This window comes from Bordetella sp. (genome assembly GCF_057362025.1).
Genome location: NZ_JBMQQZ010000007.1, coordinates 1 through 94966 on the forward strand (window position 1 = coordinate 1; position 94966 = coordinate 94966).

Annotated in this window: 88 protein-coding genes, 1 pseudogene and 1 other annotated feature; of the genes and pseudogenes, 44 read left to right on the top strand and 45 right to left on the bottom strand. The window is 65.8% G+C overall.

Annotation, left to right across the window (positions count from 1 at the left end; all coding sequences use genetic code 11):
* Positions 1–81 precede the first annotated feature (81 nt).
* Positions 82–1065 carry a PDR/VanB family oxidoreductase gene (locus ACO1P8_RS02705; RefSeq protein WP_486294394.1) on the bottom strand — a complete coding sequence of 328 codons (984 nt, stop codon included), beginning with the start codon at positions 1063–1065 and terminating at the stop codon, positions 82–84.
* Positions 1066–1164: 99 nt separating this feature from the next.
* Positions 1165–2265 (bottom strand): amidohydrolase family protein, encoded by a 1101-nt coding sequence (locus tag ACO1P8_RS02710; RefSeq protein WP_486294395.1) that lies wholly within the window; start codon positions 2263–2265, stop codon positions 1165–1167.
* Positions 2266–2318: 53 nt separating this feature from the next.
* Between ACO1P8_RS02710 and ACO1P8_RS02715 the strand changes: the two genes are divergently transcribed.
* Entirely contained in the window at positions 2319–2540 is a 222-nt protein-coding gene (locus ACO1P8_RS02715; RefSeq protein WP_486294396.1) for a hypothetical protein, read from the top strand.
* Positions 2541–2710: 170 nt separating this feature from the next.
* Positions 2711–4012, top strand: coding sequence for a PAS domain-containing protein (locus ACO1P8_RS02720; RefSeq protein WP_486294397.1), 1302 nt, complete (start codon positions 2711–2713; stop codon positions 4010–4012).
* 18 nt (positions 4013–4030) lie between these two features.
* On the opposite strand, the gene ACO1P8_RS02725 is transcribed toward ACO1P8_RS02720, so the two are convergent.
* Together ACO1P8_RS02725 and ACO1P8_RS02730 are read right to left on the bottom strand one after the other, a co-directional pair.
* Positions 4031–5008, bottom strand: a complete 978-nt coding sequence (locus ACO1P8_RS02725) for a PhzF family phenazine biosynthesis protein (RefSeq protein WP_486294398.1) — start codon at positions 5006–5008, stop codon at positions 4031–4033.
* Positions 5001–5807 carry a Bug family tripartite tricarboxylate transporter substrate binding protein gene (locus ACO1P8_RS02730; protein ID WP_486294399.1) on the bottom strand — a complete coding sequence of 269 codons (807 nt, stop codon included), beginning with the start codon at positions 5805–5807 and terminating at the stop codon, positions 5001–5003. The genes ACO1P8_RS02725 and ACO1P8_RS02730 overlap by 8 nt, the downstream gene beginning before the upstream one ends.
* A 193-nt stretch (positions 5808–6000) precedes the next feature.
* Between ACO1P8_RS02730 and ACO1P8_RS02735 the strand changes: the two genes are divergently transcribed.
* From ACO1P8_RS02735 to ACO1P8_RS02760, 6 genes are all read left to right on the top strand, one after another.
* Positions 6001–6825 carry an AraC family transcriptional regulator gene (locus ACO1P8_RS02735; protein WP_486294400.1) on the top strand — a complete coding sequence of 275 codons (825 nt, stop codon included), beginning with the start codon at positions 6001–6003 and terminating at the stop codon, positions 6823–6825.
* Positions 6826–7279: 454 nt separating this feature from the next.
* Complete coding sequence (locus ACO1P8_RS02740) at positions 7280–8290, top strand: S1 family peptidase (protein ID WP_486294401.1); 1011 nt, start codon at positions 7280–7282, stop codon at positions 8288–8290.
* Between the two features lie 118 nt (positions 8291–8408).
* Positions 8409–8792: a BlaI/MecI/CopY family transcriptional regulator gene (locus ACO1P8_RS02745; RefSeq protein WP_486294402.1), complete on the top strand. Its 384-nt coding sequence runs from the start codon at positions 8409–8411 to the stop codon at positions 8790–8792.
* Positions 8789–8917, top strand: a complete 129-nt coding sequence (locus ACO1P8_RS02750; RefSeq protein WP_486294403.1) for a hypothetical protein — start codon at positions 8789–8791, stop codon at positions 8915–8917. Before ACO1P8_RS02745 ends, ACO1P8_RS02750 begins: the two co-directional genes overlap by 4 nt.
* A complete protein-coding gene (locus tag ACO1P8_RS02755; RefSeq protein ID WP_486294404.1) occupies positions 8910–10028 on the top strand; it encodes a serine hydrolase in 1119 nt (372 codons plus the stop codon). The genes ACO1P8_RS02750 and ACO1P8_RS02755 overlap by 8 nt, the downstream gene beginning before the upstream one ends.
* A gap of 62 nt (positions 10029–10090) precedes the next feature.
* Positions 10091–10702 (top strand): DNA-3-methyladenine glycosylase I, encoded by a 612-nt coding sequence (locus ACO1P8_RS02760; RefSeq protein WP_486294469.1) that lies wholly within the window; start codon positions 10091–10093, stop codon positions 10700–10702.
* 42 nt (positions 10703–10744) lie between these two features.
* Here ACO1P8_RS02760 and ACO1P8_RS02765 read toward each other — a convergent pair whose 3' ends face one another.
* Together ACO1P8_RS02765 and ACO1P8_RS02770 are read right to left on the bottom strand one after the other, a co-directional pair.
* Entirely contained in the window at positions 10745–11551 is an 807-nt protein-coding gene (locus tag ACO1P8_RS02765) for an aspartate dehydrogenase (RefSeq protein ID WP_486294405.1), read from the bottom strand.
* Positions 11548–12636 carry a cation diffusion facilitator family transporter gene (locus ACO1P8_RS02770; protein ID WP_486294406.1) on the bottom strand — a complete coding sequence of 363 codons (1089 nt, stop codon included), beginning with the start codon at positions 12634–12636 and terminating at the stop codon, positions 11548–11550. Before ACO1P8_RS02770 ends, ACO1P8_RS02765 begins: the two co-directional genes overlap by 4 nt.
* A 235-nt stretch (positions 12637–12871) precedes the next feature.
* Between ACO1P8_RS02770 and ACO1P8_RS02775 the strand changes: the two genes are divergently transcribed.
* Positions 12872–15244 carry a coiled-coil domain-containing protein gene (locus ACO1P8_RS02775; RefSeq protein WP_486294407.1) on the top strand — a complete coding sequence of 791 codons (2373 nt, stop codon included), beginning with the start codon at positions 12872–12874 and terminating at the stop codon, positions 15242–15244.
* Between the two features lie 39 nt (positions 15245–15283).
* Here ACO1P8_RS02775 and ACO1P8_RS02780 read toward each other — a convergent pair whose 3' ends face one another.
* Entirely contained in the window at positions 15284–16204 is a 921-nt protein-coding gene (locus tag ACO1P8_RS02780; protein ID WP_486294408.1) for a LysR family transcriptional regulator, read from the bottom strand.
* 177 nt (positions 16205–16381) lie between these two features.
* Between ACO1P8_RS02780 and ACO1P8_RS02785 the strand changes: the two genes are divergently transcribed.
* A complete protein-coding gene (locus ACO1P8_RS02785; protein WP_486294409.1) occupies positions 16382–17446 on the top strand; it encodes a tartrate dehydrogenase in 1065 nt (354 codons plus the stop codon).
* A 78-nt stretch (positions 17447–17524) separates the two neighbouring features.
* The gene (locus tag ACO1P8_RS02790; protein ID WP_486294410.1) at positions 17525–18493 is read left to right on the top strand and encodes a tripartite tricarboxylate transporter substrate binding protein; all 969 of its coding nucleotides are present in this window, start codon (positions 17525–17527) and stop codon (positions 18491–18493) included.
* 2 nt (positions 18494–18495) lie between these two features.
* On the opposite strand, the gene ACO1P8_RS02795 is transcribed toward ACO1P8_RS02790, so the two are convergent.
* The 4 genes from ACO1P8_RS02795 to ACO1P8_RS02810 all read right to left on the bottom strand — a co-directional run bounded on the left by ACO1P8_RS02795 (position 18496) and on the right by ACO1P8_RS02810 (position 23234).
* On the bottom strand, positions 18496–19512 hold the full coding sequence (locus tag ACO1P8_RS02795; RefSeq protein ID WP_486294411.1) for a 2Fe-2S iron-sulfur cluster-binding protein: 1017 nt from the start codon (positions 19510–19512) through the stop codon (positions 18496–18498).
* Positions 19513–19528: 16 nt separating this feature from the next.
* Positions 19529–20008, bottom strand: a complete 480-nt coding sequence (locus tag ACO1P8_RS02800; protein ID WP_094844087.1) for a GlcG/HbpS family heme-binding protein — start codon at positions 20006–20008, stop codon at positions 19529–19531.
* Between the two features lie 52 nt (positions 20009–20060).
* On the bottom strand, positions 20061–21521 hold the full coding sequence (locus tag ACO1P8_RS02805) for an aldehyde dehydrogenase family protein (RefSeq protein WP_486294412.1): 1461 nt from the start codon (positions 21519–21521) through the stop codon (positions 20061–20063).
* A 177-nt stretch (positions 21522–21698) separates the two neighbouring features.
* Complete coding sequence (locus tag ACO1P8_RS02810) at positions 21699–23234, bottom strand: hypothetical protein (protein ID WP_486294413.1); 1536 nt, start codon at positions 23232–23234, stop codon at positions 21699–21701.
* 280 nt (positions 23235–23514) lie between these two features.
* Here ACO1P8_RS02810 and ACO1P8_RS02815 point away from each other — a divergent pair, with 280 nt between their 5' ends.
* Positions 23515–24234, top strand: a complete 720-nt coding sequence (locus ACO1P8_RS02815; RefSeq protein ID WP_486294470.1) for a GntR family transcriptional regulator — start codon at positions 23515–23517, stop codon at positions 24232–24234.
* A 112-nt stretch (positions 24235–24346) separates the two neighbouring features.
* Here the strand turns inward: ACO1P8_RS02815 and ACO1P8_RS02820 are convergent, their stop codons facing one another.
* Genes ACO1P8_RS02820 through ACO1P8_RS02835 form a run of 4 tightly spaced genes read right to left on the bottom strand, consistent with a single transcriptional unit; the run spans position 24347 to position 26065 of the window.
* On the bottom strand, positions 24347–24649 hold the full coding sequence (locus ACO1P8_RS02820) for a 2Fe-2S iron-sulfur cluster-binding protein (protein ID WP_094844091.1): 303 nt from the start codon (positions 24647–24649) through the stop codon (positions 24347–24349).
* Between the two features lie 52 nt (positions 24650–24701).
* Positions 24702–25022 carry a ferredoxin gene (locus ACO1P8_RS02825; RefSeq protein ID WP_486294414.1) on the bottom strand — a complete coding sequence of 107 codons (321 nt, stop codon included), beginning with the start codon at positions 25020–25022 and terminating at the stop codon, positions 24702–24704.
* Complete coding sequence (locus tag ACO1P8_RS02830; RefSeq protein WP_486294415.1) at positions 25019–25321, bottom strand: 2Fe-2S iron-sulfur cluster-binding protein; 303 nt, start codon at positions 25319–25321, stop codon at positions 25019–25021. Before ACO1P8_RS02830 ends, ACO1P8_RS02825 begins: the two co-directional genes overlap by 4 nt.
* Before the next feature lie 12 nt (positions 25322–25333).
* On the bottom strand, positions 25334–26065 hold the full coding sequence (locus ACO1P8_RS02835) for an iron-containing redox enzyme family protein (protein ID WP_094844094.1): 732 nt from the start codon (positions 26063–26065) through the stop codon (positions 25334–25336).
* Positions 26066–26720: 655 nt separating this feature from the next.
* On the opposite strand from ACO1P8_RS02835, the gene ACO1P8_RS02840 reads away from it, so the two are divergent.
* The 4 genes from ACO1P8_RS02840 to mdoH all read left to right on the top strand — a co-directional run bounded on the left by ACO1P8_RS02840 (position 26721) and on the right by mdoH (position 31873).
* Complete coding sequence (locus ACO1P8_RS02840) at positions 26721–27089, top strand: hypothetical protein (RefSeq protein ID WP_486294416.1); 369 nt, start codon at positions 26721–26723, stop codon at positions 27087–27089.
* A gap of 117 nt (positions 27090–27206) precedes the next feature.
* Positions 27207–27470 carry a DUF1488 family protein gene (locus tag ACO1P8_RS02845; protein WP_486294417.1) on the top strand — a complete coding sequence of 88 codons (264 nt, stop codon included), beginning with the start codon at positions 27207–27209 and terminating at the stop codon, positions 27468–27470.
* A 358-nt stretch (positions 27471–27828) separates the two neighbouring features.
* The gene (locus tag ACO1P8_RS02850) at positions 27829–29358 is read left to right on the top strand and encodes a glucan biosynthesis protein G (RefSeq protein WP_486294418.1); all 1530 of its coding nucleotides are present in this window, start codon (positions 27829–27831) and stop codon (positions 29356–29358) included.
* A complete protein-coding gene (gene mdoH / locus ACO1P8_RS02855; protein WP_486294419.1) occupies positions 29339–31873 on the top strand; it encodes a glucans biosynthesis glucosyltransferase MdoH in 2535 nt (844 codons plus the stop codon). Before ACO1P8_RS02850 ends, mdoH begins: the two co-directional genes overlap by 20 nt.
* Before the next feature lie 72 nt (positions 31874–31945).
* Here mdoH and ACO1P8_RS02860 read toward each other — a convergent pair whose 3' ends face one another.
* From ACO1P8_RS02860 to apaG, 5 genes are all read right to left on the bottom strand, one after another.
* Complete coding sequence (locus tag ACO1P8_RS02860) at positions 31946–32899, bottom strand: D-2-hydroxyacid dehydrogenase family protein (RefSeq protein ID WP_486294420.1); 954 nt, start codon at positions 32897–32899, stop codon at positions 31946–31948.
* Positions 32900–32945: 46 nt separating this feature from the next.
* Positions 32946–33827 (bottom strand): DsbC family protein, encoded by an 882-nt coding sequence (locus ACO1P8_RS02865; protein ID WP_486294421.1) that lies wholly within the window; start codon positions 33825–33827, stop codon positions 32946–32948.
* An 82-nt stretch (positions 33828–33909) separates the two neighbouring features.
* Positions 33910–35079, bottom strand: a complete 1170-nt coding sequence (locus ACO1P8_RS02870) for a UbiH/UbiF family hydroxylase (RefSeq protein ID WP_486294422.1) — start codon at positions 35077–35079, stop codon at positions 33910–33912.
* Positions 35076–36386, bottom strand: a complete 1311-nt coding sequence (gene mltA / locus ACO1P8_RS02875; RefSeq protein ID WP_486294423.1) for a murein transglycosylase A — start codon at positions 36384–36386, stop codon at positions 35076–35078. Before mltA ends, ACO1P8_RS02870 begins: the two co-directional genes overlap by 4 nt.
* A 65-nt stretch (positions 36387–36451) precedes the next feature.
* Entirely contained in the window at positions 36452–36826 is a 375-nt protein-coding gene (gene apaG, locus ACO1P8_RS02880) for a Co2+/Mg2+ efflux protein ApaG (protein WP_094844102.1), read from the bottom strand.
* 125 nt (positions 36827–36951) lie between these two features.
* Here apaG and rpe point away from each other — a divergent pair, with 125 nt between their 5' ends.
* The 7 genes from rpe (at position 36952) to ACO1P8_RS02915 (ending at position 43357) form a co-directional block, all read left to right on the top strand.
* Positions 36952–37668 (top strand): ribulose-phosphate 3-epimerase, encoded by a 717-nt coding sequence (rpe, locus tag ACO1P8_RS02885; RefSeq protein WP_486294424.1) that lies wholly within the window; start codon positions 36952–36954, stop codon positions 37666–37668.
* A gap of 13 nt (positions 37669–37681) precedes the next feature.
* Positions 37682–38386 (top strand): phosphoglycolate phosphatase, encoded by a 705-nt coding sequence (locus ACO1P8_RS02890; RefSeq protein WP_486294425.1) that lies wholly within the window; start codon positions 37682–37684, stop codon positions 38384–38386.
* A 231-nt stretch (positions 38387–38617) separates the two neighbouring features.
* Positions 38618–40138 (top strand): anthranilate synthase component I, encoded by a 1521-nt coding sequence (trpE, locus tag ACO1P8_RS02895; RefSeq protein ID WP_486294426.1) that lies wholly within the window; start codon positions 38618–38620, stop codon positions 40136–40138.
* A 58-nt stretch (positions 40139–40196) separates the two neighbouring features.
* Positions 40197–40766 (top strand): anthranilate synthase component II, encoded by a 570-nt coding sequence (locus tag ACO1P8_RS02900; protein ID WP_486294427.1) that lies wholly within the window; start codon positions 40197–40199, stop codon positions 40764–40766.
* Between the two features lie 29 nt (positions 40767–40795).
* The gene (trpD, locus tag ACO1P8_RS02905; RefSeq protein ID WP_486294428.1) at positions 40796–41821 is read left to right on the top strand and encodes an anthranilate phosphoribosyltransferase; all 1026 of its coding nucleotides are present in this window, start codon (positions 40796–40798) and stop codon (positions 41819–41821) included.
* Between the two features lies 1 nt (position 41822).
* Entirely contained in the window at positions 41823–42611 is a 789-nt protein-coding gene (trpC, locus tag ACO1P8_RS02910) for an indole-3-glycerol phosphate synthase TrpC (RefSeq protein ID WP_486294429.1), read from the top strand.
* A gap of 242 nt (positions 42612–42853) precedes the next feature.
* Positions 42854–43357, top strand: a complete 504-nt coding sequence (locus ACO1P8_RS02915; RefSeq protein ID WP_486294430.1) for an acyl-CoA thioesterase — start codon at positions 42854–42856, stop codon at positions 43355–43357.
* Here the strand turns inward: ACO1P8_RS02915 and ACO1P8_RS02920 are convergent.
* Positions 43323–44987: a response regulator gene (locus ACO1P8_RS02920; RefSeq protein ID WP_486294431.1), complete on the bottom strand. Its 1665-nt coding sequence runs from the start codon at positions 44985–44987 to the stop codon at positions 43323–43325. The two genes, ACO1P8_RS02915 and ACO1P8_RS02920, sit on opposite strands and share 35 nt — an antisense overlap.
* A 254-nt stretch (positions 44988–45241) precedes the next feature.
* Here ACO1P8_RS02920 and ACO1P8_RS02925 point away from each other — a divergent pair, with 254 nt between their 5' ends.
* A complete protein-coding gene (locus ACO1P8_RS02925; protein WP_486294432.1) occupies positions 45242–47203 on the top strand; it encodes a glycoside hydrolase family 15 protein in 1962 nt (653 codons plus the stop codon).
* Positions 47204–47228: 25 nt separating this feature from the next.
* On the opposite strand, the gene ACO1P8_RS02930 is transcribed toward ACO1P8_RS02925, so the two are convergent.
* Both ACO1P8_RS02930 and ACO1P8_RS02935 read right to left on the bottom strand, forming a co-directional pair.
* On the bottom strand, positions 47229–48794 hold the full coding sequence (locus ACO1P8_RS02930; RefSeq protein ID WP_486294433.1) for a DHA2 family efflux MFS transporter permease subunit: 1566 nt from the start codon (positions 48792–48794) through the stop codon (positions 47229–47231).
* A 55-nt stretch (positions 48795–48849) separates the two neighbouring features.
* A complete protein-coding gene (locus tag ACO1P8_RS02935; RefSeq protein WP_486294434.1) occupies positions 48850–49347 on the bottom strand; it encodes a MarR family transcriptional regulator in 498 nt (165 codons plus the stop codon).
* A 162-nt stretch (positions 49348–49509) separates the two neighbouring features.
* Between ACO1P8_RS02935 and ACO1P8_RS02940 the strand changes: the two genes are divergently transcribed.
* Positions 49510–50253 (top strand): aldolase, encoded by a 744-nt coding sequence (locus ACO1P8_RS02940; protein WP_486294435.1) that lies wholly within the window; start codon positions 49510–49512, stop codon positions 50251–50253.
* 44 nt (positions 50254–50297) lie between these two features.
* Here ACO1P8_RS02940 and ACO1P8_RS02945 read toward each other — a convergent pair whose 3' ends face one another.
* A complete protein-coding gene (locus tag ACO1P8_RS02945) occupies positions 50298–51071 on the bottom strand; it encodes a MetQ/NlpA family ABC transporter substrate-binding protein (protein WP_486294471.1) in 774 nt (257 codons plus the stop codon).
* 309 nt (positions 51072–51380) lie between these two features.
* On the opposite strand from ACO1P8_RS02945, the gene argB reads away from it, so the two are divergent.
* From argB to slmA, 3 genes are all read left to right on the top strand, one after another.
* Positions 51381–52280, top strand: coding sequence for an acetylglutamate kinase (gene argB, locus ACO1P8_RS02950; protein ID WP_486294436.1), 900 nt, complete (start codon positions 51381–51383; stop codon positions 52278–52280).
* Entirely contained in the window at positions 52280–53026 is a 747-nt protein-coding gene (locus ACO1P8_RS02955) for a pyrimidine 5'-nucleotidase (RefSeq protein ID WP_094844118.1), read from the top strand. The genes argB and ACO1P8_RS02955 overlap by 1 nt, the downstream gene beginning before the upstream one ends.
* A 72-nt stretch (positions 53027–53098) precedes the next feature.
* Positions 53099–53674 carry a nucleoid occlusion factor SlmA gene (slmA, locus tag ACO1P8_RS02960; RefSeq protein ID WP_094844119.1) on the top strand — a complete coding sequence of 192 codons (576 nt, stop codon included), beginning with the start codon at positions 53099–53101 and terminating at the stop codon, positions 53672–53674.
* A 164-nt stretch (positions 53675–53838) separates the two neighbouring features.
* Here the strand turns inward: slmA and ACO1P8_RS02965 are convergent, their stop codons facing one another.
* The 4 genes from ACO1P8_RS02965 to gpmA are packed head-to-tail and all read right to left on the bottom strand — an operon-like array spanning position 53839 to position 58427.
* The gene (locus ACO1P8_RS02965) at positions 53839–54588 is read right to left on the bottom strand and encodes a HesA/MoeB/ThiF family protein (protein ID WP_486294437.1); all 750 of its coding nucleotides are present in this window, start codon (positions 54586–54588) and stop codon (positions 53839–53841) included.
* Positions 54585–56057: a S41 family peptidase gene (locus ACO1P8_RS02970; protein WP_486294438.1), complete on the bottom strand. Its 1473-nt coding sequence runs from the start codon at positions 56055–56057 to the stop codon at positions 54585–54587. The genes ACO1P8_RS02965 and ACO1P8_RS02970 overlap by 4 nt, the downstream gene beginning before the upstream one ends.
* A 33-nt stretch (positions 56058–56090) precedes the next feature.
* Positions 56091–57671: a murein hydrolase activator EnvC family protein gene (locus ACO1P8_RS02975; RefSeq protein WP_486294439.1), complete on the bottom strand. Its 1581-nt coding sequence runs from the start codon at positions 57669–57671 to the stop codon at positions 56091–56093.
* A 3-nt stretch (positions 57672–57674) separates the two neighbouring features.
* Positions 57675–58427, bottom strand: coding sequence for a 2,3-diphosphoglycerate-dependent phosphoglycerate mutase (gpmA, locus tag ACO1P8_RS02980; protein WP_486294440.1), 753 nt, complete (start codon positions 58425–58427; stop codon positions 57675–57677).
* Positions 58428–58587: 160 nt separating this feature from the next.
* Between gpmA and ACO1P8_RS02985 the strand changes: the two genes are divergently transcribed.
* The 5 genes from ACO1P8_RS02985 to ACO1P8_RS03005 all read left to right on the top strand — a co-directional run bounded on the left by ACO1P8_RS02985 (position 58588) and on the right by ACO1P8_RS03005 (position 62075).
* Entirely contained in the window at positions 58588–59010 is a 423-nt protein-coding gene (locus ACO1P8_RS02985; RefSeq protein WP_486294441.1) for a rhodanese-like domain-containing protein, read from the top strand.
* A 57-nt stretch (positions 59011–59067) separates the two neighbouring features.
* Positions 59068–59322, top strand: a complete 255-nt coding sequence (gene grxC, locus ACO1P8_RS02990) for a glutaredoxin 3 (RefSeq protein ID WP_486294442.1) — start codon at positions 59068–59070, stop codon at positions 59320–59322.
* Positions 59323–59411: 89 nt separating this feature from the next.
* Positions 59412–59930, top strand: coding sequence for a protein-export chaperone SecB (secB, locus tag ACO1P8_RS02995; protein ID WP_094844126.1), 519 nt, complete (start codon positions 59412–59414; stop codon positions 59928–59930).
* Complete coding sequence (locus ACO1P8_RS03000) at positions 59914–61020, top strand: NAD(P)H-dependent glycerol-3-phosphate dehydrogenase (RefSeq protein ID WP_486294443.1); 1107 nt, start codon at positions 59914–59916, stop codon at positions 61018–61020. The genes secB and ACO1P8_RS03000 overlap by 17 nt, the downstream gene beginning before the upstream one ends.
* Before the next feature lie 47 nt (positions 61021–61067).
* Positions 61068–62075, top strand: coding sequence for a Bug family tripartite tricarboxylate transporter substrate binding protein (locus ACO1P8_RS03005; RefSeq protein WP_486294444.1), 1008 nt, complete (start codon positions 61068–61070; stop codon positions 62073–62075).
* Between the two features lie 42 nt (positions 62076–62117).
* On the opposite strand, the gene ACO1P8_RS03010 is transcribed toward ACO1P8_RS03005, so the two are convergent.
* The 3 genes from ACO1P8_RS03010 to ACO1P8_RS03020 form a co-directional block, all read right to left on the bottom strand.
* Positions 62118–64898 carry a hypothetical protein gene (locus ACO1P8_RS03010; protein WP_486294445.1) on the bottom strand — a complete coding sequence of 927 codons (2781 nt, stop codon included), beginning with the start codon at positions 64896–64898 and terminating at the stop codon, positions 62118–62120.
* 188 nt (positions 64899–65086) lie between these two features.
* Positions 65087–65557: a tRNA (cytidine(34)-2'-O)-methyltransferase gene (locus tag ACO1P8_RS03015; RefSeq protein WP_486294446.1), complete on the bottom strand. Its 471-nt coding sequence runs from the start codon at positions 65555–65557 to the stop codon at positions 65087–65089.
* Between the two features lie 28 nt (positions 65558–65585).
* A complete protein-coding gene (locus tag ACO1P8_RS03020) occupies positions 65586–66317 on the bottom strand; it encodes a ComF family protein (RefSeq protein WP_486294447.1) in 732 nt (243 codons plus the stop codon).
* 166 nt (positions 66318–66483) lie between these two features.
* On the opposite strand from ACO1P8_RS03020, the gene ACO1P8_RS03025 reads away from it, so the two are divergent.
* Positions 66484–67431, top strand: coding sequence for a methyltransferase domain-containing protein (locus tag ACO1P8_RS03025; protein WP_486294448.1), 948 nt, complete (start codon positions 66484–66486; stop codon positions 67429–67431).
* 59 nt (positions 67432–67490) lie between these two features.
* Here ACO1P8_RS03025 and ACO1P8_RS03030 read toward each other — a convergent pair whose 3' ends face one another.
* The 11 genes from ACO1P8_RS03030 to ACO1P8_RS03080 form a co-directional block, all read right to left on the bottom strand.
* The gene (locus ACO1P8_RS03030) at positions 67491–68744 is read right to left on the bottom strand and encodes a YbdK family carboxylate-amine ligase (protein WP_486294449.1); all 1254 of its coding nucleotides are present in this window, start codon (positions 68742–68744) and stop codon (positions 67491–67493) included.
* A gap of 227 nt (positions 68745–68971) precedes the next feature.
* Complete coding sequence (locus ACO1P8_RS03035) at positions 68972–70399, bottom strand: TrkH family potassium uptake protein (protein ID WP_486294472.1); 1428 nt, start codon at positions 70397–70399, stop codon at positions 68972–68974.
* A 165-nt stretch (positions 70400–70564) separates the two neighbouring features.
* The gene (trkA, locus tag ACO1P8_RS03040; RefSeq protein ID WP_486294450.1) at positions 70565–71944 is read right to left on the bottom strand and encodes a Trk system potassium transporter TrkA; all 1380 of its coding nucleotides are present in this window, start codon (positions 71942–71944) and stop codon (positions 70565–70567) included.
* Positions 71941–72618, bottom strand: a complete 678-nt coding sequence (locus ACO1P8_RS03045; RefSeq protein ID WP_094844136.1) for a response regulator — start codon at positions 72616–72618, stop codon at positions 71941–71943. Before ACO1P8_RS03045 ends, trkA begins: the two co-directional genes overlap by 4 nt.
* Positions 72619–72630: 12 nt before the next feature.
* Positions 72631–74943, bottom strand: a complete 2313-nt coding sequence (locus tag ACO1P8_RS03050) for a sensor histidine kinase (protein ID WP_486294451.1) — start codon at positions 74941–74943, stop codon at positions 72631–72633.
* Positions 74940–75524, bottom strand: a complete 585-nt coding sequence (locus ACO1P8_RS03055; RefSeq protein ID WP_486294452.1) for a DUF4390 domain-containing protein — start codon at positions 75522–75524, stop codon at positions 74940–74942. The genes ACO1P8_RS03050 and ACO1P8_RS03055 overlap by 4 nt, the downstream gene beginning before the upstream one ends.
* A gap of 39 nt (positions 75525–75563) precedes the next feature.
* Positions 75564–76988 (bottom strand): 16S rRNA (cytosine(967)-C(5))-methyltransferase RsmB, encoded by a 1425-nt coding sequence (rsmB, locus tag ACO1P8_RS03060; protein ID WP_486294453.1) that lies wholly within the window; start codon positions 76986–76988, stop codon positions 75564–75566.
* Between the two features lie 43 nt (positions 76989–77031).
* Entirely contained in the window at positions 77032–79716 is a 2685-nt protein-coding gene (locus tag ACO1P8_RS03065) for a cation-translocating P-type ATPase (RefSeq protein WP_486294454.1), read from the bottom strand.
* Between the two features lie 265 nt (positions 79717–79981).
* Positions 79982–80542 (bottom strand): cytochrome b, encoded by a 561-nt coding sequence (locus ACO1P8_RS03070; protein WP_486294455.1) that lies wholly within the window; start codon positions 80540–80542, stop codon positions 79982–79984.
* An 18-nt stretch (positions 80543–80560) separates the two neighbouring features.
* Positions 80561–81904 (bottom strand): ATP-binding protein, encoded by a 1344-nt coding sequence (locus ACO1P8_RS03075; RefSeq protein WP_486294456.1) that lies wholly within the window; start codon positions 81902–81904, stop codon positions 80561–80563.
* A complete protein-coding gene (locus ACO1P8_RS03080) occupies positions 81901–82563 on the bottom strand; it encodes a response regulator (protein WP_486294457.1) in 663 nt (220 codons plus the stop codon). Before ACO1P8_RS03080 ends, ACO1P8_RS03075 begins: the two co-directional genes overlap by 4 nt.
* A 165-nt stretch (positions 82564–82728) precedes the next feature.
* Between ACO1P8_RS03080 and ACO1P8_RS03085 the strand changes: the two genes are divergently transcribed.
* Together ACO1P8_RS03085 and ACO1P8_RS03090 are read left to right on the top strand one after the other, a co-directional pair.
* On the top strand, positions 82729–83481 hold the full coding sequence (locus ACO1P8_RS03085) for a c-type cytochrome (protein ID WP_486294458.1): 753 nt from the start codon (positions 82729–82731) through the stop codon (positions 83479–83481).
* Positions 83474–84427 (top strand): c-type cytochrome, encoded by a 954-nt coding sequence (locus ACO1P8_RS03090; protein ID WP_486294459.1) that lies wholly within the window; start codon positions 83474–83476, stop codon positions 84425–84427. Before ACO1P8_RS03085 ends, ACO1P8_RS03090 begins: the two co-directional genes overlap by 8 nt.
* Before the next feature lie 26 nt (positions 84428–84453).
* Here the strand turns inward: ACO1P8_RS03090 and ACO1P8_RS03095 are convergent, their stop codons facing one another.
* Positions 84454–84930, bottom strand: coding sequence for an ArsR/SmtB family transcription factor (locus ACO1P8_RS03095; protein WP_486294460.1), 477 nt, complete (start codon positions 84928–84930; stop codon positions 84454–84456).
* On the bottom strand, positions 84927–85571 hold the full coding sequence (locus ACO1P8_RS03100; protein WP_486294461.1) for a peroxiredoxin: 645 nt from the start codon (positions 85569–85571) through the stop codon (positions 84927–84929). The genes ACO1P8_RS03095 and ACO1P8_RS03100 overlap by 4 nt, the downstream gene beginning before the upstream one ends.
* 133 nt (positions 85572–85704) lie before the next feature.
* On the opposite strand from ACO1P8_RS03100, the gene ACO1P8_RS03105 reads away from it, so the two are divergent.
* From ACO1P8_RS03105 to ACO1P8_RS03120, 4 genes are read left to right on the top strand one after another with little or no spacing between them, the layout of a single operon-like run.
* Positions 85705–86643, top strand: a complete 939-nt coding sequence (locus ACO1P8_RS03105; protein ID WP_486294462.1) for an MBL fold metallo-hydrolase — start codon at positions 85705–85707, stop codon at positions 86641–86643.
* A gap of 2 nt (positions 86644–86645) precedes the next feature.
* Positions 86646–87083: a YeeE/YedE family protein gene (locus ACO1P8_RS03110; RefSeq protein ID WP_486294463.1), complete on the top strand. Its 438-nt coding sequence runs from the start codon at positions 86646–86648 to the stop codon at positions 87081–87083.
* Positions 87080–87514, top strand: a complete 435-nt coding sequence (locus tag ACO1P8_RS03115) for a DUF6691 family protein (protein ID WP_486294464.1) — start codon at positions 87080–87082, stop codon at positions 87512–87514. The genes ACO1P8_RS03110 and ACO1P8_RS03115 overlap by 4 nt, the downstream gene beginning before the upstream one ends.
* 26 nt (positions 87515–87540) lie before the next feature.
* Positions 87541–88869, top strand: coding sequence for an NAD(P)/FAD-dependent oxidoreductase (locus ACO1P8_RS03120; protein WP_486294473.1), 1329 nt, complete (start codon positions 87541–87543; stop codon positions 88867–88869).
* A 33-nt stretch (positions 88870–88902) separates the two neighbouring features.
* Here the strand turns inward: ACO1P8_RS03120 and ACO1P8_RS03125 are convergent, their stop codons facing one another.
* Positions 88903–89697, bottom strand: a complete 795-nt coding sequence (locus tag ACO1P8_RS03125) for a sulfite exporter TauE/SafE family protein (RefSeq protein WP_486294465.1) — start codon at positions 89695–89697, stop codon at positions 88903–88905.
* A 498-nt stretch (positions 89698–90195) separates the two neighbouring features.
* On the opposite strand from ACO1P8_RS03125, the gene ACO1P8_RS03130 reads away from it, so the two are divergent.
* The 4 genes and pseudogenes from ACO1P8_RS03130 to ACO1P8_RS03145 all read left to right on the top strand — a co-directional run.
* Positions 90196–91818 (top strand): arylsulfatase, encoded by a 1623-nt coding sequence (locus tag ACO1P8_RS03130; RefSeq protein ID WP_486294466.1) that lies wholly within the window; start codon positions 90196–90198, stop codon positions 91816–91818.
* A 26-nt stretch (positions 91819–91844) separates the two neighbouring features.
* Positions 91845–93005 (top strand): formylglycine-generating enzyme family protein, encoded by a 1161-nt coding sequence (locus ACO1P8_RS03135; RefSeq protein ID WP_486294467.1) that lies wholly within the window; start codon positions 91845–91847, stop codon positions 93003–93005.
* Between the two features lie 222 nt (positions 93006–93227).
* Positions 93228–94223 carry a quinone oxidoreductase family protein gene (locus ACO1P8_RS03140; protein ID WP_486294468.1) on the top strand — a complete coding sequence of 332 codons (996 nt, stop codon included), beginning with the start codon at positions 93228–93230 and terminating at the stop codon, positions 94221–94223.
* 191 nt (positions 94224–94414) lie between these two features.
* Positions 94415–94966 (top strand): annotated as a pseudogene (locus ACO1P8_RS03145) (transposase); the annotation flags it as partial.
* Positions 94699–94815 (top strand) — a sequence feature (AL1L pseudoknot). Its footprint overlaps the pseudogene before it by 117 nt.

The window sequence follows — 94966 nt, forward strand, 5'->3', positions numbered from 1 at the left end:
GACGCTGCCTACCGTAGCTCAGTCCAGAATGCTGCTTGACGGAGCGCCGCACAGGGTTTCTTTCTGATTGCGGATATCGATTTAGATCTTGAGCGTGATCGTCGCAGACGAGCAGCGCGAGACGCAGGGCAGGATGAGCTTATTGGACTCGCGCTCCGCGCTGGTCAGGTAAGAGTCGAAGTGCAAGGGCTGGCCGTCGATTACCGGGACGGCACACCAGCCGCAAACGCCGTATTCGCATTCGCTCTTCATATCGACGCCCGCTTCCCGAATGGCGGCAAGCATGGTCTTGGTCTTCGTCACCGGAATGACGCGCCCGGTGCTCGCCTGGATAACGCTGAATTCCGTGTCGCCCCCCTCTTCCGCGGGGGGTGTGACAGCGGAGAAAAACTCGAAGTGATAATGGCGATCCCGCCCGCTGTGACGACCATGCAGCTGGACCGCCTTCATCATCCCCTCGGGCCCACAGCAATAGACGGCGGTTTCCGGATGCGATGCCGCCAATTCCTGCCCCAGATCGTAAACACCCCCAACACTTGAATCGACATGAACTTGTACGTCGTGAAAGCCAGACAAGTCCGTCAGAGCCGTCTCGAACGCCAGGTCTGCGGGCGAACGCACCATATGCACCAGCCGTGCGCGGATGCCTCTGTCGCGTAGGTCGTAGAGCATCGACAGCAACGGTGTAATGCCGATGCCTCCGCTCAGGAACAGGTATGCGGGAGCCGCCTCGACCAGCGGGAAGTGATTGCGGGGTGCGGAAATGCGCAGGCGGGCTCCCGGGACGGCGTTGTCGAATATCCATTGGCTTCCGCCCCGCGAATCCCGTGCAAGCTTCACGCCCAATTCGTACGTGCCGCCGGCTTTTCGTGCGCCCGTGAGTGAGTAATGCCTGGTCACTCCCTGGCCGCACTCCACGGCAAGATGGGCGCCGGGTTCATAAGGCGGCAACGGCCTTCCGTCGAGCGACTCGAGCTCCAGAAGCAGCGTATCGTGATTCAAACCCGTCGAACGTTTGACGACGGCTTCCATCCACTGCTGCAAGTCGCCTTGTGCTCCACTCATGTCGTTCTCCAAAAACGTGACTGCCGGAGAAAAGAACATCCCCACCGTCGCTGAAGGCACAGCCGGCTGGCCCCAGGACTTTCGTCACCCCGCCCCGCGCTACAGCTCGATCTTGAACAGCTTCGCGGCGTTGCCTGCGACAACCTTGAACCGGTCTTCCGCCGACAACTCATTCAAGATGCGATCGATGTTCTGGGTTGTGTTGGGGTAAGGGCAAGGCGGATGCGGAAAGTCCGAACCCCACATGATCCGGTCGATGCCGATCTCTGTACGCAGCTTTGCGGCCAGGGGGTCATTGATGATGCCGGCGTAGATGTTTTCCTCGACGTAGCGACTCGCCGGCTTTTTTTCCAGGTGGTCGAAGCCCGGGAACGTCTGGATACGGTTGAGCCGGTACTTAAGGATGGGCAACCACGACGCATCGTATTCGGACAGGAAGATCTTCAGGCGAGGAAAGCGATCGAAGATACCGCCGAATATGAACTCATTGGCCAGCGCGGGCTGTGCCTCGTAAAACAGATCGAGGAAGCTGGCCGGGATGTTCTCACGCTCTTTCGCGCCATGATAGGTAAACGGATCTCGCACGCGGCCCGTGACGATGTGCAGGGTGACCGGGATATCGGCCTCCTGCGCGGCGGCCCAGAATTTATCGTACTTGCGGTCGCGATACGGTGCGGCACCGTCCACCGGGTTCGTGCCGATCATGATGGCGCGCGCGCCCCGCTTCAATACGCGCGCCAACTCCTTGACAGCCCAGTCGACGTCGACGATCGGAATCATGGCCACCGCCAGCAGGCGCTTCAAGTCCTGGGAGCAATACTCCTGAATCCAGTCGTTGAAGACTTCAGCACACGCATTGCGGGCCGCACCGTCGGCCATCCGCGGAATCCAGAGTCCCCAGGTCGGATTCAAGACCTCGGCATGGATTCCATCCTTGTCCATGAGCCCCAGGCGATACACCGGATCCGAGCCAGCCTTGGCCAAGTCGTCAAGGCGCCGGTCCTTGCCGTCCGCGCTGACGAGTTCCTCCAGCACGGCCGCTTCACCGGGGCGGCCCACATAGAAGAAATTCCCTTCGTTGCCTTCGAAGCTGCTGACCCCGTGCGGCACCTTTTCACCGAACTTGCTTCCAAGCGTCCGCATCCAGAGGTCCGTGGGCTCGAACACATGGGAGTCTGAAGAGATGATGATGTTGTCCATGAATCGCTCAGTCTAGGGTTGGTTGCCGATAACCAAATATATGCCGTATTGGTATGCCAGTCAAGCCGCCAATTCGCTCGCTATCCGATCCGGACGTTGTCAGCGCGCACGGCGCCCTGGAGAAGCATCGGCGCCTCGCCGATACGGACTTGCAGCTTGCTGCCGCGGCATTGCTGGGCTCGAACGCGTCTGACGGCGAAGCGATGAACCGGTTCTATGGCGTGCTGGCGTGCATGACGGCCAAGGCATCCCACGGCAGCCGCGACGCGCCTTAGTACGACCGAAACCGGATGCAACATATAATGGAAAATCCCGGGCAGAACGAGTACCACCCAGGCTTCTTTGCCACCGGCTAGACACGTAATCGGGAAGTGCTTCGATAGCCGGCGACTTGCCGTCTTATCCGGAAATGACGAATAAAGTACCGGACTTCCCCGCGTCCTTCGTGGATCTTTTGCTCGATGCCGTCATCCTGGTCGATGTGGACGGACGTATCGCCTATGTGAATGCCGCGTGCGAACGCATCTTCGGCTACTCCCCCGAAGAGCTTATCGGCCAATCCATGATCGACCATGTCGTGCCCGAAGACCGCGCAAGGACCCTCGAAGAAGCGAAGCGGGTCATGGCCGGCCATCCGCGTATCGGTTTCGAGAACCGATATATCCGGAAGGACGGCCGCCACGTTCATATCATGTGGTCTGCCCGCTGGTCGGAAACCGACCGATTGCGCATCGGGGTCGCGAGAGACGTCACGGCGAACAAACAGGCGGAAGAGCTGCAGGCGGCGACCTATGCGGTATCCGAAGCGGCGCACGCCGCGACGGATCTGGCGACCCTGTTTCAGGAAATCAGCCAGATCATCGGAAAACTGGTTCCGCTGGCCGGATTGGCGGTCGCGACCTACAAGCCCGGCACGAAGCAGCTCTGCATATCCTATGAAAAGGACTTCCCCGGGATGCCGCCGGAGATTCAGGAACAGTTCCTGAACCGGTACTGCACCGACATCGTTCGGAATGGCAGCCCCAGCATCCTGCCGGATGAAGAGCGACCCGGCAGGCCGGCCGGAGAAACGGTCGGCGCCGATCACGGCTATCTGGTGATGCCGCTCGTGACGCAGAAGGAAGCGATCGGAGCCTTGATACTGACGAGCCGCACAGGTTATTCCGACAGGGATAAGAAGCTTCTGCATTTCGTCTCGGCCCAGATCGCCACCGCGATCGAGCGCAAACGCCTGATCGATGAGCTGGCATACTCCGCGCGGTACGACGAGCTGACCGGTTTACCCAACAGGCGTCTCTTCTACGACCGGATGAAGTCGGCGCTGGCACGGGCCCGCCGCAGGCAAAGCCGCGGCGCGGTGCTGTTCATCGACATCGACGGATTCAAGCGGGTCAACGATTCTCTCGGCCATGCGACCGGAGACCTGCTATTGAAGAAAGTCGCGCTGCGATTGAAGCAATGCGTGCGGGAGGACGATACGGTTGCCAGGCTGGGCGGGGATGAATTCGTCGTATTGGTCGAGGACATCGCCGCCGCGGCGGATACGCAGGCGATCGCAGACAAGATCCGGACCGCCATCGCAACGCCCATCACAGTCGACGATGTCGAGTTGAGGGTGGTCGCAAGTATCGGCGCCGCGGTTTATCCGCAGCACGGCATGATGCCGGAACAGCTGGTCAGGCGTGCGGACGAAGCCATGTATCTCGACAAGAAATCCCGGATTACCGGCACCTCCCACGACACCTGACGTTCCACGTTCATCGGATCAACCGGTCCTGGCCGGCGGGGCGGAATCCGCGTCGGGCTCGCGCCACCGCACCTCCCCGCTCAGCCAGCAGCCCGCCGCGTCTTCGCGGGCCCTCAGGTGGATGGCCGACGGTGCGCCCATTGCGATACCTTGCCGCACGGTATAGACGCCGTCGGGCACCTGGTCCTGCTGGCGCAGATAACCCCACAGCGCCGCCGCGGCGATGCCGGTAGCGGCATCTTCGGGATAGCCCGAGGCCTTTGGAAACTGGCGGGCCCAGGCGCCATCCTTGCCCTGCACATAGGGATAGAGTCCGGTGGAGCCTATGCTTTCGCACAAGGCGCGGATGGCACCGAAATCCGGCTCGAGCGCGTCCAGCGTCGCGGCGTCGGGCAGTCGAACCAGGGTCTTTACACGACTGGTGCCGGCATTGACCGCGTGCAGCCCCCGGGTCCCGCGCGCAATGCCCAGGACGCCGCAAATGGCATCCAGATGATCCGCGCGCAGGGATGCGACCGTCGCGCCGGGCTGAGACACCCATGCCCATCCGCGCGCATCGTCCCAAACGACATCCACCGCGCCGCTCAAGGTCTGCACGCGTGCCGTTCGCGCGGTCCAGCGCCCCCACTGCCGCAGCGCCCACATAGTGCCGACCGTGGCGTGGCCGCACATTTCCATTTCGTGATCCGGGACAAAGAAGCGAAGCCGCCATGCCTGCCCGCCGGAGCCTTGCGTCGGCAGTACGAACGCGGACTCGTGGCCATATCGCGCGGCCAGGGCCTGCATCCCGGCGGACGTCATCCGAGCGGCGTCCAGCACGAGCGGCACGGGGTTGCCACCGCGTTTGCCGGCGCGGGAATCGGTGAAGACATCGAGCAGGATCGCCTGGCCGGCAAGCGGTTCGGCAGGCGGTTTTGCGGGCGGCCGGCATGCGGCATCCGCGGCGAGCGGGCTGGCCCCCGGCGCCTCCCCGGATTGACAGTGTCCATCAATCAAGCTGTGCTCCCACGGAACGGGCGATATCGCCCCAGTACGGGGTCTCACGGGCGACGGCCCGCGCCAGCGCCTCTGGCGTGTCGGGGCGGACATCCACCCCCTTGGATGCCAGGTCCGCGGCGACGGCGGGGTCGCGCAGCACGGCATCGAGCGCGCCGTTCATGCGCGTGACGATGTCCGCTGGCGTACCCTTGGGAAACGTCAGGCCATACCAGAGCTGCTGCGTATAGGCCGGCGCTGCCCCTCGATAGGGGACGTGCGTCATCTGCACGCCCTGGTCGCGGCGGAAGATTTCGCCCAGCGGGTGCGACACGGTGCCGACGCCGACCGACGCAAACGTACTTTGGCCGCGCGCCTTCAGCACTTGGGCAAGTTCGGCCACGGAGCGCGCCTTCAAGGCCGGGTTGGCGACCAGCACGTACGGCGACGTCCCGATAAAGCCGACATAGGAAAAGTCCTGCATCGGATCATAAGGAAGGTTCTTGTACAGGCTCGGACTGACCGCGTGCGTACTGGCGGTCACCGCCAGCGCCGTGTAGCCATCGGGCTGGGCGCGCGCCGCCTGGGCAGAGCCGATGGTACCGCCGGCGCCGCCCAGGTTGTTGATGATGATGGTTTGGCCCAGTTTGCCGCTCAACGCCGGTTGCAGGGCGCGGACCACCAGATCGGTCCCGCCACCGGCCGGGAAGGGAACGACGATGGTGATGGGCTTCCGGGGCCAGGCGGGCTGCGCATCGCCGGTTGCCGGCATGGCCGCCAGCACCAACGCGGCAAAAAGGAACGAAGTCATTCGCGACATGGGGCTCTCCCGTGATATCGACGCACATCCTATGTGCCGCCGGCACCCGTCGCGAAACCCATATGCGACACCGTTCGATCCAAAACGCGACAACGGGCCGGATATGCGGGTAAACGCATGGCTGCCCGGACCCGAGCCGCGTGCACGCAGCCATTAAGATAGCGAAAGGCGATGGGCCGTCCGGAATCTATCCATGTCGCGCAACGTTCCCCTTTCCCCCAAGCTCGGCCTGATCGGCGGCGATGGCTATTCGCTCGCGGCCAGCCGCCAGCCGCGCTATGCCTTTCGCTGGCATGTGCACGACTGTGCCATGCTGCTTTGGCCGCGCACAGGCGTACTGGACAGCGCCTGGGAAATCGGCGGCGCGCGCCAGCGCGGCCGCTTCATCCGGGGCCAGGCCTTGCTATTGCCCGCCTACGTGCCACATAGCACGCGGTCGGATAGCGCGACGCAGCAGCACGGCGAACTGTATCTGGCGCCGGAGCTGCTGGCAGCCTGCGGGGCGCGTGGCGCGTTGCAGATGGACGGTGCCGCCCAAGCCATGCTGGATGCCTTGTGGGCCCCCGCCCTCGCTTCCCGAGCCCGCGACGGGCTGGTACGGGCGCTGGTGGAACAACTTCGCGAAAGCCGGCCGGCGGGCCCCATGCCGGAATCGCCTTTGCTGTTGGCGCGGCGCTGGCTCGATCTGCTGGAACTTGCCCTGGCGTCCGACCGACCCTTGCCGGCCGTGGCGGAATCGGCTGCGTGGCTTGGCGTTTCGACCCGGACGCTGCAGCGCGCCTGCGTGCAGGCATATGGACATACGCCGGTCGCCCTCCGGCGCATGTGCCTGGCGCGTGCGGCCCGCGAGAAGATGTCGATAGGCGTGTCGCCTGCCCAGGCAAGCATGGAATTGGGATTCGCGAACAGCGGCCACCTATGGCGCTTGCTGAAAGCCGTGCCGGATGCCGGCCGGCCCGCCGATACTGCCGCGCAACAGGGTGCGCTCTGCCCTTCCTTTCCGGCACGACGCCGGTAACAAAAGAAGAAGAGCGCAATCCCGGGGAACCTCGTATGCTGGGTAGTGCATTGCGCACATCGCAATCAATCCGGGAGTTTCCATCATGGCCAAAGGTCAATTACGCGGCAACAAAGAGGCGAAAAAGCCCAAGCAGCCGCCCAAAGCTCCCCCCGTTCCGGTATCCGGATCCGGCGCCTCCACCTTCAAGGGGGGATCTCAGTCGGATCCCAGGCGCAAATAAGGGTCAAGCGGCCGGGATAAGGCACGGCCTGGCCGCGGCCAGGCCGGCGCGGACCGGATCGCCGTCCATGCCCGTGGAGCGCGGGGCCAACGCCTGCAGCGCGGCACCGCTCATGGTGCAGCAAAAGCGCAGGCATGGCGCGGTCACCGGCCATCCGCCCGGCGATGCTGGCGCGCCGGCATGCCAGGGATTGAATGCGCCCTTGCCTCGATTCTTGGGAGGACTCTCGCCATGCAGAACCTGCAGGAAGCCACCGAACGCATCTGCGAACTCAAGGGCAACCTGATTGCGATAGACGTACTGCTTCCGGTGCTGCTGAAAACACTGCCGCCGTCCGCCTGCGATGCCCTGGCGCGCTCGTTCGAGGCACATGCTGAAGTCGCGCGCACCGTCATCCTGAACTCCACCCTGTCCGAGCACGTACTGGCCGCCTTCGAGCGGGAGATTGTCCGGACCCAGGCGGTCCTTGCCAGGATTGCACCCCAACCGGAGCTCCGGGATGCCCCCCTGGGCGCCGACTCGGTGTTAATGGCAATGACGCGCGTGAATACGCTGGCGGGGCAGCAACGCCTGTCCGGCGCCAGCGGGTTTTTCTTCCGTCGCGAACATCGCCTGTTCCTGGTAACGAACCGCCATGCCTTTGCCGATGAGCCGAGCGGGCACTTTCCGGACCGCATCGAAATCGGGGTACACACCGACCGACGTGACCTCACCAAGCACGCGGTTCTCGCCCTCCCGCTCTATCGGCACGGAAGACAGCTGTGGATGCAGGCCCCCGCCAACGCAGGCATCGTCGACGTCGCGGTCATCGAAATCGAGGCCGGACGGCTGCCCGAGCCATCCGTGCTCCAGGCATTCGACCCGACGCATCTGGACCTGCAGGGCGTGGAGGTGGCGCTCGGCGACGCCTTGACCGTTATCGGTTTTCCGTCGGGGTTCCACGATACGATCCATCATCTGGCCATCGCCCGGGAAGCTTCCGTAGCTTCCGCCTACGGCGTCCCTTTCCGGCAGCAAGGCTATTTCCTGACCGATGCGCGGACGCACCGCGGCAGCAGCGGCGCCCCTGTCCTGCGTCGCCAGAGCGCGCGGCCGACGGACGGTGCGGCGCTGCCCTGGCAATTGCTGGGCATCCATTCCAATCGTATGGATGCGGGCACGGCGGAACGGGCGGAAGACGCGTCGCTGGGCCTGAATCGCGCCTGGTACGCGGGCGTCCTGATGGCCCTTACGAACGAGTAAAGCACCGCGACGTACGGGGGCGCGCGCTTTCATCGCGAGGAAAAAAACGGGTCCACGTAGACGATTTTTTCTAGAAAAAGTATTCTACGCGGCAATTTTGCTCCCTCTCGGCCCCTCAGTGACCCGTACCGTTCCTTTCGCCAAGCCCACTCCCGCCGAGCTCCACGTATTGCGGGCTCTATGGGCGCTCGGGCCGACGACGGTGAAGCAGGCGCACCAGGCCATGCAGGCGGAGCGGCCGGATCTAAGCTATGCCACCGTCCTGCGGCAGATGCAGATCATGCACGCCAAGGGGCTGCTCGAACGCGATGAATCGGAACGTTCGCACGTGTACGCGCCGGCCCAGACCCAGAACGCGTTGCAAAGCAGCCTGTTGAAGGACGTGATCCAGAAGGTCTTTTCCGGCGACGGCAAAGCGCTGGTGCTGGCCGCGCTGCGCGCGCATGTATCGCGCGAAGAACGCGCCGAAATCGAACAATTCCTGCAGGGAGAGCGGCCATGAGCGGCCGCGCCGTCGTTCCCGCCCTCCTGCAGGCGTCCAACATCGAGACACCGTTCCCGCCGCCCGCCACGCCGCGGCCGGACGGCGTCGCCTTTTCATGGCCCTTTTCACCCGACCATGCCTGATTTCCTTCTTCCCTTGCGCGCCCTTGCGCGACGCGCCGCCGCCCGCCTGATACTGCGCGGCGCCGCCGCGACGACGCTATTGGCATTGCCCCTGGCGACGCACGCCGGCACGGCGGACCCCTCGCAAACCGCGCACAAGACCACCGTCAAGAAGGCGGCCGTCAAGACCGCCGCCGCCAAGAAAACCGGCAAGATCATCTATCGTTCCCGCTCCCACGGCAAACCGGCGGTGCGCCATCGTGCCGGCGCGCACCGCGCAGTCGCGTCGCACACCGCGCTGGAGCTGGACCCCTACGCCACCCGGCCGTATGCGCCGGACGGCAGCACGCTGCACTCGGAAGTCGCCTACATGGTCGACGAAGCCAGCGGCCTGCCGCTGGTGGACAAGAATGCCGACGAGGTCGTGCCGATCGCCTCGATCACCAAACTGATGATGGCAATGGTGGTGCTGGACTCCGGCGCATCCCTGGCCGAGCCGATCCGCGTCACGGACGAAGACCAGGACTTCGAGAAGCACACCGGATCCCGCTTGCGCGTGGGCTCGGTCTTGTCTCGCGAAGACATGCTGCACATTGCGCTGATGGCATCGGAAAACCGCGCGGCCGCGGCGCTGTCGCGCTACTACCCCGGCGGCAGGCCTGCCTTCATCGCCGCGATGAACCATAAGGCACAGTCCCTGGGCATGACCCATACCCATTTCGAGAATCCGGCAGGGCTATCCAAGTACAACGTATCGACCGCACGCGATTTGGTAAAGATGGTCCAGGCCGCCGCGCACTATCCTCTGATCCGCTTGTATTCCACCGATCAGAACTACACGGTGAATACGGGCAAAGGCGTCCTCGATTATCGAAGCACCAATATCTTGCTGGGCAAACCGGACTGGGATATCGGCCTGCAGAAAACCGGCTTCATCAATGAATCGGGAATCTGTCTGGTCATGCAGGCGACCATCGAGGACCGCCCCATCGTCATGGTGCTGCTGCATTCCAATCGCCGGCACGCGGATTTCCTGGACGCCGAACATCTGCGCACCGCGATGCTGAAGAACGCATTCCCCGTGGCAAGCACCCAGCGCAATTACGCCAACGCCGACGCGCATCCGATGTAATGGGGAAATCCGCTTCCTTGGCGCTCCGGCGGGACGGCGACGCCGCGGCAAAACGTTCGGCCGTGGCCGATATCGCGGCGGACAGCGGCCTGATCGTCGGCATCGACGGCCTGGCGCGCCCCCCTTGGGCCGCCGTGGATCCTTTGCTTCAGGCTTACTACGACACGGAATGGGGCATGCCGGTACGCGACGAACACGGGATGTTCGAGCGGCTGGTGCTCGAGGGCTTTCAGTCCGGCCTGTCGTGGGCGACCATCCTGCGCAAACGCGAGGCTTTCCGCGAGGCCTTCCATCGCTTCGATCCGGACAAGGTCGCCGCCTACACCGAAGCGGATGTCGATCGGCTGCTGGCCGATGCGGGCATCGTCCGCAATCGGGCGAAGATCCTGGCCACCATCAACAACGCCGGCGCCACGATCCGGCTTCGCGACGATGGCGGGCTGGCGGCGTTCATCTGGTCTTTCCAGCCGGCGCAAACGCCGGCGCCGCGCACACTGGCCGAAATACCGACGACATCGGAGGCCTCGATCGCCCTGAGCAAGGCGCTGCGCAAGCGCGGCTTCGCTTTCGTCGGCCCCACGACCATGCATGCGCTGATGGAGGCGACCGGCATTATCGATACCCACCTGGTGGGCAGCCACCGCCGCGGCGCTTCCGGGGTATGGCCGAAATAGGCAAGCCGCATTGACCGAGCGCGGCCCGCCGGGTGGACTCGGTCAGGTTCCCATGCGCAGCGGCGCCGTCAGCTTGCGTAGCGTGGCCAGCACGCTTTGCGCCGTGATGCGCCCGGTCTTGGGGTTTTCCGACGGGATGTTCTGGATCTCCATCGAAAAGGTTGCCGCGTCCGAATCCACTTCCACGCGATGCAGGTTGCGTTCCAGCGAAGGATCGGCCCAGATTTCCAGTGTGGTCTTTTCCGGACCGATGCCCGCCAGTGAAACGCTGACGGCGACATTGAGATTGGCGGGAAAGCCGATGGCGGCCTCGCGCGGCGAACCGCGGAAGATCAGCGTGGGCTGGGTGACATCCGACAGATCGATATTGTTGGCCTCGAGATAAGGCGCGCCGAGCAAGCCGCGAGGGGGCTTGCGGGTAATCATGGTTACGGAACGGATCTTCCCTTCCGCCGCGGCGGTCAGCGCGTCCAGGCCCAGGATGGCGCCCGACGGCACCAGGATCTGCCCGCCGCTGGCCCGCGCCGCTTCGATCAGTTCGGGATGCGACAGCAAGGCGCCCGAACTGAGCACGACGGCCTTCTTGCCGGCGCGCAGCACGGGGCCGATGGCCTGCGCGAATACCGCGGCGGGCGCGCATTCCACGACGACATCGCACAAAGGCTCCAGGCCGTCCAGCGTGGTGATCGCCGGCGGCTTGCCTTGCCAGGAAACGGCGGCCTGCCGCGAAGGGTCGCGTACCGCGACGGCAGCCAGCGTCATGCCGGGCAACACGCCCGAATCCAGCGATTTGGCCACCGATTGCCCAATGGCGCCGAAGCCTGCGATACCGATACGTATTCCGCTCATGAACATCCTTGTCCGGACGCGGCGCCGTTGCAGTCATCGGTGCCCGCCGCATCCCCGTTACCGTGGTCGGGATCCTCTACCTGCACCGTCACATGGGAAATGCCGAAGCGTTCCGCGACCCGCAGCCGCACCGCGCGGATGACGTCGCCCGCTGCGACGCCCTCCGGGGGAACGACATGCAAAGTCAGCAAATGCTGCTCCGACGTGATCGACCAGGCGTGGATATGATGCGCGACGCGCACCACCGCGACATTCTGCTCCAGATCGGCCTTGATTGCACCGGGCTCCAGGCCCGGCGGCGTCCCTTCCAGCAGGATGTGTCCGCTCGAGCGCACCAGATGCCAGGCGCTTTTCAATACGATCAGGGCCACGAAGATGGAAAGGATGGGATCGATCGGCGTCCATGCCGTCAACATGATGACCACCGCCGCCACGATGGCGGCCACCGAGCCGAGCATGTCGCCCAGTACGTGCAGGAGGGCGCTGCGCATGTTCAGGTTGCTTCGGCTGCCGCCCGTCAGAACGAAGAAGGCCACGATGTTGGCCGCCAGCCCGGCGATAGCGATGGCCAGCATGGTGCCGGCCATGACGTCGACCGGTTGCCAAAACCGCTGGATGGCTTCGCCCATGATCCAGACGGCGATGGCGAACAGGGCCAGCCCATTGACGAAGGCGGCAAGGATTTCCAGGCGCCGATACCCGTAGGACATATGCTGCGTCGCCGATCGCCGGCCGAAGCGCAGCGCGACCAGGCTGAAGCCAAGCGCCGCGGCATCGCTGACCATATGGCCCGCATCCGCCAGCAAGGCCAGCGAACCCGAAACCACCCCGCCGGCGACTTCGACGATCATGAACAGGACGATGATGGCCAGCGCCCAGGCCAGCCGCCGCTCGTCGGCCGTGCCGGCGCCGTGGTCATGGCCGGCATGGCCATGCGCGCCATGGCCGTGGCCCGACTTCGGTTCGCCGGCGGGAGCATGGCCGGAAACGCCCTGTCCATCGCCGGGCCCCTCCTGTCCGCCGGCCCTATGGGCGTGGGCGGCTTGCGGGCGGCGATGTGCTTCAGCGTCGTGGCGATGGGGCATTCCGCGGACTCCAGGATCGGGGTTTGTGTTGCCGAATATACCCGGTGGCGATGGCGCGACGAGATGCCATGGTGAGTTTCATTGATTCCAGGCAAATCATCCTTATCCGAGACAGCCGCGCTCGAACCTAGTCCGTAGCGGCGGTAACCGATCTGCCGGTGATTCCATCGAGGCATCGCTCCGGCTGCACCGTTTCGTGGCGCCGGAATTCCAACCCCATCCAACGTCGCACACCATGCCACCCATCAATGCCACCGCCGTCAGCCGCAGCATCGACAACCTCTCCTGCACCGATACGCCGCCGGCAGCCGGCAAGCTCGGAGACCACTGCTTCACGGCGCAGGATCTCCGGGATTCCGGCCGCGCCGCGAAATCCCCCAAGCCCATTCCGGCCAAGCGCACATTGATTCTGGTCGCCAGCCAGGACGCAGCGCCGGCCGCTGCCCGCGAACCCGCCGGATCCACTGCGAGCACACCGGATTCCGGCCTCCATTCGGCATCGCCGCCTGGCACGCCGACCGGATCCTATCCGGCCAGCCGCCATCTTGCCGTCGACGCGTCATGGCACAAGGCCGATGGCCAGGGTTGGTCCCGCGGCCGATCCAGCACGCGCGCGGACAGCATCGACGAGCGCAGCGATGCCCCATCGGACTTGTCGGACTATCCGCACAGTCTCAATCCTTTCGACGACGACACGTCCATCGATTCGTTCGGCCTGGATCCAGCCAAGGATGCAACGTCCGTGGATGGAGACGACCCGAATGCGCGGGGCTACGGCAAGGTCCTCCCCGTGGCAGAACCCGCGGCGACCATCGACATACAAGCGCCTTCGCTCCCGCCTGCCGCGCCGTCCGCCGCGAGATCGCCCGCCGTCGTCGCCAGCGCCTACCAGTATCAGGATGTCGACATCGCCATCCAGGCCCTGCGCGCCGCGCTCGATCAGGCCTCCGCGCAAACCCCGGTCTCGCCCACCCGGCCAGCACGGTACACGGGGGCCCGCCAACTGCGGGCCATCGCCCGCGCCCAGCGGCATTCCACGGATGCCCTCCATCATCGCGCGCTGGATTTCTACCAGGCGCTGATTACGCTATCGCGTCCCGGCCGGTATGACGGGCCGAGCACATCCGCACAGAAGCGCGCGGCGCTGATGCTGGCCGCCTTGGCGCAACGCGCGGCCGCGGAAGGCTATGAAGCCGTCGACACGGACCTGATAAAACGTGTGCTGACGCCGATGCTCCATAGCCTGCCCGCGGAAACCCTGTGCGAACTGGGCCGATTGAACGACCGTAACGACGGCTTGGGCGACAAGCTGCTGCGCGACGCCGGCAAGCTGCTCGGCACCGGCACTCGCGGCCAGACGCCCAAGGCGCAACAGGCCGCCCGCGAACGAGAGATCGCATCGACCCTGCTCGGGGTCGTCGCCGAACTCGGCCGCGAACACGCGCGCGCCGCATCCTGGGACCGCCAGGTGGCGGTGGCGCTGGAAGCCGCCCGCAACGGGCAGCACCAGCAACTCGATGGCGCCCTGCGTGAAATGTGGCAAGGCGAACTGCAGACCGCGGAAATCGACAGGCCTCGCGTCAGCCGGCTGCAGGATCTGGCAAGACGCCTGTCGGCGGGCCAGCGGCATGCCTTGGCCACGATGCTGGGCGTGACCGGGCCGGCGGATGCCACCACGGCGGCGTTCGACGAGTTCCAGGCGCACCGCCTGGCGGAGTTCGAACGCGACGCGGTCATACAGCGTCAGATGCTCGGGTTTATCGACCATCTGCGGGCCGCCAGCCGCGCCACCCCCGTGGGCGGCGTGAACGCCGGGACGACCTTGTCCCAGCACCGGCCCGACGCCAGTGCCGGCGCGGCCGCGTACCCGGAACCCATCGCACCGCGGGCAACGTTCCAGGCCACCTTGCAGCGCCTGCGCGACAGCGTGCTTTCGACGTTCCGGCGCAAACCCACCACCCGCGATGCCGCCAAGACGCAGATCAACCATGCGGTACGTACCCTGATCGCCGGCGATCGCTTTACCGCAGACCAGCTGGAGGCACTGCGTTCGACCAGCCTGCAGTTGAACGGCAAACTGGGACAAGCCAGGGGCACGGCCTTCCAGGGCGTGCTGATCCAGGCCCAGCTGAGCCGGCTCGATCCTGGCCAACTGGCGCAGCTCGAAATCAATCTGGCCGCCGCACGCGATAAATCGCCGTCCTCCGCGGAAGAAGACACAACCCTGGAAGCGTTCTACGACACGCTGCGGGAAAGGCTGGAACGAGAGGCGGGGATCCGTCGCGGCGCCGCGGCGCTAAGCCAGGTGCTGGCGGCACTGCGCCAGCCACGGCACCCGGAAAAGCTGCTGAGTGCGCTGGATATGCTGGCCGATGCCCAATACCAGGCGCCGGCCAGGCAAAGCGAGCTGGACTTCTACACGGACGCCCTGGGCCGCCTTGGCGATGCCGCCCGCGCGACGCTGCAGAAGCGCCTGCAGGGACGCCAGGACGTCCAGCGTCATATGCGGCGTATTGACGACCAGATCGGCTACCTGCCCTCGGCGTGGCTGCAATACCGACGCAGCCAGCTGGAAACCCTGGCGATCGCGGCGCGCGCAACCGCGTAGTCCACGGGTAGCGAAAACGCAAACGCAAGGGGATCCGCATTACCAGATCCCCTTGCCGCCCGCCGCGCTGCGCTTGGATTGAAACGCCTCCACCAGGAAATCGACGAACACCCGCACCTTCGCCGATAGATGGTGGCGTGTCGGGAAAACCGCGTAAATGTCGGCCGGCGGCAGCCGGTAATCCTCCAGCACCAACTGCAAGAGCCCGCTACGCAGATAGCGGGCAAGGTCCCACTCCGCCCGCTGCAGGATGCCCAGCCCGGCCATGGCCCACGTCAGAGTCACCTCGCCGTCATTGCTGCTAAGACTGCCCTTCACCTTGACCGTCTGCGTCTCTCGCCCCTTGGTGAAGCGCCAAACGCCGTACGCGGATTCATTCTGGCGCAGGACGATACATTGGTGGCGCAGCAGGTCGCGTGGCGTCTTCGGTATCCCGTGCATTTTCAGGTAAGCGGGTGATGCGCATACCAAACGCCGATTCGGTGCGATCCTGCGCGCAATCAGCCGCGTGTCGGGCATTTCCCCGAACCGGATGCACACGTCGAAGGCCTCTTCCACGAAGCTTGCCGGCGTGTCGCTCAGGTGCAACTGCACGGCTGTTTCGGGATGCGCTTGCGAGAACGCCGCAATGACGGGCGCGATATAGGTGCGGCCGAAACCCAGCGGCGCATTCACCTTCAGCAATCCTTGCGGACGTACCCCGCTGCTGGCGACGAGCTCATCGAGCTCCTCGATCTCGCCAAGGATGCGGCGGGCGTTCTCCAGGTACAGCTCGCCTTCGGCGGTCAGGCTGATCCGGCGCGTCGTTCTATTGAGCAGGCGCACCCCCAGGCGGGTTTCCAGCTGCCGCAGGCGCTTGCTGACCGCCGCGGTGGTCAACGCCATTTCGCGCGCCGCGCCGGTAAGGCTGCCCGCCTTGACCAGTTCCACCAGCAGAACGAGTTCGTTGGAATGACCCATTGTTAACCAGGAAGAAAAAGCAATTTGAATTATGGCGCGTCCGCAGGGCCGCGCACCAGTCCATATTCCCCCCTCGAAAGCGGGCGCGGGGATAACCGGCGACGCCGCCCGCGGCGCGCGCCAAGGCCAGGATCCGCCTGACGAGTGCCGCACACGGAACCGAGCAAAGGAGAATTCATGCGTGAATACAGCATCGCCGCCATTCCCGGCGACGGCATAGGATCGGAGGTCATCGCGGCCGGGCTGGAAGTCCTGCGGGCACTCGCCGCAGCCGACGGCGGCTTCGGCCTGCGCATCGAACACTTCCCATGGAGTTCGGCGTACTACCAGGAACACGGCCACTACATCCCTCCCGACGGCCTGGCGCGTCTCAAGGCGTTCGATGCCATCTTCTTCGGCGCCGTCGGCGCGCGCGAGGTGCCGGATCATGTCTCCCTGTGGGGCCTGCGCCTGCCTATCGCGCAGGGCTTCGACCAATACGCCAATGTGCGGCCCGCCCGCGTGCTGCCCGGCGTAAAAAGCCCGCTGGCCAACGGCGAGGACATCGATTGGGTCATCATCCGCGAAAACTCCGAGGGTGAGTACGCCGGCAACGGCGGCCGGGCGCATCGCGGCCTGCCGATAGAAGTGGGTACCGAAACCGCCGTCTTCACACGCGCGGGCGTGGAACGCATCCATCGTTTCGCCTTCAACCTCGCGCGCGGCCGGCCCCGCCGGCACCTCACGCTGGTGACCAAGTCGAATGCGCAGCGCTTCGGCATGGTGATGTGGGACGAGATCTTCTACGAGGTCGCGCGCGACTTTCCCGACGTCAGTACCGACCGGGAACTGGTGGACGCCGTCACCACCCGCATGGTGCTGAAACCCGGCACCCTGGACGTGGTCGTCGCCACCAATCTGCACGCCGATATCCTGTCGGACCTGGCGGCTGCCCTGTCCGGCAGCCTCGGCATCGCGCCCACGGCAAACCTGAACCCGGAGCGCAGCTTTCCCTCGATGTTCGAGCCGATCCACGGCTCGGCCTTCGACATCACCGGCAAGGGCATCGCCAATCCGATCGCCACATTCTGGACCGCCGCGATGATGCTTGAGCACCTGGGCGAAGCTGCCGCGTCTGCCCGCCTGATGAAGGCCATCGAAAGCGTGACCGCGGCTCGCGTCTTTACCCCCGACCTTGGCGGCAGTGCGACCACGGCGGACGTTACCCGGGCCGTACTCGCGGCGTTGGGCCGAATGGCCTGACGCGCGGCGCCCGAAACCGCCGCCGGACAACGATAACTACCGGCGGCGGCCACCGCAGACCAACCAGAGGAGACAACAATGCCTGACATCCTGCGCGCATGCGTCGCGGCGGCCGCCATATTCCTGGCGGCCGGCACCGCCTCGGCGCAATCCTATCCCGACAAACCCATCCGTTTGATCGTGCCCTTCCCGGCCGGCGGCACCACGGATATCCTTGCCCGTACGGTGGGCCAGCACCTGACCCTGGCCTGGGGACAACCCGTGGTCATCGAGAACCGGCCCGGGGCCGGCGCGACCATCGGCGCCGACGCGGCGGCCAAAGCGCGGCCGGATGGCTATACGCTGCTGATGGCGGCCGTGCACCACACCATTGCCGCCACCTACTACAAACACCTGCCCTACGACGTCCAGAAGGACCTGACGCCGGTATCGGTGGTCGCGATCGTGCCGAACGTACTCGTCGTACGTCCGGAGCTGCCTGTATCCAGCGTTCAGGAACTGATCGCCTACGCCAAGGCCAACCCCGGCAAGCTGACCTACGCCTCCAACGGCGCGGGCACCGCTCACAATCTGATCGGCGAGCAGTTCAAGGCCATGACGGGCACGGACATCATGCACATTCCCTATAAGGGCAGCGCACCGGCGCTGACCGATCTCATGGGCGGGCGGGTCACCATGATGTTCGATACGGTGTCCTCATGCCTGCCCTATATCAAGGCAGGCAAACTGAAGGCATTGGCGGTGGCCACGACGACGCGGTCCAGCGTGCTGCCGGAAGTGCCCACGTTGTCCGAGGCGGGCCTGAAGGGATTCGATATCGCTTCGTGGTTCGGTGTGATGGCGCCGGCCGGCACCCCGCCGGCGATCGTCGAGAAGCTGAGCGCGCAGATCGACAAGGACCTTGCCGACCCGGCGGTACGCAAGCAATTGCTGCCCCTGGGCGCCGAGCCGGTGGGCGGCACGCCGCAAGCCATGAAGACGCGGATCGATACAGAGGTGCGCGCCTACGGCGATTTGATGAAGCGCGCCGGCATGCAGGAACAATAACGTCAACCGGCGGGAACGGCCTGCTGGAAGGTGAAACTGTCCGCGTAGAGATGCTCCATACTGGCGCCCAGCGTGGCGAACACGGCCTTGGCCTCGGCGATCATATCCGGAGATCCGCACAGATAGATCGCGTGTTCGGACAGGTCCTCGTAGTCCTGCGCGACCGCGTCCTGGACGTGGCCGCGCCGTCCCTGCCAGGACGCGTCGGCCCGCGACAGCACCGGCACGAAGTCGAACTCGTACAGCCGGTCCTTCCAGCTTGCGATGACGTCGCGCAGATACAGGTCCGCCTCGGTACGCATGCCCCAGTACAGTTTGACGGGCGGACAATCCGGATCGTCCAGCAGCGACTCCAGGATAGCCTTGATGGGCGCCAGCCCGGTGCCGGTCGCAACCATCAGCAAGGGGCGGTAGTCCTCGGCGTGATAGCAGAAGGTACCGAGCGGCGCCTCGATATGCAGCGGCGTACCGGGCGCCGCCTGTCCCAGCACGGCATCCGTGAAGCGGCCGCCCGGTATGCGCCGGATGTGGAGCTCGATCTCCGTCCCCCCGGCGCGCGGCGGCGACGCCATGGAAAAGCTGCGTGCGCTGCCGTCGGGCAGCAGGATATTCATGTATTGCCCCGGCTGGTAATCGGGCAGGCTTCCTTGCGGTAGCGTCAGCACGAGATGCAGTACGTCCTCGCAAGGCCTCTGGATACGGGCCAGGGATGCGGTGGCCCGGACGGGATCGGGCAGTACCGGCCCGCGCGCCGGTATGGACAGGACCAGGTCCGACAGGGGCCTGGCCTGGCAGGCCAGCGCATACCCCTGCGCATGCTCGGCTTCGCTCAAGGCAAGCGGGAATTCCTCGTAGGCAACGCTGCCCTCGACTATCCTGACACGGCAGGTGCCGCAGCCTCCGAAGGTGCATTCGTGCGGCAGCGCCACGCCGGCGCGCGAGGCCGCATCCAGGATGGATGCGCCATCGTCCACCGTGAACGTGTGCGCGGGTTCGAGCAGGATGACGCGATGGCCCATGGCAGACTCCGGCGGGTTATTTCTTGATGTCGGCGGCGACCAGCACCTTCATGCCTTTGTCCGCCAGCAAATCGGCAAGCGCCTGCAAGGCGGCCAGGCCGGCCGCGGTATCCTGTTCGCCGTTGCCGCCGCTCAAGCCCACCCCGCCGATCACTTCGTCGTTCACGACGATGGGAAACCCGCCGACAAACACGGCGAACTTGCCGTCGAAGCTCCACTGGATGCCGAAGGCTTCGTTGCCGGGCAGTGCGGGCCCATTGGGCGGCGTATTGAACAGGTGCGTGGAACGCTTATGACCGGCAGCGGTGAAGGCCTTGTTCCAGGCGATCTGCGGCCCGGTGATGCGGGCGCCGTCCATGCGTTCCATGGCGATGGGATAGCCGCCATCGTCGGCAATGCACACCGTTTCCAGCACGCCGATTTCGCGCGACTTCGCGATCGCGGCCGCGATCATCGCGCGCGCTTCTTCCAACTCCAGCCTGTATACCTGTTTCATGTCCCGATCCTGCCTGTATGTCGTTCGATGATGAATGGATGCGCGCGCCGCTTCAGCCCGCGCGATAGACCGTCTTGATCTGGGTGTAGAACTCCAGCCCCACCCTGCCCGACTCCCGGAAGGTGGATGTGCTGGACCGCTTCAATCCGCCGAACGGGGCGTTGATGAGGTTGCCGGTGGTGGTGCGGTTGATCTTGACGGTGCCGGCCTGGATGTCCTTGGCGAATCGATGCGCGTGTGTGGCATTGCTGGTCGCGATGGCGGCCGACAGCCCGTATTCCGTATCGTTGGCCTGGGCGATGGCGTCTTCATAGCCGTCTACTTCGATGATCGCGATCACCGGCCCGAAGATTTCCTCGCGGGCGATGCGCATCTGCTGGGTAACGTCAGTGAATACCGCGGGAGACACGTAGTAACCCTTGGCCAGCGGCCCATCCTGCAAGCGGTCGCCGCCGTACAGATGCGTGGCCTCGCTTTTGCCCACGGCAATGTAGGAAAGCACGTTGTCCAATTGCCGCGCGGTGGCCAGCGGGCCGAGGTCGCAGCCTGGCTCCAAACCGTTGCCTATCTTCATCGCCTTGACCTTTGCCAGCAGCTTCTCGGTATAGGCGGCCTTGACCTTTCGATCGACCAGCACGCGGCTGGTGCCGGTGCAGGCCTGGCCCGTCAGCGAGAATCCGCCCTTGATCGTCAGGTCGACCGCCTTGTCCAGGTCGGCATCGGCCAAAACGATAAGGGGATTCTTGCCGCCCAGTTCCATCTGGGTGCGCGTGGTGATGCCGACCGACCTGTGGATGTGCTCCCCGGCGGCGGTAGACCCCGTGAAAGAGATCGCCTTGACCTGCGGCGCCTGGGTGATGGCGGCCCCTACCGCCGACGCGGATCCGGTCACGAAGTTCAGCACGCCGTCGGGAATACCGGCCTCCACGAAGGCCTCCGTCAGGCGGTAGCCGCTGAGTGGCGCGTCCGACGACGGTTTGAAGACCACGGTGTTGCCCATGATCAGGGCGGGAGCGATCTTGCGCGCCGGAATGGAAACGGGAAAGTTCCACGGTGAAATCACCGTCACTACGCCGAGCGGCTCAAGCTGGCTGTAGACGACCATGTCCGGATCGTCATTGGGGAAAGTTTCCCCGGTGAAGGATTGCCCTTCGGCAGCGTAGAAGCGCAGGGTCTGGGCCGAACGCAGGATTTCGTCGCGGCTCAGGCCGATCGCCTTGCCTTCCTCGCGCGTCAGCTCTTCGGCGAACTGCGCCACATGCGCTTCCAGGTAATCCGCCGCCCGGTACAGCACCTGCGCCCGCTTGGAGATCGGCGTCGCGCGCCACTGCGCGAAGGCGGACTGGGCCGCCGCTACGGCGGCCTGCGCATCGTCCGGGCCGGATGCCTGGAAGTTGCCCACAATGTCGTCGGTATTGGCCGGATTGATATTGGGTACGGTCTTGCCGCTGGCGCACGGCGACCATCTGCCGGCAATGTAGTTGGTGAACTCGCGATTTTTCAGGTCTTCCACGGACGGCGCCTTTGGATATGAGAGGGACGGCCGGCCTGGCCATGCAGGCATCGGGGCATATTGAACATTGTATACTGTAATCTGACGTTCGACGACGCGAGCGACTAGGGGAATACGCGGGGGCCCATGCAAAAGAGCCCCTCGCGGGAGGGGCTCTTCCAAAGCCTGGCAGAGCGCCTATTGCCAGATCAGGATCGCGCAGATCGTCGATATGAACAGCGCCAGCACGACGGGCAGCAACAGCGCGCGCACCATCTCCAGCACATGCACCCGGGCAAAGCCCGCCACGGCGATCAGGGACGACCACGCGATCAACGTCCCGCCGCCCGTCCATACGGCGCCCATCTGGCCGACGGCCGCCAGCGTGGCCGGGTCGATACCCACTACCGGCCCCAGGGCGCCGGACAAGGTCCCGGTCAGCGGCAGGCCGGCGAAACCCGAACCGTCGATGCCGGTCACCATGCCGACGATCAGCACGCCGAAGGCCACCAGGAAGTGATTCGAGGGGATAAATTGCTGGGCGGAGGCGATGATCTCGAACAGCAGCCCGGGGGCCTGGGCGCTGTCCACGCCCAGGATCTGGGCCGCCGTGTCGTGCGCGCCGATAAAGAAGAAGCCGGCGATCGGAAGCACCGAACCCATGGCCTTGAAGGCGAAGACGAAGCCGTCTGTGATGTGGTCAGGACATACGTCCAGCATGCGGCGCGGGCCCTCCGCCGCGAGAGTGACCAGCATCATCAGCGCCAGCGCCACGCCACCCACCAGCGCCGCGGCATCGCCGCCGCGCAGCGCGGGCAAGCCCGGCAACATCCGCGGCAGCACCATGACGGCGATCACTCCGAGGAAGGCCAGCGGCGTGATGACCGCGAACGCGCGCGACCACTTGATGCGGCGCGCTTCCTCCGGCGTGGCGGCCACGCGCGGAGGCGCGCCCGGCGGCTTCTCGTAGCTTGTGCCGCGCGCGAGCTCCGCCTTGTCGAAACTGCCCTCGGCTTCGATTGTCGCCAGCGTGCCGTCCTGGGCCCTGGCCTGCCAGGAGTCCAGCAGCGCGGGGCTGCCAGGGACGATATGGCGGCGGATCATGAAGTACGCGACCAGCAGCGCGATAGCGCCGGTAATCAGCGAGAGTACGAGCGCGCGGTCCGCCACGGTGGCCGCTCTGACCGCCGCACCGGCGGCCTTGGCGCTGATGCCGGGTGCCACACCGATCACATAATCCGAGGACAGCGCCATGCCCTGCCCCGCGATCGCAATGGCCATGGCTCCGGCCAGGGGCGGCAGGCCGGCGGCGATGGCGGCCGGCAGCAGGATGGCCGAGACCAGCGGCACGGCCGGCGTGGGCCAGAAGAAGAGCGAGATCACGTAAGTACAGGCGGCGATGATGAAGTACGAGAGGTGTCCTCCGCGCATCACCCGCCGCATGGGTTGCACCATGCGCACGTCGGCCTGGATGGATTTCAGCGCATTGAGAAGCGCCGTCATGAAGGTAATGACGAGGAAGATATTGAAAAGCTCTTTCGCCGCGACGAAGCTGGCCGAAAAAATACCGATCAGCGCGCTGATCGGATTTCCGGTGATGGCCAGGACCACCAGGAAGGTGCCGATGACCGATGGCACCACCACATTGGCGCGCAGGACCATCGTAAGAATGATTGCCGCCACGCTGGCCAAATACACCCAATGCGAGGCATTGAGGATCACGTCCGTATGCATCACCAAATCCCCTTGCTGCCGTCCCGGCAGTTCATTGTTGAGATGAACGGTATACTATATGGCATCTGTAGTGCCGCCAACGGCAATATCGAGGGCCTAGGGAATACGATAGGCCGGTCCGGGCATCTGACGCCCGCCTTAAGCGGGTGGACGTGCGCACCGGTCGAATACCGTATACCTTTGCACGACCTGCGCAGAATGCTGTCTGCCGGCCACCGCCAGGGGGAGTAATACAATGACACCGGAGATAAACGTTCACTATCACAACGCCGCCATGTCCATGTCCAACCACCCGTCACCGGCATCCCATGCACCCCCGGCGCCCACGGCGCGAACGCTGAAGATAGGCGAGCAGCACCCGCAACTGTTCGCGGTCGTACGCGACAAGTTGCGGGAACGCATACTCAGCGGCGAGTTCACGCCGGGCGATCGCCTGGTCGAAGGGCGCCTGTCCGATGAAATGGGGGTCTCGCGCATTCCGGTGCGCGAGGCGTTGCGCGCCCTGGCCGCCGAAGGCCTGGTCACCATCGAACCGCGGCGCGGCGCGTCGGTTTCGGTGCTATCCGACGATGTGGCCCATGACATGATCGAGGTACGCGCCACGCTGGAAGGCCTGAACGCCAAACTGGCGGCGCAACGCCGCGACCAGGCCACGGTAGGACGCCTGCAGGCCTTCCTGGCCGAGGGCAACACGGCCGCGCGCACCGACAGCCTGGAACGCTTCCTCGCGCTGAACTCGGAATTCCACGAAATGCTCGCGACCATCGCGGGCAATGTCGTACTGACGGACCTGATGCGTTCGCTGCGCGACCGCACCGCCTTGCTGTTCGCCCCCAGCAACATGCGCCGCGCCAGGCAGAACTGGGACGAGCACGCGCAAATCCTGAACGCGGTCATCGCCGGCAATGGCGACCTGGCCGCGCTGCTCGCCAGCCAACACGTCCACAACGCGGCCAAGGCCTACGTCGAGGCGCAACAACAGAAGTCCACGGCCGGCTAGGACCGGCATCGTCACGCCCGGGACCATCGGCCGGGGCCGGTACGGCCGACGCTGGCGATCGGGCATGCCGCCCCTATGACGCCACGGCACCTCGCTGCCGCCCGCGGCACGATCAAGGCGTGCTGTCGCTCCGGCTTGCCCACGACACCTTGATGTCGCCGTTGACGAAGGTCTGGCACGCCATCCGGTAGCCTTTCTCGAAATCCTCCGGCTTCAGGTGCCGGCGCTCCTTGGGCTTGACCGCGTCCGTGTTTTCCAGCCCTTCTTCGATCAGGCATTTGCACGTACCGCAAAGCCCGCCGCCGCACTTGAAGGGAATGCCGCCCTTTTCCTTGAGCGATACGCGCAGCAGGTTGCTATTGGGCGGGGCGGAAACCACTTTGCCGCCATTGGTAAGAAACGTGATTTCGACCATGATGAAACAGGAAATGAAGCGGCGATGAACTGCCGGAATAAGGAATGGCCACTCAACGCCTGACCAGCGTGGCGTCCAGGGTACCGAAGTCCGCCAGCTCGCGGATGGCGCGGCGGGCATCCCCCACCGTGGCGAACTGCTCCATGACGCGGGCCGGCACCATATTGACGATATGCGGCGGGGCTTCCTCGACAATGCGCACCCTGGCATCCGGCGCCACGCGGGCGACCTGGAAGACGGCCTTCGTCCTGCCATAGAACACGTAGTCGTAGGTCTCCACGACCTCCACGTCCGCGGAGGCCTCGCTGCGATACTGTCCGGGCTTGCTGGTCAGCACCACGTAGCCACTGGCGCACGCCGCCTTTTCCATCATGCCTCGTCGTCGTCCTGGGCCAGCTCGATGTCGGCGTTCAGCCAGAGCTGGCAAGCCAGCCGGTACCCCTGGTCGATGCGGTCGCCCAGCTGCTTTTTCTCTTTCCAGTTGACCGGAGGCAGGTGCTCGCCGCCCGCGAGCACCCGGCAGGCGCACTTGGCGCATTTCCCCATGCCGCACTCGTAGCGCAGATGCGGATAGGGAAAGCGCTTGATGCCAGCCCGCACAACCAGATTGGCATTGTCCTGGACGACGTCCGTGTAGGTCTGGCCGCCTTTGTGGAACACGACTGTGGGCATGGCAAACGCGGCTCAGGCGGCCATTTTCAGTTCGGGCAGCGGAATGTCCTTCTGCACGTAATCCGTATACAGCGCCGTGGTGTACAGCAAACGCATCTGCGCGCCGATCTCGCAGATTTTCAGGCAGCGCTGTTGCAGCTCCGGCGTATTGGCGTGTTCCAGCACGATCTGGTAGCCACGTTCGCCGTGGATCTCATCGGAGACGATATGCAAATCGAAGAATTCCACTTCCTCGTCCGTGAAACCGTATTTCTCGCGCAGCGTCGGCGTTTGCTTGCGGTAAATGGAAGGCACCTGGGATTCCAGGCCCACGACCAGCCCGGCGACCGCCACGATCGGATCTTCGCGCATGGCTACCGCGTAACACCAGCTTTGAAGCGCCCGGGTGGTCGGCGACATATTGTCGGGATTGGTCACCCGTTCACGCGTGGTGCCGCAAGCCTCGGCAAAGCGGATCAGCAAGTCCGTATGGCGGTCGCCCCCGATTTCCTCTTCGTACATATTGGCCAACAGAAAGTCTTTGGCCTCGGTATAGGTGTCGGGCGTGCGCGCATACAGGTATCCCAGGTAATCCGCGAACGGCCCGACATAGTGGTAGTGGTTTTCAGCCCAGCGGCACAGATGCTCGCGGCTCAGCTTTCCGGTGGCCCAGGCGATGCTGAAAGGGGAAGCGTTCGCGCTCTTGCCTTTGATGGCGTTCTCCAGCGCGGTGCGAAATTCGTCTCTATTCATGAGTTCGGCCATGGCGGGCTCCTGATTCACGTTGGGGGTATGCGCTGCCGGCTTGGATAGCGGCGCCTTTTGCACATTGTATACCGTTTGGATGGGCTGTCTTCTAGGGTTAACGCCTAGCCTCTCTAGACTGCGTCTTTCTGTGGCGTAGTGGCGGCGGGGTAGCTACCAACAATACGGATGCGCATGAAAGAGTTTGAATACTGCATACCACATTGGCCTAGATCCGTACCGCAAGGAGGGCACCGCGTTGAATCGAGCCTTGAAATCGAGCTATAATTTTTTTATCGATTAAGCAATCAGTATTTACCATGAGCACACCAACCTTTCCCCACTCCGAAGCGCCTCTCCAGGCTTATCTGGCCACTCCCGTCGGGGAGCAAATGCGCATTCACCTGGATCGCCGTGCGGCGGTTCGCCGCGCGGTTCCGCTCCTTCCGCGGCGATGGGCCGAACTGCTGGCCCTATGGCGCCGCCCGACCGGCACCAGGACACTGCCTGCCGAGCGGCCCCGGGCTCGCGGCGAGCGCCTGGCATCCCAAACGAAATAAAGAAAGACGCAACAAAAAGCGGCAGCCCCGGCAACGGCTGCCGCCCGTTCGGCGACATCCCTGGCGGCATGGCGCTTGCTCCTTGCCTGGTTCCAACAACCGGCAAGGAGATCCACATGAAGCTACGCCGTATCACCCCCGCCCTGGCCCTGGCCGCAATGCTCGCCGCGGGCGGCGCGTATGCGCAATCGTCGGCGCCCACTACGCCGTCCACCACGCCCAACGATTCCACGGCCACGCCGCCCAACAACCCCAAGGTCCCTCCCGGCACCGCATCGCCGCCGGTGAACTCGACCGCCACGCCGCAATCCAATACGGGCAAGGGCACGACGACCCAAAAGAAGGAAATGCGGCGCGACCGTACCCATACCCCCACCAAGAGCAACGGCATGCACAAGGGGTCCGGCAAGATGGGAACCGATAGCTCGACTTCGGGGTCCCCCCAGCCGTCCAAGTCGGTCCCGGCCACCGGCGCCGGCAAGTAATCCAGTCCTTCCGGCCGGCGCTGCCGGCCGGCGTTTCATCTTTCTGCGACCGCCCGGAGCGCGCCGTCCGGCGACCCCGCCATCGACGGTGCCTGCTTCGCGCATGGAGAAACGATCATGGGGACGTTCGCCCACAAAACCCGCGCGCGGGTCGAAGACGACGTGGTCGTCTTTTGCCTTTCTCTTAATGGAGAGGAACGCCAGTTCGAGATTTCCGGAGACGCCCTGCGCGAGAATTTCGGCGCGGAGGATAATTCCGGCAGCGCGCTACTGCGCGCATTCGAACGCGGCTGCGACAAAATCCAGGCCGTGGCCGAAGCCGCCTTCAACACGCCGACCGACGGCGTGACTACTCTGGGCACGGGTGACTTCGACGCCTGACGCCGTACGTCACCCCCCGCGGTGCCCGCTGTCCGACGGCGGCGGCACCCGCGGCGGCCGGGGCCGGCAACGCAATCCGCTTTCAACGTCATGGACTGCCCACCGTAAGCGCATAAACCGGCGGACCAGCATGCATTAATGCGCTTCGATTATGAACAATATGCAGCCGCGCACAGGCCGCGTTCGCAAAAAATTATTTCAGCTTTGACAGAGAGCCGGCCCAATCGACAGGGACATTGTGCAAAAATCGCGCTGTCACATCGCATTCCCGCCCCACCCTTGGAGCCAGAGGCAATCCCACGTGTTTGCGCATTCTTCCCGCCGGCTGACCGGCGCACTGTCCGCACTTTGCGTGTCAATGGCCGCCTTTATCGGCATGGGCATCAGCCAGTCCGCCCAGGCTTTCTCGTTTTTCGATGTCATGAAGCAGGCCCGCGACCTGGCGGACCAAAGCTACAAGGCGCCGGAACCCAATCTTCCGGATTCCCTGCAGGAATTGAAATTCGCGGGCTACCAGCAGGTGCGGTTCAAGAATGACCATCTGCACTGGGGTAACGCGGGCACGAAGTTCACCCTGAGCTTCTATCATGAAGGCATGCATTTCAATACACCGGTCCGCATCAATGAAATCGATGCCGCCGGCGTGCATGAAATCAAATTCAATCCGGACGATTTCGATTACGGCAATTTGAAGCTCGACGCGGCGGCCCTGAAGAATCTGGGTTTCGCCGGTTTCCGGGTGCTGTATCCGGTCAATAGCAAGGACAAAAAAGACGACGAACTGGCTTCCTTTTTGGGCGCCAGTTATTTTCGGGTGATCGGCAAGGGCCAGGTGTATGGACTGTCGGCGCGCGGCCTGGCGATCGACACCGCCCTGCCGTCCGGCGAGGAATTCCCCCGTTTCCGTGAATACTGGATCGCGCGGCCGGCGCCCGAGGACACCACGCTGACGATCTATGCCTTGCTGGATTCGCCGCGCGCCGCCGGCGCCTACCGCTTTGTGTTGAAACCCGGCGACGACGGTACCGTCGTCGATGTGAAGGCCCGCATTTTCCTGCGCGACCATGTCGGCCGCCTGGGCATCGCCCCGTTGACCAGCATGTTCCTTTATGGCTCCAACCAGCCATCGCCGGTGGTGAACTACCGGCCGGAAATGCACGATTCGGACGGTCTGGCCATACATACCGGCAATGACGAATGGCTGTGGCGGCCATTGGTCAATCCCCGCCGCCTGGCAGTCAGTGCGTTCAGCGCGGAGAACCCGCGGGGTTTCGGCCTGCTGCAGCGCGGCCGCGAGTTCAGCCGTTACGAAGACCTGGACGATCGCTACGAAAAGCGGCCCAGCCTGTGGATCGAACCACAGGGCGATTGGGGCAAGGGCAGCGTCCAGCTCGTGGAAATCCCCACAAAAGATGAAACCAACGACAACATCGTAGCGTTCTGGGTGCCGGAGAAACAGCCCGCCAAGGGCGAACCGCTGGATGCCGATTACCGCATGACATGGACCTTGAACGAAAGCAGGGCCCACAACACCCCGCTGGCGTGGGTCATGCAAACGCGCCGTTCGCGCGAGGAAGTGAAAGGCCCGGATCTTATCCGCCGCGCCGACGGCAGCATCGCGTACATCATCGATTTCGTCGGCCCGTCCCTGAAGTCGCTGCCGGCGGATGCCACCATCACCGCGGATACCTGGGTCGACGGCAACGGCCAGATCATCGAAAACAGCGTGCGCCCCAATCCGGTCACCGGCGGGCGGCGCCTGACGCTGCGCGTGAACGTGAAAGATCCCACCAAACCGGTGGAAATGCGGGCTTTCCTGACCAATGGGCAAGCGCCTTTGTCGGAAACCTGGACTTATCGCATCCCGAATGAACCTGAAGCCAAATAACAGCCTGCCCGGCAACGACGCGGTGGAAGATTATCTCGACCGCCTGGCGCTGCCTCCCGAAGCGCGAGGGGCGGCCGCCGCTCGCGCGGCGGAAGCGGCGGGCGAAGGCCGGTCCGCCCTGGACGCCGTGCACCGCTCGCTGGCGGACAGGGACGCGCCCGGCGGCGACCCGGTATTGGCCTCCGGCCTGCAGCGCCTGCGCGCCGCCGAAGGCGGGGATCCGGACATCGACGGCATGGCCCGGCAAACGCCGGACTCGGGCGTTTGCCTGCCATCGGCCCCGCCGTTGCGACGCACGCCGATGTCCCCGGAACCCTGGGTGCCCAATCCCCTGGTCCGTTTCTGGCGCCGCCTGCGCGGCCAGGGACCGCACCTGTCGGACGACTACATGGCCACCGCGCCGCGCATGGACCCGCGCTGGCGCCAGGCCGGCAGCCGGCGCCGCATGTGCCTGCTGCTCCTGGTGATCCTGCAGACGGTCGTCGCGACGTACTACATGAAAGGCGTGCTGCCCTACCAGGGCAAGCAGGTACTGGAAGTCGGCATCCTGTTTCTCTTTGCGCTGCTGTTCGGCTGGGTATCGGCCGGCTTCTGGACGGCGATGATGGGATTCCTGCAACTGCTGATCGGCCGCGACCGCTACAGTATTTCGGCGCGCGGCATGGAGGACGCTCCCATCGAGCAGTCGGCCCGCACGGCGATCGTGATGCCGATCTGCAATGAAGACGTATCGCGGGTCTTCGCCGGCCTGCGCGCCACCTACGAATCGCTTGCCCAGACCGATGTGCTGGATCGCTTCGACATTTTCGTCCTGAGCGACAGCTACAAGGCCGACATCTGCGTGGCGGAGCAGCGCGCATGGATGGATCTGTGCAAGGCGGTCAAGGGATTCGGCCGGATCTTCTATCGCCGCCGGCGCCGCCGCGTCAAGCGCAAGAGCGGCAATATCGACGACTTCTGCCGCCGCTGGGGCGGCAACTACCGCTACATGATCGTGCTGGACGCGGACAGCGTCATGAGCGGCGAGTGCCTGAAGCGGCTGGTGCAACTGATGGAAGCCAGTCCCGATGCGGGCATTATCCAGAGCGCGCCGCAGGCCAGCGGCATGGACAGCCTGTACGCACGCATCCAGCAATTCGCGACACGGGTATACGGGCCTTTGTTCACAGCCGGCATGCACTATTGGCAGTTGGGCGAATCGCATTACTGGGGCCACAACGCCATCATCCGGCTGGCGCCCTTTATGCGCCACTGCGTATTGGCGCCCCTGCCGGGCAAGGGGGCCTTCGCGGGCGCCATCCTGTCGCACGACTTCGTCGAAGCGGCACTGATGCGCCGCGCCGGCTGGGGGGTATGGATCGCCTACGACCTGCCCGGCAGCTATGAAGAACTGCCCCCCAATCTGCTGGAGGAATTGCAGCGCGACCAGCGGTGGTGCCATGGCAACCTGATGAACTTCCGGCTGTTTTTTATCCAGGGATTCCATCCGGTGCATCGCGCGGTGTTCCTGACGGGCGTGATGTCGTATCTGTCCGCACCCTTGTGGTTCCTGTTCCTGCTGCTGTCCACCGCCCTGCTGGCGGTGCATACGCTGACCGAACCGCAGTACTTCGTCGAGCCCCGCCAGCTATTTCCGATCTGGCCGCAGTGGCATCCGGACAAGGCGATCGCGTTGTTTTCGACGACAGCCGTGCTGCTGTTCCTGCCCAAGGTGCTGGGCGTGCTTCTGGTATGGGCGCGCGGCGCGCGGCTGTTCGGCGGCCGCCAGAAAGCCCTGTCGAGCATGCTGATGGAAGTGCTGTTCTCCATGCTGCTGGCGCCGGTGCGCATGCTGTTCCACACGCGTTTCGTGGTGGCGGCTTTCCTGGGCCTGTCGGCGAAGTGGATTTCCCCTGCCCGCGACAACGACCAGACGACATGGGGCGACGCATTCAAGCGGCACGGTTCGCAGACCCTGCTGGGCCTGTGCTGGGCCGCACTGGTGGCGTGGCTGAACCCGGTCTTCCTGCTATGGATGGCGCCTATCCTGGCCGCGCTGCTGCTGATCATCCCGCTCTCGGTCTACTCCAGCCGGGTGGACCTGGGCCGGCGCGCCTATCTGTCGCGGCTGTTCCGCATACCGGAGGAAACCCAGCCGCCGACGGAACTGCAGGCGACCCGGCGCTATACCGCGCAGAACCGCAACGTGGCGCATATCCCGGACTTCGAAGACGCGGTGGTGGACCCGGGCGTCAATGCCCTGGCCTGCGCCATGGCCAGCGGGCGCCACAAGCCCAACCCGCTGAACGAAGCGCAGCGCCGGGAACAGGTGGACCGCGTCATGGAATACGGCGTGGACGCGCTTTCGGAACCGCAGAAAATCAAGCTGTTGGACGACCCCGTGGTGCTGAGCCGGGTGCACGGCGCGATGTGGCGCAGCCGCGAGGACCACGCCTTGCAACTGCGCCAGCGCACGGCCCCGCGCGAAGAACCGCCGGAACCGCTCGTGACAACGGAAACGGCGGCCGTGCTTTGAGCAGTCGGCGCTGTGAACTACCGGTGCATCGAGCGCTCGCAGGATGCACCGGGAACAACCGCTTCGAATCGCTTACAAGGTCCGTATCGGCGCGCCCGCTGCCCAGGCCTGGATGGCCTCCAGCACGTTCTCGTAGAACGTGCGGAAATTGTCGGCACTGACGTAGCCCAGATGCGGGGTCAGTACCACATTGTCCAGCTTGCGGACCGGATCGTCCGCGGGCAGCGGCTCGATGGGATAGACATCCAGGCCCGCCCCACCGATACGCCGGTTACGCAACGCATCCATGAGCGCGTCGTGGTCCACCAGCCCCGCCCGTGAGGTATTCACCAGGAAGGCCGTCGATTTCATGGCCGCGATACTGGCAGCGTCCACGACCTGCCGTGTCGACGCGGACAGGATCAGGTGGATGCTGACGACGTCGGAAGTCGCGAACAGTTCGTGCTTGTCGACGTACCGGGCGCCGCCCTGTTCAGCCCGCTCCGGCGTCAGGTTGGGGCTCCATGCGACGATATCCATGTCGAAGGCCCGCCCCACCCTGGCCAGCCCGCTACCCAGCTTGCCCAGGCCGACCACCCCCAGGCGCTTGCCCTTCAGCGGAACCGGCATGCCGGTCTGCCACAGGCCCTTGCGCATATTGGCGTCTTCCGTGCACACATTCTTGAACAGCGCCAGGATCAATGCCCAGCTCAGTTCGGCGGTGGCATTCAGGCCGTTGTCCGAACCCGGCGCGCCGCACACCACGATGCCGCGCGCCTTGCACGCGGCCAGATCCACCGAATTGTTGCGCAGCCCGGTGGTCACCAGCAGGCGCAGGTTCGGGAGGGCGTTCACGAGCGCGGCCGGGAACGGCGTGCGCTCGCGCATGATGACGATGACATCGAAAGGCTGCAGCATGGATACGCGCTGGGGGCCTTCGGGCAGATACTCACGAAACACCTGTACGCTGGCCTGCGGCCCCAGCGAGGCCCAGTCGGCGTAATCCTTGGCCACGCCATGGTAGTCGTCAAGAATGGCGATCTTCAATGCCTTCTCCTGGTGGGATGGTAGGGTTGCGAGGCAGCGTGCCCGTTCAGCCGCCCTTCTGCGTAGGTTTATTCAGGTGCTCCAGCAGCGCCTCGCGCGGCAAGGCGCCGCTGACGCGGCTGCCATCGCGGAAGAACAGCGTCGGCGTTCCGCGCACCATCAAGCGCTGGCCCAGGGCCAGGACCTGTTCTATCGGCGCACTGCAATTGCCGCTGGCCGGCGCGGGCATCTTGCCACGCACCATCCAGTCGTCCCATGCCTGGCCGGGATGCGACGCGCACCAGATATCGCGCGCCTTGACGCGCGAATCGGGCGCCAGGATGGGGTAGATGAAGGTATAGACGGTCAGGTTGGGGACGTCTTCGAGCGTCTGGCGCAGCTGCTTGCAGTAGCCGCAGTTGGGATCCTCGAAGACCGCCAGCACGCGCGAACCGTCGCCCGTGACCCGCTTGACGGCCAGGTTCAGCGGCAATTGGTCGAACGACACCGCGCCGATCTGCTCCTGCCGTTCGCGCGTGACGTCCTGGCGGGTCGCCGCGTCGATCAGGGGACCTTCCATGACCCAGCCCACGTTCGAATCGGTGTAGATCAGATCCATCCCGACCTGCACTTCGAACAAACCGTAGGGCGTGCGGCGCACGGCGGTCACGGCCAAGTCCGGAAAGCGCTGGTGGAACAGCGCCGCGACCTGCTCGGTGTCGCCCGCATCGCCCTGCCCGGCAGCCGTGCTTATCACTTTCTCGCCGGGATTGGGGCCGGCGGTGCTCGTCACCTTGGCCGAGGGGCCGGCGCCGGAAGTGCTGGTTACCGTTTCGCCGGGGACGGGCTGGCCCGCCGACTGGGTGGAAATGACTTTGTCCGCGGCATGGGCGGATACCGCTACCGCGGCGGCGACACCGACGGCCGAAAGCCAGGCGCGGAAATTCATTTGAGACTCCTTGATGCTCGATACAGTCCAGCCCCTGGACGGCGGCCGGACGCTGGCTTGGACCCCGGCATGGCCGGCGGGTTCATCCGCCGGAAGCTTGCTCGATCAACAGCCTTTTGAAAAGCGGTATTGCCTCGACCCAACGCATGCCCGCATTCCGCGCCCAGGCCGCGGGGGCGGAACGGCTGGCGAACAGGCGGTGCAGCCCGTCCGTGGCCAGCCGCATGGCCAGGACCGGCTCGGCGCGGGCGCGCTGGTAGCGCCGCAGGACACGGGGGTCTCCCGGGCTGCGGTACGGTTCCCGCCGCGCGACGATTGTAGCCAGCGTTTCGGCGTCGCCCAGGCCCAGATTCAAGCCCTGCCCCGCCAATGGATGCACGCGGTGCGCGGCGTCGCCGGCCAGGGCCACGCCGGGCGCGGCCATCTGGGCATGCTCCAGGAAGAGCGGAAAACCGTGCAGTGCGATATTCATGCGCAGATCGCCCAACCGCCCCTGCGTCACCGCGGCAAGATGCGCGCGCACGGCATCCGCCTGGGCGTCGGGCGGCAGCGCCTGCACCGCCCGGGCGCGCGCCGCGGGCGCCGACCATACCATGGAAACCTGCGGTCCCCGCGCCGTGTCCGGCAGGGGCAGCAGCGCCAGCACGCCCTCGTCGTGGAACCATTGCATCGCCGTGCCATGGTGCGGCAGCGACGCATCCAGATGCGTCACCAGGCCCACGGCGTCATAGGGCCGGGAATGTTGCACCAGTCCGGCCGCCGAGCGCAGCGGCGAAGCCGCACCATCCGCGCCGATGGCCAGCTCGGTCCGCAACTGGGCGCCGTTTTCCGTGAGCACGGCGCCATGCTGGTACCCGACGCAGCGGTCCGGGATCCAGGGAATGCCCGACAGGCGGACGGCCTGGGCCAGCACGCGTTCGACTTCAGCGGCCTCGACGATCCAGGCCAGATGCGGCTTGGCCGCCTGCCAGGCGTTCAACATCACCGTCCCGTCGGCATCGCCATGCACTTCCATGGCGTCGACAGGGGCGATGCGCGCGGCCGGCAGGGCATCCCAGATGCCCAGGCCGGCAAGAAAGCGCTGGCTGGCCGGCGACAGCGCATACACACGCGGCTGGTAATGTTCGGCCGGTGCCGGCGGCACCGTGGCGACGGGCGCCAGCACGGTCACCGGTTGCTTCTGGCGCGCCAGCGCCAGGGCGGTCGCCAGGCCCACGATGCCGGCTCCGCAAACGAGTATTCCCTGGCTCATCGCGCGCTGGGCTCCCCGGCCTGCTTCGGCCACAAAATCCACATCTGGCCGCGCTGCTTCATGCGCCCGGCCATTTGTCCGGCGGCGTCGCCATAGCCCCAATAGAAGTCGGCGCGGGCGGCCCCCCGGATAGCGGCCCCGGTATCCTGCGCGAACACCAGCCTGTCCAGCGCACGGTCCGTCCCCGGCCAGGTCGTTCCCAGGAATACCGGGGTGCCCAGCGGGACGAAGGACGTATCCACCGCGATGGACCGGCGCGCCGTCAGGCTTAGGCCATACGCCCCGCGCGGCCCGGCTTCGGGGTCGGTGACGGGTTCTTCCTTGAAGAAGACCACCGCCGGATTGGCGTTCAGCATTTCGCGCACCCGCTGGGGATTGCGCTGCGCCCAGGCCCGGATGTTTTGCATCGATGCCTGGTCGGCAGACAGTTGGCCTTTGTCCACCAGCCAGCGGCCAATGGAAACGTAAGGCTGGCCGTTGTGATCGGCATAGGCGACGCGTATGGTTTTGCCGGCGTCGGGACCGCCGGTCAGCAGCACGCGGCCCGAACCCTGTACCTGCAGGAAGAAGTTGTCGACCGGATCGTCCACATAGACCAGCACCGGGGGACGGCGGGCGGGGTTGCTGTCCAGCTCCGCGCGGGTGTCATAGGGCACCACGCGCTTGCCCTCCAGCTTGCCTCTTACCCGTTTGCCGGCCAATTCGGGATAGATCGCGCCCAGGTCGATGGTGAGGAGATCCTTGGGCGGCATATACAGGGGCCATTGATCCAGCCCGCCCTGCACGCGCGACCCGCGCACCAGCGGTTCGTAATAGCCGGTGACCATATTGGAAGCCGGTTTGCCGTCCGCGGCCAGTAGCCGCCAGGGCTGCAGGTAGGTTTGCAAAAAGCGGCGCACGCTTTCGGGGTCGGTCGCGACGGGACGCCGCGCCGGGTCGATGGCGGCGGCGCAGACCGGCTGCCAGGCGCGCGGGGTGGCGCGCGCCGGCACGGTCAGGTTGCCGGAGGTCGGCCGCATCAGCCCCTTGCAGTTGAGCAGGAACACCTGCCAGAACTGGGCCAGGTCGTCGTCGCGCCAGGCCGGGATCTCGCTGTAGTTCACGCGCTGGAAGCGGCCCGCCAGGGGGCGGGTCGGCGTATCGGGCAAGGCGGCAAGCGCGGGCACGACCAGGGGGGCCTCCGCCCCGGGCGCAACCGTGGCGGCGCCGGGCGTGCCGGCGGCTTGCTCGGCGGGGATCTGGTTTTCGACGGTCGAACAACCGGCCAGGGCGCCGGCAAGCAGCAGGAGCGGAGCCAGTCGGGACAATGAGCGCTTCATCGTGAATGGGGACAGATTATGCGGACGGCCCGGGCCGGGCCGCCAATGCGGGATCAATGCAGGGTGCGCGGCATGGCAAGCAGGAATTCCGCGATCGTCACTTCGAAGGGAATGCCGTTTTCGCCGACACAGTGATAGCTGCCGCGCATGGTACCCACGGGCGTGGGGAGCGGGCAGCCGCTGGTGTATTCGAAGGTCTCGCCGGGCGCCAGCAGGGGCTGCTGGCCGACCACGCCCAGGCCGCGGACTTCGCGCACGCGCTGGTTGCCGTCGGTGATGATCCAATGCCGGCTGATCACCTGTGCGGGATGTTCGCCGGTATTGGTGATGCGCACCGTATAGGCGAAAACGTATTCCTGCTCTCCAGGATTGGACTGTTCAGGCACGTAGCGCGGCTCCACGGCCACGGTCAGGTCATAGGGTTTCACTGGCTTTCCGGCCTTTTAGTCTGGATCGACGGCAACTGCTGCCGGTATGGCGCCGCATGCCCGATGCGGCGATGGCGGCTGGCGCGGGTCCCGGCAAACTACAATATTGGCACATTATCCCTTGAATGCCGCCGACCATGTCTTTCCTATCCCCTGGCACCCGCATCGCGCCCAGCATCCTTTCCGCCGACTTCGCCCGCCTGGGCGAAGAAGTGCGCAATGTCGTCGCGGCAGGCGCCGACTGGATCCACTTCGACGTCATGGACAATCATTACGTCCCGAACCTGACGATCGGCCCCATGGTCTGTGCCGCCATCCGCCCGCATGTCGAGGTACCCATCGACGTGCACTTGATGGTGGAGCCCGTCGACGAACTGGTTCCGCAATTCGCCAAGGCCGGGGCCAATATTATTTCCTTCCACCCGGAAGCGACGCGGCACGTGGACCGCACCCTCGCGTTGATCCGCGACCACGGCTGCAAGGCGGGGCTGGTCTTCAACCCGGCCACCTCGCTGGATCACATGGACTATGTCATGGACAAGCTGGACGTGGTGCTGGTCATGTCGGTCAACCCCGGTTTCGGCGGGCAGAGCTTCCTGCCTTCGGCGCTGCAAAAGCTGCGCGATGCGCGCGCGCGCATCGACCGCTGGACGAGCGAAGGGGGCCAGCACATCGCCCTGGAAGTCGACGGCGGAGTGAAGGTGGACAATATCGCCGAAATTCGCGCCGCGGGCGCGGATACGTTCGTGGCCGGATCCGCCATCTTCGGCCACTCCGACTACGCCTCGATCATCGGCGCGATGCGCCAGCAGATCGCCGCGGCCGGCTCGCTGTCCGCCTGAAGGAATTCCTCTCATGAAGTTCTTCCAAGCCGCGCTGCTGGATCTGGACGGCACCCTTCTGGATTCCGTGCCGGACCTCGCCACGGCCGCCAATGCCATGCGCATGGAGCTCGGCATGCCACCGCTGCGCGAGGACGTCATCGCGACCTTCGTCGGCAAGGGCGTGGACCGGCTCGTGCAGCGCACGCTGGCCGGCGCCCAGGAACACGGCGACCTCGACCCGGACCTGTACGCCCGGGCGCGCACCTCTTTCTACCGTCACTATCACCTGGTGAATGGCGACAAGGCCGTGATATTCGACGGCGTGCTCGACGGGCTCAAGACCATGCGCGACCAGGGGCTGAAGATGGCGGTCGTCACCAACAAGCCCACCGAGTTCACGATGCCGCTCCTGCAGCGCACGGGCCTGGCCGGTTTTTTCGCCGCCGTGGTCTGCGGCGATACCTGCGCGCGGAAGAAACCCGACCCCCAGCCCATGCTGCATGCCTGCTCGCTTCTGGGGGTCTCCCCGGAACGGGCGGTGACCATCGGCGACTCCATCAACGACTCCCAGGCCGGACGCGACGCCGGCACGCGGGTGCTGGTGGTGCCCTACGGCTACAACGAAGGGGTGGACGTGCGAACGCTGGACGTCGATGGTATAGTGTCGTCTCTCGTTGAAGCCGCGCATTGGATCAATCGGGAAAACAACCTTCCGTCCACCAGCGCGGCCCACTGACATCCATACCCGAATCGCAAAAATGATCGCCCCTGTCCTGACGCAACTGCCTGGCGCCTCGTGGCGCTGGTGGCGTTTGGCATCCGGGTGGCGATAAGGCATTTCCCGGCGTCCGACGCGTATGCGGTCAGGCGCCGAATCCAGCAAAATCCCCAAGCCCGGAACCAGAACACTGGCCGGGCTTTTTGCTTTTCGCCCGGCTCGACATCAAAAGACCGACACGAGACCGATATGACCGAACTGGAATTCAAAGCCCTTGCCCACCAGGGATACAACCGCATCCCCCTGGTGGCCGACACCTATGCCGACCTCGACACGCCGCTTGGCATCTACCTGAAGCTGGCGCATTCCGGGCCGGAAAACGGCCGCATGACCTGCCTGCTGGAGTCGGTGGTGGGCGGCGAGCGCTTCGGCCGCTATTCCTTCATCGGCCTGCCCGCGCGCACGGTGATCCAGTCGCGCGGCACCGTCACCGAGGTACTGCACGACGGCAAGGTCGTGGAGACGCATCACGGCGATCCCCTGTCCTTCATCGAGCAATACCAGGCGCGCTTCAAGGTCGCGCTGCGGCCCGGCATGCCGCGCTTCGCCGGCGGCCTGGCAGGCTACTTCGGCTATGACACAGTGCGCCATATCGAGCCGCGCCTGGGCCCGGCGGTCAAGCCTTTCCCTGCCGGCATGGACGAAGGCACGCCGGACATCATGCTGCTGCACGTCGACGAACTGGTCATCGTCGACAACCTCGCCGGCCGCATCTATCTGATGGTGTACGCGGACCCGGCCCAGCCGGAAGCCTATGCCCGCGCCCAGCAGCGGCTGCGCGAATTGCGGCAGAAACTGCGCAAGCCCATCGAGATCCCGTACAGCCATGCCAGCATGCAGACGGCCGAACAGCGCGACTTCAAGAAGGAAGACTACCTGGCCGCCGTGCTGCGCGCGAAGGAATACATCGCCGCCGGCGACCTGATGCAGGTACAGGTGGGGCAGGTCATCACCAAGCCTTTCCGCGATTCGCCGCTGTCCCTGTACCGGTCGCTGCGTTCGCTCAATCCTTCGCCGTACATGTACTTCTGGAATTTCGGCGACTTCCACGTGGTCGGCTCGTCGCCGGAAATCCTGGTGCGCCAGGAACGCATCGTCGAGGACGACAAGCCCAAATCGCGCGTCACGATCCGCCCGCTGGCCGGCACGCGCAAGCGCGGAGGCACGCCGGAGGAAGACGCGACGCTTGCCGCCGAGCTGCGCGCCGACCCCAAGGAAATCGCCGAACACGTGATGCTGATCGACCTGGCACGCAACGACGTCGGACGCGTCGCGGAAACCGGAACGGTGAAGGTTACCGACACCATGGCCATCGAACGGTATTCGCACGTCATGCACCTGGTATCCAATGTCGCAGGCGATCTCGATCCCGCCATGACCAGCATGGATGTCCTGCGCGCGGCTTTCCCGGCGGGCACGCTGACCGGCGCACCCAAGGTGCGGGCCATGGAGATCATCGATGAACTCGAACCCGTACGGCGCGGCATCTACGGCGGCGCGGCGGGCTACCTGAGCTACGGCGGCGAAATGGACGTGGCCATCGCCATCCGCACCGGTGTCATCAAGGACGGCACGCTTTACGTGCAGGCCGCGGCCGGCATCGTCGCCGATTCCAACCCGGAAGCGGAATGGGCGGAAACGGAAGCCAAGGCCCGCGCGGTACTGCGAGCGGCCGAACAGGTCCAGAACGGACTGGACCAGCCCATCTGACGGCCTCGCGGCCGGCATGCGGGACTTTCACACCGAACGGATAACAAGGGTTGAAGCCATGAGCCTCTTGATGATCGACAACTACGATTCCTTCACATACAACCTGGTGCAGTATTTCGGCGAACTCGGCGAAGACGTGCGCGTCGCGCGCAACGACCAGATCACGCTGGAAGAGATCGCCGCCATGAAGCCGGACCGCATCTGCGTGTCGCCCGGCCCCTGCTCGCCCGCCGAGGCCGGTATCTCGGTGGCGGTAATACGCGAATTCGCCGGCAAGGTGCCCATCCTGGGTGTCTGCCTGGGCCACCAGGCCATCGGAACGGCCTTTGGCGGCGATATCGTCCGCGCGCCGCGCATCATGCACGGCAAAACGGTGCGCATTTCCCACACCGGCACCGACATCTTCGCCGGGCTGCCGACGCCCTACACCGTCATCCGCTACAACTCGCTCACCATCGATCCGGCCACCCTGCCGGATTGCCTGGAGGCAACGGCCACCGCCGAAGACGGCGACATCATGGGCGTGCGTCACAAAGCGCTGCCCATATACGGGGTACAGTTCCATCCCGAATCCGTGCTCAGCGAACACGGCCATGCATTGATGCGGAATTTCCTGGAAATCCGATAAAAGACCATTCCGAAGAGGGGGAATCGATCATGACGATAACGGCGACCGAAGCGCTGACGCGCTGCATCGAACACCGCGAGATTTTTCACGACGAAATGCTGCACCTGATGCGCATGCTGATGAGCGGCGAACTGTCGCCGCAGATCGCGACGGCGTTGCTCATGGGATTGAGAGTAAAGAAGGAAACCATAGGGGAAATCACCGCGGCGGCGCAGGTCATGCGCGAGTTCGCCACGCCGGTCGAAACCCCGTACCCCGAACGGCTGCTGGACATGTGCGGCACGGGCGGCGACGGCAGCCGGACGTTCAATATCTCGACCGCCGCGATGTTCGTCGCCGCCGCGGCGGGCGCGAAAGTCGCCAAGCATGGCGGACGCAGTGCGTCGTCGTCCTCCGGCAGCGCCGACGTGCTGGAAGCCCTGGGCGCCAACCTGCAACTGGCCCCCCAGCAGGTCGCCGAATGCATCGCCGAGGTCGGCATCGGCTTCATGTTCGCGCCAGCCCATCATGGCGCCATGAAGAATGTCGCGGCCGTGCGCAAGGAAATGGGCGTGCGCACCATTTTCAACATCCTGGGACCGCTTACCAACCCCGCCAGCGCGCAGAACCAGCTGATGGGCGTTTTCCACTCCGACCTCGTCGGTATCCAGGTCAGGGTGCTGCAGCGGCTGGGGTCGCGCCACGTCCTTGTGGTGCATGGCCGCGACGGCATGGACGAAGCATCCCTCGGGGCCGCGACCATGGTCGGCGAACTGAAGGACGGCGACATCCGCGAATATGAGATCCATCCGGAGGACTACGGGCTATCCATGATGTCCAACCGGGGAATCAAGGTGTCCAATCGTGAGGAGTCGCGCGACCTTATCCTGGAAGCGCTGAACGACAAACCGGGTCCTGCGCGCGATATCGTCGTCCTGAACGCCGGACTGGCCATCTATGCGGGTAACGTCGCTCCAACGATTGAAGCCGGCCTGAAACTGGCGGCTGATACGATTGCATCAGGTGCCGCTCGCGGCAAGCTTGAAGAATTTTGCGCTTACACCCGGAAGTTTTGAGATGAACGACATTCTTGCGAAGATCCTTGCCGTCAAGGCGGAGGAAGTCGCCACCGCACGACAAATGCGCAGCGAGGCGGAGCTGCTGCGCGAAGCCCAAGCCCGGCAGGACGTACGCGGCTTCGCCCAGGCGATCGAAGACAAAATCGCCTCTGGCAAGCCCGGCGTCATCGCGGAGATCAAGAAAGCTTCTCCGTCGCGCGGCGTGCTGCGCGAAAACTTCAGCCCCGCCGAAATCGCGGCCTCTTACGCGGTGCACGGGGCCGCCTGCCTTTCCGTGCTGACCGACGTACAGTTCTTCCAGGGCTCGCACGACCATCTGCGGCAGGCTCGCGCGGCCTGCCCCCTGCCCGTCCTGCGCAAGGATTTCATCATCGATCCCTACCAGGTGGTGTTCTCCCGGGCATTGGGTGCCGACTGCGTGTTGCTGATCGTGGCGGCCCTGTCCCCGACCCAGCTCAAGGAGCTCGAAGCGTGCGCCATGGACCTGGGCATGGACGTGCTGGTCGAAGTCCACGATGCCGCCGAACTCGAGGTGGCGGTCCAGTTGCGCACCCCGCTCATCGGGATCAACAACCGCAACCTGCGCACCTTCGAGACCACCTTGCAGACCACCCTGGACCTGCTGCCCCAAGTGCCCGCCAGCCGCCGCATCGTTACCGAAAGCGGCATCCTGCAGCCGCAGGATGTCCGCATGATGCGCGACCACAAGGTCGAAGCCTTCCTGGTGGGAGAGGCCTTCATGCGCGCCGCGGATCCGGGCGCGGAACTGGCCAGGCTTATCGCCTGAACCCGCCAGGCGCCACGGCCGGCCTTGCGCGCGCGTCCCGCCCGGCCGTTGGCCCCATTGCCTGCCCCGGTATACGACGATCGCCAGTCAAACAACGGCATTCCAGACGTATTTCTTGACCATTTCCCCGGCGGCCGGCGTTGCTAAGATCGCGGCGTGGCGCCCGCGCGTCGGCCGCTTGCAGGGACCGGCGCCCATCCCGGGCGTCCCTATCCGAGACTCCTAGACAGGACACTTCCTCCATGGATGAAGCTTTCAGCCACCAGTTGTCGATGACCATCCTGATGACGCCGGATATGGCCAATTTTTCCGGCAACGTCCATGGCGGGCATATCCTGAAATACCTGGACCAGGTCGCCTATGCCTGCGCCAGCCGCTATGCCGGCCAATATGTGGTCACGCTTTCCGTGGACCAGGTCGTATTCCGGGAACCGATCCATGTCGGCGAGCTCGTGACCTTCCTCGCGTCGGTCAACTACACGGGAAGGACGTCGATGGAGATCGGCATCAAGGTGATTACCGAGGACATCCGCCAGAAGCTGGTGCGCCATACCAATAGCTGCTATTTCACCATGGTGGCCGTAGACGAGCTGGGCAACCCGACGCCGGTACCGCCGCTGGAGCCGCGCAACGAAGAAGAACGCCAACGCTTCGAAGCCGCCGACCAGCGCCGCGCGCTGCGGCAGGAAATGCAGCGTCGCCACGTCGCCATCAAGCAGAATGTGGCGGACGCAGGGCCTCGCTGACCATGGCCGACAGCTGGTCCAGGTTGAACGGCTTCTGCAGCACACGCTCGTGCTCCATCACGCTGGCGCCGACCTGCGCGTCGGCGTAGCCCGTCGCCAGGATGACAGGCAGATCCGGCAGCATCGCGTGGGCCCGCTCGATGACTTCGGCGCCGTTGAGCTTGGGCATGATGAAATCCACCACCAGCAGGTCCGGCGGCTCGTCGCGCATCATCGCCAGCCCTTCCTCGCCATCGGCGGCCTGCCTGACCTCATAGCCGAGGATCTCCAGGCATTCGACGATCAGGTGGCGCACCGACGCGTCGTCGTCGATCACCAGGATATTCACCGCCCGTGCCTGCGCCGCGGCGGTGCCGGCCGCCGCCACCGTGTCGTCCACCGCGTCGGGATCCGCCATCGCCAGCCAGATTTCCACCTCCGTTCCGCGCCCTTCCTCGCTGGCGATGCACGCGGTGCCCCCTGATTGGCGGGCGATTCCGTAGACCTGGCTCAATCCCAGCCCGGTTCCCTTGCCTACGGGCTTGGTGGTGAAAAACGGGTCGAAGACCTTGCTCAGCGTCTGCGCGGGAATGCCCGTGCCGGTGTCCTTGACCGAGATCACCACGTAGCGCCCCGCAGCCAGCTCGCCTTCGCCGCTTTGGCGCAATCCGGTGGACAAGGTGACCTCACCGCCCGCGGCCATGGCATCGCGCGCGTTCAGACACAGGTTCAGCACCGCGAGCTCCAGCTGGTTGGCATCGGCGGTGGCCATGGGCAGGTCGGGCGCGAAATCGGTCAGTACCCGCACGGTGGGCCCCAACGACAGCCCGAGCAGTTCGCGCATGCCGGACAGCAGCGCATTGACGTCGGTGGGGCGCAGGTCCAGGTTCTGGCTGCGCGAAAACGCCAGCAGCTGGGACGTGAGCTTGGCACCGCGTTCCACGGCATGCCGCGCGTTGACGGCGAGGCGCCGCGCGCGGTCGTCGGCCGAGATGCGCTGTATCAGTTCGACGCTGCCCATGATGACGTTGAGCAGGTTGTTGAAGTCGTGGGCCAGGCCGCCGGTCAACTGGCCGATCGCTTCCATCTTCTGCGATTGCACCAATGCGCTTTGCGTGCGCTCGCGCTCGCGGATCTCCTTCATCAATCGGTCGTTGGCGCGCGCCAGGGCGTGAGTGCGTTCGGAAATACGTGTTTCCAGCGTCTCGTTGAACGTGCGCAGCGTTTCTTCCGTTTCGGCCTGGCGCCGCAGCACTGCCCGCGCGTCGTACTGACGGCCCCGGGCGCGCAGCGCCGTCGCGATGGCGCTGCGCACAACGTCTTCCTGCAAGGGCCGCTGCAGCAATATCAGGTTGCCTAGCGGCCCGTAGGTATCGGGTTCCGCCGCGGCCCCCGGCGCCCGCGCGGGCTCGATGACCAGGAATGGGAAATCCGACCAGGGGTCCTGGCGACCGACCCATTCCGCCAGGCCATCCAGCGCGGTGCCGATGAGGGATTCCCCAGCCAGAATGGCGCACCCCGCGCCTTGCTGCAGGGCGCGGAGCAATTGCGGCGCATCCTCGCAGGCGACGAACTGCTCGCCCGCGTTCGCCAGCGTACTGCGTATGACCTGGCTATCCTCGCCTTGCGGCGCCAGTATCAATACTTGCATGGCTTTATCCACCGAGCCTCCCATTTCTTCGTGCAACCCATTACAGCAGTTGAACGGGGCCAGCGGCTGTTACGCCGTGTTGCAGCGGGTGCGGGATATTTTCTTACGATACATGCTGGAGCAGTCGGCCCCGCGGATGGGTCCATGATAGGCTAAGGCCCATCCATAACGGGCCCCACGCCGCGCGGGCATCGCCGCTTCCTTTACGGAGCACTCCTTCGGTGGCCCGACGACAACAAGGAGGGTCGGACTTCATGTCGAAACCACTCGAAGACTACGGAATCATCGGCAACATGCTATCGGCGGGGCTCGTATCGCGCGACGGCTCCATCGACTGGCTGTGCTTGCCCCATTTCGCCTCGGCGGCCTGTTTCGCCGCGCTGCTGGGCACGGAAGACCACGGTTTCTGGAAGCTGTGTCCAAGCGACGCATACCAGTCCCGCCGCCGCTACATTCCCGGTACGGCGGTGCTGGAAACGCGCTTCGAAACTGCCACCGGCACCGTCACTCTCTTCGACTTCATGCCGCTGAGCGACGACGAAGAACGCGTGGACGTGGTGCGCATCGTCCGCGGCGATCACGGCCACGTCGACATCGATATGGAGCTGGTGCTGCGATTCAACTATGGCCAGGCCGTCCCGTGGGTGCGCCGGCGCGATTACGGCCTGAGCGCCATAGCGGGACCCGATGCGGTCGAGCTGCACACGCAGGCGCCGCTGCAGGGCAAGGATCTGCGCACCGTTTCGCATTTCAAGGTGCGGGCCGGCGAGCACGTTCCTTTCACGCTGTCCTATCATCCCTCGCACAAGGTGCCGCACTTCGTGCCGGACCGCATGGAAAGCCTGGACCGCACGGTAGCCTGGTGGAAGGAATGGGCCAAGCATTGCCGCACCGACCATCGTTTTCCGGAATGGCACGAGGCCATCGTGCGTTCGCTGATCACGCTCAAGCTGCTGACCTACCGGCCCACCGGCGGCATCGTGGCGGCGCCGACGACCTCGCTGCCCGAAAACCTGGGCGGTACGCGCAACTGGGACTACCGCTATTGCTGGCTGCGCGATTCCTCGCTGACGCTCTACGCGCTGCTGAACGCCGGCTATCGCGAAGAAGCCGAAGCCTGGCGCATGTGGCTGATGCGGGCCTCGGCGGGCCATCCCGACCAGTTACAGATCATGTACGGCATCGCCGGCGAGCGCAGCCTGCCGGAGATGGAAATTCCCTGGCTGCCCGGCTACGAAAACAGCGGGCCCGTGCGTATCGGCAATGCGGCGTCGGCGCAGGTCCAGATGGATATCTACGGCGAATTGATCGATACGCTGCACGCGGCGCGCGAGGCCGAACTGGCGCCGCTGGAACAGGCGTGGCGTCTGCAGCGCATCCTGCTGACGCCGCTGGAGGAAAAGTGGAAACAGGAGGATCACGGCATCTGGGAGGTCCGGGGCGAACGCCGCTCGTTCACACATTCGCGCCTGATGTGCTGGGTCGGGTTCGACAGGGCCATCAAGTCAGCGGAACGTTTCGGCCTGGAAGGCCCGGTGCAGCGCTGGCGCCATTTGCGCGACGATATCCGCGCCGATATCCTGCGGCATGGCTTCGACGCCGGCATGAACAGCTTCGTGCAGCACTACGGCGGCAAGGCCCTGGATGCCAGCCTCCTGCTTATTCCGCAGGTCGGTTTCCTTGCCATCGATGATCCGCGCGTGACGGGCACGATACAGGCGGTCGAGAAAGGGCTGATGCGCGACGGCCTGGTCATGCGCTACGTGCCCGAACAATCGGATGACGGCCTGGCGCAGAACGAAGGCGTATTCCTGGCTTGCAGCTTCTGGCTCGCGGACGCCTACGCCATGCAGGGACGCCTGGACGAGGCAGCCGCGCTGTTCGAGCGCTTGCTTTCCCTGCGCAACGACCTAGGCTTGCTGGCGGAAGAATACGACCCGGTGCGGCAACGGATGGTGGGCAACTTCCCGCAGGCGTTCTCGCACATCGGGCTGGTCAATACGGCATACAACCTGCTGCAGGCCCAAGGCCCTGCGCGGCAGCGATCGCGCAGCGCGGCTCCCCACAACGGCACCGGAACGCACAACGGCGCGACGACGCCGCATGGCCAGTCGGCAAACGGGAGCACGGTGGGCGATAGCAACGCCGTGCAGGGGGCGGCCGATGCGCCGCGCACCTCGGATGCATCCGGTCCCGCGCGCGCGGGCCCGCAATAGGCCGGCCTGCCGTCGCCGTCGCGGATCATTCCGCCGCGACGTGCTGCAACTCGGCTTGCTCTGCGGCCTGTTCCGCGGGGGACTGCGCGCGCCGCGTCCGCATGAAAGCCAGGCACGGTATGGCCGCCAGCGTCAGCCACATCATGAAGCGAAAATCGTCCAGGTAAGCGATGAAGGACGCCTGATTGGTCACGATTTCATTCAGCCCGGCAAGTCCCTGGGCCGTATGGACATCGAACGTCCGCGATAGCGCGTCGGGATGCATCATCAATGCGGCGCCGGATATATAGGCGCCGAGGGACGCATGCAGCGTGGCGCTATTGCGCACCAGCAGCGTCTGCATCGCCGAAATCCCGATGCTGCTGCCGATGTTGCGCGACAGGCTGTAGATCGCCGTGCCGTCGGAACGCAAGGAACGGTCCAAGGTGGAGAAAGTCATCGTGGTCAGCGGCACCGAGGTGAATCCCAGGCCCAGTCCCTGGATGAAGCCCGGGACGATGACATCCCATTCGGTGATCTGCGGTGTATAGCCGGACATTTGCCACAGCGACAAGGTAGTCAGGCCGAACCCCAGCGCGATGATCAGGCGCCCGTCCATCCGGCCCACCAGCCGGCCGGCCACCAGCATGGACACCATGGTGCCGAAGCCGCTGGGCGCGGTGACAACGCCCGTGGTAACGACCGGATAGCCCAGCAGGGTTTGCAGCAGCGGCGGGAGCAAGGCCCGCGTGGCGTACAACAGCAGGCCCAGCAAAAAATAGAATGTCAGGCCGATCGCGAAATTGCGGTCGCGCAGCAGCGCCACCTTGAAGAAGGAATGCTCGCCGCTGGTCGCGGTGTGCAGGATGAAGAAGGTGAAGGACACGAATGCACATATGGCATAGATGCGGATTTCGATCGAATCGAACCAGTCGGCCTGCTCGCCGCGGTCCAGCATCAATTGCAGCAGTCCGATGGCCACCGCCAGCGTGGCGAAGCCGAATACATCGAAGCGCGCATCCCGGCGCGCGCCATCGTCGTGGATGAAGCGGGCCACGCCATAGAAGGACAGCAAACCCACCGGCAGGTTGATCAGGAACACCCAGCGCCAATTCATGTTGTCGGTCAGCCATCCCCCCAGCGTGGGGCCCAGGATGGGCCCGAGCATGACACCCATGCCCCAGACCGCCATGGCCTTGGCATGGTCCTTGGGTTCGTTGACGTCCAGCATCACGGCTTGGGACAAAGGCACCAGCGCGGCGCCGAAGGCGCCCTGAAGCAGGCGGGCCGCGACGATTTGCGCCAGATTGCCCGCCGCGCCGCAGGCCAGCGACATGACGGTGAAGCCCGCGATGGAGACGAGGAAGACCGATTTCAGTCCATAGCGTCCGGTGAGCCAGCCGGTGACCGGCGTGGCAATGGCCGCGGCGACGATATAGGACGTCAAAACCCAGGTGATCTGATCCTGGGAAGCGGACAGGCCGCCCGCCATGTGCGGCAGGGCGACGTTGGCGATCGTGCTGTCCAGGGTCTGCATGATGGTCGCCAGCATGATGGAGACCGTAATCATGGATTTGTGCGGGACGGCACGCGGGCGACCGGTGGCAGACATAAAATTGATAACCTACGTTACTATTCGGACAAAAAAAACCGCGGACATGGGGCGTTCATTCCACATGGGACAGCAGTTTGCGCAGCAGGCGCTCCAGTTCGTCGGCCTCTCCCGCTTCGAAGCCGGAAAACAGCGATTTCAGTTGCGCCCGTCGCCTCGGCAGGTACAGCCGCACGAACGCCAGCGCCTTGGGGGTCAGTTGCAGGAATACCTGGCGTCGATCGCTTTCACCCACCTGGCGGACGACGTAGCCCTGGCGTTCGAGCTCGCGCGCCACCCTCGTGCTGTTGGTTCGCGAGGAGTTCATGAAGATGCTCAGGTCCGACGGCTTCAGGCGGTGCTGATCGCTGGCATAGATGACGACCAGGGACGTCCACAGCGTGGAGTTCAATCCATGCTCGCGCAGCGGTGCGTCCATGTGGTCCCCGAGCCGCGCCGCGACGTGCATGAATAGCCGGCTGAGGACGGACTCGCGCAGCTGGTGGCGCGAAGCCAGTCGCAGCGACAGTTCGTCCATGGCTTGTTCGAAAGGCTCGAAGGAAGAAGAAGGCATCGGGGAGCGGGCACAACTAATAACGTAAGTTATTATATCGCCGTACCAGCTGACGGTGATCTTAAGCTGCCCGGTCAACCAGGACGGAATCGGCTGTGCGGCGCCGCGGCTTTCGGTTTAAATCGGCCTTCCGGCCATTGCCTGCGAGCCCTTCCCGATACCATGTCCGCCCGACCCGATACTCTTCCCCATTCTTCCGAAACCCTGGCCCTGCGGACCGACCTGGCGCTGGCCTTGCGCGCGGCCGCGCATCATGGGCTGGAGGAAGGGGTCTGCAACCACTTCAGCGTCGCCCTGCCCGACGGCAGCGACCGCTTCCTGATCAATCCGCGCGGCCTGCACTGGAGCGAGATCGATTCCGACGACATCGTCATGGTCGACGCCAAGGGCGCCAGACTCGCCGGGCGGCACGACGTCGAAGCGACCGCCATGTTCATTCATGCGGCGATCCATCGCATCGCGCGCAAGACCTGCGTGTTGCACACGCACATGCCGTACGCCACGTCGCTGACGCTGACCGCGCGCCGGGGCCTGGACACGCGGCTGTCGCAGAACGCCATGCGTTTCCATGGCCGGGTGGCGGTCGATCCCCGCTACGACGGGCTGGCGCTCGACAACGCGGAAGGCGAACGCATCGCGCGGGCCATGAGCGGCGCCGACGTGCTCTTCCTGGGCAATCACGGCGTGGTCGTCTGCGGCGAACGGATCGACTACGCCTACGACGATCTCTATTTCCTGGAACGGGCATGCCAGGCCGAAGTGCTGGCGCTGTCCACCGGGCTGCCGCTGGAGCCGGTGCCCGAGACCATGGCACGCCATGTGGCCATGCAGATACAGGGCGAGCGGCTGCAATCCACGCTGTTTTTCGAATCCCTGCGCCGCCGCCTGCCCGCCGTGGGACGTTGATGCCGCACACGGGATCGCGCGTGGGGCGACCCCGCCGCTGAACGTCAGAACGCGGGAACGACAGCGCCCTTGTACTTGTCCAGGATGAACTGCCGTAGCTTGGGTGTGTGCAGGGCATTGACCAGCTTCTGCACCGCCGGTTTGTCTTTGTTGTCCGGCCGCGCCACCAGGATGTTGGCATAAGGCGAGTCGGGCCCCTCGATGAACAGCGCGTCCTTGGTCGGCACCAGGCCGGCCTCCAGTGCATAGTTGGTGTTGATCAGCGCCAGGTCCACATCGTCCAGCGAACGCGGCAGCATGGCGGCTTCGAGTTCCTGGAATTTCAGCTTCTTGGGGTTCTCGACCACATCCAGCGGCGTCGCGCGGATATTCTTCGGGTCCTTCAGCTTGATCAGGCCCTGCTTCTGCAGAAGGATCAGGGCGCGGCCACCGTTGGTGGGGTCATTGGGAATGGCCACGGTCGCGCCGGTCTTCAGTTGCGACACGTTGGCGATCTTCCGCGAATAGGCGCCGAAAGGCTCGACGTGTACCTTCGCGATCGCGACCAGGTTGGCCTTGCGGTCCTGATTGAAGGTATCCAGGTAGGGCTGGTGCTGGAAGAAGTTCAGGTCCACCTGCTTGTCCACCAGTTGCACGTTCGGCTGCACGTAGTCGCTGAATACCTTGATGTCCAGGTCCACGCCCTCTTTCGCCAAGGCTGGCTTGACGAAGGTCAGGATCTCCGCGTGCGGCACCTGCGTGGCGGCGACGACCAGTTTGTCGGCCGCGAGGGCCGGCGCGGCGGCCATCAGGACAGTGGCCAGGCCGGCCAGGAGCATGGCCGCGCAGGCGACCAGCCGGCGGCGGACGCGGCCGGCAACAGCCGGGCGGTGGGAGATCGCGTCCGCCGCGCGATACGCGGCCGCGCGCCGCGCCAATGGCTGAGTCATTTCTTTCCTCCTTGTCCGGGGTTCCCGCATGGACCGTTTAAAACCAAAAGGATCAAATCTACATGAACCCGGGTTTTTTGTACTCCATCTGTTTATTACGCGCTGGCATAAGACCCAACGGGTAATACAATGCCGGTCAGCGGCGCTCCCCGCCGCACCCTCTCCCTTTTATCCATCATCATCGCGTTTGCTGCCGCCATGACCGATACCTCCGAAACCGCCGCCCTGTCCCCCGCGCTGAAGGCCAGCGTGCTGTCCGAGGCACTGCCCTACCTGCGGCGGTTCCACGGCAAGACCATCGTCGTGAAATACGGCGGCAATGCCATGACGGAAGAGAGGCTGCAGCAGAGCTTCGCGCACGACGTCGTGCTGCTCAAGCTCGTCGGCCTGAACCCCGTGGTGGTGCACGGCGGCGGTCCGCAGATCGACGATGCCCTGCGCCGTATCGGCAAGAGCGGCACCTTCGTGCAGGGCATGCGGGTGACCGACGCGGAAACCATGGAAGTCGTGGAATGGGTTCTGGGCGGCGAGGTGCAGCAGGACATCGTCATGATGATCAACGAAGCCGGCGGCAAGGCGGTCGGCTTGACGGGCAAGGACGGTGGCCTGATCCGCGCGCGCAAGAAGTTGATGGAGAACAAGGAAAACCCCAGCCAGCCGCTGGATATCGGTTTCGTCGGCGATATCACGCAGGTCGACCCGGCCGTGGTCAAGGCGTTGCAGGACGACCAGTTCATCCCGGTGATCTCGCCCATCGGCTACGGCCAGGACGGCAAGGCGTACAACATCAATGCCGACGTGGTCGCCGGCAAGATGGCCGAAGTGCTGGGCGCGGAAAAGCTGCTGATGATGACAAATACGCCGGGCGTGCTGGACAAGAACGGCCAGCTGCTGCGCAGCCTGTCGGCGCGCGCGATCGACGATCTGTTCGCCGACGGTACGATCTCGGGCGGCATGCTGCCGAAGATATCTTCCTCGCTGGACGCGGCGCGCAGCGGCGTCAACTCGGTGCACATCATCGACGGGCGCGTACCCCACTGCCTGCTGCTGGAACTGCTGACGGATCAGGGCGTGGGCACCATGATCACGTCGCGCTGATGCACATACACCGGTATTTGTTGCGGCCCGCGTCACGCCTGCGCCGCTCGCGCCGGATCGCCGCTGCCGCGCCCGCGCGCTTGTGGCTGTTCGATCTGGACAACACGCTGCACAACACCTCGCATGCCATCTTTCCGCGTATCGACGCAGGCATGACGCGCGCGGTGGCGGAAACGCTGGGGGTCGACATGGACACGGCCAACACCCTGCGGACCACCTACTGGAAGCGCTATGGCGCGACGGTCATCGGCATGGTGCGCCACCATGGCGTGAATGCCGAAGCCTTCCTGCGCATGAGCCACGATTTCGATGTCCGTCCGCTGATCAAGGCGGAAACGGGATTACCCGCCAAGCTGCGTCGCCTGCCCGGACGCAAGGTGCTGCTGACCAACGCGCCGCTGCATTATGCGCGGGCGGTGCTGCGCCATCTTGGCCTGCTGGGGCAGTTCGACAGCCTGTGGGCCATCGAACACATGAACTGGCACGGGAACTTCCGGCCCAAGCCCTCGGCCACGCTGCTGCGCCGCGTACTGGCGCGCGAAGGCGTCGCCGCCGCGCACACCGTGCTGGTCGAGGATACGCTGGAAAACCTGCGCGGCGCGCGCCGTGTGGGACTGCGCACGGTACACATTCACCACCCCGGCACGCCCTTCAGCAAGGGCGGCCGCAACCGGCCGGGCTATGTGGACTTGCGGGTAAACTCGGTCAGCGAGTTGCTCCTGCAACGCCGGCCCCTGCGGCGCTAGCGAATTTGGTTTTCGGTTTTTTCCATCTTCCTGAACTTTTCCCTATCGGCCGCCTCGCGGACGGCCACACCCATGGCAAGCAGACCCGGCGAGAAGAAAACGCAGATCCTGCAGACCCTGGCGGAGATGCTGGAGCAGCCCCACGCGGCGCGAATCACGACAGCGGCCCTGGCGGCTCGCATGCAGGTTTCGGAAGCCGCCCTGTACCGGCATTTCGCCAGCAAGGCGCAGATGTTCGAAGGCCTGATCGAGTTCATCGAACAGACCATATTCACGCTGGTCAACCAGATCGGCACGGCGGAGCCCCAAGGCCTTGGCCAGGCACGGCGCATGGTCAATATGCTGTTGACGTTTTCCGAACGCAACAAGGGCATGACGCGCGTGCTGACAGGGGATGCACTGGTCACCGAAGACAACCGCCTGCAGGACCGCATCAACCATATCAACGACCGCATCGAGGCGTCCTTTCGGCAGGCCTTGCGTACCGCGGTCCATGACGGCGGCCTGCCCGCCAACGCCGACGTCAGCGCGCATGCAAGCCTGTTGACGCATTTCGTGCTGGGGCGGTGGCTGCGCTACGCACAGAGCGGCTGGCGCGTCGCGCCGACCGCGCACCTGGACGAACAACTGCGCCTCGCATTAGGCTGACGCCGATGCAAAGGGGAAGCGCGCAGCGCTTCGGAGGCGGGCCAACCCACCACACCGCCGAAAAAAAACAGGTGCAGCCGACCCGGGACGCCGAGGATCCGGCTCCGCCGGTCCTCCAGCGTCGCCCCCTTGAGGGGGAAGCGCGCAGCGCTTCGGGGGTGGGACTATCTACCCGCACACACCGCACATTCTTCGTCGCGCGGTACGTTCAAGCTGCGCCACTGCATGGCAAGGCCGTCGAGGCAAAGCAGGCGCCCCGCCAGCGTCTGCCCTATCCCCGCCAGGACCTTGAGCGCCTCGGCGGCCTGCACGCTGCCGATAATGCCGACCAGCGGTGCCAGCACGCCCATGGTGGCGCAATTGGCTTCCTCGACATCGTCGGCTTCGGGAAAGAGGCAGTGATAGCAGGGCGAGGCAGCATCGCGCAGATCGAAGACGCCGACCTGTCCGTCGAAACGAATGGCCGCGCCGGATACCAGGGGCTTGCGGTGGTGCACGCAGGCCCGATTGATCTGGTGCCGCGTGTTGAAGTTGTCCGAGCAATCCAGCACGACATCCGCACGCGCCACGGCCACGTCCAGCGCATCGCCCTGCAGGCGTCGGGCGATGGTCTCGACAACGACTTCGGGGTTGAAAGCATGCAGTGCCCTGCGCCCGGATTCCACTTTGGGCTGCCCCAGGCTTTCCGTGGTGTGCAGCAGCTGGCGCTGCAGATTGCTGAGTTCGACGACGTCGTCATCGACGAGGGTGATATGGCCCACGCCCGCGCTGGCCAGGTACATGGCGGCGGGGGAACCCAGCCCCCCCGCGCCGATGATCAGCGCGCGCGCCGCCAGGAATTTTTCCTGCCCTTCGATACCGAGTTCGTCGAGCAGGATATGGCGGGCGTAGCGCAGCAACTGCCGGTCGTTCATTTTGCCTTGGCGGGCTGGACTCCGGACGGCGTGATGGTCATGCGCTCCGTCGGCGGCTCCGCGCCGGGACGCGCGGCAGACTGCTGGCTGGAGGCCTTGTCGTTCGCCGCGGTCTTGGGGATCGCCTTCTGGATGGGTTTGCCGTCCAGAAGATTGAGCGCCTGCTTCAACTGGAAGTCGTCCTTGCCGCCGAACTCGAAGGTCTTGGGCAGCTCGATATTGGCGGGATCGTTGGCCGACTTGATCTCGCCGTTGGGCGCCTGCTGGTTGACCAGATGGCGCTGCAGGTCCGCTTCGCGCGGCAGGCGAAACAGGTCGCCGGTCGCCGTATCGGCAACCACGTAATCCGGTTCGATACCGGTTGCCTGGATGGAACGGCCGCTGGGCGTGAAGTAGCGCGACGTGGTCAGCTTGATGGCCGTATCTTCGGTCAAGGGAAGGATGACCTGCACCGAGCCCTTGCCGAACGTCCGATTGCCCATCACCTTGGCGCGCTTGTGGTCCTGCAACGCGCCGGCGACGATTTCGGAAGCCGAAGCGGAACCGACGTTGACGAGCACGACCATGGGAACGGTCTTGACCCAGCCCGGGAGCCCCGACAGGTAGTTGCCTTCGCCTCGGGCGTACTCGGCCGGCGTCGCCAGGTACTTGTGGCGCGCGTCCGGGGTGCGGCCATCGGTGGAGACCACCAGCGAATCCGCCGGCAGGAAAGCCGAGGCCACGCCGATCGCGCTGGTAAGCAAGCCGCCCGGATCATTGCGCAGATCCAGGATCAGCGCGCGCGGCGGCTGCTTCGCGCCAAGTTCCGCGAGCTGGCGGGCCATGTCGGCGCCGGTCTTTTCCTGGAACTGGGCGATGCGCACATAGGCGACGTTGCCATCGAGCATCTTGCTGCGCACGCTGCGCACCTTGATGATGTCGCGCACGACGCGCAGCACGATGGGCTGCGGATGATCGGCACGCATGATGGTGAGCGTGATCGCCGTCTTGGGCGCGCCGCGCATCAGCTTGACCGCGTCGTTCAGCGACATGCCCTTGGTGGGCGTGTCGTTGATCTTGGTGATGAGATCGCCCGCCATGACACCCGCGCGCGCGGCCGGCGTGTCCTCGATAGGCGAGATCACCTTCACATAGCCGTCTTCGGCGCCGACCTCGATACCCAGGCCGCCGAATTCGCCTTGCGTGGCGGTCTGCATGTCGCGATAGGCATCGGCATCCAGGTAGGCGGAATGCGGATCCAGGCCGGACACCATGCCCGATATGGCGTTATCGATCAGTGTCTTGTCGTCGACCGGCTCGACGTAGTTGTTCTTGATGGCACCGAATACATTGGTGAATTGCCGCAGTTCGTCCAGAGGCAAGGGGCTGCCGCCGCGCTGCGCGACCGCGGTCACGCCGACACTGAGCAAAACCCCGGCCACTACGCCGAGCGATACCAGGCCGAAACTACGAAACTTACGAGTGCTCATGCACACTTCCTGAATTGGTTTAGCCAAACGCTTCTACTGGGCCAACCACTGGGCTGGATCCACCGGCGCGCCACCATGACGAATTTCAAAGTATAGGCCCGATTCCACCTGCCCGCCTGTCGCGCCGGCCAAGGCTATGGTGTCCCCCGCGGCGACGTGATCGCCGACCTGCTTCAGCAGCGACTGGTTATAGCCATATACGGTCATATATTGCTGTCCGTGGTCCACGATGATGAGGTTGCCGAAACCTCTAAGCCAATTGGCATAAACCACTGTACCGGCCGCCACCGCATGCACCGGCGTGCCTTCCGGCACGCGCAGGACGATGCCCCGCCAGACGCCGCCGTCCGGGCGTCCCAGGCCGAAACGGCCCTGGATGGTCGCCCCCTGCACCGGCATCGGCAGGCCCTGCCGCAGTCCGCGTCCGGTCGATGGTTGCGGGCGTGCGGCGGACGCCTGCGACGCGCCTGCGGATTCAGCCGGCTTTAAGCCCTCGATATTGCCGCGGGCGACCGGCAGGCTGGCTTGCGCCGCGCGCCGCGCGGCGGCTTCCGCATCATCCGCCTGCCTGGCCGCGGCCGCGGCCCGCTTATCTGCCGCGGCAGCCGCCTCGGCATCGCGCCGGGCCGCGGCTTCGACCTGCTCGCGGGCTTGCGTGGCATCCCGCGCCTCCTGCGCGCGGCGCGCGGCCTCGGCCGCCTTGCGCGCATCATCGGCGCGCTTGCGGGCTTCTTCCGCCTTGCGGCGGGCATCTTCCAGGGCCTGCCGGCGCGCTTCCTCGGCCTTGCGGGCAGCTTCCGCCGCGGCCTGCCGGCGGGCCTCCTCGGCCTTGCGGCGGGCTTCTTCCGCCTTGCGCGCCTCTTCGGCCTGTTTCTCTATTGCCGTCTGCAGATCATCGATCAGCCGCGTCATGCGCTGATCGTCGCGCCCGAGCTTGACCGCTTCCTCTCGCTGCGCGGTGATCTGCCCTTCGAGGCGGGCCAGTACGCTGGCGCGCTCCTTCTGCTGTGCGACCAGTTGAGCCTTCTGGTCGGCGGTTTCCTTGACGACCTGGGCGATTTCCTGGCGCCGCGCATCGGCCTGGCCTTGCAGGCGGGCCAGCTCGTCCAGATCCCGGCGCAGGGCCTGGACGGCCTCGGCGCGGGCCTGCGAGACGTATCCGAGGTAGGCCAGATTGCGGCCCAACTGCTGCGGATCGTCGCCGGAGAGCAGGGCGGTCCAGGGCGACAGGCCGCTGGTGTACTGGGCCCGCAGCTGTTTGGCCAGTTCTTCGCGGCGCTGGGCAAGGATGGCCTGCTGCGCCGTCATCTGGCGCTCCAGGCCGGCCAGATCGGCCTCCGCCTGCTTGCTCTGGTTGCCCAGTTCGGCCAGCCTGCGGTTGATTTGCGAGATCGCCGTTTCGGACTGGCGCAGGGCATCCGCGGCTTCCTTGCGCGCCGACTCGCGTTCGTCGATGGTCTTCTGCAGGGACTGGATGCGCTCGCGCAGCGCCGATTGCTGGCGCTGCGCCTCCGTCTGCTTTTCGGCGAGATCCGCCGGGGCCGCGCATACGCTGCCGGCGGCCAGCGCCAGCGTCAGCGCGGCAGCCTTCCACCCCCTTGCAGCAAGCCGCATCGATCAGGCCTTTTTCGCCTTGCCTTGCGCGGCGACAGCCGCCATGGCGGCTTCGATCTCGGCGGGATCGCCCAGGTAATAGTGGCGCAGGGGGCGCAGTTCGTCATCCAGTTCGTAGACGAGCGGCTGGCCGGTGGGAATGTTCAGTCCGACGATATCGTCGTCCGAGATACCGTCCAGGTGCTTGATCAGGGCGCGCAGGCTGTTGCCATGTGCCGAGATCAATACCCGGCGGCCCGCGCGGATGGCAGGGGCGATGGACTCGCTCCAGAAGGGCAGGACGCGCGCGACCGTGTCCTTCAGGCATTCCGTGGCGGGCAGCTGGTCCGCGGGGATGCGGGCGTAGCGGCTGTCGAAACGCGGATGGCGGGGGTCGTCCAGGGGGATGGGGTCCGGCGCGATGGCATAGGCGCGGCGCCAGATCAGTACCTGCTCGTCGCCGAACTTGGCGGCGGTCTCGGCCTTGTTCAACCCTTGCAAGGCGCCATAATGGCGCTCGTTCAGGCGCCAGCTGTTGCCGACGGGGGTGTACATCGCGTCCATGGCATCCAGGGCGATCCACAGCGTGCGGATGGCGCGCTTGAGGACGGACGTGTAGGCCAGGTCGAAGGTGTAGCCCTCGCGCTTGAGCAACAGGCCGGCGGCGCGGGCCTGTTCCCGGCCGGTGTCGGTCAGGTCGACATCGGTCCAGCCGGTGAAGCGGTTTTCCAGGTTCCATTGGCTTTCGCCGTGACGCATCAGAACGAGTTTGTGCATAGTGCGGGTCGCTTGAAACAGAGTTGAAAGATGCCGGGATGGCATCATTTTATAATTGGAAGGTTATGCCCCTTCCGGACCCTCGCGTGCGAACGCCCGGACCAGCGGCTCCCGATGGGCGGTTGGTCCGCCCATTAACGGTCATATTTCAGGACGTTCCGTGGATTTTCTGCATTTTCTGCTAAGCCAGAACAATATCTTTATCGTCGCCGCAGCGGTCGTTTCCGGCATCATGCTGGCCATTCCGGCCCTGCGCAAGAGCGGCGGCGGCTCAGCCATCGGCACGGCGGAAGCCATCCAGATGGTCAACCAGCGGCAAGCCGTGTGGGTGGACGTACGGCCCGCCGAACAATACCAGGCCGGGCATATCGCCCAGGCACGGAGCGTGCCAGCCACCGATCTGGAAAAGAAAGCCGCGGGCTTGCCGAAAAACAAGCCCTTGGTCGTGGTCTGCGAGCAGGGTCGCGACTCCAGCCGTGCCGTGAGCCGGCTGAAGGCCCAGGGTTTCGCCGAAGTCGTCGCCCTGCAGGGTGGCATGAAGGCCTGGAGCCAGGCGGGCTTGCCCGTTACGCAAAAGGCCTGAGCGCGCCGCCCCGCGCGCCTTCTTTCCGCCCCTTTTCAACGTAGAGAGCTGCCAACGATGAAAAAAGTCCTGATGTACAGCACTGGCGTCTGTCCATACTGCACCCGTGCCGAAGCCCTGCTCAAGCAGCGCGGCGTCGCCGAAATCGAAAAGATCCGCATCGACACGGACCCGTCGCAACGCGATGCGATGATCCAGCGTACCGGCCGCCGCACCGTGCCCCAGATCTATATTGGGGAAACGCATGTCGGCGGCTACGACGACCTGGCCGCGCTGGATCGCGCGGACAAGCTCGTTCCCCTGCTGGGCTGACTTTTTCGCGCCGCCCCCGCGGGCGGCGCCCCCTGCCTGCCTCAGGCCCCCGTGCCTGACCGGGCTTTACCTATCTTTCCGGAATTCTCATGGCCGATCAAAACAACCAGCAACCGGGCGACGACGCTCCGTCGTTCAATCTGCAGCGCGTCTACCTGAAGGACCTGTCGCTGGAAATGCCCAACGCGCCGCACGTGTTCCTGGAACAGGAAACGCCGCAGGTGGAGGTCAGCATCAACGTCGGCGGCCAACGGCTAACCGAGACCCTGTTCGAATCCAGCGTTACCGTCACCGTGACGACGCGCGTCAGCGACAAAGTGCTCTATCTGGTGGAAGGCACGCAAGCCGGTATCTTCGAACTGGCCAACATCCCGGCCGAACAGCTGGATCCCCTGCTGGGCATCGTCTGCCCTACCATGGTGTATCCGTATCTGCGCGCCAATGTGGCCGACGCCATCACCCGTACCTCGCTGCCCGCGCTGCACCTGGCGGAAGTGAACTTCCAGGCCCTGTACGAACAACGCATCGCCGAACTGCAGCAGCAGCAATCGCAGCAATCCGGCAATGATTCCGGCATCATCCTGCCGCCCAATGTCACCCGCCAATAACGAAGCGCGCGAAACCCCGCGCCCGGCCGCCAGCCGGCCGGCGCCTCCCCGGGTGGCGGTGCTGGGCGCCGGCAGCTGGGGCACGGCGCTGGCGGCGGTGGCCGCGCGCCGCCGTCCCACCGTGCTGTGGGCGCGCCAGGCCGCGCAAGCCGCGGCCATTAACGCCACACACGAAAACGCCCGGTACCTTCCGGGCGTTTCTTTGCCCTCCACGCTGGACGCCGTCAGCGATCTGGGCCAGGCGCTGGCCTGGGCCGCCGCCGATGGGGGTGTGCCGCTCCTCATCCTGGGGGTGCCCGTCGCCGGCCTGGAGGCAATGTGCCAGGCGCTGGCCGCGCGCCTGCCTGCCCTGGGCTGCGACGGCTGGCATGTGGTCTGGACCTGCAAAGGTTTCGACGAAGAACAGGGGCGGCTGCCGCATGAAGTGGCGCGGTCATCCCTGGGCCGGCTCCCCGGCGTCAGCACCGGTGTGCTGTCCGGACCCAGCTTTGCACGCGAGGTCGCCCAGGGCCTGCCGGTGGGACTGACGGTTGCCAGCAGCGATGTCGCCCTGTGCGCGGCCACCACCGCCGCCCTGCATGGCGGCGCCGTGCGTGTCTATGCCGGCTCGGACATCGTCGGCGTGGAGGTGGGCGGCGCGATGAAGAACATCATTTCCATCGCCTGCGGCGTGTCGGACGGCCTGATGCTGGGAACCAATGCCCGCGCGGCGCTGATCACCCGTGGCCTCGCCGAAATGACACGGCTGGGCGTGGCGCTTGGCGCGCGCGCGGATACGTTCTCCGGCCTGACCGGCCTGGGCGACCTGGTGCTCAGCGCCACCGGCGAGCTATCCCGCAATCGCCGCGTGGGCCTGGAAATCGGCGCCGGCCGCAAGCTGGCCGATATCCTGGCCGGCGGCATGACGGCGGAAGGCGTGCGCGCGGCCCGCTCGGCCCTCGCCCGCGCTCGTGCCCTCGGTGTCGATATACCCATTACCGCCGCCGTCTGCGCGGTCCTGTTCGACGGCGTGTCGCCCATGACGGCCGTCTCCACCCTGCTGGCGCGCGACGCCCGCCCGGAAAGCGGCGATCTGCGCGTACCGGATTAAAAGCGGTCGCCCGGCGCGACCGACGCAATCAGCCTAAGGAGAAATCGATGTTCCAGTCCGTCCCCAGCCGCCGCGGTGCGCGCATGCCCCGGTTGTGGCTGGCACTGGCCTCCCTTGCCGCCGCCTTGACGATAGGCATGCCGGCGCATGCGGAATGGCCCGAGCGCGCCATAGATCTGATCGTGCCCTTCCCCGCCGGGTCGTCGCCGGACCTGCTGGCCCGCATCGTATCGGAGCCGCTATCCCAGGCCTTGGGCAAACCCATCATCGTGCAGAACAAGCCGGGCGCCGGCGGCAACATCGGCACACGCGTCGCCGCCGAGGCCAAGCCGGACGGCTATACGATGCTGTTCACGATCAATGGGCCGCTGACCACCGCGCCCACGCTGTATCGCAAGACGCTGGGCTACGATCCGTTCACGGACCTGGCGCCCGTCACGCTGGTGGCGACCAGCCCCAACGTGCTGGTAGTGCCCAGCAGCCTGAACATCAAGACCGTGGACCAATTCGTGAAACTGGCCAAGGACAAACCGGGCGCACTGAATTATGGCTCCGTCGGGCCTGGAAGCGCCTCGCAGCTGGCCATGGAGATGTTCAAGGGCCTGGCCGGACTGGACATCGCCCATATCCCCTATCCCGGCTTTCCGCAGGTGATCAGCGCGATCATTTCGGGCGACATCCAGGCGTCCTTCATGGTCCCGGCGATCGCCATGCCGCAAGCACGCAATGGCAAGGCGACGGTGCTGGCAGTCACCAGCCTGAAGCGGGCCGACACGCTGCCTGACGTGCCCACCATGGCCGAACAGGGCTACCCCGGCTTCGAGGCGATTTCTTGGGATGCCATCCTGGTCCCGGCGGGGACGCCCAGCGGGATCGTGGAACGACTCAATAGCGAACTTGCCCGTATCATCAGCAGCGAGAAGGTCCGCGAACAGATGGCGGTGCAGTACTTCACGCCGGCGCCGTCGTCGCCCGAACAGTTGACCACGCGCATGCGCGATGAGAAAGCGCGCTGGGACGCGGTGATCGAGAAGCTGAATCTATCGCTGGAATAATCGCCCGGGGGGCGCCGGCCCCCAGGGCGATCACGCAGCCGGTCAGACCGCGCTTGCGGATGCGGCGGCAAAGCGGGTCGCCGACGCGTCCGCGGGGTTCGATGCCGGGTCATCCGCGGCCAGCTCCCCCTGGCCCGGTTCGCTTTCCGTCATCGCGTGGGCATCGTCCGGAGCCGCATAGCGGTTCATGGGATTGCGTTGGACGAACGTCCTGCCCGATGCCAGGAGCCCTTCCAGGAAGTAGCGGTACATGAAGCGGTTTTCCTCGGCGATCGTGCCGATCACGGCATCCGCCTTCAGAAAATCGTCCATGCGCGCTTCGTAGCGGGCAAGGCGATTCAACAGGTTCTGCCTCCATTCCGGCTTGATCCGCGCCCACGCCGCGTCATAGGCCGTGAAGGCGCCCGCGCCCGGCGCCGACCAGGTGTTGCCGTCGCTCTGGATAATGCCGTCCAGGGCGATCTTCATGCCTTCGTAGTCCTTGCGGCTGTCGCGGCTGAATTTGCTGGCCAGCCTTTCCAGGTGGAAAGCATAGCTGCGCGCCTCGGGTTCCTGCTCGACCGCGATACGCAGTTCGGTCCAGCAGCGCTTGGCCGTACGCTGCCACTGCACGGAATCGCGCGGCGTCGCGCGATGCTCGTCCACGAACTTGTTGCGCCACCAGGCCTGCAAACCGGCGAGCGCGGGAAAGCGGGGAGCCGCGCTTCTGATGTCGGGGCACGGCTGCTGCAGGCATTTGTAGAGGTTCTTGATGCCTTTCGGCCCCAGCCGGCCGACCGCCTGCGAGAACTCCAGCCGCAGGTACTCGTCGCAGGCCGTATCCCGGAATTGCCGGGCGTCGAATTCGGCGCGCAGGTCGTCGGCCACGTCGAGGAAATCACGATAGGCACGCCGCAATTCGCGCGGCTGGACGGAGTCGCGCGACAGCAGTTTCACCAGGCCACGCAATTCCTTGTCCACATGGGACTGGTGGTAGGCGAAACGCTTCGCTTCCATTTCGGCGCTGCTGCCGAAGACGAAATAGCCGCTCCAGAAACGGATCGTGTCCCAGGCCACGCGTAAACCGCTGCGCGCGCGCTCCGGCAGCGCGCCCTGCAGATTGTCATAGTCCGATGGCTGGCGCCAGCCGGAGTACGCGCGGGTGTCGGCGGCCGCCAGCACATTGCCTTCCAGCACCACCCGCATTTCCTGCAGCAGCCGCCTGTATTGAGGCCCCATGAGTTCCGCATTGTGGGTAATGCGCAGCACACGATCCATCAACGCCTGGAAGACCGGGGGCTCCTTGCCCTGGATCGCATCGGGTTGCCGCCAGGTGGTATTTCGCAGCAGTGCTTCGCGGTCTTCCGGCGCCGCGCGCTCGAAGACCAAAGTGGACAGATATTCCGCGCGACCTTCCTTGCCGCGCGTCGCCAGGCACATGCCGCGCAGCATGCGGTGCATGGCATCGCGCGCCTGGATGTAGATTTCCGGTTGATCCGGCAAGGGCACTTCATTGGCATGTTGGCCGCTGTCGCTCATGCCCTGGATGGCGTTCGATTCGATCAGCTCGGTAAGTGCCGCGAAGGCATGCAGGGGTTCGGTTTCGTATCGACGTACCCGTTCGTCCTGCGCCGCCTGGCGCCAGGCATCCAGGACATCGGCCGACTTGGTGCGGTCCGTGTGCACCAGGAGCGTTCCCATGTATCCGCCGGGCGCCACCGTCCGGCAAACATCGTCGAACGCGCTGTCCGATAATTCGCGCAACGACCGCGCGACATGGTTCTGGATGAACCGCTTGACCTCGGCGGGCGCGGGCTCGTGCAGCTTGAGCGCATCGGACAGATCGGCGATCCAGCTTTGCCGGCCGGGATTCGGCAGACCATCCAGCAGTTTCTTTTCTTCCAGCATGGCACGCCAGGACTCGACATGGCCATCCTCGAAGGCGCGCACCGCTTCCTGCCAGGATGTGAGGTCCGGACGGAACTGCAAGCGCAGCGCCCGGCCGCCTTCCTGCAGATCCCTGCATGCGCCGATCGCGTCTTTCAGGCGGCTGCCCGGATCGACGTTGCGATACAGATGATCCAGCGCACGGTCGATGCCGTCCGCCCGCGCTTCGTCGTAGCCGTATTCCCACAACCGGTCCACGGTTTTCGCAGCGTCGTCGGCGGTCGGGCCGGACGCAAAGCCGATCGCTTCCCTGCCCTTTTGCATCGCGGCCTGCAGTACGCCGGGCCCCTGGCCGCCGTCCTTGCGTGCCTGTCCCTGCGACAGCGCCGGCAGCGACTTGCACAGATAGGCGCAATCCTTTTCCAGGTGCGAACGCGCGTCCATCCGCCGCTTGATGGCCGCCGCTTTCAGGCGGCCGAGCTTTTTGAGCGCGGCCTTGAACCTGGGCTGCTCTTTCTTCAAGGATTTTTTGTGGGACCGCAAGTCGGCGATCGCCGCATCGATGCGCTGGCGCGCCTGGACGGAGGTCGGATCGACGATAGGCGCGGCGGCTTTCAGCGCCGGCACGCCTTTCAACGCGGGCTGCACGGTCTGGAGCGCGCGCAAGCCCGTGTCGATGCAGAGGTTTTCCACCTTGACCCGCGCCTTGTTGAGCTTTTTGCGCAACCGTCCTTCCGCCGCAGAGGCGGCGACGACGCAGGTATCGGTGACGGCACGGGTGGTCCTGCGTGCGTAGCGGTACAGGCGATGGTGCTTCGTGTCTGCGGCGCCCTGGATGAGCGTGGCCGCAGCATCATCGTCGGAATGGCATGGCGCGCGCTGCGCAAGGCTGTCCGATGGAAGCGGGCCCGAGGAGCCGCCGGCGGCGTTGGAATGGGAGGGGACGAGATGAAGCATATGCGATCCTTCTGCTGCGACACGAATAGTCATGCCATGGGTGGATGGCGCAGATAGGCGGTTCCGCGCGGGCACGCGCCGGATCGGCGCGCTCGCAAAATGAGACGCAAGCCTCTGACGATGTCCGCGCAAGTACGGAAACCGACATCGTTCATTGCATGGCGCGACGACGCCGCAGGTCCTGGATGCTAGACGCCGCCGACGTAGCCGGCCTGCCGCCAGGCCTCGAAGACCACGACGGCCACGGCATTGGACAGGTTCAGGCTGCGCTGCCCCGGACGCATGGGAAGACGCAGGCACCGCGCGGGCTCGAACAATGCCAGCTGTTCAGCCGACAACCCGGCGGTTTCGCGCCCGAACACGAATACATCGCCCGCCTGGAACGCGGCGTTGGCCAGGGAGTGTTCCGTGCGCGTCGTGAAGGCGAATACGCGATCCGCCGGCGCGCCTATGGCCGCCAGCGCATCGGGGAGTGTGGGGTGCACACGCACCGGCTGCCATTCGTGATAATCCAGCCCAGCGCGGCGCAAGCGCGTGTCGTCCAGTTCGAAGCCCATGGGCTCGACCAGGTGCAATTGCGCGCCCGTGTTGGCACACAGGCGTATGGCATTGCCGGTATTGGGCGGAATTTCGGGCTCGACGAGAATGACGTGGAACATATCGGTGAAAGCCAGAGCCCTGTCAACGCTAGGGCAAACGGTATTGTGCCAGCACGCCGCCGTCATCCGCCGGCGCGCGCGCGGCGACCAGCCCGATGATGCCTGCGGCGCCTGCCGCCCGCAACGCGAGGGCCGCGGCCTGCAGGGTACTGCCGGTCGTCATGACGTCGTCGACAAGGGCGATGGTACACGCAGGGATGGATGCCGGGCAGATGTAGGCATCGGGTGCGAGATGCAGCCGGGCCCGACGCGTCAGGGTACTTTGCTTGGGACCTTCGCGACCGCGCGCCAGCCAGCGCGATTGTACGGACCGCCCGGTGCGATGCGCGATGGCACGCGCAAGTTCCGCCGCCGGGCTGAAGCCGCGCCGGCGCAGCGAAGCGCGCGCGGACGGGATGGGGACCAGCACGGTATCCGCCGGCAATCCGGGCCGGCCATCCTGCTCGCGCGGCATTGCGGGCGCGCGCAGGATCAGGTCGGCCAGCGGCTCTGCCAGCGCATAGCGCCGGTGCGCCTTGTAGTGCGTGATCAGCATGTCGCCCGGAGATTCGTAATCGAATCCGGCCGTCACCCCCGCCAGCGGCCAGGGTCGCCGCGCGCAGTCGGGACAGGGGGTTTGCGCGGCACGCAGCCGCAAGGCGCACCGCGGACAACGCGGCTGGTCCGGATGCATGGTCGCCACCACATCGCGCAGGCATGGTGCACAGGGCGCACCGCCGGCGGACCGTCCGCCGCACATCGGGCAATCCGTGCCGATCATGGAAAGCATCCGGCATCGCGCCGCGCGCCAGCCTCGCATGGAGTCTCCCTCGATGAAATCCCGCATGGCGGGGTGGCCCATCGCGGCCCCGCGCCCGGCCATGCGCAATAATGGAAGGCATATCTCACCACATGCGCGCCGCCGTTTTCGATCCGGTGCGACCGAAATGTCCGACTCCCTTCCCGACCTGCCCATCGTCAGCGCCCACGTGGCGCGCCAGTTCGCCCGCCGCGGCGATCTGGAAGACGCCCAGTTCCTGTATGGCGAAATCGGGCAACGCATGCTGGAACGCCTGCGGTACATCCGGGTGCAGCCGGTGCAGTTGCTGGATGCGGGATGCGGCGCCGGCGCCAGCCTCGCACTACTGCGCGAACGCTATCCCGAGGCCGGATACATCGGGCTGGACGCCTGTGCTCCCTTGCTGGACATCGCCCGGCAGCGCCATGGCCCACGCGGCCGCGCGGGCCTGCTGGGCCTGGGCCGCCTGGCGGCCAACCTGGTTCGCGGCGCAGATAAAACCCCGCCCCCGCGTTTCGTCCAGGGCGATCTCGCCGACACCGGCCTGCCGCCGGAATCGCTGGAACTGGTGTGGTCCAACCTCGCCCTGCACTGGCATCCACGCCCGCATGCCGCCCTGGCGGAATGGCGGCGCATCCTGAAAGTGAATGGGTTGGCCATGTTCTCGTGCCTTGGGCCGGGCACCCTTCGGGAACTGCGCCAGGCGGTGACCGACGCCGGCCTGCGCACGGCGACGCCCTCTTTTGTCGACATGCACGATTTCGGCGACCTGCTGGTGGAGAACGGCTTTGCGGATCCCGTCATGGACCAGGAAACCCTGACGCTGACCTACCGGACGCCGGATCGGCTGCTGGAGGACGTGCGGGCACTGGGAGGCAACCCCGTCGCGGGACGCAAGGCGTCGCTGGCGTCGCGGGCCTGGCGCGACCGCTTATGCGCGGCGCTGGAGGCCCAGCGCCGCCCGGACGGCACCATCGCGCTGACGATAGAAGTCGCATACGGACACGCCTGGCGCGCAGCAGCCCGGCGCGCCGCGCCAGGCGAAACGCACTTGTCCGTCAGCGCGATAGGCGGCAGGCAGCGAACGGCCGAATAGCGCGGGCCGGCGGGCAAAGCCGGCGGGGATCCGGCAGGGGCGCAGGCCCCGTCACCCCATCAATGCAGGCGCCGCGGCGCGGTGCCCGGTTCCGGCTCCGCCAGCGTCTGCACACCCACGCCCCCCAGGGGCTCGGACGTTGCCCGGACGCGCCTGCGCACCACGGCGGTGGGGTCCGTACCGGCCATTCCCACCAGCCCGATCTCGCCGCGGAAGGCGCCCGTCATGGATTCCACTACGGAAGGCAGGTCGCGCAGGCGGTGGAACTGGGCCCGCAGCCAGCGCGCGTCGTTGCCGGCGCGCAAGGCGTCGTCACGCAGCGTGGTAAGCATATCGGTGGTGCCGAGCTCGTCCGCCACCGGGATCAGGCGGCCGAACAACGCGCGCAGATGATCGATCAGCCGCAGCCGCTGCCCTTCGGCGGTGACGTAGCTGCCCTGCAGGCCGAAACGGCAGGCCTGGAAATGGTTGCTGCGATAGGCCAGCCACAGGCCGCCTTCCGGCTGCGGGTCGCGCTGCAGCAGGACGGCGAGCGCCTGGGCGAAAGCCGCCAGCTGGCAGGCGCGCTCGACCGTCAGCGGCGTATCGCATACGCGGATTTCCACGGTGCCGAATTCCGGTTTGGGACGTATGTCCCAGTACAAGTCCTTGATGCTTTCGGCCAGGCCCAGGTTGCGCAGCTGGGCCAGATGGGCCTCGAAGCGGTACCAGTCCGTGACCTCCGGCGGCATATGGCCGGCCAGCGGGAAACTGTTGACGGCATTGAGCCGGCAGCAGGAAAACAGCGTATCCACGCCTTCGTAGTAAGGCGACGAGGCCGACAGGGCGATGAAGTGAGGCACGTAGGCCGAGAGCTGGCGCGTCAGCGCGATCGCCTGGTCGCCGCCTTTGACGCCCAGGTGGATATGCTGGCCGAATACGGTGAACTGTCGCGCCAGGTAGCCGTACATTTCCGCCAGATACTGGAAACGCGGCGTGTCGGAAATCGAGCGTTCCTGCCAGCGCATGAAGGGATGGGCCCCGCCACCGGCGACGGAGACACCCACGGCGTCGGCCGCTTCGCACAGGGCGGTGCGCATTTCGCGCATTTCGGCGAGCAGGCCCATGGGATGCTCGTGCACGGAGGAGTTCAGCTCGATCATCGAGCGGGTGATTTCCGGCTTGACCCGGTCGGCAATGGGATGATCGGCCATTTGGGCCAGCAGTTCGTCCGAAGCAGCGGTCAGGTCAAACGTCCGTGGGTCGATCAGTTGCAGTTCGAGTTCGATGCCCAGGGTATTGGGGGCGGAAGGGACGAACGGAATCTGTTCCATTTCCTGCTCCTATGTATCTTATGTTCGGGGGGCTGCGTCAGGCGGTCTTGAGGCCCGGCGGTTCCCGGGGTGCCTGGTGTGAGACGCGAAGCCGCAGTTTAGCCGCCTGTTGGCGTCATAACCGGTGAAAATCGTGACATTAATACGCAACCGCGCGTAACTTGCGGGCTTCTCCGCCCTGCGAGGTAAGCGAGTACTTACCCCTTAGGGTATCTCCGGGTGATTTCTCACCTCCGCCAGAAAGCCGGCGTAAAAAGAAGTAGCACCGTGAACAGCTCCAGCCGCCCTATCAGCATGCCGAAGGTGCAGAGCCAGGTCTGGAAGTCCGTCAGGACCGAGAAGCTTCCCATGGGGCCGACGGGGCCCAGCCCCGGGCCGGTGTTGTTGACGCTGGCCACCACGGCGCTGAAGGCCACCACGGGATCCAGGCCGGAGGCCAGCATCAGGATGGTCAATACGGCGATGGACATGCCATACATCAACATGAACGCCAGCACGGAAGCCATGACACGGTTATCCACCACCCTGCCCCGCAGACGCACGGGGCTGACCGCATGCGGATGCAGCATGGTGACCAGTTCCGCGCGTGCCTGCTTGGCCAGCAGGATGGCGCGGATCATCTTGATGCCGCCGCCGGTGGAACCGGCGGAGGTCGCCACCCCGGATAACAGCAGCATCGGCAAGGTGGCGAACAGCGGCCACTGGGTGTAATCCACATTGGCGTATCCGGTGGTGGTGATCACGGAAACGGCGTTGAAGATTCCATACCGCATCGCCTCGCCGGGCGTGTTGTAGACGCCGTCGACGTACAGGAAAACCGCGATCGCCAGCGCGGCGCCGAGCGTAACGACCAAGTAAGGAATGGTTTGCGGGCAGGTCAGGTAGGGCCGCGGGCTGCGCGTATGCCACGCACCGAAGTGGGTGGCGAAGTTGATGCCGGCGATCAGCATGAAAACAATCGCCACGATCTCGACGCGTACCGAATCGAAATGCGCGAAGCCGTCGTCCCAGGTGGAGAAGCCGCCCAGGCCCATGGTGGTCGCCATATGGCACCAGGCCTCGAACCACGACAGGCCGGCCAGCCGGTAAGCCAGCAGGCATAACAGGGAGAAGCCGAAATAGACCGCGTACAGCGCCTTGGCGGTGCTGGCGATACGCGGGGTCAGTTTTTCGTCCTTGATCGGTCCCGGAGTTTCGGCCCGGAAAACCTGATGGCCGCCCACGCCCAGCAGCGGCAGGATGGCCACCGCCAGGACCAGGATACCCATGCCTCCCAGCCAGACCAGCGTCGCCCGCCACAGATTGATGGAAGGCGCCAGGCGGTCCAGGCCGGTCAGCACGGTCGCCCCCGTGGTGGTCAGGCCGGACATCGCCTCGAAGTAGCCGTCCGTGAACGACAGCGGGGTGCCGGCACGATGAAAATAGAGCAGCAGCGGAATGGCCGCCAGCGCCGGCAGGACAGTCCACACCATCGACACTAGCAGGAAACCGTCGCGCGGACGCAGTTCCGAGCGGCGGCGGCGGGTCACCGCCCAGAGCAGTCCGCCCGCCGCGATGCATGCCGAGGCAGAATAGAGAAAGGCCTCCCGGGCCGCGTCGCCGGTATAGATCGCCACTCCCAAAGGCAGGATCATGGCCAGCGAGAACAATGCCATGGTCAGGCCCAGCAGGTTGAATACGGAGGCGAGCCTGTTCACCCGCGGCCTCCCGTCATGGGTACGGCCGCACAGAGGAAATGGCGCGGGCGCCGCGCGGACATCGCCGGCGCCTTGCGCCGCCGGGAAACGATCAGACGGATGGTAGGCATGGGGCCGGGTGGGTCAGAAAAACGATGCAGATACCTGGAACAGCTTTTCCACGCGGGCCATCTGATTGCGGCCCGGCACGAAGACGATGACATGGTCGTCCTGCTGGATGACGGTGTCGGGTTCGGGCATGATGATTTCGTCATCGCGAACCAGCGCCCCGATGATCGCGCCCTTCGGCAGGCGCAGCTGGCAGACCTGGCGCCCGACCACGCGGGACGTGCTGCGGTCGCCGCGCGCGACGGCTTCCAGCGCCTCGATCACGCCCTGCCGCAGGCGATGCACGGCCAGCACGTCGCCGCGGCGCACGTGGCGCAGCAGTTCGCTCATGGTGGCGTGCGAGGGCGATACCGCGACGTCGATATGGCTGCCCTGCATCAATTCGCCGTAGGCCTGCCGGTTGATCAGGGCGATGACGCGCCGCGCGCCCAGACGCTTGGCCAGCAGCGACGACATGATGTTGTCTTCGTCGTCGCTGGTCAGCGCAAGCCAGGTATCCATGTCCTGGATATTTTCGCGTTCCAGCAGGGCTTCGTCGGTTGCATTGCCGTGCAGGACCAGGACGTTGGATGGCAGCTTTTCCGCCAGGTACTGGCAGCGCGCGGCACCGTGTTCGATGATGCGCACGCTGTAGTTTTCGTCGGCCAGTTCCCTGGCCAGGCGCAGGCCGATATTGCCGCCGCCGGCGATCATGATGCGCCGCGCCGTTTTTTCCGCCGTGCGCAGCTGCCGCACGGCGCGCCGCGCGTGGCGCGTGTCCGCCACCACCACGACCTCGTCGCCGGGCAGGATGACCGTGTCGCGGCCCGCCAGCAAGGGCCGGCCGTCGCGCACGATATCGACGATACGCGCCGAAACATCGGGCCAGAGTTCGCCCAGCGCATCCAATGACCGGTTGGCCATGGCGCTGCCTCGCCCCACCCGCACGGTGACCACGCTGACGCGGCCGCCGGCGAATTCGACCACCTGCAGCGCTTCGGGGAACTCGATCAGGCTCTGCAGATAGATGGTGACGCTGCGCTCGGGACTGATCAGCGCGTCGATGCAAAACCCCTCGTCGCCCAGCAGCTCGGGATGTTCCGCCACATCGGAAGACCGTATGCGCGCGATGCGCCGGGGAATGTTGAACACCTGGCGCGCGAGGCGGCAGGCCACCAGATTGACCGCATCGGAGGCGGCACAGGCGATGAAGAGATCGGCGTCCTCGGCGCCCGCTTCGCGCAGCACGGAAACCTGTGCGCCGTCGCCCTGCAACCCGCGCAGGTCGCAGCGTTCCTGCAGGTCTTGCAGGTTGCGCGCATCGATGTCGATAACCGTGATGTCGTTGTGTTCCGAGACGAGGTTCTCGGCCACGCTGGTGCCTACCCGTCCCGCCCCGACGATGAGTATCTTCATGTACTGCGCTTGCGCGCGGATTCGATGCCCAATTGCTTGAGCTTGCGGTAGAGGTGAGTGCGTTCCAGGCCGGTTTTTTCGGATACCCGGGTCATGCTATGGCTTTCGCGCACCAGGTGGTATTCGAAGTAGATGCGTTCGAAGGCGTCGCGCGCCTCGCGCAGGGGCTGATCCAGGGAGATGCTGCCCAACAGGCCATTGGAGCCTGGGGGAGCCTCGACCGAATTGGCGGGCAGGGAGGGTGCGTCGAGCTCGTCTTCCAGCGGTACCGCTGCCAGGGATGCCGCGGCGGGCGCCGGGTGCGGTGCACGGCCGCGCGAGAGCGCCGCCGAAATAGTTTTTAACAACCGCTGCAGCGTAATGGGCTTTTCGAGGAAGTCCAACGCGCCGATACGGGTGGCCTCGACGGCCGTATCGATGGTGGCATGGCCGCTCATCATGATGACCGGCATGTCCAGAAGGCCCTGGGAACCCCACTCCTTCAACAGGCTCACGCCGTCGGTATCGGGCATCCAGATGTCCAGGAGAACCAGATCGGGGCGCGACCGTAGACGAGCGGCACGGGCCTGAGCCGCGTTCTCGGCCAGTTCAACCGTGTGTCCTTCGTCGTACAAGATTTCTGACAGAAGCTCGCGTATGCCAACTTCGTCATCAACCACCAGAATTCTGGCCATAAACCCGTCCACCTATTGCGTAGCCGCATTATCCTGTTGTTGTGCGGTTGCGTCCAGAGTATCGACTCCGCCCGCCAGGCGGGTCAACAGTATCGAAATGCGGGCACCGCCCTCGCGGCGGTTCGCGAGATCGATACGCCCGCCGTGCTCTTCAACGATCTTGCGGACAATCGCCAATCCTAACCCAGTCCCGTGCGACTTGGTGGTGACATAAGGTTCGAAAGCCCGCTGCATGACCTGCGGAGAGAACCCCGGCCCGGTATCGGCCACCGTGAACCGCAGCGCCAGGTGCTCCTCGCCGTCGCCCTGCCTCGCACGGGTCAATTGCGTCGACACACGCACTTTGCCGTCCTTTTGGTCCACGATGGCATCCCGCGCATTGGCCAGCAGGTTGTGTATGACCTGGCGCAATTGCGTGGGATCGCCTTCGATGGCCGGCAGGCCCGGTTCGAGCTCGACCTCAAGGTTGAGGGAATTCACGTGATCGCGCAACACGCCCTCCACCGGATCCCAGCCGTACAAGGACAACACATCGGCCACCAGATCGTTGAAATCGATGCGCTTCATGACGGCCGGCGGCGTACGCGCGAACTCGCGGAAATCGTCCACCATGTGCTTCAGCGACGAGACCTGGTTGACGATGGTGTTGGTGGAGCGCTCCAGCATGCGGCGGTCATTGGGCTCGAGCCGGTCGGCCAGCTTCATGGCAAGGCGTTCCGCGGAAAGCTGGATGGGCGTCAACGGATTTTTGATTTCATGGGCCAGCCGGCGCGCGACCTCGCCCCAGGCCACCGCGCGATTGGCCGACATCAGTTCGGTGATGTCGTCGAACACCACCAGGTAGCCGTTGCCGCGCCCGTCCACGCGCAAGTGCGTACCGCGCGCGAGCAGCGTGACGGTCTGCGGCGCGCCGGCCGGCTGCGCGGCCGGACTGAGCTGGATTTCGAACTGCTGCTGCCAGTGCAGGCGTTCGGACCCCACCGCGGTATGCGCGGCGAACGCCTGCCGCACGATTTGCGCGAACGGCAGCATGCCCTCCACGGTTTCCAGCGGCCTGCCGATTACCGAGCGCAGGTCCGCCTGCAGAATGGTCTGCGCGCCCTGGTTGACCGTGGTGACGCGAAAACTTTCGTCGAAGACCAGTACACCGGAGGACAGGTTGGACAGTACGCTTTCCAGATATACGTTCGAACGCTCGAGCTGCTGCCTGTTGCTTTCGACCATGCGGCGCGCCTCGTCCAGTTGCCGCGTCATGGCATTGAAGGAGCGCGTGAGCTGGCCGACTTCGTCGCGTTCCGGCGGCTCAGGCAAGGGGCGGTAGTCGCCGATGCCGACCGCCTGCGTGCCGGCGGCCAGCCGCAACAGCGGACGCACCAGCCGCTTGGACAGCGACAGCGCCACGGCAATGGCGGTGAATACGGAAACCAGCAGCGCCAGCGTCAGGGTGATGCCGTAGAGCTTGCGCAGCCCCAGCCGTGAAATCGCCAGTTCCTGGTAATCGCGAAAGCCCTGCTGCACGCGGTTGGCATTGTGCGCGATCTGTTCCGGCACGGGCTGAATCAGCTGCAGCCAGCGCGGTTCGCCGCCGGAGTTGCCCAGCGTGTCGAAGCGATCGGGCGCGATGAGCGGAATCACTACCCGCAAGTGCAGGCCGCCCTGGCCGCGGTCCAGCGGGTCGTCGGCCTCGGCGGCGGAATAGCCGCGCGACAGCCGCAACTGATTCAGGACCGTGGCGGGCGGCAGCTCGGGCAGCAATTGGCCGTACTGATTCGTCGAAAAGGCGATCATCCGGCCACTGCCGGTGAACACCATCGCTTCCTGCACGCCGTTGGCTTCGCGCAGGCGGGTCAGCGTCAGGGCGATACTGGTATCGCTGGAGCGGTTCAATTCCGTGGCCATGGAACGGGCCCGGGCGTCCAGGTCGGCCAGCAGCGAGTCCAGCGCGGCGCGGCCCAGATTCAGGCCCGATTCCAGCGCGCTATCGACCCGCACGTTGAACCAGGACTCGATGGACCGCGACATGAATTGCACGGACAAGGTGTAGATCAGGGCGCCCGGCACCACGCCGATCAATGCGAAGGCCAGCGCGAAGCGCGCCGTGAGCCGCGCGCCGAACTGACGCCGCCGTATCTGCCGCACCAGCTTGACCGTCAGCGCCACGACCCAGGCGAACAGCGCCAGCGCGACCACGCCGTTCAACAGCAGCAAGGCATCGTAGTAGCGGGCCAGGCGCGATGCATTGCCGGTGGACCAGGCCAGCAGCCCCAGCAACAGCATGCCCGCCAGCGCGCCCGCGACCAAGGCGATGCGCAGGAGCATTCTCATCGCTTGTCCCCCGATGGGTCGGCGATGGCGAAATCGAAGTCCTTCCAAGGCGTGGCCACGGACCAAGAGCTGCTGTTCAATGCGTTGACCTGGAAGGGCCGGGCCAGCATGGAGGTGTCCAGGCGCAGGCGCAGGCGGCCATCGTAGCGTACACCCGTGGACAGATCGCCGGCCTCGGCCACGGACCAGCCGCGTATATGCCGCACCATGTCCATTGCGGCGTCCAGAGACTGCACCGGCAGGTTCAGCTCTCCGACACCGGCGCGCCACTGCCGGGTCAGGGCGTTGTAGATGATACGCCACGTCATGCTGGTATCGGCCACGGTAGTATCGAGCCACCACCAGCGCGAACGCGTGATGACGATGTCGGCCGTGAAATAAAGGGGAACGCCGCGTTCGGCGGCCTCGCGCAGCTGGTCGTTCAATTCGAAACGGATGTCGGCATCGATTTCGACCTTGCCGTTGCGGATGACGGGGTCGACATTGAGAACCCTGGGGTCGGCCGCCCGCGCCGCGGCCGCCCAGGGCAGCGAGAGCACGGTGGCCAGCAACAATAGAAACAGGCGCGTGGAAATGGGCATACGAGGAATCAGCGCTGCGACCCTACTATTCTTGGCGATTCAGGTGGCCTTGGCAAACAAGGCATAGAAAAAGCCGTCATGCTGCGCTGTTTCTGTTGCGCCAGCCGCCACTGGCAGCAGTTGGCCCGGCGCCTCCAGGCGGTGGGCGTCGGCATGGCGCGCGGCGAACGCGGCGGCCTGGCGTTCGCCTTCTTCCGGGAAGACCGAGCAAGTGACATACAGCAGTCGCCCGCCCGACGCGACGGTGCGCCACAGCGCGTCGACGATGCGCGTCTGCAGCTTGACGGTGCGCGGGACGTCATCGGGCCGCCGCAACCAGCGGATATCGGGGTGGCGCCGCACGATGCCGGACGCCGTGCACGGCACATCGGCAAGCACCGCGTCGAACGGCCGTCCGTCCCACCAGTCATCCGGATTGGCGGCATCGGCCGCGCGCAGCGACACGCCTGGCGTATCCAGGCCCAGGCGGCGCAGATTGTCGCCAACGCGCCGCAGCCGCCCCGCATCGGCATCGAGGGCCAGCAAATCGATATCGGCCAGTTCGAGCAGATGCGCCGTTTTGCCGCCCGGCGCGGCGCACGCGTCGAGCACGCGCATGCCGTCCTTGATGCCCAGCACCGGCGCCGCCAGCTGCGCGCCCGCGTCCTGCACGGACCACCAGCCGTCCTCGAAGCCCGGCAAACGCTGCACCGGCCGGGGCTGGGCCAGGACGATGCCGGCCGCGCCGGTCGGCTGGCCGTCGACGCCGGCCGCCAGGAATGCAGCCAGTACCTGTTCGCGCGTCGCGCGGCGGCGGTTCACGCGCAGCGTCATGGGCGCCGGTACGTTGGCCGCCGCCAGAATCGATTCCCATGCGTCGGGATAGGCCGAACGCAGCTTGTCCACCCACCATTGCGGGTGATTCCAGCGTGCCTCGATCTGGCGGCTCAGTTGCGGCAGCAAAGTGTCGCGGTCACGCAGGAAAGACCGCAGGGCACCGTTGACCAGCCCTTTCAGGGGCGCCACGCGGGGCAGGCGCCCGGCCGCTTCCACCGCCTGGTCGACCACCGTGTACGGGGCGTAGGCGGGAGCACTGGCGGCCGGCGTCCCGGCGGTCTCTGGCGCGATCGCCTGGGTAATCCCGGGCGGCACGTAAAAGGGCGCCTGCGGCGCGTCTTCGACCGCCGCCGCGCCCGCGGGCCCGGGGAGCAGCAAGGCCAGGCCAACCAGCAACAGCGCTTCGGCCAGGGGTTCGGGCGGCGTGCGCGGGACCAGGATGCGGCGCGCGGCACGCGCTTCGCCCAACCGGCGCATGGTATGGAAGGACAGCGCCTGCGTACCGGCGCGCAATGGCGCGGGCACCTGCCCGATGGCGTCCGTCATGGACCGCCCCGCCAATACGGCTCGCACAACGCCGGCACTTTCCGCGAGCAAATCGCGCAATGGGGCGGCGACGGCCGCCGGCGAGGATGTGGAGTCGGACATGGGACGGGAAAGACCGGTATGCGGAACCCCTAATGGTACCTGCTCACCGGGCGGCACGCCGGCGGCCTATTCCCCATAGAACCGCTTGCGCGAGCAGCAGGGGCGCCACGCTGAATGCAAGGATGACCGACCACATGCCGGCGGATGGCGGGCCTATCTGCAGCAGATAGGCCGCGGCGGGCAGATAAGGCGGAACCGCCAGCAGCACGGCGCACAGCAGCAGCGCGCCCCATAGCCAGCGGTTCCGCGTGATCTCGTTCACGACCGGTCCGGACCCCGCGCCGCGCATGTTCAGCACATGCCATAGCTGGGCGAAGGCCAGGGTCAGGAACGTCACCGTGACCGATTGCCGCGCGTCCAGGCCCAGCCAGCGCGTCGCGGCCAGTGCGCCGAACGTGCCGGCGCTCAATGCGGTTCCGTAAAGCACGATCGCCAGCCATTGCCGTCGACCCAGTATCGGTTGGCGGGGATCGCGCGGCGCGCGGCGCAGGACGCCGGCCTCGCCCTCGCCCATCGCCAGCGCGAAGGCCGGGAATACATCGGTGACCAGGTTGAGATAAAGGATCTGCAACGGCAGGAGCGGCAAAGGCAGCCCCGTCAACACCGCCAGCCCGACGGCCATGACTTCGCCGAGATTGCATGACAGCAGGTAAACGACAAAGCGGCGGATATTGCCGTAGATGATCCTGCCCTCGCGGATTGCCTTGACGATGGAGGGAAAGGCATCGTCAAGCAGGACCATGGCGGCTGCCTGGCGCGCGACGTCGGTGCCGCGCATGCCCATGGCGACACCGATATCGGCCTGCCGCAAGGCGGGCGCGTCGTTGACGCCGTCGCCCGTCATGGCGACGATTTCGCCCGCGGCCTGATACGCCTTGACCAGGGCCAGCTTTTCAGCCGGGCTTACCCGCGCGAAGATGCCGATCCCGCGCAAAGCGGCCCAGCCCTCCGCGATCAGGTGCGCGACGTGCCTGCCCTCGACAATACGCGCGGCATCCAATCCGACGGCGCGAGCGATGCTGCCCGCGGTCACCGCGTGATCGCCCGTTACCATCACGACGCGGATGCCGGCCTGACGGCAGTCCCGGATCGCCTGCGGCACATCCGCACGAGCGGGATCCTCCAGGCCGACCAAGCCCAGCAGCACCAGCCCGGCGTAGGGTTCGGCGTCCGCGCGGGTATCCATCTTCATCGCGCAGGCCAGCACGCGCAGCCCGTGTTGGCCGAGCCGGTCGGCACGGGCCAGCCACTCGGCCCGCATGGCATCATCGAGCGCCGCTTCGCCCTCGATGCCTATCGCGCGCGTCGCGGCGGCGACGACCGCCTCGGGCGCGCCTTTTACCGAAAACAGATACCCGTCCCCGCTTTTGTGTAGGGTCGCCATCATTTTGGTCGCGGGATCGAAGGCATACTTCTGGACGACGGGATGGCCGCGCAGCAGCGCAGCGCGCCTGATGCCTGCCTCCAGCCCGGCGCGCAGCAGCGCGACCTCCATGGGGTCGCCCGTGCCGCCGCTACCGTCGGCACGATCCAGGTGGGCATCGTTGCAAAGCACGCCCACCCGCAGCAGCGCCGCGACCTGGGCGTCACCGGCCGGCCAGGGACGCTCACCGGCCTTCGGGCGGGCGGACGCCAGGTCCACATCGCCGGAACCGACGCACAGCCGGCGCACCGTCATGCGGTTCTCGGTCAAGGTACCGGTTTTGTCAGTCAGGATGACAGTCGTCGCCCCCAGGGTCTCTACCGCGGACAGACGCTCCACAAGCGCGTTCTGCCGCGCCATGCGCCACATCCCGCGCGCGAGGGCCAGCGTCGCGACGATGGGAAGGCCCTCCGGTATGGCCGCCACGGCCAGCGCGATGGCTGCCTCGATCATGGTGAAAGCGGCCCGGCCCGCGAGCAGCCCTGCGGTCCCGATGGCGACCGCCACGGCCAGCGTCACCCAGCACAGCTGCGCGGACAGCCGGGCCAGATGGCGCTCCAGCGGCGAATCGCCCGGATGGGCATCCACGACCAATCGCGTCACCTTCCCGAGCTCGGTCGACAAGCCGGTGGCGACGACGACCCCTGCGCCGCTGCCGCGCGTGACGGCGGTGCCCTTGAACAGCATGCAGACGCGATCGCCTATGCGCGCGTCCGCGACCACCGGACTCAACTGCTTGTCGACCGGGATCGATTCGCCGGTCAGGGCGGATTCGTCCGCGGCAAGACGCGACGCTTCGATCAGGCGCAAGTCCGCCGTCACCGCGTCTCCTGCATCCAGCAGCACGATATCGCCCGGCACGAGCTCCTGCGCCGGGACCAGGCGGACCCGGCCATCGCGCCGGATGCGCGCGGTACGGCCACCCAGCGCGCGCAGCGCCTCTATCGAGCGCATGGCCTTCAATTCCGTGGCGAAACCGATCAGGGCATTGACGACGAGTACGGCCGCGATGGTAAAGCCCTCTTCCAGCTCGCCGAAATAAAAACCCAGCGCGGCCGCGCCGCCCAGCAGCCAGACCACAGGGCTTTTGAATTGATGCAGCAGCAACCGGGTCATGCTGGCGGCGCGCGGCGAGGCGATGATGTTCGGCCCGAAGCGCTGGCGACGCGCGGGGACGTCCTCGTCCCGCAACCCCTCCGCGCTGGCGACGCGCAGCCGATGGAGCAGCTCCGTCACCCCCAGGGTGTGGGGACGATCGGGCACCGCCATGCCGGCGGCGCCGTCCAGGCCTAAGGGCTGATCCATGGGTCGACTCGCTGTTCACGATGGATGCGCCGCGGGTCCAGGTCTTTGCGCTGCCGATGGGGATGAAGCGCCCTGAGCGTTCGCGGCCGGTGCCCCATGTGTACCGCCCTGCGCGCCGGACGTTATTGATCTCGAACAAGGCCAAGGTCGATCCGGCCCGGCCGACGATCGGATCGGAAACTTCGCCTTCGCTCGAGCGGTATGAGGGCGAGAATAGGTTTGTTTCATGCATGCCGGCCTGGCACCTGCCGCGCCGGCCAGCGCCCTAGCGGGGTGCCATGCGGCGCAGCGTATCGTCCCTGACGACGAAGTGATGCCACAGCGCCGCCAGCGCGTGGGCCCCGATGACGAAATAAAAGGCGTTGCCGATCAGCTCATGCGCTTCCTTGATGACGCCATGCAGCAGCGGCCAGGCCGGCACAACCTGGATGGACCACCCCAGGCCCGGCACGACCACCGGGTAGCCGCCTGTGTTCAGCATCAGTATGCCCAGTATGGGTTGGGCCACGAGGAAGACATACAGGGCCGCGTGCGCGGCACCGGCCAGGCGGCGCAGCAGCGGCGTCTCGTTCGCAGGCGGGGGCGCGCGCCGGAAGGCCCGCCAGGCCAGCCGTGCCACCGACAGCGTCAGGATGGCAAGGCCCGCGCCGATATGCACGGACGTCCACAGCGACCGTGAGGGGGTTCCGGACGGACCGCGGATTTCGATGGCCAGATAGGCCAGGCCCACGAGCACGGCGGTCAGCCAATGGAAAACGATGGATAGCCGATCGTAGCGGGGCGCGGCCAACGCGGCGGCCGGCGCATGGAAGGTTGTATTGGACATGGCGTCTGGTGAGCGGACTCAGTTTGAACTTTGGGTGGGATAGGGAGGAATGTCGATCCTGACCTTCAGACCGACGGGGGGCGATGCGTGGGCATCGGACAATGCGATGCGGGCCTGCCAGCGGTTCACGATGGCCGCGACGATCGAAAGACCCAGGCCGGAGCCGCTTTGGCGGCTGCCGACGATCCGGTAGAAGCGGTCGAAGACGCGGTCGCGTTCGGCCGGCACGATGCCGGGGCCGTTGTCCTCGACCTCCAGGACAGTTCCCGAGGTGTCCCCGCGCAGGCGCAGATCGACGCGGCCGCCCGCGGGGGTGTAGCGGATGGCGTTGTCCAGCAGGTTGCGCGCGAGGGTGGCCAGGTCGACCGGCGTCGCGGCGATCCGCACGGCATCGTCGATCTGCACGCCCAGGTCGATGGAACGGGCTTCGGCCATCGGCAATAAGTCTTCCACGACGCGCGATATCACGGCTTTCGCATCGATCAGCGGGGCCGGCCGCGGCGCGGCGTCCTGCGAGCGCGCGAGTGACAGCAACTGCTCGGCCAGCGCGATCGTGCGCCGCAGGCCGCCGCGCAACTCCGCCAGGCGTGCGGCGGCGTCCGGCGATACCTGCGCGGCCGACACGTTGTCCAGTTGCACCGACATGGCCGCGAGCGGCGAGCGCAGCTCGTGCGCCGCATCGGCCACGAAACGCCGCTGCATCTCCATGGACTCGCGCACGCGGCCCAGCAGGCCGTTGATCGACGCGACGAAGGGCCGGATCTCGTGCGGCACCTGCGTGTCGTCCAACGGGCGCAGATCATGATGGATGCGGGCGTCGATGCCGCGCGCCAGGCGCGAGACGGGCAACAGGCCGCGCCGTATCATCAAGGCGATCGCGGCGATCAGCACGGGAATCAGGATCATGAAAGGCACCAGCGTGCGCCACCCGCTGCCGCGCGCGAGCTCATCGCGCGCGGCGGTGCGCTGGCCGACGGCCAGCCTTTCGCCGGACCGCAGCTGGGTGACGTAGAAACGCCAGCGGGCGCCGTTCGCATCCAGGGTCTGGAAGCCATCGGGCAGATCGCCGGGCAGGCTCAGGCTGCCCGGCCATGCCGAGGCGCGGGCTTGTCCTCGATCCAGCAGCTGGATCACCACCGCGCGCTTGCGCATCTCGTGATCGTTGGCGAATGGCATCGCCGGCGCCATGGGCGAGAGCGCGTTCTGGTCCATCAGCGCCGCAACCTGCCGCAGCTGCGCGTCCTGGTATTCATTCGCCTCATGGATGGCGGTGAAGAAGGAAGACACGCCCGCGAGCACCGCCGCGACGGCGACGATGGCGGCCAGCCAGCAGGACAGGTAAACCTGTAGCGAAACCTTCATCGGGCGCTCGCGACGCTCCATCCCAGCCCCCTGACATTGCGTATGGCCGCGCTGCCCAGCTTGCGGCGCAGGCCGTGGATAAGGTATTCGACGGCATTGCTTTCAACCTGCTCGTTCCAGCCGTAGACCCGCTCTTCGAGCTCGTGGCGCGACAGGATGGCCCCCGGACGCAGCATCAGGGCCTGCAGCAGCGCGAACTCCTTCGCGGTCAGCCGGACCTCCTGCCCGTCGATGGAGGCCGCGCGGCGCACCAGGTCCAGGCTAAGGTGGCCGTTGGTCAGCACGGACGCGGCACTGCCCGCCTGGCGGCGCATGACGGCCCGCATACGGGCCACCAGCTCGGCGGTTTCGAAAGGCTTGGCGATGTAGTCGTCCGCGCCCATGTCCAATCCGGCAACGCGATCCGCCAGCGCGTCGCGCGCCGTGATGACCAGCACGGGCAGCGTGTCGCCCCGGCGCCTGAGCTCGGCCAGTACGCTCAATCCGTCGCGGCCCGGTAGGCCCAGGTCCAGCAGCACGAAATCGTAGTCATGCGTGGCCACCGCCACCAGGGCGGCTTCGCCGTCCGCCACGTGGTCGACGGCGTAGGCTGCATCGCGCAGGGCAATCAGGACGGCAGAAGCGATCATGGGGTCGTCTTCGACCAGCAGGACTCTCATGCCTGGAATTCCGGTTCGTGGTTCATCGGTCGGCAGCTTAGCGGCGAATACTTAGCGCCGACTTAGGAAAACGCCGCCGGGGCGGCGCGTTGCCCATTAATTCCCTATGGATATATATTTATTATCGAATGTAATATACGAAAAAATCGCAAGCAGGGGGCAAGAATGAAGGGACAAGCCACGGGCGCGCAGCCGCGCCAGGACGCGCCGCGCCGGGCGGCATACCGAAGATGCGCCGCTGTGCTGCTCGCCTGTTCCGCCGCGTCCGGCGATCTGGCCGTCGCGGCGGATGGCATGCAGACCGGACGCGGCATCGCCGACAACGGCATCAATGGCGTCGCGGCCTGTGCGGCCTGCCACGGCGCGAAGGGCGAAGGCAACCCGGCGGGCGGCTTTCCGCGCCTTGCCGGACAAGGCGCGGAGTATCTCGCCAAGCAGTTGGATGACATCGCCGACGGCGTGCGGCCCAGCCCGCTCATGGCCCCGATCGCCAAAGGCCTGGACCCGGCGCAACGCAAGGCCGTAGCGGCGTATTACGCCGGCCTGCCCCCGCCCTATTCCGCCGCGGCGGTAGAGGCTTCCGCCGACGCGGCCGTTACGCCCGCCCAGCGCGGCGCGTGGCTGGCTACGCGGGGAGATTGGGGCAGGAATCTGCCCGCGTGCAACCAGTGCCATGGACCGGGCGGCGTGGGGGTCGGCGCGGCCATCCCCGCGTTGGCGGGACAGTCCGCGGATTACCTGGCGAACCAGTTGAAGGCCTGGCAGGCGGGACGCCGCTCGCCGCTGCCGCTGGGCCTGATGCCCGCGATCGCCACGCGGCTAAGCCCCCAGGACATCGATGCCGTCTCGGCGTATTACGCCGGTCTGCCGGGAACACCGGCCGGTGCCGCGGCAAAAGCGGGAGACAAACATGAATGACACCGCACTGGCCGCCCGCGAGGCACGCGGCGCAGGCCGCCCGTCCTTCGCGCATATCGCCGCCGCAGCCGTCCTCCTCGCCCTGCCGCTTGCCGCCCTGGCCGCGGAGAAAGCGCCCGTCTTCCAGCCCCCGCCGGAGTCGGCCATACCGGATAACGAATTCGGCAAGGTCGTGAGGGAAGGCGAGCGGATCTTCATGAACACGCCCCAGCACGCGGCCCAGTACGTCGGCAACAACCTGAACTGCGCCAGTTGCCACCTCGATGCGGGCCGGCGGCCGGATTCCGCGCCCATGTGGGCGGCGTACGTGGTCTACCCTGCGTATCGCAGCAAGAACAAGCACGTGAATACCCTGGCCGAGAGAATCCAGGGCTGTTTCATGTACAGCATGAACGGCAAGGCGCCGCCGCAGGACGATCCGGTCATGACCGCGCTGCAGACCTATATGTTCTGGCTGGCGAGCGAGGCGCCGACCGGCGTGAAGCTACCCGGCCAGGGCTATCCCAAGCTGCCCCAGCCGGCCCTGAAGGCCGACTACCTGCGCGGGCAGGAAGTCTACGGGCAGAACTGCGCGCTATGCCACGGTGCCAACGGCGGAGGCCAGAAAACGCAGGACGGTCGCTGGGTATTTCCCGCCCTTTGGGGCGCGGATTCGTTCAACTGGGGCGCCGGCATGCACCAGCTGGGCAACGCCGCGGGCTTCATCAAGGCCAATATGCCGCTGGGCCAGGGCGGCCTGCTGTCCGTGCAGGAGGCCTGGGACGTCGCCTATTTCATGAATGCGCACGAGCGTCCGCAGGATCCGCGCTATCGCGGCGACGTCGCCGAGACCCGCAGGAAGTATCACGATGACAGCGATTCCCTGTACGGTCTGGAGGTCAATGGACAGTTGCTCGGGGCTCATGCCCCACCCGCGGGCGGACGGTTGCGCGGCGCCACGCCATAGCACGCCGGAAGCCAACCGCGGATAGGTCAACCCTGGCGTTCGACCCGCGCGAAGCGGGCGCTGTCGGCCGGCGTGGCGGGACCTTTCGGCCGGGCCGCGGGCGTGGGCGTGGGCGTGGGCGCGAGTATGCGCACGGGCGTGGGCGCGGGGATGTCCGCACCCGTGGACGGCGCCGCGGGATCGCCGCAGAAAACCGTGTACAGGCAGTCCAGCAGGGTTTTGATGCGGGGATCCGCGATGCTGTAGAACACCGAACGGGCCTGGCGTCGCGTCCTCACGAGGCCGTTCTGGCGCAGCTCGGCCAACTGCTGCGAAAGACCCGGCTGCCGCAGGCCCAGGGTGCGCTCCAGCGTTGCCACCGAACATTCCTCGCGCGCGATCTCGCACAGCAGCAGCAACCGTATCGGGTGCGCGAGCAGCCGCAGGATCTCGGCGGCCTCGGGGACCGCCGCCTTCATGGCGTCCAGTGCGTTGCCCGTGGTGTCGCCCATGCCGCCGCTCACGGCTTTCTCCAGCGGAAGTACCAGGATTCGCCGTCATCCGGCGCGCAGGCCAGCGCCGCGGCCGCATCGGCCGGTGCCGGTTCGAGCAGCCGTTCGCCAGGCTGCCAGCCCTCCGGCGTGGACGCCCGCTCGCGGTCGCCCGTCTGCAGCGCGGCCACCAGCCGCAGCAATTCCTCGATGGAACGGCCGATATTCGCGGGATACCAGCTCATGGCGCGCACGATACCCTCAGGGTCGATCACATAGGTCGCGCGCGCCGTCGAACTGTCCGCCGCGGTGGCGTCGACCATACCGTAGCCACGCGCGATCGCCATGGAAGGATCCTCGACGATGGGGAAGTCGATCTTCACCCCGAAGCGGGCATGGATATCGTGGATCCATGCGAGATGAGAAAACAGTCCATCGACGGACAAGGCCAGCAGGTCGCAGCCCAAGGCGTCGAAGCGCGGCTTGGCCTGGGCGAAGGCGATGAATTCGCTGGTGCAGACGGGAGTGAAATCCGCGGGATGCGAAAACAGCATCAGCCATCGTCCGCGGTAGTCGCCCAGCGCGACCTCGCCCATGGTCGTGCGCGCCTTGAACCCGGGGGCGGGCTCATTGATGCGCAGCGGAGGATGGGAAACGGAGGGGGACAGGTCCATGGCGATCACGCGGCTGAAAGAGCGCCAATGCTACCGCGCCGGCGGCTGGCACCCCCAAACAACTGGACTCGGAACATTTACTATATTACATTAACTATGTAATTGGTATGTCCAAGAGATCCCGGAGACCGCCATGACGCTCCATCACTCCGACCCCGCGGTGCGCGATGCCATCGCGATCGTCAACGCCGCGCGCCAGGGAGAACAGCCCCGGCCCCACATCGATTCGTTCTTCGACGAAGCCACGTTCACCGCCAGCCACATCGTGCGCGACCCCGACTCGTCCTGGTGTGCCGTTATCGATAGCGTGCTCGACTTCGATGCCGCCAGCGGCCGCACCGCCGATACTTCCGCCACGCGGATCGCCGACCATGTGCGGGCAAACGGACTGCACGCCCAATGGCAGCTGGAAACCCATGCACACGCGGATCACCTGTCCGCCGCGCCGCTGCTGCAGCAGCGCCTCGGCGGCCGGTTGGCCATCGGCCGGCACATCACCGCCGTGCAGGAAGTCTTCGGCAAGATCTTCAACGCCGGGTCGGATTTCGCCCGCGACGGTGGGCAGTTCGATCATCTGTTCGAGGATGGCGAACGCTTTTCCGTCGGGGCACTGCAAGGCATTGCCCTGCACGTGCCGGGACACACGCCGGCATGCATGGCGTACGTGATCGGCGACGCCGTATTCACCGGCGATACCCTGTTCATGCCGGACTACGGCACGGCGCGCTGCGACTTTCCCGGCGGCGATGCCCGCACGCTGTACCGGTCGATCCGGCGCCTGCTGGCATTGCCCGACGAGACCCGCGTATTCCTGTGCCACGACTACAAGGCGCCGGGCCGCGACACCTACGCCTGGGAAACCACCGTAGGCGCGGAACGCACCGGCAACATCCATGCGCGCGAAGGCATCGGTGAAGACGCGTTCGTCGCCATGCGGCGCGAACGCGATGCCGGGCTCGCGATGCCCAGGCTGATACTGCCTTCCGTGCAGGTCAATATGCGTGCCGGCCATCTGCCCGAACCCGAAGCCAATGGCGTGCGCTATCTCAAGCTTCCCCTGAACGTCCTTTGACAATGGCACCCGCACCTCTTTTCTGGCTCTGGCCCGTGGCAGGCGGCACGCTGATCGGCCTGTCCGCCGCGCTATACCTGGTATTCGCCGGCCGCATCGCGGGAATCTCCGGGATGGCGGCCTCCGCCGCCGGCATCGCGGCGGGACGATGGCAGGCCATGCCCGCCGTATTCCTGGCCGGCTTGATGCTGGGGGCGGTGGCCGCCAGCCAGTTCGTCAGGTCTCCGGTCCTTTCCATGACGGCATCCTGGCCGCTGATCGCCGTCGCGGGCCTGCTGGTCGGCTTGGGCACGCGGATGGGCTCGGGCTGCACCAGCGGCCACGGCGTATGCGGCCTGGCCCGCCTTTCGCCGCGCTCCATCGCCGCCACGATCACCTTCATGGTGGCGGCGGCCATCACCGTCTATATCGTCCGGCATGTCGCGGGAGGCAACCCATGAAGTGGCTCGTCGCCCTGTTTTGCGGGGTTCTGTTCGGCGCCGGGTTGGCCATCTCGGACATGATGAATCCCGCGCGGGTCCTGGCGTTCCTGGATGTCGCGGGCGCATGGGATCCCTCCCTGGCGCTGGTCATGGCGTCCGCGCTGGTGCCCTCGACCCTGGGCTACCTGTATGCGCGCAAGCGAGGCCGCACGGTTCTGGGCGACCCGCTGCAGATCCCGCCCAGGGGCCCGGTCGACATGCGCCTGCTGGCCGGCGCGGCCATCTTCGGGATCGGTTGGGGCCTGGCCGGCTTGTGTCCGGGGCCCGCGATCGCCGCATTGACGGTATTGGATCCGCGCTTCTTTCTCTTCGTGATCGCCATGCTGATAGGCATGGCCCTGCAGGGCGCCTGGCAGGCGCGCCCGGGCTCACGCGGCGGCCGGTCCTGAAAGCATTACACGGAGCAATCATGCGTATGGAAACCAAGGAAAGCGCGCCGGCATCCGGCCCAACGTCGGCCACGCCGGGCCTGATCGCGAAGGACGGCGTGCCGCCACGCGGCATCAGGCACTTCGACGTCGTGATCGTCGGCGGCGGCTCCAGCGGCATCGCCTGCGCCGCCAGCCTGCTGCGGCGCCGCCCGCAATTGGGCATTTGCCTGATCGAACCCGCCACGGAGCATTATTACCAGCCCGGCTGGACCCTGGTCGGCGCGGGCGTATTCTCGCCGTCGCATACCGTGCGGCCGATGCGCTCGGTGATCCCGGAGGGCGTCGCATGGGAACGCCAGGCCGCCGCCGGATTCGATCCGGATAACGACGAGGTGCTCCTGCAGGACGGCAGCAGGATGCGGTACCGCGTCCTGGTTGCCGCGCCCGGCCTTAAGCTCGATTGGCAGGCCATCCCGGGCCTTGCCGAAGCGCTGGGCCAACATGGCGTGACCTCGAACTACCGCTATGACCTTGCCCCCTATACCTGGAAACTCGTACAGGGACTGCGTGGCGGCAACGCGCTCTTTACCCAGCCGCCCATGCCGATCAAATGCGCGGGAGCGCCGCAGAAAGCCATGTACCTGTCGGCCGACCACTGGCGCAGGCAAGGCACATTGCCGCAAACGCGCATCGAGTTTCACAACGCCGGCGGCGTCCTGTTCGGCGTGCCGGCGTATGTGCCGGCGTTGATGGAATACGTGACGCGGTATGGCATCGGGCTGAACTTCGGCTCCACGCTGGTGGCCGTCGACGGTCCGGGCCGGACCGCGACGTTCGCGCACACCGACGGCGACGGCAAGCGTACGGAAACGGTACGGCCGTTCGATATGCTGCACGTGTGCCCGCCGCAAACGGCACCCGATTTCATCCGCGCCAGCCCGCTGGCCGCGGCCAGCGGCTGGATCGACGTGGACCCGGCAACCCTGCGCCATGCGCGATGGAACAACATCTTCGCGCTAGGAGACGCCGCCGGGACGACCAACGCCAAGACCGCCGCAGCGGCCCGCAAGCAGGCCCCCGTCGTGGCCGAGAATGTCATCGCCACCCTGGAAAAAAAGCCGCTTTCCGCCGCCTACGATGGCTACGGATCCTGCCCATTGACCGTCGAGCGAGGCAAGATCGTGCTGGCCGAATTCGGCTACGGTGGCAAGCTATTGCCCAGCTTCCCGACATGGTTGATCGATGGCCGGCGCCCTTCGCGCCTGGCCTGGTACCTGAAGTCGGAGGCCCTGCCGGCGATCTATTGGAAGGGAATGCTCAACGGCCGCGAATGGCTTGCCGCGCCGCGGCGCCTGGAGCCGGCGCGGGGGTGAGCGGGCGCCGCCGAGCCGGACATTGCCCGGGCCTCAGCCGCGCCACATCAGCACGGCGGCAACGACGGTACAGACCGCGGCGAACACCCGCTGCAGCGCCGTCTGCGGCACGCGGGGCGCCAGCACACGGCCGACCGCCATGCCGGCTACTGCCGCCGCGACGAAAGCCCACTGCGCGCCCGAGATCGACAGCCCATGCGCGGCCGCCGAGACGACGGTCGCCGCCGATACCAGCGCAATCACCATCAGCGATGTGGAAACGATGCTGTGCATGCGCGCGTCGCTGAAATGGGCCAGCGCCGGCACGATGATGAATCCGCCCCCCACGCCCAGCATTCCCGTGCATAGCCCGGAGGCCGCGCCGATCGAACCCAGCGTCGTCGCCGCCCGCCGGGTCCAGATGAACCTTCCCGTTTCCGGCGACAGCCGGCACGCCTTGCCGGTGGGCGCCGAGGTATGGCCGGCGTCGGCGGTACGCGGCAGCGACTGCCGGAACATGCGCGCCGCGACCAGCAGCATGACCGCCGCGAATCCCCAGTTCAGCCATGCCGGGGGTACCTGGTGCGCCAGCCTGAGCCCGACCGGGGCGGCAAGCCCGCCCGCGACCGCCATGAACAGCGCGGCTTTGTAGCGGACCAGCCCGCGGCGCAGGCCTTCCGCCGCCCCCACCGCCGCGGCCGCGCCGACGGCGATCAGGGCGACCGGGGCCGCCTGGGCCAAGGTCATGCCGAGTCCGAACATCAAGGCGGGGACGGCCAGTATGCCGCCGCCCGCGCCGGTCAGCCCCAGCGAGATGCCGATACATAAGCCGAGCAACGTGGCGATCATGATGCGATTTAATGACTTTAGGAAATAAGCTTATTATTAAATATAATTAGCCATTTATCAAGATCGCGTAAGTGTCTCTTTGCTTCACCGGCGGCATTCGATATTCGCGACGATGCCCGCGGAGGCCCACGAAAGGCCCTCTTCCCACGGGCTGGCCGCGGCAGGCACGGCAGGGCGTAAACCGCCGGCGCCGACCCTTCGATGCGGAAGCCTGGATGCCCCCGGCTCGACTACGTTGTTAGGCGCAGCCACTAACGGCTACGACCGGGTAAACGAGGCTGCGTCGCCCTAAGCCGGCCGCGTAGCCTTCGCGATGTCAGCGTATGGCAATCCGGCGGCGCCTCCTTTTCGGCTCATTAGCGGCCCGGCCCGCGCTGCCTGACAAAAGCCTCACGGTTGCTGCTCTCATAAATCGATGTCGCCCCCCGAACGCGGATACGGGACGGTTACGCGGCTCTCGATCCGGTTCCTGCGTGAAACCCACCTAGGAGCGCTGACATGAAGCAACGAATTCTGGAGAGCCTGTGCGTTTCCGCGACCCTGCTGTGGGCCGCCCCGGCGCTATGCCAGACCGGCAGCCAATCGCAGTCCGGCGGCCGCTCGCCCAACATCCTCGTCATCATGGGAGACGATATCGGCTGGTTCAACGTGGGCGCCTACCACCAGGGCATCATGGCCGGCAGGACGCCGAACCTGGACAGGATGGCAACGGAGGGAATGCGCTTCACCGACTATTACGCGGAAGCCAGCTGCACCGCCGGCCGCGCCAACTTCATCACCGGCGAGTTGCCCATACGCACGGGCCTGACGACCGTGGGGCAGGCCGGATCGCCGCTCGGGATTCCGGCGGAAGCGGCCACCATTGCCACGGTCCTGAAATCCATGGGCTACGCGACGGGACAGTTCGGCAAGAACCATCTGGGCGATCTCAATAAGTTCCTGCCGACCGTGCATGGGTTCGATGAGTTCTTCGGCTATCTCTATCACCTGGATGCGATGGAAGACCCAGCCCATCCGAATTATCCGCAGTCACTCAAGGACACGGTCGGACCGCGCAATATGGTGCATAGCTGGGCCACGGACACCGACGATACGACCGTTCAGCCGCGCTGGGGCAAAATCGGCAAGCAGAGGATCGAAGACGCGGGCCCCCTCTACCCGAAGCGCATGGAAACCGTCGACGACGAGATCCGCGACTCCGCCTTGAAGTTCATCGACAAGGCGCACACCGACGGCAAGCCGTTCTTCGTCTGGCTCAATCCCACGCGCATGCACGTGGTCACGCATTTGTCGGAGCAATACCAAAAGATGCGGACGCCCGAGAACGGCTGGTCCGTCTATGAAGCCGGAATGGCACAGCTCGATGACGATGTCGGCCAGGTGCTGAAGAAATTGAAGGACCTGGGCATCGACGACAACACCATTGTCGTGTTCACCACGGACAACGGCGCGGAGAATTTCACCTGGCCGGATGGCGGCCAGACGCCGTTCGCGGGCGGCAAGGGCACGGCGCTGGAAGGCGGCTTCCGCGTGCCGGCGATCCTGCGCTGGCCAGGCAAAGTCCCGGCGGGCAAGGTCGAGAACGGCATCATGTCCGGCATGGACTGGTTTCCGACCTTCGTCGCGGCCGCCGGAAACCCGAACATCGCCGAAGAGCTCAGACAAGGCAAACAACTGGGCGACAGGACGTACAAGGTTCACCTGGATGGATACGACCAGACCGCGCTGATCACCGGCAAGGGACCGTCGGCGCGCCACGAAATCATCTACTTCACGGAAACCACGCTATCGGCGGTGCGAATCGACGACTACAAGTACCGTTTCACGGACCAGCCCAGCGGATGGCTGGGCGGCACGATAAAGGTCGACTGGCCCATCCTGTCCAACGTGCGGCTGGATCCTTTCGAGCGAACCGGCATTCCAAGCGCGAACGGCGGATCGCTCAATTACTACAGCTGGTTCATCTACGAGTTCTGGCGCTTTCAATTCGTGCAACAGGAGATCGCCAAGCTCGCAGAAACGGCCCTCGAATTCCCGCCCATGCAACGGGGTGCGAGCTTCAATCTGGACGCCGTCAAGGAACAGATCCAAAGAGCCATGGAATCCCATGCGGGCAATTGAGCCCGCCGCCCTCCTGGAGCCCAGCCATGAAGCTTGCAGCCAAATCACGGTACCTGTTGCTGGCGGCGGCCAGCCTGATCGGCGTCGGCCTGGCGATCGGCGCCTCCCGTATCCTCGCGTCCGGCGAACACCGCGAGCCGCGGGTGGGCGATGGGGTCTCCGGTCCCGCCGGTATGGTGTGGATCGAAGGCGGGACTTTCCAGATGGGCAGCGACGCGCGCCCGGCCCAGCCGAACGAGCGGCCGGCCCATCCGGTGAAGGTGCACGGGTATTGGATCGACCAGCATCATGTCACCAACGCGGAATTTCGCCGGTTCGTCGAAGCGACCGGGTATGTGACCACGGCGGAGCGCAAGCCGGATTGGGAAACATTGCGGGTCCAGCTGCCGCCCGGCACCCCGCGGCCGCCGGATGCGGCCCTGGTAGCGGGAGGCATGGTGTTCGTCGGCACGTCGGGCCCCGTCGCGCTGGACAACATCGCGCTGTGGTGGCGCTACGTGCCGGGCGCGGACTGGCGGCACCCCCTGGGCCCGGGCAGCAACATCGACGGAAAGGACGATCATCCGGTGGTCCAGGTCTCGTACGAAGATGCGCTGGCCTACGCGAACTGGGCGCACAAGCGCTTGCCGACCGAAGCGGAATGGGAATACGCCGCGCGCGGCGGATTGGAGCAGGCCACTTACGCCTGGGGCGACGACTTCGCGCCGGACGGCAAGCAGATGGCCAATGTATGGCAGGGGCAGCAGAAGCAACCTTTTCCCGTCGCTTCCGCCAATACCCGGACCTCCCCCGGCACCAGCCCGGTGGGGACATTCCCGCCCAACGGCTATGGACTGTCCGATATGACGGGCAACGCATGGCAGTGGGTGGCCGATTGGTATCGCGCCGACCAGTTCGCGCGAGAGGCGGCGCGGGGCAAGCCCATCGTCGATCCCCGCGGCCCGACCGATAGCTACGACCCCTACGAGCCTGGCGTGCCGGCCAACGCGCCGAAGCGCGTGACCCGCGGCGGATCCTTCCTTTGCAACGAGTCGTATTGCCTTAGCTATCGGCCCAGCGCCCGGCGCGGTACCGACCCCTACAACAGCATGTCGCACCTTGGCTTCCGATTGGCGATGGACGACGCCCAATGGAATCAGCAAGCCAGTCGCCCGGCCGCCGCCGCGCGCACCCTGGCCGGACGATAGGCGCCACGATTCAAAACACGCCGGATTGGAATCTGCCGGCGCGGCGATCGCATTCGCGCATCGAACCGAAACGGACAAAATTCGTTGAAGAGGATTCGCGCTCTCCAGCGGACGGGAAGCCACGTTACGGTATGCTTTTGGCACCGTAACGGCATAGAACGTGTACGCCCCTCGTGACCCTCGCGTCGGCGTTCCGACTTCCACCTCCCAAGAGGCCACTCGATGACTGACTCCAGCGGTACGACGGGCAGAGCGATCGTGCTTGAACAGTTCGGCTCGCCCGATGCGATGAAGGTCGAAACCACGGCGATTCCCGAACCGCTTCCCTTTGAAGTGCAATTGCGCCAGACGGCAATCGGGTTCAACTACATCGATGTCTATCAGCGCTCGGGAAAATATCCGCTGCCGCTTCCCACGGGCATCGGCCATGAAGCCGCCGGTATTGTCGAGCGTGTCGGCCGCGATGTCGCCGGATTCCAGGCCGGCGATCGCGTGGTGTATATGAATGCCGGCATAGGGGCGTATGCCGATCGCCGCAATGTGGACGCCAACCGGCTGGTCAGGATTCCGGACGGCATCACCGATGAAGTCGCCGCCGCGATATTTTTCAAGGCGATGACGGCGCAATATCTCCTGAGAAAAACCTATCGCGTCGGCGAAGGCGACATCGTGCTCGTTCACGCTGCCGCGGGCGGTGTGGGGCAGATCCTGAGCAGTTGGGCGAAATCGCTCGGCGCTTATGTGATCGGCACGGCCGGCGGCCCGCAGAAATGCCAGACCGCGGTTCAAGCGGGTTGCGACGTCGCCATAGACTACAGCCGGCCCGACTGGGTGCAAGAAATCATCGATGCCTCGCAAGGCCGCAAGGCGAATGTCGTCTACGACTCGGTCGGCAAGCACACTTTCATGGGGTCCCTGGACTGCGCCGCCCAGTTCGGTACCGTCGTCCTCTTTGGCGCGGCCTCCGGGCCGGCCCCTTCGATCGACCCCGAGATCCTCAACAAAAAGGGCTGCCTGTTCCTGACGCGCCCCTCCGTCTTTCCCCACAACGCGGACGTGCGGACTTTCCGCGAAAACGCGCGCGACGCGTTCGAGGCGCTGGCCAGCGGGGCCATCAAGCCGAACATAGGCGCGCGGTTCCCGCTGGACGAGGCAGCCCGGGCACACGAATACGCGGAACAACGCCAAGGCGTCGGCGCGATCATCCTGGTGCCTTGATCCGCCGCCGGCCCCTGCAAGCCGATAGGAATCTTACCCCACTGACGGCCACGGAGCTCGACTCTCAAGAGCATCTTATCGTCGTAGTGGAGCAAAGCGTGGGCAAGGTTACGTTAGGGGATGGTGACAGCTAATACAAACTGAACCGCCCCGGGTTTTGCGGAGGCTCCGACTCTTGAGAGAATGGAGCCATGAGCAAGAACAACGCGAACAAATTTTCCCCTGAAATGCGCGAGCGTGCCGTGCGGCTGGTGCAGGAGCACCGCGGCGAGTATCCGTCGCTGTGGGTGGCAGTCGAATCCATCGCGCCGAAGATTGGCTGCTCGGCGCAGACGTTGCTGACCTGGGTCAAACGCCACGAAGTCGACAGCGGACAGCGCGAAGGCGTCACGACCAGCGAGCGGGAGCGGATCAAGGAGCTGGAGCGGGAGAACCGTGAACTGCGCCGTGCCAATGACATCCTGCGCACGGCCAGCGCTTTTTTCGCGCAGGCGGAGCTCGACCGCAAGCTGAAGTCGTGAAGGCCTACATCGACCGGCACCGGGGGGTCTACGGGGTCGAGCCGATCTGCAAGGTGTTGCAGGTTGCCCCGTCGGCCTATCGGCGTCATGCCGCGCGGCTGCGTGATCCGTCACGGCGCAGCGACCGCGCCCGGCGCGACGAGCAACTCAAGCCCCATGTCCAGCGGGTTTGGCAGGAGAACCACCGGGTCTACGGCGCCGACAAGGTCTGGCGGCAACTGA

Excerpts from the sequence above, each read along its gene's own strand:
- slmA (WP_094844119.1), top strand. The coding sequence starts at position 53,099 with ATGGCAAGCAGACCCGGCGAGAAGAAAACGCAGATCCTGCAGACCCTG.
- ACO1P8_RS02820 (WP_094844091.1), bottom strand. The coding sequence starts at position 24,649 with ATGGTCGAAATCACGTTTCTTACCAATGGCGGCAAAGTGGTTTCCGCC.
- ACO1P8_RS02900 (WP_486294427.1), top strand. The coding sequence starts at position 40,197 with ATGAGCCTCTTGATGATCGACAACTACGATTCCTTCACATACAACCTG.
- trpD (WP_486294428.1), top strand. The coding sequence starts at position 40,796 with ATGACGATAACGGCGACCGAAGCGCTGACGCGCTGCATCGAACACCGC.
- ACO1P8_RS02830 (WP_486294415.1), bottom strand. The coding sequence starts at position 25,321 with ATGCCCACAGTCGTGTTCCACAAAGGCGGCCAGACCTACACGGACGTC.
- ACO1P8_RS03015 (WP_486294446.1), bottom strand. The coding sequence starts at position 65,557 with ATGTTCCACGTCATTCTCGTCGAGCCCGAAATTCCGCCCAATACCGGC.
- ACO1P8_RS02840 (WP_486294416.1), top strand. The coding sequence starts at position 26,721 with ATGAAGCTACGCCGTATCACCCCCGCCCTGGCCCTGGCCGCAATGCTC.
- ACO1P8_RS02785 (WP_486294409.1), top strand. The coding sequence starts at position 16,382 with ATGCGTGAATACAGCATCGCCGCCATTCCCGGCGACGGCATAGGATCG.
- ACO1P8_RS03065 (WP_486294454.1), bottom strand. The coding sequence starts at position 79,716 with ATGGATCAGCCCTTAGGCCTGGACGGCGCCGCCGGCATGGCGGTGCCC.
- mdoH (WP_486294419.1), top strand. The coding sequence starts at position 29,339 with ATGAACCTGAAGCCAAATAACAGCCTGCCCGGCAACGACGCGGTGGAA.
- ACO1P8_RS03010 (WP_486294445.1), bottom strand. The coding sequence starts at position 64,898 with ATGCTTCATCTCGTCCCCTCCCATTCCAACGCCGCCGGCGGCTCCTCG.
- ACO1P8_RS02800 (WP_094844087.1), bottom strand. The coding sequence starts at position 20,008 with ATGAAACAGGTATACAGGCTGGAGTTGGAAGAAGCGCGCGCGATGATC.
- gpmA (WP_486294440.1), bottom strand. The coding sequence starts at position 58,427 with ATGCACAAACTCGTTCTGATGCGTCACGGCGAAAGCCAATGGAACCTG.
- ACO1P8_RS03130 (WP_486294466.1), top strand. The coding sequence starts at position 90,196 with ATGAAGCAACGAATTCTGGAGAGCCTGTGCGTTTCCGCGACCCTGCTG.
- ACO1P8_RS03045 (WP_094844136.1), bottom strand. The coding sequence starts at position 72,618 with ATGGCCAGAATTCTGGTGGTTGATGACGAAGTTGGCATACGCGAGCTT.
- secB (WP_094844126.1), top strand. The coding sequence starts at position 59,412 with ATGGCCGATCAAAACAACCAGCAACCGGGCGACGACGCTCCGTCGTTC.
- ACO1P8_RS02850 (WP_486294418.1), top strand. The coding sequence starts at position 27,829 with ATGGCCGCCTTTATCGGCATGGGCATCAGCCAGTCCGCCCAGGCTTTC.
- ACO1P8_RS02890 (WP_486294425.1), top strand. The coding sequence starts at position 37,682 with ATGAAGTTCTTCCAAGCCGCGCTGCTGGATCTGGACGGCACCCTTCTG.
- ACO1P8_RS02810 (WP_486294413.1), bottom strand. The coding sequence starts at position 23,234 with ATGCATACGGACGTGATCCTCAATGCCTCGCATTGGGTGTATTTGGCC.
- ACO1P8_RS02710 (WP_486294395.1), bottom strand. The coding sequence starts at position 2,265 with ATGGACAACATCATCATCTCTTCAGACTCCCATGTGTTCGAGCCCACG.
- ACO1P8_RS02825 (WP_486294414.1), bottom strand. The coding sequence starts at position 25,022 with ATGATGGAAAAGGCGGCGTGCGCCAGTGGCTACGTGGTGCTGACCAGC.
- ACO1P8_RS02730 (WP_486294399.1), bottom strand. The coding sequence starts at position 5,807 with ATGTCGCGAATGACTTCGTTCCTTTTTGCCGCGTTGGTGCTGGCGGCC.
- ACO1P8_RS02930 (WP_486294433.1), bottom strand. The coding sequence starts at position 48,794 with ATGTCTGCCACCGGTCGCCCGCGTGCCGTCCCGCACAAATCCATGATT.
- ACO1P8_RS03135 (WP_486294467.1), top strand. The coding sequence starts at position 91,845 with ATGAAGCTTGCAGCCAAATCACGGTACCTGTTGCTGGCGGCGGCCAGC.
- ACO1P8_RS02845 (WP_486294417.1), top strand. The coding sequence starts at position 27,207 with ATGGGGACGTTCGCCCACAAAACCCGCGCGCGGGTCGAAGACGACGTG.
- ACO1P8_RS03055 (WP_486294452.1), bottom strand. The coding sequence starts at position 75,524 with ATGCCCATTTCCACGCGCCTGTTTCTATTGTTGCTGGCCACCGTGCTC.
- ACO1P8_RS02915 (WP_486294430.1), top strand. The coding sequence starts at position 42,854 with ATGGATGAAGCTTTCAGCCACCAGTTGTCGATGACCATCCTGATGACG.
- ACO1P8_RS03000 (WP_486294443.1), top strand. The coding sequence starts at position 59,914 with ATGTCACCCGCCAATAACGAAGCGCGCGAAACCCCGCGCCCGGCCGCC.
- grxC (WP_486294442.1), top strand. The coding sequence starts at position 59,068 with ATGAAAAAAGTCCTGATGTACAGCACTGGCGTCTGTCCATACTGCACC.
- ACO1P8_RS03050 (WP_486294451.1), bottom strand. The coding sequence starts at position 74,943 with ATGAGAATGCTCCTGCGCATCGCCTTGGTCGCGGGCGCGCTGGCGGGC.
- ACO1P8_RS02975 (WP_486294439.1), bottom strand. The coding sequence starts at position 57,671 with ATGCGGCTTGCTGCAAGGGGGTGGAAGGCTGCCGCGCTGACGCTGGCG.
- ACO1P8_RS02705 (WP_486294394.1), bottom strand. The coding sequence starts at position 1,065 with ATGAGTGGAGCACAAGGCGACTTGCAGCAGTGGATGGAAGCCGTCGTC.
- ACO1P8_RS02870 (WP_486294422.1), bottom strand. The coding sequence starts at position 35,079 with ATGAGCCAGGGAATACTCGTTTGCGGAGCCGGCATCGTGGGCCTGGCG.
- ACO1P8_RS03085 (WP_486294458.1), top strand. The coding sequence starts at position 82,729 with ATGAAGGGACAAGCCACGGGCGCGCAGCCGCGCCAGGACGCGCCGCGC.
- rpe (WP_486294424.1), top strand. The coding sequence starts at position 36,952 with ATGCCGCCGACCATGTCTTTCCTATCCCCTGGCACCCGCATCGCGCCC.
- ACO1P8_RS03100 (WP_486294461.1), bottom strand. The coding sequence starts at position 85,571 with ATGGACCTGTCCCCCTCCGTTTCCCATCCTCCGCTGCGCATCAATGAG.
- argB (WP_486294436.1), top strand. The coding sequence starts at position 51,381 with ATGACCGATACCTCCGAAACCGCCGCCCTGTCCCCCGCGCTGAAGGCC.
- trpC (WP_486294429.1), top strand. The coding sequence starts at position 41,823 with ATGAACGACATTCTTGCGAAGATCCTTGCCGTCAAGGCGGAGGAAGTC.
- ACO1P8_RS03070 (WP_486294455.1), bottom strand. The coding sequence starts at position 80,542 with ATGTCCAATACAACCTTCCATGCGCCGGCCGCCGCGTTGGCCGCGCCC.
- ACO1P8_RS03005 (WP_486294444.1), top strand. The coding sequence starts at position 61,068 with ATGTTCCAGTCCGTCCCCAGCCGCCGCGGTGCGCGCATGCCCCGGTTG.
- trpE (WP_486294426.1), top strand. The coding sequence starts at position 38,618 with ATGACCGAACTGGAATTCAAAGCCCTTGCCCACCAGGGATACAACCGC.
- ACO1P8_RS02965 (WP_486294437.1), bottom strand. The coding sequence starts at position 54,588 with ATGAACGACCGGCAGTTGCTGCGCTACGCCCGCCATATCCTGCTCGAC.
- ACO1P8_RS02940 (WP_486294435.1), top strand. The coding sequence starts at position 49,510 with ATGTCCGCCCGACCCGATACTCTTCCCCATTCTTCCGAAACCCTGGCC.
- ACO1P8_RS02755 (WP_486294404.1), top strand. The coding sequence starts at position 8,910 with ATGCCTGATTTCCTTCTTCCCTTGCGCGCCCTTGCGCGACGCGCCGCC.
- ACO1P8_RS02955 (WP_094844118.1), top strand. The coding sequence starts at position 52,280 with ATGCACATACACCGGTATTTGTTGCGGCCCGCGTCACGCCTGCGCCGC.
- ACO1P8_RS02835 (WP_094844094.1), bottom strand. The coding sequence starts at position 26,065 with ATGGCCGAACTCATGAATAGAGACGAATTTCGCACCGCGCTGGAGAAC.
- ACO1P8_RS02795 (WP_486294411.1), bottom strand. The coding sequence starts at position 19,512 with ATGGGCCATCGCGTCATCCTGCTCGAACCCGCGCACACGTTCACGGTG.
- ACO1P8_RS03115 (WP_486294464.1), top strand. The coding sequence starts at position 87,080 with ATGAAGTGGCTCGTCGCCCTGTTTTGCGGGGTTCTGTTCGGCGCCGGG.
- ACO1P8_RS03080 (WP_486294457.1), bottom strand. The coding sequence starts at position 82,563 with ATGAGAGTCCTGCTGGTCGAAGACGACCCCATGATCGCTTCTGCCGTC.
- ACO1P8_RS03035 (WP_486294472.1), bottom strand. The coding sequence starts at position 70,399 with ATGGCATTGTTCTCGCTGGCCATGATCCTGCCTTTGGGAGTGGCGATC.
- ACO1P8_RS02750 (WP_486294403.1), top strand. The coding sequence starts at position 8,789 with ATGAGCGGCCGCGCCGTCGTTCCCGCCCTCCTGCAGGCGTCCAACATC.
- ACO1P8_RS02945 (WP_486294471.1), bottom strand. The coding sequence starts at position 51,071 with ATGCTCCTGGCCGGCCTGGCCACTGTCCTGATGGCCGCCGCGCCGGCC.
- ACO1P8_RS03110 (WP_486294463.1), top strand. The coding sequence starts at position 86,646 with ATGGCACCCGCACCTCTTTTCTGGCTCTGGCCCGTGGCAGGCGGCACG.
- ACO1P8_RS02770 (WP_486294406.1), bottom strand. The coding sequence starts at position 12,636 with ATGCCCCATCGCCACGACGCTGAAGCACATCGCCGCCCGCAAGCCGCC.
- ACO1P8_RS03020 (WP_486294447.1), bottom strand. The coding sequence starts at position 66,317 with ATGATCGGCACGGATTGCCCGATGTGCGGCGGACGGTCCGCCGGCGGT.
- ACO1P8_RS03140 (WP_486294468.1), top strand. The coding sequence starts at position 93,228 with ATGACTGACTCCAGCGGTACGACGGGCAGAGCGATCGTGCTTGAACAG.
- ACO1P8_RS02765 (WP_486294405.1), bottom strand. The coding sequence starts at position 11,551 with ATGAGCGGAATACGTATCGGTATCGCAGGCTTCGGCGCCATTGGGCAA.
- ACO1P8_RS03090 (WP_486294459.1), top strand. The coding sequence starts at position 83,474 with ATGAATGACACCGCACTGGCCGCCCGCGAGGCACGCGGCGCAGGCCGC.
- ACO1P8_RS02735 (WP_486294400.1), top strand. The coding sequence starts at position 6,001 with ATGTCGCGCAACGTTCCCCTTTCCCCCAAGCTCGGCCTGATCGGCGGC.
- ACO1P8_RS02740 (WP_486294401.1), top strand. The coding sequence starts at position 7,280 with ATGCAGAACCTGCAGGAAGCCACCGAACGCATCTGCGAACTCAAGGGC.
- trkA (WP_486294450.1), bottom strand. The coding sequence starts at position 71,944 with ATGAAGATACTCATCGTCGGGGCGGGACGGGTAGGCACCAGCGTGGCC.
- ACO1P8_RS02775 (WP_486294407.1), top strand. The coding sequence starts at position 12,872 with ATGCCACCCATCAATGCCACCGCCGTCAGCCGCAGCATCGACAACCTC.
- ACO1P8_RS02920 (WP_486294431.1), bottom strand. The coding sequence starts at position 44,987 with ATGCAAGTATTGATACTGGCGCCGCAAGGCGAGGATAGCCAGGTCATA.
- rsmB (WP_486294453.1), bottom strand. The coding sequence starts at position 76,988 with ATGTCCGACTCCACATCCTCGCCGGCGGCCGTCGCCGCCCCATTGCGC.
- ACO1P8_RS03105 (WP_486294462.1), top strand. The coding sequence starts at position 85,705 with ATGACGCTCCATCACTCCGACCCCGCGGTGCGCGATGCCATCGCGATC.
- ACO1P8_RS02970 (WP_486294438.1), bottom strand. The coding sequence starts at position 56,057 with ATGAGCACTCGTAAGTTTCGTAGTTTCGGCCTGGTATCGCTCGGCGTA.
- ACO1P8_RS03120 (WP_486294473.1), top strand. The coding sequence starts at position 87,541 with ATGGAAACCAAGGAAAGCGCGCCGGCATCCGGCCCAACGTCGGCCACG.
- ACO1P8_RS02935 (WP_486294434.1), bottom strand. The coding sequence starts at position 49,347 with ATGCCTTCTTCTTCCTTCGAGCCTTTCGAACAAGCCATGGACGAACTG.
- ACO1P8_RS02865 (WP_486294421.1), bottom strand. The coding sequence starts at position 33,827 with ATGAATTTCCGCGCCTGGCTTTCGGCCGTCGGTGTCGCCGCCGCGGTA.
- ACO1P8_RS03025 (WP_486294448.1), top strand. The coding sequence starts at position 66,484 with ATGTCCGACTCCCTTCCCGACCTGCCCATCGTCAGCGCCCACGTGGCG.
- ACO1P8_RS02780 (WP_486294408.1), bottom strand. The coding sequence starts at position 16,204 with ATGGGTCATTCCAACGAACTCGTTCTGCTGGTGGAACTGGTCAAGGCG.
- ACO1P8_RS03125 (WP_486294465.1), bottom strand. The coding sequence starts at position 89,697 with ATGATCGCCACGTTGCTCGGCTTATGTATCGGCATCTCGCTGGGGCTG.
- ACO1P8_RS02815 (WP_486294470.1), top strand. The coding sequence starts at position 23,515 with ATGTCCAACCACCCGTCACCGGCATCCCATGCACCCCCGGCGCCCACG.
- ACO1P8_RS03030 (WP_486294449.1), bottom strand. The coding sequence starts at position 68,744 with ATGGAACAGATTCCGTTCGTCCCTTCCGCCCCCAATACCCTGGGCATC.
- ACO1P8_RS03075 (WP_486294456.1), bottom strand. The coding sequence starts at position 81,904 with ATGAAGGTTTCGCTACAGGTTTACCTGTCCTGCTGGCTGGCCGCCATC.
- ACO1P8_RS02790 (WP_486294410.1), top strand. The coding sequence starts at position 17,525 with ATGCCTGACATCCTGCGCGCATGCGTCGCGGCGGCCGCCATATTCCTG.
- ACO1P8_RS02925 (WP_486294432.1), top strand. The coding sequence starts at position 45,242 with ATGTCGAAACCACTCGAAGACTACGGAATCATCGGCAACATGCTATCG.
- ACO1P8_RS02715 (WP_486294396.1), top strand. The coding sequence starts at position 2,319 with ATGCCAGTCAAGCCGCCAATTCGCTCGCTATCCGATCCGGACGTTGTC.